This window comes from Streptomyces hyaluromycini, from assembly GCF_002217755.1.
GTDB lineage: Bacteria > Actinomycetota > Actinomycetes > Streptomycetales > Streptomycetaceae > Streptomyces > Streptomyces hyaluromycini.
Genome location: NZ_BCFL01000019.1, coordinates 1 through 109,934 on the forward strand (window position 1 = coordinate 1; position 109,934 = coordinate 109,934).

Annotated in this window: 124 protein-coding genes and 2 pseudogenes (1 of these 126 running past the window's edge); 65 read left to right on the forward strand and 61 right to left on the reverse strand. The window is 70.2% G+C overall.

Annotation, left to right across the window (positions count from 1 at the left end; all coding sequences use genetic code 11):
* Positions 1–50: 50 nt before the first annotated feature.
* Positions 51–599, reverse strand: coding sequence for an isochorismatase family protein (locus SSP29_RS17730; protein ID WP_089101676.1), 549 nt, complete (start codon positions 597–599; stop codon positions 51–53).
* A gap of 71 nt (positions 600–670) precedes the next feature.
* Between SSP29_RS17730 and SSP29_RS17735 the strand changes: the two genes are divergently transcribed.
* Positions 671–1,237, forward strand: a complete 567-nt coding sequence (locus SSP29_RS17735; protein WP_089101677.1) for a GNAT family N-acetyltransferase — start codon at positions 671–673, stop codon at positions 1,235–1,237.
* Here SSP29_RS17735 and SSP29_RS17740 read toward each other — a convergent pair.
* From SSP29_RS17740 to SSP29_RS17780, 9 genes are all read right to left on the reverse strand, one after another.
* Positions 1,234–2,796: a P-loop NTPase family protein gene (locus tag SSP29_RS17740; protein ID WP_089101678.1), complete on the reverse strand. Its 1,563-nt coding sequence runs from the start codon at positions 2,794–2,796 to the stop codon at positions 1,234–1,236. The two genes, SSP29_RS17735 and SSP29_RS17740, sit on opposite strands and share 4 nt — an antisense overlap.
* A gap of 12 nt (positions 2,797–2,808) precedes the next feature.
* Complete coding sequence (locus tag SSP29_RS17745; protein WP_089101679.1) at positions 2,809–4,227, reverse strand: ATP-binding protein; 1,419 nt, start codon at positions 4,225–4,227, stop codon at positions 2,809–2,811.
* Positions 4,228–4,241: 14 nt separating this feature from the next.
* Positions 4,242–5,801 (reverse strand): SCO6880 family protein, encoded by a 1,560-nt coding sequence (locus SSP29_RS17750; protein WP_089101680.1) that lies wholly within the window; start codon positions 5,799–5,801, stop codon positions 4,242–4,244.
* Positions 5,798–7,126, reverse strand: a complete 1,329-nt coding sequence (locus tag SSP29_RS17755; RefSeq protein ID WP_089101681.1) for a hypothetical protein — start codon at positions 7,124–7,126, stop codon at positions 5,798–5,800. Before SSP29_RS17755 ends, SSP29_RS17750 begins: the two co-directional genes overlap by 4 nt.
* Positions 7,116–7,946, reverse strand: coding sequence for a DUF8175 domain-containg protein (locus SSP29_RS17760; protein WP_089101682.1), 831 nt, complete (start codon positions 7,944–7,946; stop codon positions 7,116–7,118). The genes SSP29_RS17755 and SSP29_RS17760 overlap by 11 nt, the downstream gene beginning before the upstream one ends.
* A 141-nt stretch (positions 7,947–8,087) precedes the next feature.
* The gene (locus tag SSP29_RS17765; RefSeq protein ID WP_089101683.1) at positions 8,088–8,396 is read right to left on the reverse strand and encodes a DUF8827 family protein; all 309 of its coding nucleotides are present in this window, start codon (positions 8,394–8,396) and stop codon (positions 8,088–8,090) included.
* A gap of 335 nt (positions 8,397–8,731) precedes the next feature.
* Entirely contained in the window at positions 8,732–10,039 is a 1,308-nt protein-coding gene (locus SSP29_RS17770; protein ID WP_089101684.1) for a S53 family peptidase, read from the reverse strand.
* 423 nt (positions 10,040–10,462) lie between these two features.
* Positions 10,463–11,833 carry a S53 family peptidase gene (locus SSP29_RS17775; RefSeq protein WP_089101685.1) on the reverse strand — a complete coding sequence of 457 codons (1,371 nt, stop codon included), beginning with the start codon at positions 11,831–11,833 and terminating at the stop codon, positions 10,463–10,465.
* Positions 11,834–12,129: 296 nt separating this feature from the next.
* A complete protein-coding gene (locus SSP29_RS17780) occupies positions 12,130–12,732 on the reverse strand; it encodes a TetR/AcrR family transcriptional regulator (RefSeq protein ID WP_089101686.1) in 603 nt (200 codons plus the stop codon).
* A gap of 108 nt (positions 12,733–12,840) precedes the next feature.
* On the opposite strand from SSP29_RS17780, the gene SSP29_RS17785 reads away from it, so the two are divergent.
* Both SSP29_RS17785 and SSP29_RS17790 read left to right on the forward strand, forming a co-directional pair.
* Entirely contained in the window at positions 12,841–13,749 is a 909-nt protein-coding gene (locus SSP29_RS17785; protein ID WP_089101687.1) for an oxidoreductase, read from the forward strand.
* Positions 13,750–13,902: 153 nt separating this feature from the next.
* Positions 13,903–14,670 (forward strand): SDR family oxidoreductase, encoded by a 768-nt coding sequence (locus tag SSP29_RS17790; RefSeq protein WP_089101688.1) that lies wholly within the window; start codon positions 13,903–13,905, stop codon positions 14,668–14,670.
* A gap of 18 nt (positions 14,671–14,688) precedes the next feature.
* Here the strand turns inward: SSP29_RS17790 and SSP29_RS17795 are convergent, their stop codons facing one another.
* From SSP29_RS17795 to SSP29_RS17810, 4 genes are read right to left on the reverse strand one after another with little or no spacing between them, the layout of a single operon-like run.
* A complete protein-coding gene (locus SSP29_RS17795) occupies positions 14,689–15,093 on the reverse strand; it encodes an Imm50 family immunity protein (RefSeq protein WP_089101689.1) in 405 nt (134 codons plus the stop codon).
* A complete protein-coding gene (locus SSP29_RS17800; RefSeq protein WP_089101690.1) occupies positions 15,083–15,580 on the reverse strand; it encodes an Imm50 family immunity protein in 498 nt (165 codons plus the stop codon). The genes SSP29_RS17795 and SSP29_RS17800 overlap by 11 nt, the downstream gene beginning before the upstream one ends.
* On the reverse strand, positions 15,570–15,899 hold the full coding sequence (locus SSP29_RS17805) for a DUF397 domain-containing protein (RefSeq protein ID WP_089101691.1): 330 nt from the start codon (positions 15,897–15,899) through the stop codon (positions 15,570–15,572). Before SSP29_RS17805 ends, SSP29_RS17800 begins: the two co-directional genes overlap by 11 nt.
* 11 nt (positions 15,900–15,910) lie before the next feature.
* Positions 15,911–16,762 (reverse strand): helix-turn-helix domain-containing protein, encoded by an 852-nt coding sequence (locus SSP29_RS17810; RefSeq protein ID WP_089101692.1) that lies wholly within the window; start codon positions 16,760–16,762, stop codon positions 15,911–15,913.
* A 186-nt stretch (positions 16,763–16,948) separates the two neighbouring features.
* On the opposite strand from SSP29_RS17810, the gene SSP29_RS17815 reads away from it, so the two are divergent.
* The 5 genes from SSP29_RS17815 (at position 16,949) to SSP29_RS17835 (ending at position 20,992) form a co-directional block, all read left to right on the forward strand.
* Positions 16,949–17,383, forward strand: coding sequence for an ATP-binding protein (locus SSP29_RS17815; RefSeq protein WP_089101693.1), 435 nt, complete (start codon positions 16,949–16,951; stop codon positions 17,381–17,383).
* 172 nt (positions 17,384–17,555) lie between these two features.
* The gene (locus SSP29_RS17820; RefSeq protein WP_089101694.1) at positions 17,556–18,182 is read left to right on the forward strand and encodes a Uma2 family endonuclease; all 627 of its coding nucleotides are present in this window, start codon (positions 17,556–17,558) and stop codon (positions 18,180–18,182) included.
* A 44-nt stretch (positions 18,183–18,226) separates the two neighbouring features.
* Positions 18,227–19,000: a trypsin-like serine peptidase gene (locus tag SSP29_RS17825; RefSeq protein ID WP_089101695.1), complete on the forward strand. Its 774-nt coding sequence runs from the start codon at positions 18,227–18,229 to the stop codon at positions 18,998–19,000.
* 86 nt (positions 19,001–19,086) lie between these two features.
* Positions 19,087–20,106 carry a C40 family peptidase gene (locus SSP29_RS17830; protein ID WP_150134388.1) on the forward strand — a complete coding sequence of 340 codons (1,020 nt, stop codon included), beginning with the start codon at positions 19,087–19,089 and terminating at the stop codon, positions 20,104–20,106.
* A 193-nt stretch (positions 20,107–20,299) separates the two neighbouring features.
* Positions 20,300–20,992, forward strand: a complete 693-nt coding sequence (locus SSP29_RS17835) for a phosphatase PAP2 family protein (RefSeq protein WP_089101697.1) — start codon at positions 20,300–20,302, stop codon at positions 20,990–20,992.
* Positions 20,993–21,219: 227 nt separating this feature from the next.
* Here the strand turns inward: SSP29_RS17835 and SSP29_RS17840 are convergent, their stop codons facing one another.
* On the reverse strand, positions 21,220–22,782 hold the full coding sequence (locus SSP29_RS17840; protein ID WP_089101698.1) for an FAD-binding oxidoreductase: 1,563 nt from the start codon (positions 22,780–22,782) through the stop codon (positions 21,220–21,222).
* 364 nt (positions 22,783–23,146) lie between these two features.
* Here SSP29_RS17840 and pstS point away from each other — a divergent pair, with 364 nt between their 5' ends.
* From pstS to pstB, 4 genes are all read left to right on the forward strand, one after another.
* Complete coding sequence (pstS, locus tag SSP29_RS17845) at positions 23,147–24,277, forward strand: phosphate ABC transporter substrate-binding protein PstS (RefSeq protein WP_089101699.1); 1,131 nt, start codon at positions 23,147–23,149, stop codon at positions 24,275–24,277.
* 143 nt (positions 24,278–24,420) lie between these two features.
* A complete protein-coding gene (gene pstC, locus SSP29_RS17850) occupies positions 24,421–25,431 on the forward strand; it encodes a phosphate ABC transporter permease subunit PstC (protein WP_089101700.1) in 1,011 nt (336 codons plus the stop codon).
* On the forward strand, positions 25,428–26,474 hold the full coding sequence (pstA, locus tag SSP29_RS17855) for a phosphate ABC transporter permease PstA (RefSeq protein WP_089101701.1): 1,047 nt from the start codon (positions 25,428–25,430) through the stop codon (positions 26,472–26,474). Before pstC ends, pstA begins: the two co-directional genes overlap by 4 nt.
* A gap of 40 nt (positions 26,475–26,514) precedes the next feature.
* A complete protein-coding gene (pstB, locus tag SSP29_RS17860) occupies positions 26,515–27,291 on the forward strand; it encodes a phosphate ABC transporter ATP-binding protein PstB (protein ID WP_089101702.1) in 777 nt (258 codons plus the stop codon).
* A gap of 320 nt (positions 27,292–27,611) precedes the next feature.
* On the opposite strand, the gene SSP29_RS17865 is transcribed toward pstB, so the two are convergent.
* Together SSP29_RS17865 and SSP29_RS17870 are read right to left on the reverse strand one after the other, a co-directional pair.
* Positions 27,612–28,610, reverse strand: coding sequence for an inorganic phosphate transporter (locus SSP29_RS17865; RefSeq protein ID WP_089101703.1), 999 nt, complete (start codon positions 28,608–28,610; stop codon positions 27,612–27,614).
* Positions 28,611–28,617: 7 nt separating this feature from the next.
* Positions 28,618–29,238, reverse strand: coding sequence for a DUF47 domain-containing protein (locus SSP29_RS17870; RefSeq protein WP_089101704.1), 621 nt, complete (start codon positions 29,236–29,238; stop codon positions 28,618–28,620).
* A 197-nt stretch (positions 29,239–29,435) separates the two neighbouring features.
* On the opposite strand from SSP29_RS17870, the gene SSP29_RS17875 reads away from it, so the two are divergent.
* A complete protein-coding gene (locus SSP29_RS17875) occupies positions 29,436–29,774 on the forward strand; it encodes a metal-sensitive transcriptional regulator (RefSeq protein ID WP_089101705.1) in 339 nt (112 codons plus the stop codon).
* Positions 29,775–29,799: 25 nt separating this feature from the next.
* Here SSP29_RS17875 and SSP29_RS58485 read toward each other — a convergent pair whose 3' ends face one another.
* From SSP29_RS58485 to SSP29_RS55765, 9 genes are all read right to left on the reverse strand, one after another.
* Positions 29,800–29,967 carry a hypothetical protein gene (locus SSP29_RS58485; RefSeq protein ID WP_167449949.1) on the reverse strand — a complete coding sequence of 56 codons (168 nt, stop codon included), beginning with the start codon at positions 29,965–29,967 and terminating at the stop codon, positions 29,800–29,802.
* Between the two features lie 104 nt (positions 29,968–30,071).
* Positions 30,072–30,926 (reverse strand): SCO4651 family lipoprotein, encoded by an 855-nt coding sequence (locus SSP29_RS17880; protein ID WP_089101706.1) that lies wholly within the window; start codon positions 30,924–30,926, stop codon positions 30,072–30,074.
* A gap of 393 nt (positions 30,927–31,319) precedes the next feature.
* Positions 31,320–31,736 (reverse strand): NUDIX hydrolase, encoded by a 417-nt coding sequence (locus SSP29_RS55760; protein WP_089101707.1) that lies wholly within the window; start codon positions 31,734–31,736, stop codon positions 31,320–31,322.
* On the reverse strand, positions 31,733–32,755 hold the full coding sequence (locus SSP29_RS17890) for a CHAD domain-containing protein (RefSeq protein WP_089101708.1): 1,023 nt from the start codon (positions 32,753–32,755) through the stop codon (positions 31,733–31,735). The genes SSP29_RS55760 and SSP29_RS17890 overlap by 4 nt, the downstream gene beginning before the upstream one ends.
* Positions 32,736–35,024: an RNA degradosome polyphosphate kinase gene (locus SSP29_RS17895; RefSeq protein ID WP_438363799.1), complete on the reverse strand. Its 2,289-nt coding sequence runs from the start codon at positions 35,022–35,024 to the stop codon at positions 32,736–32,738. Before SSP29_RS17895 ends, SSP29_RS17890 begins: the two co-directional genes overlap by 20 nt.
* Before the next feature lie 319 nt (positions 35,025–35,343).
* Positions 35,344–35,619 (reverse strand): hypothetical protein, encoded by a 276-nt coding sequence (locus SSP29_RS17900; protein WP_089101710.1) that lies wholly within the window; start codon positions 35,617–35,619, stop codon positions 35,344–35,346.
* Entirely contained in the window at positions 35,616–36,521 is a 906-nt protein-coding gene (locus SSP29_RS17905) for an ABC-2 membrane transporter-related protein (RefSeq protein WP_089101711.1), read from the reverse strand. Before SSP29_RS17905 ends, SSP29_RS17900 begins: the two co-directional genes overlap by 4 nt.
* Positions 36,518–37,396 carry an ABC transporter ATP-binding protein gene (locus tag SSP29_RS17910; protein WP_089101712.1) on the reverse strand — a complete coding sequence of 293 codons (879 nt, stop codon included), beginning with the start codon at positions 37,394–37,396 and terminating at the stop codon, positions 36,518–36,520. The genes SSP29_RS17905 and SSP29_RS17910 overlap by 4 nt, the downstream gene beginning before the upstream one ends.
* Positions 37,393–37,803, reverse strand: a complete 411-nt coding sequence (locus tag SSP29_RS55765) for a GntR family transcriptional regulator (protein ID WP_089101713.1) — start codon at positions 37,801–37,803, stop codon at positions 37,393–37,395. Before SSP29_RS55765 ends, SSP29_RS17910 begins: the two co-directional genes overlap by 4 nt.
* A gap of 111 nt (positions 37,804–37,914) precedes the next feature.
* Between SSP29_RS55765 and SSP29_RS17920 the strand changes: the two genes are divergently transcribed.
* From SSP29_RS17920 to SSP29_RS17940, 5 genes are read left to right on the forward strand one after another with little or no spacing between them, the layout of a single operon-like run.
* Positions 37,915–38,475: an RNA polymerase sigma factor gene (locus tag SSP29_RS17920; protein WP_089101714.1), complete on the forward strand. Its 561-nt coding sequence runs from the start codon at positions 37,915–37,917 to the stop codon at positions 38,473–38,475.
* The gene (locus SSP29_RS17925) at positions 38,472–39,281 is read left to right on the forward strand and encodes a cupin domain-containing protein (RefSeq protein ID WP_089101715.1); all 810 of its coding nucleotides are present in this window, start codon (positions 38,472–38,474) and stop codon (positions 39,279–39,281) included. Before SSP29_RS17920 ends, SSP29_RS17925 begins: the two co-directional genes overlap by 4 nt.
* A 31-nt stretch (positions 39,282–39,312) precedes the next feature.
* The gene (locus SSP29_RS17930) at positions 39,313–40,203 is read left to right on the forward strand and encodes an ABC transporter ATP-binding protein (protein WP_089101716.1); all 891 of its coding nucleotides are present in this window, start codon (positions 39,313–39,315) and stop codon (positions 40,201–40,203) included.
* A complete protein-coding gene (locus tag SSP29_RS17935; protein ID WP_089101717.1) occupies positions 40,200–41,747 on the forward strand; it encodes an ABC transporter permease in 1,548 nt (515 codons plus the stop codon). The genes SSP29_RS17930 and SSP29_RS17935 overlap by 4 nt, the downstream gene beginning before the upstream one ends.
* Before the next feature lie 56 nt (positions 41,748–41,803).
* Positions 41,804–42,004, forward strand: coding sequence for a hypothetical protein (locus SSP29_RS17940; RefSeq protein ID WP_089101718.1), 201 nt, complete (start codon positions 41,804–41,806; stop codon positions 42,002–42,004).
* A 7-nt stretch (positions 42,005–42,011) separates the two neighbouring features.
* Here SSP29_RS17940 and mshD read toward each other — a convergent pair whose 3' ends face one another.
* Entirely contained in the window at positions 42,012–42,941 is a 930-nt protein-coding gene (gene mshD / locus SSP29_RS17945) for a mycothiol synthase (RefSeq protein WP_089101719.1), read from the reverse strand.
* Between the two features lie 168 nt (positions 42,942–43,109).
* Between mshD and SSP29_RS17950 the strand changes: the two genes are divergently transcribed.
* Both SSP29_RS17950 and SSP29_RS17955 read left to right on the forward strand, forming a co-directional pair.
* Positions 43,110–44,906 (forward strand): bifunctional metallophosphatase/5'-nucleotidase, encoded by a 1,797-nt coding sequence (locus SSP29_RS17950; RefSeq protein WP_089101720.1) that lies wholly within the window; start codon positions 43,110–43,112, stop codon positions 44,904–44,906.
* An 869-nt stretch (positions 44,907–45,775) separates the two neighbouring features.
* A complete protein-coding gene (locus tag SSP29_RS17955; protein WP_089101721.1) occupies positions 45,776–47,563 on the forward strand; it encodes an ABC transporter ATP-binding protein in 1,788 nt (595 codons plus the stop codon).
* A 15-nt stretch (positions 47,564–47,578) separates the two neighbouring features.
* Here the strand turns inward: SSP29_RS17955 and SSP29_RS17960 are convergent, their stop codons facing one another.
* From SSP29_RS17960 to SSP29_RS17970, 3 genes are all read right to left on the reverse strand, one after another.
* Positions 47,579–48,301, reverse strand: a complete 723-nt coding sequence (locus SSP29_RS17960) for a response regulator transcription factor (RefSeq protein WP_089101722.1) — start codon at positions 48,299–48,301, stop codon at positions 47,579–47,581.
* Between the two features lie 88 nt (positions 48,302–48,389).
* Positions 48,390–48,992 (reverse strand): PH domain-containing protein, encoded by a 603-nt coding sequence (locus SSP29_RS17965; protein ID WP_145968912.1) that lies wholly within the window; start codon positions 48,990–48,992, stop codon positions 48,390–48,392.
* Positions 48,993–49,067: 75 nt separating this feature from the next.
* Entirely contained in the window at positions 49,068–49,811 is a 744-nt protein-coding gene (locus SSP29_RS17970) for a PH domain-containing protein (RefSeq protein WP_089101724.1), read from the reverse strand.
* Positions 49,812–49,981: 170 nt separating this feature from the next.
* Here SSP29_RS17970 and SSP29_RS17975 point away from each other — a divergent pair, with 170 nt between their 5' ends.
* Entirely contained in the window at positions 49,982–50,899 is a 918-nt protein-coding gene (locus SSP29_RS17975) for a helix-turn-helix transcriptional regulator (RefSeq protein WP_089101725.1), read from the forward strand.
* A gap of 11 nt (positions 50,900–50,910) precedes the next feature.
* The gene (locus SSP29_RS55770) at positions 50,911–51,333 is read left to right on the forward strand and encodes an organic hydroperoxide resistance protein (protein ID WP_089101726.1); all 423 of its coding nucleotides are present in this window, start codon (positions 50,911–50,913) and stop codon (positions 51,331–51,333) included.
* Positions 51,334–51,375: 42 nt separating this feature from the next.
* Here the strand turns inward: SSP29_RS55770 and SSP29_RS17985 are convergent, their stop codons facing one another.
* Positions 51,376–51,828: a hypothetical protein gene (locus SSP29_RS17985; protein ID WP_145968913.1), complete on the reverse strand. Its 453-nt coding sequence runs from the start codon at positions 51,826–51,828 to the stop codon at positions 51,376–51,378.
* 136 nt (positions 51,829–51,964) lie between these two features.
* Here SSP29_RS17985 and SSP29_RS17990 point away from each other — a divergent pair, with 136 nt between their 5' ends.
* Entirely contained in the window at positions 51,965–52,255 is a 291-nt protein-coding gene (locus SSP29_RS17990; RefSeq protein WP_089101728.1) for a hypothetical protein, read from the forward strand.
* Positions 52,252–52,650, forward strand: coding sequence for a PIN domain-containing protein (locus SSP29_RS17995; protein WP_089101729.1), 399 nt, complete (start codon positions 52,252–52,254; stop codon positions 52,648–52,650). The genes SSP29_RS17990 and SSP29_RS17995 overlap by 4 nt, the downstream gene beginning before the upstream one ends.
* 15 nt (positions 52,651–52,665) lie before the next feature.
* On the opposite strand, the gene SSP29_RS18000 is transcribed toward SSP29_RS17995, so the two are convergent.
* Positions 52,666–52,941: a hypothetical protein gene (locus SSP29_RS18000; RefSeq protein WP_089101730.1), complete on the reverse strand. Its 276-nt coding sequence runs from the start codon at positions 52,939–52,941 to the stop codon at positions 52,666–52,668.
* A 117-nt stretch (positions 52,942–53,058) separates the two neighbouring features.
* Between SSP29_RS18000 and SSP29_RS18005 the strand changes: the two genes are divergently transcribed.
* From SSP29_RS18005 to SSP29_RS18020, 4 genes are all read left to right on the forward strand, one after another.
* Positions 53,059–53,883: a helix-turn-helix domain-containing protein gene (locus tag SSP29_RS18005; protein WP_089101731.1), complete on the forward strand. Its 825-nt coding sequence runs from the start codon at positions 53,059–53,061 to the stop codon at positions 53,881–53,883.
* Positions 53,880–54,101, forward strand: a complete 222-nt coding sequence (locus SSP29_RS18010) for a DUF397 domain-containing protein (protein WP_089101732.1) — start codon at positions 53,880–53,882, stop codon at positions 54,099–54,101. The genes SSP29_RS18005 and SSP29_RS18010 overlap by 4 nt, the downstream gene beginning before the upstream one ends.
* Before the next feature lie 136 nt (positions 54,102–54,237).
* Positions 54,238–54,588: a DUF6247 family protein gene (locus tag SSP29_RS18015; protein ID WP_089101733.1), complete on the forward strand. Its 351-nt coding sequence runs from the start codon at positions 54,238–54,240 to the stop codon at positions 54,586–54,588.
* Positions 54,585–54,947 carry a hypothetical protein gene (locus SSP29_RS18020; RefSeq protein WP_089101734.1) on the forward strand — a complete coding sequence of 121 codons (363 nt, stop codon included), beginning with the start codon at positions 54,585–54,587 and terminating at the stop codon, positions 54,945–54,947. The genes SSP29_RS18015 and SSP29_RS18020 overlap by 4 nt, the downstream gene beginning before the upstream one ends.
* Positions 54,948–56,021: 1,074 nt before the next feature.
* Here SSP29_RS18020 and SSP29_RS18025 read toward each other — a convergent pair.
* The 6 genes from SSP29_RS18025 to SSP29_RS18050 all read right to left on the reverse strand — a co-directional run bounded on the left by SSP29_RS18025 (position 56,022) and on the right by SSP29_RS18050 (position 61,895).
* A complete protein-coding gene (locus SSP29_RS18025; RefSeq protein ID WP_089101735.1) occupies positions 56,022–57,470 on the reverse strand; it encodes a HAMP domain-containing sensor histidine kinase in 1,449 nt (482 codons plus the stop codon).
* A complete protein-coding gene (locus SSP29_RS18030) occupies positions 57,467–58,201 on the reverse strand; it encodes a response regulator transcription factor (RefSeq protein WP_089101736.1) in 735 nt (244 codons plus the stop codon). Before SSP29_RS18030 ends, SSP29_RS18025 begins: the two co-directional genes overlap by 4 nt.
* A gap of 102 nt (positions 58,202–58,303) precedes the next feature.
* Complete coding sequence (locus SSP29_RS18035; RefSeq protein WP_089101737.1) at positions 58,304–58,537, reverse strand: hypothetical protein; 234 nt, start codon at positions 58,535–58,537, stop codon at positions 58,304–58,306.
* A 35-nt stretch (positions 58,538–58,572) separates the two neighbouring features.
* The gene (locus SSP29_RS18040; RefSeq protein WP_089101738.1) at positions 58,573–59,745 is read right to left on the reverse strand and encodes a S1C family serine protease; all 1,173 of its coding nucleotides are present in this window, start codon (positions 59,743–59,745) and stop codon (positions 58,573–58,575) included.
* 240 nt (positions 59,746–59,985) lie between these two features.
* Positions 59,986–61,008, reverse strand: a complete 1,023-nt coding sequence (locus SSP29_RS18045; RefSeq protein WP_089101739.1) for a LacI family DNA-binding transcriptional regulator — start codon at positions 61,006–61,008, stop codon at positions 59,986–59,988.
* 107 nt (positions 61,009–61,115) lie between these two features.
* Positions 61,116–61,895, reverse strand: coding sequence for a response regulator transcription factor (locus tag SSP29_RS18050; protein ID WP_089101740.1), 780 nt, complete (start codon positions 61,893–61,895; stop codon positions 61,116–61,118).
* Positions 61,896–62,074: 179 nt separating this feature from the next.
* Here SSP29_RS18050 and SSP29_RS18055 point away from each other — a divergent pair, with 179 nt between their 5' ends.
* The 8 genes from SSP29_RS18055 (at position 62,075) to SSP29_RS18085 (ending at position 67,569) form a co-directional block, all read left to right on the forward strand.
* Complete coding sequence (locus tag SSP29_RS18055) at positions 62,075–62,911, forward strand: alpha/beta hydrolase family protein (protein WP_089101741.1); 837 nt, start codon at positions 62,075–62,077, stop codon at positions 62,909–62,911.
* A gap of 83 nt (positions 62,912–62,994) precedes the next feature.
* Positions 62,995–63,249 (forward strand): MoaD/ThiS family protein, encoded by a 255-nt coding sequence (locus SSP29_RS18060; RefSeq protein WP_089101742.1) that lies wholly within the window; start codon positions 62,995–62,997, stop codon positions 63,247–63,249.
* 9 nt (positions 63,250–63,258) lie between these two features.
* Positions 63,259–64,374, forward strand: a complete 1,116-nt coding sequence (locus SSP29_RS18065; RefSeq protein WP_089101743.1) for a hypothetical protein — start codon at positions 63,259–63,261, stop codon at positions 64,372–64,374.
* A 331-nt stretch (positions 64,375–64,705) separates the two neighbouring features.
* A complete protein-coding gene (locus SSP29_RS18070) occupies positions 64,706–65,443 on the forward strand; it encodes an LmeA family phospholipid-binding protein (protein WP_089101744.1) in 738 nt (245 codons plus the stop codon).
* A gap of 201 nt (positions 65,444–65,644) precedes the next feature.
* The gene (locus SSP29_RS61215) at positions 65,645–65,725 is read left to right on the forward strand and encodes an Ms5788A family Cys-rich leader peptide (protein ID WP_350751515.1); all 81 of its coding nucleotides are present in this window, start codon (positions 65,645–65,647) and stop codon (positions 65,723–65,725) included.
* 120 nt (positions 65,726–65,845) lie between these two features.
* The gene (locus tag SSP29_RS18075; protein WP_089101745.1) at positions 65,846–66,685 is read left to right on the forward strand and encodes a sulfurtransferase; all 840 of its coding nucleotides are present in this window, start codon (positions 65,846–65,848) and stop codon (positions 66,683–66,685) included.
* 33 nt (positions 66,686–66,718) lie between these two features.
* The gene (locus SSP29_RS18080; protein WP_020122955.1) at positions 66,719–67,006 is read left to right on the forward strand and encodes a DUF1416 domain-containing protein; all 288 of its coding nucleotides are present in this window, start codon (positions 66,719–66,721) and stop codon (positions 67,004–67,006) included.
* A 302-nt stretch (positions 67,007–67,308) separates the two neighbouring features.
* Complete coding sequence (locus tag SSP29_RS18085) at positions 67,309–67,569, forward strand: DUF3099 domain-containing protein (RefSeq protein ID WP_089101746.1); 261 nt, start codon at positions 67,309–67,311, stop codon at positions 67,567–67,569.
* On the opposite strand, the gene SSP29_RS18090 is transcribed toward SSP29_RS18085, so the two are convergent.
* From SSP29_RS18090 to SSP29_RS18100, 3 genes are read right to left on the reverse strand one after another with little or no spacing between them, the layout of a single operon-like run.
* On the reverse strand, positions 67,563–67,925 hold the full coding sequence (locus SSP29_RS18090; RefSeq protein WP_089101747.1) for a DsrE family protein: 363 nt from the start codon (positions 67,923–67,925) through the stop codon (positions 67,563–67,565). The genes SSP29_RS18085 and SSP29_RS18090 overlap by 7 nt on opposite strands.
* On the reverse strand, positions 67,876–68,259 hold the full coding sequence (locus tag SSP29_RS18095; protein WP_150134396.1) for an LUD domain-containing protein: 384 nt from the start codon (positions 68,257–68,259) through the stop codon (positions 67,876–67,878). The genes SSP29_RS18090 and SSP29_RS18095 overlap by 50 nt, the downstream gene beginning before the upstream one ends.
* A gap of 52 nt (positions 68,260–68,311) precedes the next feature.
* Positions 68,312–69,094, reverse strand: coding sequence for a TIM barrel protein (locus SSP29_RS18100; protein WP_089101748.1), 783 nt, complete (start codon positions 69,092–69,094; stop codon positions 68,312–68,314).
* Between the two features lie 224 nt (positions 69,095–69,318).
* Here SSP29_RS18100 and SSP29_RS18105 point away from each other — a divergent pair, with 224 nt between their 5' ends.
* A complete protein-coding gene (locus tag SSP29_RS18105; protein ID WP_089101749.1) occupies positions 69,319–70,341 on the forward strand; it encodes a LacI family DNA-binding transcriptional regulator in 1,023 nt (340 codons plus the stop codon).
* Positions 70,342–70,444: 103 nt separating this feature from the next.
* Positions 70,445–71,041, forward strand: a complete 597-nt coding sequence (locus SSP29_RS18110; RefSeq protein WP_089101750.1) for a hypothetical protein — start codon at positions 70,445–70,447, stop codon at positions 71,039–71,041.
* A 44-nt stretch (positions 71,042–71,085) separates the two neighbouring features.
* Here SSP29_RS18110 and SSP29_RS58490 read toward each other — a convergent pair whose 3' ends face one another.
* Entirely contained in the window at positions 71,086–71,319 is a 234-nt protein-coding gene (locus SSP29_RS58490) for a DUF7848 domain-containing protein (protein WP_150134397.1), read from the reverse strand.
* A complete protein-coding gene (locus SSP29_RS58495; protein WP_150134398.1) occupies positions 71,316–71,690 on the reverse strand; it encodes a hypothetical protein in 375 nt (124 codons plus the stop codon). The genes SSP29_RS58490 and SSP29_RS58495 overlap by 4 nt, the downstream gene beginning before the upstream one ends.
* A gap of 176 nt (positions 71,691–71,866) precedes the next feature.
* Here SSP29_RS58495 and SSP29_RS18120 point away from each other — a divergent pair, with 176 nt between their 5' ends.
* Both SSP29_RS18120 and SSP29_RS18125 read left to right on the forward strand, forming a co-directional pair.
* The gene (locus SSP29_RS18120; protein ID WP_089101751.1) at positions 71,867–72,709 is read left to right on the forward strand and encodes a helix-turn-helix domain-containing protein; all 843 of its coding nucleotides are present in this window, start codon (positions 71,867–71,869) and stop codon (positions 72,707–72,709) included.
* Complete coding sequence (locus SSP29_RS18125; protein WP_150134399.1) at positions 72,691–72,978, forward strand: DUF397 domain-containing protein; 288 nt, start codon at positions 72,691–72,693, stop codon at positions 72,976–72,978. Before SSP29_RS18120 ends, SSP29_RS18125 begins: the two co-directional genes overlap by 19 nt.
* Here SSP29_RS18125 and SSP29_RS18130 read toward each other — a convergent pair.
* The 7 genes from SSP29_RS18130 to SSP29_RS55790 form a co-directional block, all read right to left on the reverse strand.
* Complete coding sequence (locus SSP29_RS18130; RefSeq protein ID WP_089101752.1) at positions 72,953–73,342, reverse strand: toxin Doc; 390 nt, start codon at positions 73,340–73,342, stop codon at positions 72,953–72,955. The two genes, SSP29_RS18125 and SSP29_RS18130, sit on opposite strands and share 26 nt — an antisense overlap.
* 2 nt (positions 73,343–73,344) lie before the next feature.
* Entirely contained in the window at positions 73,345–73,593 is a 249-nt protein-coding gene (locus tag SSP29_RS18135; RefSeq protein WP_089101753.1) for an antitoxin MazE7, read from the reverse strand.
* Between the two features lie 42 nt (positions 73,594–73,635).
* Positions 73,636–74,487 carry a LysR family transcriptional regulator gene (locus tag SSP29_RS18140; protein ID WP_089101754.1) on the reverse strand — a complete coding sequence of 284 codons (852 nt, stop codon included), beginning with the start codon at positions 74,485–74,487 and terminating at the stop codon, positions 73,636–73,638.
* Between the two features lie 74 nt (positions 74,488–74,561).
* A complete protein-coding gene (locus tag SSP29_RS55780; protein ID WP_089101755.1) occupies positions 74,562–75,215 on the reverse strand; it encodes a class I SAM-dependent methyltransferase in 654 nt (217 codons plus the stop codon).
* A 76-nt stretch (positions 75,216–75,291) separates the two neighbouring features.
* Positions 75,292–75,792, reverse strand: a complete 501-nt coding sequence (locus tag SSP29_RS55785; RefSeq protein WP_089102364.1) for a glycine-rich domain-containing protein — start codon at positions 75,790–75,792, stop codon at positions 75,292–75,294.
* 213 nt (positions 75,793–76,005) lie between these two features.
* Positions 76,006–76,854, reverse strand: a complete 849-nt coding sequence (locus SSP29_RS18155) for a helix-turn-helix domain-containing protein (protein WP_089101756.1) — start codon at positions 76,852–76,854, stop codon at positions 76,006–76,008.
* The gene (locus SSP29_RS55790) at positions 76,851–77,591 is read right to left on the reverse strand and encodes a DUF6879 family protein (RefSeq protein ID WP_089101757.1); all 741 of its coding nucleotides are present in this window, start codon (positions 77,589–77,591) and stop codon (positions 76,851–76,853) included. The genes SSP29_RS18155 and SSP29_RS55790 overlap by 4 nt, the downstream gene beginning before the upstream one ends.
* 258 nt (positions 77,592–77,849) lie before the next feature.
* Here SSP29_RS55790 and SSP29_RS18165 point away from each other — a divergent pair, with 258 nt between their 5' ends.
* The 9 genes from SSP29_RS18165 to SSP29_RS59770 all read left to right on the forward strand — a co-directional run bounded on the left by SSP29_RS18165 (position 77,850) and on the right by SSP29_RS59770 (position 85,744).
* Entirely contained in the window at positions 77,850–78,323 is a 474-nt protein-coding gene (locus SSP29_RS18165; RefSeq protein ID WP_089101758.1) for a cupin domain-containing protein, read from the forward strand.
* Positions 78,320–78,679 carry a DoxX family protein gene (locus tag SSP29_RS18170; RefSeq protein ID WP_089101759.1) on the forward strand — a complete coding sequence of 120 codons (360 nt, stop codon included), beginning with the start codon at positions 78,320–78,322 and terminating at the stop codon, positions 78,677–78,679. The genes SSP29_RS18165 and SSP29_RS18170 overlap by 4 nt, the downstream gene beginning before the upstream one ends.
* A gap of 230 nt (positions 78,680–78,909) precedes the next feature.
* Positions 78,910–79,560 (forward strand): hypothetical protein, encoded by a 651-nt coding sequence (locus tag SSP29_RS18175; protein ID WP_150134402.1) that lies wholly within the window; start codon positions 78,910–78,912, stop codon positions 79,558–79,560.
* Positions 79,557–80,435 carry a hypothetical protein gene (locus SSP29_RS18180; RefSeq protein ID WP_150134403.1) on the forward strand — a complete coding sequence of 293 codons (879 nt, stop codon included), beginning with the start codon at positions 79,557–79,559 and terminating at the stop codon, positions 80,433–80,435. The genes SSP29_RS18175 and SSP29_RS18180 overlap by 4 nt, the downstream gene beginning before the upstream one ends.
* Complete coding sequence (locus SSP29_RS18185) at positions 80,432–81,469, forward strand: hypothetical protein (RefSeq protein WP_150134404.1); 1,038 nt, start codon at positions 80,432–80,434, stop codon at positions 81,467–81,469. Before SSP29_RS18180 ends, SSP29_RS18185 begins: the two co-directional genes overlap by 4 nt.
* A 226-nt stretch (positions 81,470–81,695) precedes the next feature.
* Entirely contained in the window at positions 81,696–82,271 is a 576-nt protein-coding gene (locus SSP29_RS18195) for a heme-binding beta-barrel domain-containing protein (protein ID WP_089101762.1), read from the forward strand.
* Between the two features lie 34 nt (positions 82,272–82,305).
* Positions 82,306–82,782: a Fur family transcriptional regulator gene (locus tag SSP29_RS18200; protein WP_089101763.1), complete on the forward strand. Its 477-nt coding sequence runs from the start codon at positions 82,306–82,308 to the stop codon at positions 82,780–82,782.
* A gap of 10 nt (positions 82,783–82,792) precedes the next feature.
* Positions 82,793–83,758, forward strand: coding sequence for a CAF17-like 4Fe-4S cluster assembly/insertion protein YgfZ (gene ygfZ / locus SSP29_RS18205; protein ID WP_089101764.1), 966 nt, complete (start codon positions 82,793–82,795; stop codon positions 83,756–83,758).
* Between the two features lie 156 nt (positions 83,759–83,914).
* Positions 83,915–85,744, forward strand: coding sequence for a helix-turn-helix domain-containing protein (locus tag SSP29_RS59770; protein WP_089102367.1), 1,830 nt, complete (start codon positions 83,915–83,917; stop codon positions 85,742–85,744).
* Here SSP29_RS59770 and dtd read toward each other — a convergent pair.
* A complete protein-coding gene (gene dtd, locus SSP29_RS18215) occupies positions 85,722–86,147 on the reverse strand; it encodes a D-aminoacyl-tRNA deacylase (RefSeq protein WP_089102368.1) in 426 nt (141 codons plus the stop codon). The genes SSP29_RS59770 and dtd overlap by 23 nt on opposite strands.
* 158 nt (positions 86,148–86,305) lie before the next feature.
* Between dtd and SSP29_RS18220 the strand changes: the two genes are divergently transcribed.
* From SSP29_RS18220 to SSP29_RS18230, 3 genes are all read left to right on the forward strand, one after another.
* Positions 86,306–86,890: an RsiG family protein gene (locus SSP29_RS18220; protein ID WP_089101765.1), complete on the forward strand. Its 585-nt coding sequence runs from the start codon at positions 86,306–86,308 to the stop codon at positions 86,888–86,890.
* Positions 86,891–86,996: 106 nt separating this feature from the next.
* Positions 86,997–88,241 (forward strand): GNAT family N-acetyltransferase, encoded by a 1,245-nt coding sequence (locus tag SSP29_RS18225; protein WP_089101766.1) that lies wholly within the window; start codon positions 86,997–86,999, stop codon positions 88,239–88,241.
* A 371-nt stretch (positions 88,242–88,612) separates the two neighbouring features.
* Complete coding sequence (locus tag SSP29_RS18230; protein ID WP_089101767.1) at positions 88,613–89,533, forward strand: winged helix-turn-helix domain-containing protein; 921 nt, start codon at positions 88,613–88,615, stop codon at positions 89,531–89,533.
* Positions 89,534–89,579: 46 nt separating this feature from the next.
* On the opposite strand, the gene SSP29_RS18235 is transcribed toward SSP29_RS18230, so the two are convergent.
* Positions 89,580–89,771, reverse strand: coding sequence for a hypothetical protein (locus tag SSP29_RS18235; RefSeq protein ID WP_089101768.1), 192 nt, complete (start codon positions 89,769–89,771; stop codon positions 89,580–89,582).
* A 145-nt stretch (positions 89,772–89,916) separates the two neighbouring features.
* Here SSP29_RS18235 and SSP29_RS18240 point away from each other — a divergent pair, with 145 nt between their 5' ends.
* The 7 genes from SSP29_RS18240 (at position 89,917) to SSP29_RS18270 (ending at position 98,430) form a co-directional block, all read left to right on the forward strand.
* Complete coding sequence (locus SSP29_RS18240; protein ID WP_089101769.1) at positions 89,917–90,789, forward strand: FadR/GntR family transcriptional regulator; 873 nt, start codon at positions 89,917–89,919, stop codon at positions 90,787–90,789.
* A gap of 29 nt (positions 90,790–90,818) precedes the next feature.
* Entirely contained in the window at positions 90,819–91,532 is a 714-nt protein-coding gene (locus SSP29_RS55805; RefSeq protein ID WP_245883133.1) for an HAD family hydrolase, read from the forward strand.
* Positions 91,533–91,650: 118 nt separating this feature from the next.
* Positions 91,651–92,541, forward strand: coding sequence for a winged helix-turn-helix domain-containing protein (locus SSP29_RS18250; protein ID WP_245883134.1), 891 nt, complete (start codon positions 91,651–91,653; stop codon positions 92,539–92,541).
* A gap of 397 nt (positions 92,542–92,938) precedes the next feature.
* Positions 92,939–95,170, forward strand: coding sequence for an aminoglycoside phosphotransferase family protein (locus SSP29_RS18255; RefSeq protein WP_089101772.1), 2,232 nt, complete (start codon positions 92,939–92,941; stop codon positions 95,168–95,170).
* Positions 95,171–95,193: 23 nt separating this feature from the next.
* Positions 95,194–95,799: a TetR/AcrR family transcriptional regulator gene (locus SSP29_RS18260; protein ID WP_089101773.1), complete on the forward strand. Its 606-nt coding sequence runs from the start codon at positions 95,194–95,196 to the stop codon at positions 95,797–95,799.
* A gap of 52 nt (positions 95,800–95,851) precedes the next feature.
* Positions 95,852–97,855 carry a HelD family protein gene (locus tag SSP29_RS18265; RefSeq protein WP_089101774.1) on the forward strand — a complete coding sequence of 668 codons (2,004 nt, stop codon included), beginning with the start codon at positions 95,852–95,854 and terminating at the stop codon, positions 97,853–97,855.
* Positions 97,856–97,953: 98 nt separating this feature from the next.
* Positions 97,954–98,430, forward strand: a complete 477-nt coding sequence (locus tag SSP29_RS18270) for an HAD domain-containing protein (RefSeq protein ID WP_089101775.1) — start codon at positions 97,954–97,956, stop codon at positions 98,428–98,430.
* 117 nt (positions 98,431–98,547) lie between these two features.
* On the opposite strand, the pseudogene SSP29_RS18275 reads toward SSP29_RS18270, so the two are convergent.
* Positions 98,548–98,826, reverse strand: a pseudogene (locus tag SSP29_RS18275) (LysR family transcriptional regulator substrate-binding protein); the annotation flags it as partial.
* A gap of 89 nt (positions 98,827–98,915) precedes the next feature.
* On the opposite strand from SSP29_RS18275, the gene SSP29_RS18280 reads away from it, so the two are divergent.
* Positions 98,916–99,518 (forward strand): DUF6817 domain-containing protein, encoded by a 603-nt coding sequence (locus tag SSP29_RS18280; RefSeq protein ID WP_089101776.1) that lies wholly within the window; start codon positions 98,916–98,918, stop codon positions 99,516–99,518.
* 93 nt (positions 99,519–99,611) lie between these two features.
* Positions 99,612–99,983, forward strand: coding sequence for a VOC family protein (locus SSP29_RS18285; protein WP_089101777.1), 372 nt, complete (start codon positions 99,612–99,614; stop codon positions 99,981–99,983).
* Here SSP29_RS18285 and SSP29_RS55810 read toward each other — a convergent pair.
* On the reverse strand, positions 99,956–100,636 hold the full coding sequence (locus SSP29_RS55810; RefSeq protein WP_089101778.1) for a class I SAM-dependent methyltransferase: 681 nt from the start codon (positions 100,634–100,636) through the stop codon (positions 99,956–99,958). The two genes, SSP29_RS18285 and SSP29_RS55810, sit on opposite strands and share 28 nt — an antisense overlap.
* Positions 100,637–100,848: 212 nt before the next feature.
* Between SSP29_RS55810 and SSP29_RS55815 the strand changes: the two genes are divergently transcribed.
* A complete protein-coding gene (locus tag SSP29_RS55815) occupies positions 100,849–101,253 on the forward strand; it encodes a DUF1062 domain-containing protein (protein WP_107436219.1) in 405 nt (134 codons plus the stop codon).
* A 522-nt stretch (positions 101,254–101,775) separates the two neighbouring features.
* Here the strand turns inward: SSP29_RS55815 and SSP29_RS18300 are convergent.
* From SSP29_RS18300 to SSP29_RS18315, 4 genes and pseudogenes are all read right to left on the reverse strand, one after another.
* A complete protein-coding gene (locus SSP29_RS18300; protein ID WP_089102369.1) occupies positions 101,776–102,519 on the reverse strand; it encodes a DUF429 domain-containing protein in 744 nt (247 codons plus the stop codon).
* An 8-nt stretch (positions 102,520–102,527) separates the two neighbouring features.
* Positions 102,528–103,526 carry a hypothetical protein gene (locus SSP29_RS18305; protein ID WP_145968914.1) on the reverse strand — a complete coding sequence of 333 codons (999 nt, stop codon included), beginning with the start codon at positions 103,524–103,526 and terminating at the stop codon, positions 102,528–102,530.
* A 288-nt stretch (positions 103,527–103,814) separates the two neighbouring features.
* Positions 103,815–104,182 (reverse strand): annotated as a pseudogene (locus SSP29_RS59775) (nucleotidyltransferase family protein); the annotation flags it as partial.
* 81 nt (positions 104,183–104,263) lie between these two features.
* Positions 104,264–104,776 (reverse strand): NUDIX domain-containing protein, encoded by a 513-nt coding sequence (locus SSP29_RS18315; protein WP_245883135.1) that lies wholly within the window; start codon positions 104,774–104,776, stop codon positions 104,264–104,266.
* A 209-nt stretch (positions 104,777–104,985) separates the two neighbouring features.
* On the opposite strand from SSP29_RS18315, the gene SSP29_RS18320 reads away from it, so the two are divergent.
* The 3 genes from SSP29_RS18320 to SSP29_RS18330 all read left to right on the forward strand — a co-directional run bounded on the left by SSP29_RS18320 (position 104,986) and on the right by SSP29_RS18330 (position 106,647).
* Entirely contained in the window at positions 104,986–105,456 is a 471-nt protein-coding gene (locus tag SSP29_RS18320) for a helix-turn-helix domain-containing protein (protein ID WP_089101780.1), read from the forward strand.
* 77 nt (positions 105,457–105,533) lie between these two features.
* Entirely contained in the window at positions 105,534–106,187 is a 654-nt protein-coding gene (locus SSP29_RS18325) for a hypothetical protein (RefSeq protein ID WP_089101781.1), read from the forward strand.
* Between the two features lie 109 nt (positions 106,188–106,296).
* Entirely contained in the window at positions 106,297–106,647 is a 351-nt protein-coding gene (locus tag SSP29_RS18330; protein WP_089101782.1) for a DUF2516 family protein, read from the forward strand.
* Between the two features lie 108 nt (positions 106,648–106,755).
* Here the strand turns inward: SSP29_RS18330 and SSP29_RS18335 are convergent, their stop codons facing one another.
* From SSP29_RS18335 to SSP29_RS18345, 3 genes are all read right to left on the reverse strand, one after another.
* Positions 106,756–108,066 (reverse strand): PP2C family protein-serine/threonine phosphatase, encoded by a 1,311-nt coding sequence (locus SSP29_RS18335; RefSeq protein ID WP_089101783.1) that lies wholly within the window; start codon positions 108,064–108,066, stop codon positions 106,756–106,758.
* Positions 108,067–108,355: 289 nt separating this feature from the next.
* A complete protein-coding gene (locus tag SSP29_RS18340) occupies positions 108,356–109,474 on the reverse strand; it encodes a C40 family peptidase (RefSeq protein WP_089101784.1) in 1,119 nt (372 codons plus the stop codon).
* 200 nt (positions 109,475–109,674) lie between these two features.
* Positions 109,675–109,934, reverse strand: partial view of a class I SAM-dependent methyltransferase gene (locus SSP29_RS18345; RefSeq protein WP_089101785.1) — the end only. The gene runs 508 nt beyond the window's last position; only the last 260 of its 768 coding nucleotides appear in the window; the start codon falls outside the window, past its right edge; the stop codon is at positions 109,675–109,677.

Here is a 109,934-nt window from a genome sequence, read left to right on the forward strand (position 1 = left end):
AAATATTGAGAAAACCCCCGCATCATTGATGCGGGGGTTTTCTGCGTTATTCAGAAACTGACGTCCGCTGTCTCGACCGTGCCGCCCTTTCGGCCCGGGGCCTCCTGCCAGCTCCAGTAGAGGTTCGTGTGTGAGATGACCTGTTCGGGGGCCGGCGCGCCGTACGCGGTGAGGTCCTCCGTGGTGTGGGCGTCGCCGACCAGTGTCGCGTCGTAGCCGCGGACCATCGCGCCGTGCAGGGTGGAGCGGATGCAGGCGTCGGTCTGGGCGCCGGTCACGACCACGCGGCCCACGCCGCGTTCGGCGAGGACGGACTCCAGCTCGGTGTCCTCGAAGGAGTCTCCGTAGCGCTTGTGGATGAGGGGCTCGGTCGCTTCGCGGGTCAGCTCGGGGACGTACTGCCAGGGGGCGCTGTCCGGCTTCAGCTCGTCGCTGGAGTGCTGGATCCAGACCACGGGGACCGCCTCGGAACGGGCCTTGGCAATCAGGGTGTTGATGTTGACGATGACCTCGTCGCGGTTGTGGGAGCTGTCCACCACCCCGTTCTGCACGTCCACGATCAGCAGGGCGGTGTTGGGACGGTTCGGAAGAGTCGTCATGACGCCCACCGTAGACGGCGGCACTGACAAACCAGGTGAGTGCGGTGGCCGGTGGGGGTTAGCGTGACCGCATGAGTGCTATGACCAGCGGTGATTACGTGATTCGCGCGATACGGGCCGACGAGTGGGAGGCCGTCAAGCGGTTGCGGCTCGTCGCGTTGCGGGACCCGGTGGCGGACATCGCGTTTCTGGAGACCTATGACGAGGCCCTGGAGCGGCCGGACTCCTTCTATCGGGAGCGGGCCGCGCGTTCGGCCGCGGAGCCCAGCGATGCACGGCAGTTCGTCGCGGTGGCGGCGGACGGGGAGTGGGCCGGGACCGTGACCGTGCTGATCGAGGAGGCCGGGACCACGGACTGGGCCGGGTTTCCGGTCGAGCGGCGGCAGGGGCATGTCGTCGGGGTGTTCGTACGGCCCGAGCACCGGGGGAGCGGGCTGGTCAAGGCGTTGTTCGACGCCGGTGTGGAGTGGGTGCGGGAGCGGGGCGCCGAGCGGGTGAGGCTGCTGGTGCACGCGGAGAACCCGCGGGCCCAGGGGGCGTACCGCAAGGCGGGGTTCGTGCCGAGCGGGGTGCTCGTGCCGTTCTTCAAGGACGAGGCCGAGACCGAGGTCGAGTTCGTTCTGGAGTGGCCGGCCTAGACCGGCAGTTCCCGGTGCGGCCAGCGGGAGCGGGCCTGTTCGTGGGAGCGGAGCAGGGCGAGGGCGGGCAGGCCCTGGTCGGTGCCGCCGGCCAGGAGGTCGGGGAGCTGGGGGAGCGGGGCCACGGCCGCCACGTCGTCCAGGACCAGGGTCAGTGGTGGGTCGAGCCGACCGGAGGATGACCGTTCGGCCATGCGCCGGCCGCGCTCGACCACGCTGGAGGCGAGGGCCGTCAGGAGGGGCATGGCGCCGGGGTTGGTCCTGGGGTCCTCGATGGATTCACCGACCACATAAAGCGTGCCCCCTTCGGCGATGAAGGAATCCAGGGCGAGGGCATCGGATCGGTTGGGTGTGCAGGCCTCGCGGATGTTGACCGTGAAGAGGGCGGCGAGCGCGCGGGCCGTCAGCTCCTGTGCGATGTCCCGGCGTTCGGGGTGGGATGTGAGCGCGGCTTCCAGCTCGCCGGCGGAGCCGGGGGCGGCCTTCGGGTGGGTGCGCAGGGTGCGTACGGCGTCCTGGACGCCGGTGCCCTGTGCCCAGCGGTGGACGTGGCGGATCGTGCGGTTCTCCAGGGCGGCCGCGTGGAGGTAGCTGCGGAGGAGGGTCTCGGCGGTGTCCGTGACGGTCTGGTCGATTTTCGCCGTCGGTTTGACCGGGGTGAGGAGGGCCTGGGCGCGCTGGATCGCGGTGTGCTTGTCCTCGCAGTGGGCCGTGGGTGACCAGTGGAAGCGGGCGGGGGTGTCGCAGAGGTGGTTCGGGTCGTAGAGGAGGACGGGGCCGAGTTTGGCTCTGGCGTCCTTGGTCTCCGACCAGAGGGTGGCGTTCGAGGTGACGACGAGGGCGGGGCCGAGCGCGTCCTGGATGGCCTGGGTCGCGGTCGCCTGCCGGCTCTCCCGCGGTGCGATGTGGATTCTGGTCCATGCGCCCAGCCGGTCACCGTTGGTGGAGGGACGGATGTCCTCCAGGGGGTGGTCTGCGAAAGCCGTCGGAGTCGCCGGAGTCGCCGGGGTCGCCAGGGTCGTCGGAACCGTCGGAACCGCCGGGACCGTCGGAACCGCCGGGACCGTCGGAACCGCCGGGACCGTCGGAACCGTCGGCTCCATCGGGCGAGTGGTCTCCTGGACGGTTTCCGGGTCGGTGCGGGGCTCCGGTACCGCGGCGGCCGTGCTTCGGCCCTTCGCCGTAGCCGCCCGTCTTCTCCTCCCGGCCCGCCAGCGGGCCACCGTTCCCAGCACGAACACGGTGAGGACGACCAGGACCATCAGCTGGCCGATGAACAGGCCCCAGAACAGCCCCCAGCCCGACAGCTGGGCCGCCGGTGTGTCCGGCCAGGCGCCCGTGATGTCGTGCGGGGCGCCGATGAGGTGGCGCATCGCGAGCGGGGTGTGGGAGAGGTCGACCGTCGACGGCCAGCTGCCGTGGGCGAACCAGGCGGCCAGTCCGGTCGCCGTCCACACCAGGATCGTGATGCCGAGCAGGAACCCGAGTATGCCGACCAGCAGGCCGTCGGGAATCCCGCCGCCCTGCTGCTCGCGCTCCTGCCGAGGGTCCGGTCTCACGAGCGGTCCTCCCTACGCCACCGTCGATTCGGAGTCGCCGAGATGCTGCTCCACGAAGGCCGCCGCCCGCTGTTCCGCTTCCAGTTCGGCGGCGATCAGGGCGTCGTCCGCGGACAGCAGGGCGTCGCTGGAGGACTCGGTCATCGCGCGGTCCGTGAAGACGAGCGGCCGTTCCGTCTCGGTGACCAGGTGTTTGACCACCTGGACGTTGCCGTTGACGTCCCAGACGGCGATGCCGGGGGTGAGCGTCGGGATGATCTCGACCGCCCAGCGGGGGAGGCCCAGCACCCGGCCCGTCGCCCGCGCCTCGTCCGCCTTCTGGGCGTAGACCGTCCGCGTCGACGCCATCTTCAGGATCGCCGCCGCCTCCTTCGCCGCCGCGCCGTCCACGACGTCGGACAGGTGGTGCACCACCGCCACGAACGACAGGCCGAGCCGTCGGCCGAACTTCAGCAGCCGCTGGAACAGCTGGGCCACGAACGGGCTGGCGATGATGTGCCAGGCCTCTTCCACCAGGAAGATGCGCTTCTTGCGGTCCGGGCGGATCCAGGTGTGCTCCAGCCACACGCCGACGATCGCCATCAGGATCGGCATGGCGATGGAGTTGCGGTCGATGTGGGAGAGGTCGAAGACGATGAGCGGGGCGTCGAGGTCGATGCCGACCGTGGTCGGGCCGTCGAACATGCCCCGCAGGTCACCGTCGACCAGGCGGTCCAGGACCAGGGCGACGTCCAGGCCCCACGCCCGTACGTCGTCTATGGCGACGTTCATCGCCTCGGCCGACTCCGGCTCGGGGTGCCGTAGCTGCTCGACGATGTCGGTGAGGACCGGCTGGCGGTCGAGGATCGTCTCGTTGACGTAGGAGTGGGCGACCTTGAGGGCGAAGCCGGAGCGTTCGTCCAGGCCGTGGCCCATCGCGACCTCGATGATGGTGCGCAGGAGCGCCAGCTGGCCCGTCGTCGTGATCGACGGGTCCAGGGGGTTGAGGCGGATGCCGTGGTCCAGGGCCGCCATCGGGTCGAGGCGGATGGGGGTTATCCCCAGCTCTTCCGCGATGAGGTTCCACTCGCCGACGCCGTCCTCGCCCTGGGCGTCCAGGACGACGACCTGGCGGTCGCGGAAGCGCAGCTGCCGTAGGACGTAGGTCTTCTCCAGGGCCGACTTGCCGTTGCCGGACTCGCCGAGGACCAGCCAGTGCGGGGCGGGGAGTTGCTGGCCGTAGAGCTGGAAGGGGTCGTAGATGTAGCCCTTGCCGGAGTACACCTCGCGGCCGATGATGACGCCCGAGTCGCCGAGGCCGGGCGCGGCCGTGGGGAGGTAGACCGCCTGGGCCTGGCCGGTGGAGGTGCGGACCGGGGAGCGGGTCGTCTCGACCTTCCCGAAGAGGAAGGACGTGAAGGCTTCGGTGAGGACGGACAGCGGGTCCCTCATCAGCGCATCAGCCTCTACCTTCGGATTCCGGTGGCGAAGGGCAGTGTGTTCACGAAGGCGCGGTGGTGCTCGCGGTCGCACCACTCCAGCTTCAGGTACGACTTTCCGGCGGACGCCCTTATCGTGCGCTTGTCGCGGTTGAGGGCCTCCGGGGTACGGGAGGAGACCGTGATGTAGCCGACCAGGTTGACGCCGGCCGCGCCGCTGGCCAGGTCCTCGCCGCGCTGGTCGAGGCGGTTGTGGGCGGCGATGTCGCGGGGGTCGACGGTCCGGTTCATCTTGGCGGCGCGGCTCGCCTCCGCCTCGTCGTTGGTCTTCTCGGTCAGCATGCGTTCGATGGCGACCTCGGTGGGTTCGAGGTCCATCGTCACGGCGACCGTGCGGATGACGTCGGGGGTGTGGACGAGCAGGGGCGCCAGGAAGTTGACGCCGACCGGGGTCATCGGCCACTCCTTCACCCAGGCCGTGGCGTGGCACCAGGGCTCGCGGGTGCTGGACTCACGGGTCTTCGCCTGGAGGAACGTGGGCTCCATGGCGTCGAGTTCGGCCGGCCAGGCGTTGCGCTGGGTCATCGCCTGGATGTGGTCGATGGGGTGGTCGGGGTCGTACATGGAGTGGATGAGGGAGGAGAGCCGGCCCTGGCCGAGGGGCTGGCGGACGCGGATGTCCGCCTCCTGCAGGCGTGAGCAGATGTCGGTGAGCTCGCGGGCCATGACGACCGCGAGACCGGCGTCGCGGTCCAGTTTGCGGCCGGACTGGGGGCGGGCCGCGCGGGCCATCGCCTGGGCCTCGGCGGCCAGTTCGCGGGAGTAGTGCATGCAGGCGACGAGGTAGGCGCGGTGCTGCTCGCTGCTGGTGGAGACCATGGACTGGAGCTGGTCGTAGGACCGGGACAGCCAGCCCGGGGCCTTGTCGTCGCCGCGCTGGGCGACGTCCTTGGCGTGGGCGTCGGGGTCGGCGGGGAGGGTGCGGGCGAGCATCTGGAGGCGGGTGACGAAGCCGTCGCCGTTCGCCACGTGCTTGAGAAGGGTGCCGAAGCGGTCGACGAGGGCTTCCTGGTCCTCGGAGTCGCGCAGGCCGACGCCGGGGCCCTCGATCTCGATGGCGGCCGTGACCGTCTTGCGGTCCGCGTGCAGGAGTACGGCGATCTCGTCGGGGCCGAAGGGCGCGGCGAGCCAGCTGATGCGGCCGATGCCGGGCGGGGGGCCGATCTCGACCTCGCGGCCGTCGATGCGGGTGCCGGCCTCGGCGGCGGTGGACCGGTAGACCGTGCCCTGGCGCAGGCTCCGCTTGTAACTGCGGTTGATCTCGTACCACTTGTAGAACGTGCGGCGCTTGTACGGCACGTAGACCGCGGCCAGTGCGATCAGCGGGAAGCCCATCAGCAGGACGATCCGCAGGGAGAGGACCGGGACGAGGAGCCCGCACATCATGCCGAGGAACGCGCCCGCGATGATCAGCGCGATCTCGCCGGACTCACGGTTCCTGCCGATGATCGCGTTCGGCCGGGCGCGGCCGATGAGATACGTACGGCGGGGCGTGATCGGATGGGACAGGTGGGACTCTGTCGTCAACGCCCTTCACCTCCCGAGCTGTTGTTGCGGGTGTTGCCGGCGTGCGGGGTGTTCATCGGGCTGGCCGCGCGGGGTGCGGGTGCGGCGGAGGGGACAGTTCCGCCGCCACCACCGTTCGAGGTGCGCGTGCTGTGCGCGGCGACGCCGCCCGAGACGGGGTTGGACGGGCGGGCACCGGAGGAGCCGGAACCACCGCCCCCGCCCCCGTTGTTGTCGGCTCGGGCGCTGTGCGTCCTGATGCCCTGGGCGACGAGGTTGGCGGGGCTGCTGATGACGGCGGCGGCCTTGCCTTCGGCGCCCTGCATGATGCGGTTGTTGCGGCCGCCCGCGATCTCGTCGCCGAAGCCGGGGACGAAGCGGTAGATCATCGCGCTGGCGAAGATGGCGAGCAGGATGATGGCGAGGCCGGAGACGACGGCGGAGAAGGCGTCGGGGCCGCCGTCGGAGGACAGGGCGCCGGCGAGGCCGAGCACGATCACGATGACGGGTTTGACGAGGATGACGGCGATCATGATGCCGGCCCAGCGGCGGACGTGGCCCCAGAGGTTCTTGTCGACGAGGCCGGCGTAGACGACGGTGCCGAGGAGGGCGCCGACGTAGAGCAGGGCGGCCCTGATGACGAGCTCCAGCCAGAGGACGCCGGCGGCGAGGATGCTGACCAGGGAGGCGACGATCAGCATGATCGGGCCGCCGCCGATGTCGTCGCCCTTGCTGAGGGCGGCGGAGAAGGTGCCGAAGAACGTGTCGGTCTGGTCGCCGGTGGTCTTGGCGAGGACGTCGGTGACGCCGTCGGTCGCCGAGACCACCGTGTAGAGGATCAGGGGGGTGAAGGCGGAGGCCAGGACGGTGAGCCAGAGGAACCCGATGGCTTCGGAGATCGCGGTCGTGAGGGGGACGCCTCGTACCGCGCGCTTGGCCACGGCCAGCAGCCAGAGCAGGAGGGTCAGGATCGTCGACGCGGCGAAGACGACGGCGTACTGCTGGAGGAACTTCTCGTTGGTGAAGTCGACGTTGGCGGTCTCCTTGACGGCGTCACTGAGCTTGCCGACGGTCCAGGAGGCGGCCTTGGCACAGCCCTGGGCGAGGGAGGAGAGGGGGTCGAGGGTGGAGGTGAGGGGGTCGGTGGTGGTGCTGCCGCCGCCGCTCTTGCTGCCGTCGCACATTCCCCGGGACGGGGGAGCGATCAGCGAGCAGTCCACGCTGCTGGAGGGTGACGGCGAGGGCGAGGGCGCGGCGAAGGCGTTCGCGGCCAGCAGCACGGCGGCCGTCTGTACCGTGGCCACCAGGCCGGTGAGTTTGAGCACGCGGTGCTGACTAGCGAGCATAGGTGAACCCTCCGAACTCCTGGACCGCCTTGCTGATCTCGTCGGATCCGGACACGGTGTCGTCGCCGGTGACCGGGGTCGGGCCGGACTTCTGGCTGGATTCGAGGATCTTCCAGTCGCCACCGCTCCAGTTCAGCGTCATGGTGACGGTGAACCAGTTGCTGGTCACGGGGGTGGTGGAGCTGTTGCCCGCGATGCCGGACAGGCTGTTGCACCAGACGGCGACGACGGCCGCGCCGTCGCTGGACGAGGTGACTTCGGTGCCCACCGGGACCGTGCGGGACACGAAGGTGCTGCCCTTCGGCGGGTTGCCGTTGGCGTCGAGGCCCAGTTTGCCGAGGAAGCCCGTCGAGTAGGCCGCGTCCATGGGGCCCTGGAGTCTGGTCGCCGCGGCCGGCGTGTAGAGGTTGCTGACGATGCGGTGCCGGTCGTCCTTGTTGTACATGCCCGTCGAGCCCAGCGTCACCGCGTAGTTGGCCGCCGCGCTCTGCGCGCCCTGCGCGTTGTGTGCGAACCCGCTCGGGATGCCGCCGCTCTTCGCCTGCACGGGGTCCGTGCCGCTCGCCGCCGTCGACGAGGTCGTCGGCTGGTTTCCGCTGCCGCTTCCGCCGGTGTTGGCCGTCGTGGTCGACGAGCCGTTGCCGTCGCCTCTGTTCGCGAAGGCGATCGCTGCGATCAGGAGGACGACCACGCCGACGACCGTGACCAGGCTCCGGGAGGAGGAGCGTCCGCCGCGGCGGGCGCCGCCGTAGGGGTCGTCGGGGAGTCGGGTGCGGGTGTGGCCGGTTTCCGGGTAGCCGGGCTCGTCTCCGAGGCTCATGCCGGGTACTCCCCCTCCACGTCGTACCGGAACGCGTAGCAGTACGACGGTAGCCGTGCTGGTTCCCGCGCGGGCGCGGTGTGGTGACTCGACATCAGGGAAACGCAACCTCGGAGCGGGGGAAAGGGAGGTGCAGATTGGCTAGACGGCCATGCCGTACACGATGGTGAACAGGGTGCCGAGCGAGCCGATGATGAAGACTCCGGTGAGTCCGGCGATGATGAGGCCCTTGCCCTGTTCGGCACTGAAGGTGTCCCGGAGGGCCGTGGCGCCGATGCGCTGTTTGGCGGCGCCCCAGACGGCGATGCCGAGGCAGAGCAGGATGGCGACGGCCATGACCACCTGGATCATCGTCTTCGCTTCGTTGCCCAGGCTGCCGAAGGGGCCCCAGTCCGGAGCGATTCCGCCGATGATGGTGTTGATGTCACCCTTGTCGGCTGCAAGGAACATGTAAGTCACCGCCCCTGGTGGGTAGTTCTGTCCGCCCCTGCCGGGTGCAGAGGTCACACATCATTCTCGCCGACAACGTCGCCGGAGTATGTCGACTTGACGTCATTGATTGGCGGGTTTCGTACGAAGGGATCGTGCGGTCACTCTGTGTATCACGGCAGGTCACGCCGGGCAATGAGGCCTGGGCGGAACCTGTCGTGTGGTTCCGTCGTTGACCCCTTTTACGACCTGGCGGGGTTTTTGACGGCCAGTCGGGTGAATGCCACCGTCTTGATGTTCTCATGACGAACGGGCCGCGGCTGGTTGCCGCGACCCGTCGGGGAGAGGAGCCGGTACTAGTTGGCGAAGGCGCTGATGCCCTCGGGGGTGCCCCAGCCGGTCGGGCCGTCGTAGCCGGTCGTGGCGGTGCAGAAGTACGACGTGGAGCAGGTGCCGTTGTTGCCGCTCGTCACGTCGTTGAGGGACGAGGTGCCCGCGTAGTCGTACGGGTACTGGGCGGGGTAGGTGCCGCTGGCCGGGGTGCCGGCGAGGGCGTAGACGCCGGCGATGATCGGCGCGGAGACGCTGGTGCCGCCGAAGGTGTACCAGCCGGCGGTGACGCCGTAGGAGTCGTAGACGGAGACGCCGGTGGCCGGGTCGGCGACCGCGGAGACGTCGGACTCCATGCGCTTGGTGCAGCCGGTGTCGGTCTGCCAGGTGGGCTTGGCGTCGTAGGAGGAGCAGCCGGAGCCGGTGCCCTCGGTGCTGGACGTCTTCCAGACGGTCTCGGTCCAGCCGCGGGTGGTGGAGGAGGTGGACAGCTTGGTGCCGCCGACCGCGGTGACGTACCGGGAGGTCGCCGGGTACTCGGCGCCGTAGGCGCTGTCACCGGAGGAGACGGTGATGGCGACACCGGTGTGGTTGTAGTACGAGGTGTCGTACGTGGTCTGGGAGGAGGACTCGGAGCCGCCGTAGCTGTTGGAGACGAACTTGGCGCCGAGCGCGACGGCCTCGTTCTCCGCGGTGCCGAGGTTGGCGTAGCTGGCGCTGGTGGCCTCGACGAGCGTGATGTTGCACAGCGGGCAGATCGCGGAGGCCATGTCGAGGTCGAGGGAGATCTCCTCGGACCAGCCGGCGTCGGACGAGGGCAGCGAGGTGGTGGAGCCGGTCTGGCTGACCTTCTTGAAGCAGCCGTTGGCCGTCGTGCAGGCCGAGAGGCCGTAGTACGAGCGGTAGGTGGCGAGGTCCGCCTCGGCGTTCGGGTCGTTGTACGCGTCGACGATCGCGATGGTCTCGCCGGAGCCGTTGGAGGCGGCGGCGGAGGTCAGGCCGTAGGCCGACCGGAGGTTGGTCGGGCTGTAGCCGGAGGGGGTCGACGCGTCGGCCGCCTTCGGGGTGATGCCGGTCCTCGCGGCCTGCATCTTCTGGAAGGCGGTGAGACCGCCGGTGACGCGGTAGGACTTGCAGGTGAGGTCACCCGTGTGCTTGGGGGTGGCACAGGGGGTCGAGACGTAGGTCACCTTGCTGGACGCGGTGGTTGCCGCGTCGGCCTGGACGGCGGTGCCGAAGCCGGTGAAGACCAGCGCGGCCGTGGCCGCTGCGGCGGCGCCGATGCGGCGCCAACCACCGCGTGCGGACGGTCTGTTGGGGGGAGTGGAACGCATACGTGCAGCCTCCTGAGTTCCGGAACTGGGGTTGGAACAGGGGCGGTGCGGGTGCGATCTGGTGCTTTTGCCGTCGGTACGGGTTCCCCGGCGGCAGGGCGGCGGCCCGCGAAGAGAATCCTTTGTTGAGTACGCGACAACAAGAGGCTGCTGGAATCCTGACTTCCGCATTGCCGAACGGGGCCTTCGCGTGACCCTTCGATGGCCGTCCGTTGTCTTGCGGGTGGCGGGTGCTTGACTCAACTCACAGGCGATGCATGGGAGTTGCAAAGGACATGAAACCGGGGTCGTCGGGGACATGAAAAACGGGCCACGGCCGGATGCCGTGGCCCGTCTCTCTTTCCCTGCCGCCGAGGGGACCCCACGTCCCCCTCACGGTGGCGGCTCCCCGTGACCCGACGGGGAGGTCAATCGGTGAAGGGCTCAGCCGGTGAAGGCGTCGGTCCCCTCGGGGGTGCCCCAGCCGGTCGGGCCGTCGTAGCCCGACTTGGCGGTGCAGTAGTACGAGGTGGAGCAGGTGCCGTTGTTGCCGCTCGTCACGTCGTTGAGGGCGGAGGTGCCGGCCGCGGCGTACGGGTACTCGGCCGGGTAGTCGCTGCTGCCCGGGGTGCCGGCCAGGGCGTAGACCGAGGCGATGAGCGGCGAGGAGGCGCTGGTGCCGCCGTAGGTGTTCCAGCCGGTGCCGTCGGAGCCGTAGCTGTCGTAGACGGAGACGCCGGTGGCCGGGTCGGCGACCGCGGAGACGTCGGCGATCATGCGCTTCGAGCAGCTCGTGTCGGTCTGCCAGGTGGGCTTGGCGTCGTAGGCGGAGCAGCCGGAGCCGGTGCCCTCGGTCGAGCTGGTCTTCCACACCGACTCGGTCCAGCCGCGGCTGTTGGAGGCGGTCTTGAGGGCGGTGCCGCCGACGGCGGTCACGTACCGGGAGGCGGCCGGGTACTCGGCGCCGTAGCCCTCGTCACCGGCGCTCGCGGTGATGGCCACGCCCGCGTGCTTGTAGTACGAGGTGTCGTACGACGTGTCCGAGGACGACTCGGAGCCGCCGTAGCTGTTCGACACGAACTTGGCGCCCAGCTTCACGGCCTCGTTCACCGCGGTGCCCAGGTTGGCGTCGGAGGCCGACTTGGCCTCGACGAGCAGGATGTTGCAGTTCGGGCAGGTCGCGCTGACCATGTCGAGGTCGAGCGACTCCTCGCCGGCCCAGCCGCTGTCGGCGGAGGGGAGCGAGGTGGTGGAGCCGGTCTGGGAGACCTTCTTGAAGCAGCCGTTGTCGGTCGTGCAGTCCGACAGGCCGTAGTACGAGCGGTAGGTGGCCAGGTCCGCCTCGGCGTTCGGGTCGTCGTAGGCGTCGACGATGGCGACGGTCTCGCCGGAGCCGTTGGAGGCGGCCGCGTCCGTCAGGCCGTAGGCGGACTGGATGTCGCTCGGGCCGTATCCGGTGGGGGAGTCGGAGGCGGCGTTCGGCTTGACGGTCTTCGGCGCGATGCCCTTGAGGGCGGCCTGCTTCTCCATGAAGGCGGTGGTGCCGCCGGTGACCCGCAGGGCGTTGCAGGCGGCGTAGCCCTTCTTCGGGGTGGCGCCGCAGCCGGCCTTCTCGTACTGGACGTGGGCCTTGGCGACCTGGGCGGCGATGGCCTTGGCGCTGACCTTGTGGGTCGCGGTGGCGGTCGCGGTCGCCGCGCTGGCGTGGGCCGCGGTGCCGAAGCCGGCCACGAGGAGCGCGGCGGTGGCGGCGGCTGCCGAACCGAACTGGCGCCATCTACCGCGTATGTGGGGGGAGTTGGGGGTGGTACGCAACGTACAGCCTCCTGGGAGAGGTTGGGACAGAGGCCTGCGGGTGGGGGACCACCGGTGTGGTTGCCGGTGGGGGCGGCGGCCCGCGACGAACCATCCCCTTGTTGAGTACGCGACAACAAGGTGGATTTCGGAATCCTGACTTCCGCGTTACTGAAGGGCGGGAAGGGCTTACTGATCATTGGGGGCCGGATGGCCGGAAGTTGGGGTCCGGTTGACCTGAAGCCCGTTCGGGGCGGGGCTCAATGCGCGTTGATCGGGGCGTACCGAGCTTCCGGGAAGCCTCAACCGCGCCTGGGTCAGCGGGGCTTGAGGCCGTGCAGTATGAGGTGGATGTGCTGGTCCAGGCCGGCCAGGACCGCGTCCGGCCTCAGGGTGCCGTTGGTGGCCAGCGCGGCCAGGCCGTGGATGCCGGCCGCCGCCACGAGGGTGATGCCCTCCGGGTCGCCCTGGACGATCTCGCCGCGCTGCTGGGCGTCGGCCACCAGCCGGACGAAGGAGTCCAGGGAGAGCTCGGCGGAAGCGGCCAGTTCGGTGCCGATGTCCGGGTCGTGCTTGCGGGAGTACATCAGCTCCAGCAGCTCGGGGTTGTCGACGGAGAAGGTGACGTAGGCGCGGGCGAGTGCGGCCATGCGCGGTTCCAGGGCGGTGTCCGGGAGGTTCGCCGAGGCCAGGGCCTGGTTCAGGCGCTCGAACCCGCTGAGGGCGAGCGCGTCCAGCAGGGCCTGCTTGTCCTTGAAGTGCCGGCCGGGGGCGGCGTGGCTCACCCCGATGTCGCGGGCCAGTTCGCGCAGGGACAGGGCGGCGGTGCCCCTCTCGCGCAGGGTGCGCTCGGCGCTGGCGAGCAGGGCGGCGCGCAGGTCTCCGTGGTGGTAGGGGCGGCTTTGCGACATGGGGGCCATCGTATCCCGATGTAGTCGCTGTCAGCTTTGTGGTCGCCGTCAGCTTTGTTGCCGTTGCCATCTTTGTTGTCGTTGACATCATTGTTGTCGACGTCTACATTGGCGGGCATGGCTGAGAAGAATGGCAAATGGAACGCTTCCGACCTCCCCGGTCTCTCCGGCCGTACGGCCGTGGTCACCGGCGCCAACAGCGGCCTCGGCTTCACGGCCGCGGACGCGCTGGCCCGGGCGGGTGCGCATGTGGTGTTCGCGGTACGGGACCCGGAGCGCGGGCGGGCGGCCGCGGCCAGGGTGAACGGCAGCACCGAGGTCCGCCGTCTGGACCTGGCCGACCTGTCCTCGGTACGGGAGTTCGCCGCGGGCTGGGACCGGCCGCTGGACCTCCTGATCAACAACGCGGGCGTGATGATGCTCCCGGAGCTGCGCACCAAGGACGGCTTCGAGATGCAGTTCGGCACCAACCACCTGGGCCACTTCGCGCTGACGAACCTGCTGCTGCCGTATGTCACGGACCGCGTGGTGACGGTCTCCTCGGGTCTGCACCGGGGCGGCGACGGAGTGATCCACTTCGACGACGTGAACCTGAAGGGCACCTACAACCCGACCCGCGCCTACGCCCAGTCCAAGCTGGCGAACCTGCTCTTCGTGCTGGAACTCCAGCGCCGCCTGACGGAGGCCGGCTCCCGCGTCCGTGCCTTCGCCGCCCACCCCGGCTACGCGGCCACCAACCTGCAGAGCCACACCGCCAACCCGCTGGCCCGCCTCGGCATGCGGCTCGGCAACCGCCTGATCGCCCAGGACGACCGCGCGGGCACCCTGCCCACGCTGTACGCGGCGACCCAGGACCTGCCGGGCGCGAGCTACGTCGGCCCGGACGGCCTGGGCGAGATGCGCGGGGCGCCGGCCCTGGTCGGCCGCAGCGCGGCGGCGAGCGACCCGGCGGCGGCCCGCAGGCTGTGGACGCTGTCGGAGGAGATGACCGGGGTGGCGTGGGAGCTCGGGGTGGGGGCCGTGTGATCGTCGTGGTCACGTGATCGTCGTGGTCACGTGGTCACGTGGTCGTCGTGGCCTGGTGACCGCCCAGTTACTGGACGCCCGGCGGACCCGTCGCGGCCCCCGGATACGGTGAGCGGATACGACGGATACGACGGTTCTCCGGGAGGTGGCCGGATGAGCGGCGGCGCCGTGGACTTCACGCTCGACGGGCGTACGGCCCTGGTGACCGGCTCCGCACGGGGGCTGGGCCTGGAGATGGCGCGGGGCCTGGCGGGCGCCGGCGCGCGGGTGGTCCTCAACGGCCGGGACGCGGCGACGCTGGCGGAGGTGGCGGCGGGCCTGCGCGAGGACGACGGCCTGGACGTGACGGGCGCCGCCTTCGACGTCACCGACCGCGAGGCGGCCGAGGAGGCGGTGACCGCCCTCGGCGCGATCGACATCCTTGTCAACAACGTGGGCCACCGCGACCGCAGGGGCGTCGAGGAGATGCGCCCGGAGGAGCTGTCCGCGCTGCTCGACGTCCACCTGACGTCGGCGTACGCGCTGAGCCAGACGGTCGCGCGGGGGCTGGCCGCGCGGGGCACGCCGGGCCGCATCATCAACGTCTCGTCCGTCGTCGGCCAGCTCGGCCGCATCGGCGACGTCGCCTACGCCACGGCGAAGGCGGGCCTCGACGGCCTGACCCGGGCGCTGGCGGCCGACCTGGGCCCCAGCGGCACGACGGTCAACTCGGTGGCCCCGGGCACCTTCGCCACGGAGGTCAACGCGGAGCTGGCCGAGGACCCGGAGTGGGGCAGGTGGCTGCGGACCCGGACGGCACTGGGGCGGTGGGGGCGGCCGCCGGAGATCGCAGGCATCGTCGTCTTCCTGGCGAGCGACGCGGCGTCCTTCATCACGGGGCAGACGATCGCGGTGGACGGGGGGATGACCACGACGTTCTGAGCAGCAAGAAGGCGGGCCTCAGAGGCTGCCCGAGGCGAGATACGCGTGGGTCCTGGCCAACCGGGCCGCGGCCGCCCGGAACGTGATTCCCGAATCCCGGGATCCGAGGACCACGTCGAAGCAGTGCTCGTGCATGGTCAAGCCGACGTTCTTCGCTTCGGAAGCCCCCCAGCCCGTGACCCGGAGCTCCGTCACCCCTTCGAATGCGAGGTAGAAATCGAAGGCGTTGAACTCCTTCTCGCGCCATTCTGCTGGAGCATTCGCCGGGAGCGTCCGGGTATTGAAACCCAGTGTCACCGAGCCTTTCCGTTCGTCGATGTGAACGTAGAACGGGTCGCACGAGTCGGCTGTGGGCGTGGTGCCTTCGTAAAGCTCCCCCAAGTATTCCTGGGATGCGAGGAGGCGTGACCAGTCAGCGCTCATAAAACGTCTTCTCCGTGGTTTCGGGAAGAGCGGTGTGCCGCCGGGCATCCACTTTGCTGAGGAATAGATGCCGCCCGTTGTCGGACCCGTTCTCATGGATCTCGAAGGCGGTCACGTGGCCGACACGCACGGAGTCGCTGCAGTTGAACTCCAGTGACATTCCCATGCTTCTCACGGAGACCTTCATGCGGTGTTCCGTACCCCACGGAGTCGTCTTGACATCACCTATGACCGGCGGGGCCCAGTTGGTGAGCGAGATGCCGTCCACCGCCAGGAACTGAAACTGACACTGCACCGTGTCCATGCCCGCGTCGATCCACTCCTGAGGAGCCGAGCCGGGAAACGAGGGCATGTCGAGGCGGAGTGTCACCGTAGGACCACGCCAGTTCAGATTGATCGAACGAATCCGAACGCCCGTCAGGTCAGGAATGTGTCCATAGAGGGATCGGAGCGGCCCCGGATTAACCAGAATTCTCTCAACGGTCATACCGCGACACCGTGAAATGGTCGAACTCGCCTGCCTGTACGCCGAGTACGAAGGCGTTCCACTTGCGGCGGTCGGTGGTGACGACGGTGGTCTCGGAGCGGATGTAGACGGCGGTGGGCTCGTCGCGGCCGTCGGGGGCGGGTTGCCTCTTGAGGGTGGCGAGGAGGGTGGCGAAGGCGGCGCGGGTGGTGGTGAGTATCGCGCCGGTGGGGTCGGCGGATTCGGTGAGGTGGATTCTTCGGTCGAGGGTGGCGGCTATGTGGATACAGGAGTTGCCTTCGGGGCAATACGACGACTTCTGCCAGGTGAGCGCGCGCATCGGGGGCTCCTTCACAGATCCTTGAGGATGTCGTGGATGAAGTTCTGCGACTCCTCGGGGCTGAGCGCCACTGCTTCCAGGCGGTCCAGCGTGACGCGGTACTTGTCCAGTTGGGCTTCCGCATCGAGGAACACCGGGCCGTGTGACTGGTCGAGGTTCACGGTGTCCAGCTGCGGCACGGGCCCCTCGGCGTAGTAGATGGACTGGCCGGACCCGGCGAAGGTGCCTGCGGTAAAGGGGATGACCTGGATGGTGACGTCGGCCCGGTCGTTCATGTCCAGCAGGTGCTTGAGCTGGGCGCGAGTGACTGCGGGGCCTCCGAACCGCATGCGCAGAGCCGCCTCATGGAGGATCACCTGCTGGGGAGTCGGGGGATCCCGGAACAGGACGGCCTGCCGCTTCACCCGGAAGGACACCCGGTGCTCGACATCGGGCGGCGGCAGATCGGGGACGGCCTGGCGGAAGATCTCACGGGCGTACTCGGTGGTCTGGAACAACCCGGGGACGTGCACGGTCACGGCGGTGCGCAGTCGTACGGCGTGGTGCTCGAGTTCGGCCAGGTCGAGAAGCACGGCGGGCAGGATCTTGCGGTACTCCTCCCACCAGCCGCGACTGCGGTAGCCCGGCATGGCGGCGATGGCCTCCACCAGGGCCGTGTCCGAGCAGTCGTAATGACAGGCCAGTGTGCGTACGCGCTCGGCGCTCACGCCAAGCCGCCCGGTCTCCATGTTGCTGACCTGCGCCTGCCTCATGCCGAGCAGTTGCGCGGCCTGGGTCGATGTCAGGCCCGATCGCTCACGCAGCCTGCGCAGTTCTGCTCCGAAACGGAGTTGACGCCACGTCGGGTTGTTCCTCACGGGCATCTCGCCTTGCCTCCGCGCTGCCGTCACCCACACGGGTGGATGTCAATATTCTCCTCCCGATTTCGGTGAAGAATATATCCAAGCCCCGCTACCTTGATTGCGGGCCCCTTACCCAGAAGCGCACCGCCCGACGGGACGGCAGGCCACTGGGTCGCCAGTCAACTCCCCCAGTGATCGGAGACTTTCATGACCACCGTAGCCCCGCCCTGGTCCTACACCCTCCAACTCCCGCACGATCCACGCGCACCGGGGATCGCCCGTGCAACTCTCCGTACCGTCCTCGCCGCTCACGACCTCTCGGCTCTGACTCCCACCGCAGAACTGGTCGCCGCCGAGCTCCTCGCCAACGCCCATCTGCACACCGCCGGCCCCTACGCCCTCCGCCTCCTCCGGAGCGAGGAAGGGCGGCTGCGGATTGCTGTGTGGGACTCGGATCCGCGGGTGCCGCCGGGGTTCGCGGCCGGGGCCGGTTCCGTCGGCGGGGACGCCGAAAGCGGGCGCGGGCTGTATCTCGTGCAGGCGTGCGCCGAGTCGTGGGGCGTCTCTGCGCTGCGCGAGCCGGGAGCCGCGAGGGACGGGAAGCTGCTGTGGGCCGAGTGTCAGTCCGATGGCTTAGCGTAATCGTGTCGGATCGGAGCGTGAGGGAGTGATGGCTGTGGTCAAGGCGGATCCCAGGCGTGGGCAGGCTGCGTGCGCGGAAGTCGGCCAGTACGGTGGATTCGAAACCGAGCGGGGCGTCGGTCCTCCCCATGAGCCCGCTCGCACAGCCGAGGCGGAACGGAGGCGGCGAGCCATGTCCGTGTCATCGGGCGCTCAGAACGGTCTGCGTCCCCGGCCAGGGAATCTGCGCGAGGTCGCCGAGAAGATCGAGGAAGCGACGGGTCTGCGGGTGCAGATCGTGGGAGGAAAGCTCGTGATGTCCCCGACCCCGCGTGGGAAGCACGCGGGCGTGGTCTATCAGATCCGCCGCCGGATCGACGGAGTGCTGCCGGAAGGGCTGGGAGCCTTCGAGGTGTCCTCGATCGCCCTCCCCGACGACCCCGACGACTATGTGACCCCCGATCTGATCGTCCTGCCCGTGGAGTGGATGGAGGACGACGACTGGCTCGCCGCCCCCGAGGACACCGCGCTCGCCGTCGAGGTCATCTCCGCCTCCGAGAAGTCCAGGGAGATCCGTGACAAGGCCGACTGGTACGCCGTCGCCCGGGTGCCCGTGCTCCTCGTCGTCGACCCGCGAAAGGGAACCTGGGCGCTGCACACCCGCCCCGACAACGGCGCCTACCAGGACGTACTGCCCGGGAAGTACGGCGAGAGCGTGCCGTTGCCCGAGCCCTTGGGGATCGAAGTCGCCACCGACGGGTTTCCGGTGTACGGCGAGGCCGTGCGGCCGCAAGGGCGGTTCCCAGAAAAAAATCAGTGAAGTCGGGAACCGTTTCTCACCTTTGTGGGAGACAGTGGGCGCTGATGAAGCGCACCTCACGTATCTCTGCCACCTCGCGCCGCGTCGCGCTCTGCGCCGTCGTCGTGCTGGCCGCCACCTCGGCCTCCGTCGCGGCCGCCGACGAAGCGGCGGGGCCGTTCGGGGTGACCGCGGTGGTCGGGGCCACGGCGGAGAGTGCCAGAGTCGGGGCGCTGTTCGCCGCCGGCAAGGCCGGGAGCCTGTCCGGCAACCACTTCTGCACCGCCTCCGTCGTGCACAGCCCGCAGCGGGACCTCATCGTCAGCGCCGCGCACTGCATCGACGGGGAGGGAGACGCCACCGGGCTGGTGTTCGTGCCCGGGTACCGGGACGGGCAGGCGCCGTACGGGGTGTGGAAGGTCGGGAAGCGGTACCTGCCCGACGGGTGGGCCCACGGGCAGAGCGAGGACAGTGACGTCGCCTTCGCGGCTGTGGCCGAGGTGGGCGGGAAGCGGGTCGAGGACGTGACCGGGAGCAACCGGTTCGCCGCCGGGGTGGCCACCGGCGCCACCGCCGTCACCGTCACCGGGTACCCCGACTCCCGTGAGGTGCCCGTCAGCTGCACCAACAAGCCCGTCGCCCACAGCGCCACCCAACAGCGCATCGACTGCCCCGAGTTCACGGGGGGTACCAGCGGGAGTCCCTGGGTGAACGGCGACCACGAGGTGGTCGGGGTCCTGGGCGGGCACGAGCAGGGCGGGGCGACCCCCGACGTCTCCTACAGCGTGGTGCTCGGCCGGGAGGCCGCCGAACTGTACAAGGACGCCACGGGCGGCTGAGAGGGCCGGCTGAGGGGGCGTCATGTGCGCCGTCTTCCTGTGAAATAGCGCCACTCTCCGCCGAAATGGCGTAGCACAGCCCTGACATGGGGGAGGGTTGGGGCGTGCGGAAAGTATGGGTGATCGGTGGCGCGGCGACCGCGCTCGGCGTGAGCTTCGTCATGCTGCTCGTCATCGGTGTGTACGTCGTCGCCGGGAACCTTCTCAACGGGGTCGGCGGTGCCTCCAAGACCCTGGCCAAGGGTGCCGTGCCGGCCGCGTACCAGACGCTCGTGCAGAAGTGGGGCAACCTCTGCTCCGCCATCAACCCCGCCCTGCTCGCCGCACAGCTCTACCAGGAGAGCGGGTTCAACCCGAAGGCGCAGAGCGCGGCGGCCGCGCAGGGGATAGCTCAGTTCATCCCGGGCACCTGGGCCACGCACGGCATCGACGGGAACGGGGACGGGGTCCGCGACGTCTGGGACCCGAACGACGCGATCCCGTCGGCCGCCTCCTACGACTGCCAGCTCGCGTCCTATGTGAAGGACGTGCCCGGCAACGTCTCCGACAACATGCTCGCCGCCTACAACGCGGGGGCGTACGCGGTCATCAAGTACAAGGGTGTGCCGCCGTACAAGGAGACCCAGAACTACGTCAGGACGATCACGACCCTGGAGGAGAGCTTCGCCGCGCCCGTCAGCCGGCTCTCCCCGACCAAGCAGGCCGCCGGGGCCATCAACTACGCCCAGAAGAAGCTCGGCACCCCCTATCTCTGGGGCGGCAACGGCACCGCGGCGGACAACGGCCGCTTCGACTGCTCCGGGCTGACCAAGGCGTCGTACGCCAGCGTCGGGATCACGCTGCCCCGGGTCGCCAACGACCAGTACAACGCGGGGCCGCACCCCTCCCGCAACGAACTGCTTCCCGGGGATCTCGTCTTCTTCTCCACCGACCTCTCGAACTCCCGCGCCATCCACCACGTGGGGATCTATGTCGGTGGCGGCTACATGATCGACGCGCCCTACACCGGGGCCGTGATCCGTTTCGACCCCATCGACTCGGCCGACTACTTCGGGGCCACCCGCGTCACCGAGGATGGCGCGAAAGCGCTCCCCACGACGGTGTGAACGGAGCGTATAACCCACCCCCTGAGCTGGGGGTTTGTGTCTCTCTTCGATAACGTCTGCGTGATCATTCGGTGGAACCTGGAACGTAGTGGTGTGGGCCGTGCGTTCCTGTTGACGTAGCCGACCACGGGGGTGGCAGCGAGCGACGCACAGCAGGTGCGTCCCGGAAAGACGACGAAGGGGCCGCAGCGCGATGGCTGTAATCGCCGAATCCGGATCGAACCCCGACGTCGACCTGCTCTACGACATCAACGGCCTGGCCAAGGACGCGCCGCACTGGTTCGACCGGGCCATGGAGTTCGTCGGGGAGTACGGGCTGCTGGTCGCGATGGTGCTGCTGGTGGTGTGGTGCTGGTGGTCCGTGCGGCGCCGGGGGGCCGAGGACGCCGCGTCCACGATGGCCGCGCTGGTGTGGGCGCCGCTCGCCGCTGCCGTCGCCGTCCTCGTGAACGTTCCCATCCGCGGCTTCGTCGAGCGGCCCCGGCCGTTCCTCACCCACCAGGGGCTCGACGTCCTGGTCTCCGGCAAGACCGACTACTCCTTCGTGAGCGACCACGCGACGATCACGATGGCGCTGGGGGTCGGGCTGTTCATCGCCAACCGGAGGTTCGGCGTGGCGGGGATAGGGCTGGCGCTGGCGGAGGGGTTCTGCCGGGTGTACATGGGGGTGCACTATCCGACGGACGTCGTGGGCGGCTTCGCGCTGGGCACGGCGGTCGTCCTTCTTCTCTCCCCGCTGGCGGCCGCCTTGCTGACGCCGGTGATGAAGGCGGTGGAGGGCTCGCCGCGGGTGGGGTGGATCGTGCGGGGGCGGTCGGCGGGGGTGGGACTGGTGCCGGGGGGCCGGGCGTCGGTCGAAGCCGAGGAGCGTGACCTGGCGGCGTAGGCGGGGCTGGGGCGGGGGGTGTCGCCTACCGGCGCTTGCCGCTGCGCCCACCCGTGCCGCCTGGGGGCACCTCCCAGGCCCTTAAGGCACTGGGGGAGGCACGCCTGCCCGCAGCCGGGTAGCGCCCCGTAAGGGGCGCGGGGCTGTATCTGATGTGCGGCTCCGCCGCGTGGGCGCGAGCAACCCCCACCGGCCCGCGGATACGCACCCCGCCGAGCCACCCCTCCCTACAGCCCCTGCGCGTACGAGAAGAACCGATTCGGGTCGTACTGCTTCTTCACCGTGCCCAGCTTCGTCACGGCGTCGCCGTAGTACGCCTTCTTCCAGCCGGTCAGCGTCGGATCCGTGTAGTTCTGGTAGGCCGCGCCGGAGGCGTACGGCTTCATCGCGGCATGCGCCGCATTCAGCCAGGACTGGCCCGTGCTGCCGGAGGACCCGGCCCCCCACGACACGATGTACTGCGCCAGCATCCGCGACCGGCGGTGTACGAACGCCGTCGCCGTCGGGGAGACCCGGTTCACCGCTCCGCCCAGCGCCGTGAACGCGATACTGCCCGCACCGCCCCGGACGGAGGCGATCTGGTTCAGGGCCGTCTGGATACCGGCCGCGGACAGGGAGCGGTCGAAGAAGTCGGAGCGGGCCGTGTACGTCTCGCGGCCGAGCCTGCCCTGGGGGGAGCGGCCCGGGGTGGAACCGGGCAGATGGCACTGGGGCTCGGTGGAGAAGGAGGAGCAGCCGGCGTAGATCTCCATCGCCTCCTCGTAGCCGTGCCGGCGCAGGGAGACGGAGGAGGCGTTGGCGCCCGCCTTGTGGGCGAGGGCGTCCACGGCGTTCTGGAGTTCGCCGTACGTGCCCATGGAGAAGCAGGCGACCGAGACGCGCGGGCCGCTGCCAGAGTTCTCCAGGTGGAGGGACGACCAGATCTCGTCCGGCTGGGACGGGCCCCACTCCTGCCAGGCCTTCAGGACCTGCGCCGCCTTCGCCCACGGCCAGGTCAGGTACGCCGTCACGCCTTGCGGGGTCGGGTGGGTCCTGAACTGCAGCTCCGTGACGACGCCGAAGTTGCCGTTGCCCGCGCCGCGCAGCGCCCAGAAGAGGTCCTTGTTGGTGCTCGCGTTGGCGACCACCTGCGTGCCGTCCGCCGTGATCAGCGTCGCCTGCGTGAGGCTGTCGCAGGTCAGGCCGTATGCGCGGGACGCGACCCCATGACCGCCGCCGAGGACCAGGCCGGAGACGCCGACGGTGGGGCAGGAGCCCGCCGGTATGGTCACGCCCTTGGCCGCCAGGGCCCGGTAGACGTCGATCAGCTTGGAGCCGGCGCCGACGACCGCCGTGCCGCCGCTGACCCGGATGCGGTTCAGCTTGGAGACGTCGAGTATCAGGCGGCCGTCGCCGGAGGAGTAGCCCGCGTAGGAGTGGCCGCCGTTGCGGATCGAGACCTTCAGCGCGTGCGCCTGGGCGTACGACAGCGTCGTGCGGATGTCGTCGGCGTGGGCCACGTACGCGACCGCCGCCGGCTTCAGGCCGTCGAAGCGGGTGTTGTAGAGCTGGTGGGCCGTCGTCCAGGAGGCCTCGCCGGGGCGGACCAGGGTGCCGTCCAGGGCGTGGGCGAGGGCCGTCCAGTTGGCCGCGGCCGCTGCGCTGGTGGTCTTCAGCGCCGTACGAGAGGATGTGGTCGCGAGTGGCGTGCCGGTCGTGTGGGACGCGGTAGTGCCGCCGGAGCTGCACCCCGTCAGTGCGGTCGCCGCGAGGGCGGCCGCCCCGCCAGATATGAAGGTACGCCGTTCCATGCCCGTGCCTTTCGCGTCGGCTTTCGTGGGACGAGACGGCGTCTGTCGCACACGGGTTCCCGTGTGGTGTAACGAACGCTGTGACGTCGTAACGACTGCGATGGCGAACAGCGAAGAAATGTTCGGGTAACCCGTCCGTTGGAACCGGCATGTGCCCTCACCGTGAGCATTCCGTGACCTAACCGGGTCGACGGCAGGGGTTCACCCTGCGTTTACCTATGGCCATCGGCGGCTTCACCTGTTCTGCCTAATTTCGGCCGTACCGGGTGCGGTGAGCGGCCATGAATGCCCAGTCAGGAGGCCCTCACCCACCACTTACTTCGCACGCCGCCGAAGGTGGCGCCTCTGGAAGGAACTCCCGAAAGTGAAGCTTCAGCGCAAGAACCGGCTGCGCGCCCTGTCTCTCGGTGCTGTCGCCGTCTCCGGCGCCCTGGCCCTTACGGCGTGCGGCTCCGACGACAACGGTGGCAGCAGCGGTTCGAGCACGTCTTCGGCCTCCGCCAACGCCAGCTCCATCAAGTGCGACAACGCCAAGGGCCAGCTGCTCGCCGACGGCTCCTCCGCGCAGAAGAACGCGATCGACGCCTGGGTGAAGAGCTTCTCCCAGGCCTGTGGTGTGCAGATCAACTACAAGGGCTCCGGCTCCGGCGCCGGTGTGACCGCCTTCACGCAGGGCCAGGTCGCCTTCGCCGGTTCCGACTCCGCGCTCAAGCCGGAAGAGGTCACCGCCTCCAAGAAGGTCTGCTCCGGCGGCCAGGGCATCGACCTCCCGATGGTCGGCGGCGCGATCGCGATCGGTTACAACGTCCCGGGTGTCGACAACCTGGTTCTGGACGCGCCGACCCTCGCCAAGATCTTCGACAGCAAGATCACCAACTGGAACGACGCGGCGATCAAGAAGCTGAACCCGTCCGCCACGCTCCCGAACCTGAAGATCCAGGCGTTCCACCGCTCGGACGAGTCGGGTACGACGGACAACCTCACCAAGTACCTGATCGCCACCACCCCGGGCAACTGGAAGTACACCGGCGGCAAGGCCTGGCAGGCCAAGGGCGGCCAGTCCGCTCCGCAGTCCGCGGGTGTCGCCCAGCAGGTCAAGCAGACCTCCGGCGCCATCGGCTACTTCGAGCTCTCCTACGTCTCGGACGGCATCAAGGCCGCCTCCATCGACACGGGCGCCAGCGCGCCGGTGGCCCCGTCCACCGAGTCCGCCACCGCCGACATCGCGGCCGCCAAGGTCGTCGGCACCGGCAGCGACCTGTCGCTCCAGCTCGACTACAAGACCAAGGCCGAGGGCGCGTACCCGATCAGCCTGGTCACCTACGAGATCGTCTGCGACAAGGGCAACAAGGCCGACACCCTGCCCGCCACCAAGGCGTTCCTGCGCTACATCGCGAGCGAGGACGGCCAGAAGGTCCTCTCCACGATCGACTACGCCCCCGTTCCCGACGAGATCATCACCAAGGTCCGCACCACCGTCGAGGGCCTGAGCTAAAGATCCGCGTGTGCGGCCGAGCTCCGGAAGGAGCCCGGCCGCACCGTCCGGTGCACCGCCGCCCGGAGCCGTACGCCCCTACGCGCGGGACGTACGGCTTCTCAGAGCCGCCCCCCAGGCGACTCCGCAGACCGGAGAACCCGATGGACATATCGACGCAGACGACAGACGCATCTCCCCCTACCCCCCCACAGCCCTCCGCGGCCGAGCAGAAGCGCAACGCCCGCGGTGCCACCCGGGTCGGTGACCGAGTCTTCCTCGGGCTCTCCCGTGGTTCCGGCATCCTGCTCCTGGTGGTCATGGCCGCGATCGCGGTCTTCCTCACCTACCGGGCCGCCCTCGCGATCAACCGCGACCACGGCAACTTCCTCACCACCTTCGAGTGGAACACCAACCTCATCCCGCCGACCTTCGGCATCGCGGTCCTCGCCTTCGGCACGGTCGTCTCCTCGATCATCGCCATGGCCATCGCGGTCCCGATCGCGGTCGCGATCGCGCTGTTCATCACGCACTACGCGCCGCGCCGCATGGCCGGCCCCGTCGCGTTCGTGATCGACCTGCTCGCCGCCGTGCCGTCCATCGTGTACGGCCTGTGGGGCGCGCTGATCCTCGTCCCGCACATGACCGGCCTGTTCAGCTGGCTGAACGACTACTTCGGCTGGACCGGGATCTTCTCCTGGGACGGCGGCGCCCCGCGTACGATCCTGACCGTCTCGATCCTGCTCGCGATCATGATCCTGCCGATCATCACCAACGTGAGCCGCGAGGTCTTCCGTCAGGTCCCGCAGATGCACGAAGAGGCCGCCCTGGCCCTCGGCGCCACCCGCTGGGAGGTCGTCCGCATGTCGGTGCTGCCCTTCGGGCGTTCCGGCGTGATCTCCGCCTCGATGCTCGGCCTCGGGCGCGCGCTCGGCGAGACGATGGCCGTCGCCACCGTGCTCTCCCCGGACTTCGACATCCACGCCAGCCTGCTCAACCCGGGCGGCGGCACCTTTGCCCAGAACATCGCCAGCAAGTTCGGTGAGGCGACCGAGGACGGCCGTGACGCGCTCATCGCCTCCGGTCTGGTCCTCTTCGTCATCACCCTGCTGGTCAACGGCGCGGCCCGCATCATCATCCAGCGCCGCGCAGAGTACTCGGGGGCCAACGCATGAGCACCGCAGCAGCCAGCACCCTGCGCGGTGCCAGCCTCCCCAAGTGGTCCCCCTACGCCATCGTCGGCGGGTCCATCGTCCTCGGCGTGCTCATCGGCCTCGTCGGCGGCCTGGACAGCAAGGTCCAGTGGGGTCTGATCGCCGGCCTCCTCTACGTCCTCGGCACCTATGTCATCGCCGCCCGCGTCGAGGGCCGCCGGCAGGCCAAGGACCGCGTCGCCACCTCCCTGGTCTGGGTCGCGTTCGTCATCGCCGTGGTCCCGCTGGTCTCCCTGATCTGGGTGACCGTCTCGCGCGGTGTGAAGGTCCTGGACCCCTACTTCCTCAGCCACTCCATGGGCGTCGTCGCCAACGCCGACACCGGCGGTGGTGCCTACGCGGCCATCATCGGCTCCCTGGAGCAGGTCGGCCTCGCCACCCTGATCGGCGCCCCGATCGGCATCCTCACCGCGGTCTACCTCGTCGAGTACGGACGCGGCCGGCTCGCCAAGGCCGTCACCTTCTTCGTGGACGTGATGACCGGTATCCCGTCGATCGTCGCGGGTCTGTTCATCCTCAGCATCATGCTGATCTTCAAGATGCAGCCCTTCGGCTTCGCCGGATCGCTGGCCCTGGCCATCCTGATGATGCCGGTGGTCGTGCGCTCCACCGAGGAGATGCTCAAGCTCGTCCCGAACGAGCTGCGCGAGGCGTCCCTGGCGCTCGGCGTGCCCAAGTGGCGCACCATCCTTAAGGTGGTCCTGCCGACCTCCATCGGCGGCATCACGACGGGTGTCATGCTCGCCATCGCCCGTATCGCGGGCGAGACCGCGCCGGTGCTGCTGCTGGTGTTCGGCAACCCGTTCATCAACAACAACCCCTTCGAGGGTGCGCAGTCGTCGCTGCCGCTGTTCATCTACCAGCAGTACGCGGACAGCGCCGGGGCCAACGCGGCCTACGACCGTGCCTGGGCGGCCTCGCTCACGCTGATCGCCTTCGTGATGATCCTGAACCTGGTGGCCCGCGGCATCGCCCGCTGGAAGGCCCCCAAGACCGGTCGCTGACCGGCCGACAGCGACCGACACTTTGGAAGTGAAGAAGTAAATGTCCAAGCGAATCGACGTAAGCGGGCTCACCGCCTACTACGGCTCCCACAAGGCCATCGAAGACATCTCGATGAACATCGAGCCGCGCACCGTCACGGCGTTCATCGGCCCCTCCGGCTGCGGCAAGTCGACGTTCCTGCGCACGCTCAACCGCATGCACGAGGTCACCCCCGGCGGCCGCGTCGAGGGCAAGGTCCTCCTCGACGACGAGAACCTGTACGGCGCCAACATCGACCCGGTGGCGGTGCGCCGCGAGGTCGGCATGGTGTTCCAGCGTCCGAACCCGTTCCCGACCATGTCGATCTTCGACAACGTGGCCGCGGGTCTGCGGCTGAACGGCAACTTCAAGAAGAGCGAGCTCGGCGACATCGTCGAGAAGTCCCTCAAGGGCGCGAACCTCTGGAACGAGGTCAAGGACCGCCTGAACAAGCCGGGCTCCGGCCTCTCCGGTGGTCAGCAGCAGCGTCTGTGCATCGCCCGCGCGATCGCGGTCGAGCCGAACGTGCTGCTCATGGACGAGCCCTGCTCCGCCCTCGACCCGATCTCCACCCTCGCCATCGAGGACCTGATCGGTGAGCTGAAGGAGCGCTTCACGATCGTCATCGTGACGCACAACATGCAGCAGGCGGCGCGTGTCTCCGACCGCACGGCGTTCTTCAACCTGGCCGCCGTCGGCCAGCCCGGCAAGCTGATCGAGATCGACGACACGGAGCGCATCTTCTCCAACCCGTCGGTCCAGGCCACCGAGGACTACATCTCCGGCCGCTTCGGCTGAGCCGGACCTGACCCCTCGCGGTGCTGCATGGCGGTGCCACCGCGAGGACGCAAAAGGGCCCGCCCCTGGCTCCCGGGGGCGGGCCCGTCTGCGTGTGCGCCCGCTGAAGGGGCCGGTGCGTTGTGTGTCGGGTGCGGGTGGGTGGGGGCTTGTCGCGCAGTTCCCCGCGCCCCTTCAGGTTGGCAGTTCTCACGTCGGCCGCGATGTGCCGTTGGCCGCGCTCACGCGGCGGCAGCCGCATATCGATACAGCCCCGCGCCCCTTACGGGGTGTTCGACCTCGCCTCTCCACGAAGCGAGTCGGGTGGGCGGGCCAAGTGGTTAGAGGAACGCCAGGTCCACGATTCCGAATGCCGCCGCTGCCACCAGGGCCGCCGCCGGCATCGTGATGAACCAGCCCAGGACGATGTTCTTGGCCACGCCCCAGCGGACCGCGTTCACGCGCTTGGTCGCGCCGACGCCCATGATGGCCGAGGTGATGACGTGGGTGGTGGAGATCGGCGCCTTGAAGAGGTACGCGGTGGTGAACATGATCGACGCACCCGTCGCCTCGGCCGCGAAGCCCTGCGGGGGGTCCAGCTCGATGATCTTGCGGCCCAGGGTGCGCATGATGCGCCAGCCGCCGGCGTAGGTGCCGAGGGAGAGCATCACGGCACAGACGATCTTGACCCAGACCGGGAACCCGTCGCCGTACGTCTCATGGCCGGAAATCACCAGTGCCATGACGACGACGCCCATCGTCTTCTGGGCGTCCTGGAGACCGTGACCGAGGGCCATGCCGGCCGCGGAGACGGTCTGGGCGATACGGAAGCCGCGCTTCGTCTTGTGCGGGTTGGCGCGGCGGAAGATCCACATGATGGCCGTCATGACCAGGTAGCCGAGGATCAGGCCGACGATCGGCGACAGGAACATCGGGATGATGACCTTGCCGACGACGCCGTTCCAGAGGACCTCCGTGCCGCCGGCCAGGGCCGCTCCCACCAGGCCGCCGAACAGCGCGTGGGAGGAGGACGAGGGCAGGCCGTAGTACCAGGTGACGAGGTTCCAGACGATCGCGCCGACCAGCGCCGAGAAGAGGATGGCCATGCCCTTGGAGCCCTCGGGCGTCTCGATCAGGCCCTCGCTGACGGTCTTGGCGACCCCGGTGCCGAAGAACGCGCCGGCCAGGTTCATCACCGCGGCCATGGCGAGCGCCGCCCGCGGCGTCAGTGCCCGGGTCGAGACCGACGTGGCGATCGCGTTCGCCGAGTCGTGGAAACCGTTCGTGTACGTGAAGAAGAGCGCGACCAGGATGGTCACGACGAGCGCGAAGGTGTCCATCGACGGTTCAGGACTCCTTGACGGCGATGGTCTCCACCGTGTTCGCCACGTGCTCGAACGCGTCCGCCGCCTCTTCCAGGACGTCCACGATCTGCTTGAGCTTCAGCACCTCGATCGCGTCGTACTTGCCGTTGAAGAGGTGGGCGAGAAGCTTGCGGTGGATCTGGTCCGCCTGGTTCTCCAGGCGGTTCACCTCGATCCAGTACTCGGTGAGGTTGTCCAGCGTGCGCAGGTGGGGCATCGCCTCGGCCGTCAGGTCCGCGGCCCGCGCCAGCACCTCGATCTGCTGCTCGACGCCCTTCGGCAGTTCCTCGATGTTGTAGAGGACGACCAGGTCGACGGCCTCCTCCATGAAGTCCATGATGTCGTCGAGGGAGGACGCGAGGGTGTAGATGTCCTCGCGGTCGAAGGGCGTGATGAACGAGGAGTTCAGCTGGTGGAAGATCGCGTGCGTGGCGTCGTCACCTGCGTGTTCCGCTGCCCGCATACGCTCTGCGATCTCGGCCCGGGCAGACGCGTCCGCCCCGAGCAGTTCCATCAGGAGCTTCGAGCCCGTGACGATGTTGTCCGCGGAGGCGGCGAACATGTCGTAGAAGCTCGTCTCCCTGGGGGTCAGACGAAAGCGCACTTGGGGTCCTCGGTATGCATGGGTTTCGGTCAGGCTGATGCTAAGCGCATCATCCGGCCACGGCTAATGGGCCGCCCTCCAGTTTCGCCCATCGGGCAGAGAGATCGGCACGGGGGCGTCCCGAGGGCCCTATACCCAGCAAAGTTCGTTACCATATACCCACTAGGGGTATATGTCTCGACGATGCGGAGGACGCGATGACGACCACCGAGGCCGACGCCACGAAGCCCTCCGGAAGCGGAGCGCCGGCGACCACGCACGGTTACCACAAGCAGAAGGACGAGCACCTCAAACGGCTGCGCCGGATCGAGGGCCAGATCCGGGGTCTGCAGCGGATGGTCGACGAGGACACCTACTGCATCGACATACTCACCCAGGTCTCCGCCTCCACCAAGGCCCTGCAGTCCTTCGCCCTGCAGCTGCTGGAGGAGCACCTGCGGCACTGCGTCGCCGACGCGGCCGTCAAGGGCGGCTCCGAGATCGACGCGAAGGTCGAGGAGGCCACTCAGGCCATCGCCCGCCTGCTGCGGACCTGAGCGGAGCGGCCGGTACTGGCCGGAATCAGCGGACCTCGCGCTCCTCGGCCACGCGCAGCACCTCGTCGATACTCTCCAGGCTGAGCCGGTCCTCGGCGGCCGACGCCGCGATGATCAGCTCTCCGCACAGCTCGATCTCGGCGAGGGCCACGTGGTCCTGAACTGCCGTACCGCCGACCGGAGCCACGTGCATCACCTCTTCTCTGCCGTCACCGACTTCCTAGAGTAGGCAGCGGTCTACACAACGCGCATGGCACGGACGGGCTAGTTCACAGGTTGTACAGAGCCGTTCCCTGACTAGTGCGTCGGCTGGTTTTCGGCGATCCGGCCCGCGTAGATGTCCTCGGAACGTGGCAGCTTCACGTCGACCGGCGTGCCGAAACCGTACAGCAGGGTCGTCGAGGCGACCGCCACGGTGCCCTTGCCGCTGTCGTTGACGAAGCTGAACCGCTGCCGGAGTTTGCGGATCCGGCCCTGGTCGTCGAGGTACACGTCGAACGGGACCTCGGCGGTGGCGAACCCTTTCGCCGCGGCCGTCAGGGAGGCCCTGTTGCCGGCGGACGCCGAGCGGGCGGCGGCCGCGAGGTCGGCGGTACCCCGGTAGTGCCGGACCTCGGTCCCGGCGAGCTCGGTCCTTCCCAGGTACGTCGCCGTCCGCGTGCCGCGCAGCAGCTCGGCCGCCGCGAAGGGGTCGGTCGCGCCGCCGGTGACCAGGTTGCCGTCGGAGAGGGTCGCGGTGTCCACGCGGACCCACTTGTCGGCGGGCACCCCGGCGCCCCGGTTCTTCATGAACAGCGCGCCCGGGGCGAGGAGTTCGGTGATCGGGCGGTGCTCGGACGCCCCGGCGGGGTCCTGCGGGAGGACGACCGTGAGCCTGCCGAACTGCTTGTCGTAGTCGTAGACGCCCTTGCCGCGGATGGTCACCCGGGTGCCGCCGGTGGCCATCTCCAACGACGTCGTCGCCTCGGAGGTGCGGGTGGCGCGCAGGGTGTCCGCCGTGCGCTTGAGGAGGGTGACCGGGTTGTCGCCGGGGGTGCCGCCGGCCCCCTCGGCCGTGGCGCCGCCGCAGCCGGTGGCGCCGGCGCCGAGGCCGATCACGAGCCCTACGGTGACGGCCGTCTTTCCAGCGCGCCAGTGCTGCCGCCGATCCATCGCCTGCCTACCCCCAGCCGGTACGTCCGTCACGGGCCTCCCGTCGTTCCGCTTAACGAGGGGTGGGAGGGGCCGTCACGCATACCAGTGCTTTACCGAGCGTGGGTAACGTTGTCAGCGTGGCGCAGGAGGATGGTTCCGGGCGGGCCCTGCAGGGGGCGGAACACGACGCGGGCACGGTTGAACAGGGGCGGTTCTGTTTCGCCCGGTGCACGTGTGGGTGGCGGGGGCCGGCCAGGAGGGCGAGAAGCCTTGCGCGTACCGATGCGGAAGGGCACTTGGCCGGGGGGTGAGTTCGGTCGTTCGGTGGCTGCGGGCCGGTGGGGGCTTGTCGCGCAGTTCCCCGCGCCCCTAAAAGGGGCGCCTCAGTCGGCGCCCCTCAACACGGCACCCCTACTGCGTGTTGTGCAGCGAGGCCAGTAGTTCGTCCACCAGCTCGGCGTCTCTTGGCTGGGTCAGGCGTTGGCGGGCCTCCGGTGGGCGGAGCCACAGGATTCTGTCCACCTCGTGGTTCGGGGTGAAGTGGCCCTCTCCTGCTTCGCCGGACCAGTAACGGACGTCTTTGGGGCGGCCGTTGGCGTAGTAGTGGGCGGTGGAGAGCTCGCTGCCGAGGGTGGCGGTGTAGCCGGTTTCCTCGGCCACCTCGCGCAGTGCGGCCGTGCCCGCGTCCTCGCCGCGCTTGAGCTTGCCCTTCGGGTGGGACCAGTCGTCGTACTTGGGGCGGTGGACGAGACACACCTCCAGGTCGCCGCCGACCGGCGAGCGGCGCCACAGGACGCAGCCCGCCGCCAGCACCGGGGTGTCGTTCACACGGCCTCCACCCGCTGCTTCTGCCACGCCTGCTGGAACGCGAACCGGGCCGCCTCCACCTCGTGCCGCTGGTCGGCGTGGAGGACACCGAGGGCGTAGGCCGTCGCGGGGGCGATGCGCGGGGTGCGGGCCGCCGACGCGGCCGCGGCGGCCGCTTCCGAGGCGTCGCGGTGGCGGTTCAGGGCCTGGCCGGCCGCGAACAGCCGTACGTCCACGGGTGCGCCCTCGCCGCACAGCACCTCGCGGGCGTAGCGGTGCAGGCGCAGCAGGAGGCGGACCTGGTGCCAGGGGCCGTCCTGGGGGTGCGGGGCGGGGTCCGGGGACAGGCCGTGGACCAGGGCCTCCGCGTTGTAGGGGTGGCCCGCGGTGATCAGCGGGAGCGCGGCGATGGCGTCGGTGAGGCGCTCCTCGGCCGCCGATGCCGACGGGCGCAGGTCGGCGGTGGGCGCCGCGGCCGTCAGCGGGACCTCGCTGGCCAGTACCGCGACCTTGTCGGCGACCGCGTGGAAGCGGGAGGAGCCGAGCGCCTGGAGGGCCGTGGAGTGGGCCCGGGTGCGGGCGAGGGTGAGCTGGCGGTCCAGCAGGGCACCGGCCTTGGCCGCGCCCACCGTGAGGTTGCCGCGCTCGGCCGTGTTCTCCGAAGTGGCCTGGTTGGGAAGGGTCGTTGAGCCGGAGAGGCGGTGCAGCGCCAGCAACAGGCGCTCCAGCCGTGCCTCGTAGGCGTGCTCAAGGCCCAACGTGCCCGACAGCCAGGCCAGTTCGGGGCGGATCTCCTCGGACCAGTCGGAGTCGAGGAGCGGGCGGAAGGTGTGCAGGCTGCCGCTGATGCGCCGGGCCGAGCGGCGCAGGGCGCGGGCCGCGTCGACGGACTCCTCCGTCGCGCTCACCGTCCCGGTCTCCCGGTGCAGGCGCAGCGCGCGGAGGAACTCCGTGGCCTGGGTGCGCAGGTAGCCCGCGAGGGCCTCCCCGGTCACGACCCGGGCCGTCGGGTCCGTCGGTTCAAGGTGTTGCTGTGCCACGCCGGCGCCTCCGGGCGTCTATGAGCATCTCCTGGATGTTGCGCAGGGGCTGGCCGTCCGCGTCGGTCGCGTGCCGGGTCCATTCGCCGTCCGGGCCCAGGTGCCAGGAGGAGGTGGAGTCGGACATGCCGGTTTCGAGGAGCCGGTTGAGCGTGGCTCTGTGGGCCGGGTCGGTGACCCGGACCAGGGCTTCTATCCGGCGGTCGAGATTGCGGTGCATCATGTCGGCGCTGCCGATCCACACCTCGGGCTCGCCGCCGTTGCCGAAGGCGAAGACCCGGGAGTGTTCCAGGAAGCGGCCGAGGATCGAGCGGACCTTGACGTTCTCCGAGAGGCCCGTGACGCCGGGGCGGATCGCGCAGATGCCACGCACCCAGATGTCGACGGGTACGCCGGCCATGGACGCGCGGTAGAGGGCGTCGATGATCGCTTCGTCGACCATCGAGTTGGCCTTGATGCGGACGAACGCGGGCCGGCCGGCCCGGTGGTGCTGTATTTCCTTCTCGATGCGCGCGATCAGTCCGTCGCGCAGCGACTTGGGGGCCACCAGCAGGCGGCGGTAGGTCTCCCGGCGGGAGTAGCCGGAGAGCCGGTTGAACAGGTCGGAGAGGTCCGCGCCGACCTGCGGGTCGGCGGTGAGCAGGCCGAGGTCCTCGTACAGGCGCGCGGTCTTCGGGTGGTAGTTGCCGGTGCCGACGTGGCTGTAGCGGCGAAGCGTCTCGCCCTCCTGGCGGACCACCAGGGACAGCTTGCAGTGGGTCTTCAGGCCGACCAGGCCGTAGACGACGTGGCAGCCGGCCTCTTCCAGCTTGCGCGCCCACTTGATGTTGGCGTGCTCGTCGAAGCGGGCCTTGATCTCGACCAGGACGAGGACCTGCTTGCCGGCCTCGGCGGCGTCGATGAGCGCGTTGACGATCGGGGAGTCGCCGGAGGTCCGGTACAGGGTCTGCTTGATCGCGAGGACGTCCGGGTCCTCGGCGGCCTGCTCGACGAAGGCCTGCACGGAGGTGGAGAAGCTGTCGTACGGGTGGTGCAGCAGCACGTCCCGCTCGCGCAGGGCCGCGAAGATGTCGGGTGCGGACGCCGACTCGACCTCGGCGAGGTCGCGGTGGGTGCCCGCGATGAACTTGCGGTACTTCAGCTCCGGCCGGTCCAGGCTCGCGAAGCGGAACAGGCCGGTGAGGTCGAGCGGGCCGGGCAGCGGGTAGACCTCGGCCTCGGAGATCTTCAGCTCGCGCACCAGCAGGTCGAGGACCTCGCGGTCGATGGACTCCTCGACCTCCAGGCGCACCGGCGGCCCGAAGCGGCGCCGCATGAGCTCCTTCTCCAGGGCCTGGAGCAGGTTCTCGGCGTCGTCCTCCTCGACCTCCAGGTCCTCGTTCCGGGTGAGGCGGAAGGCGTGGTGCTCCACGACCTCCATGCCCGGGAACAGCTCCTCCAGGTGGGCGGCGATGACGTCCTCGATCGGGACGTACCGGCCGGCGGAGCTCTCCAGGAAGCGGGACAGCGACGGCGGCACCTTGACCCGGGCGAAGTGCTTGTGACCGCTGACCGGGTTGCGTACGACCACGGCCAGGTTCAGGGAGAGCCCGGAGATGTAGGGGAACGGGTGCGCCGGGTCGACCGCCAGCGGGGTCAGGACCGGGAAGATCTGGTGCCGGAAGAGCGTGAAGAGCCGCGCCTGCTCCTTCTCGGTCAGCTCGGCCCAGCGGACCAGGTGGATGCCCTCCTCCGCGAGCGCGGGGGCGACGTCCTCGTGGTAGCAGGCGGCGTGCCGGGCCATCAGCTCGCGGGAGCGGGCCCAGATCATCTCCAGCACCTCGCGCGGCTGCAGGCCGGAGGCGGAGCGGGTGGCCACACCGGTGGCGATACGGCGCTTCAGCCCTGCCACCCGGACCATGAAGAACTCGTCCAGGTTGCTCGCGAAGATCGCCAGGAAGTTCGCCCGCTCCAGCAGCGGCGTGTTCGGGTCCTCGGCGAGCTCCAGCACCCGCTCGTTGAACGCGAGCCAGCTGCGCTCCCGGTCCAGGAAGCGCCCCTGGGGCAGCTGCACCCCGTCGACCTGCGACTCCTCGTACGTGTCGAGGTCGGCGTCGATGTCGGGTTCCAGGTCGGAGACCACGGCGGCCACGGTGTGCGGGCGGTGCGCGGCTATGGAGCCCACGGAGGGCTGGGCGTTTGAATTGTTTCCGCGGCCCGCAGGGCCTCCGCCAAGGGTGGTGGTGGGAGACGGGTGGGCCTCGGCTGCCTGGGCGTTCTGCTGACTCATGACCCCATTGTTCCGCGCCCGGGCCGTGACAGGCGCGTCGGAACGCGCGGGTGGGAGCTGGACGACCCCGTTTCCCGCGAACCCCTCAAGGGGTGACGAAGGCTCTGGCACGGCGGGCTTCATTGGCTGAGCGTCGCAAGTCCGTCTGAACCAATGGTTACGAAGACATGGCGTATGGGATAGCGGAGGGAGGCTCGCGGACGTATGTGATCAGGTCCGGGAGGCCTTGGGGATCACGAAAGTGACGATCCCGTACGACCTTCCCACCCGCCCCGCGCGTCCTTCCGCCGACAGAGGGACGCGCGGGACCGACGGTCCCTCAGCGGGCCTGGCGGCGCAAGATGCAGAACGCGCCGGCGGTGGCCGCGACGGAGAGTGCGAGCACCATCGCGGTGGCGCTGAGATGCACGGCCCAGAAGCCGTGCAGCGGGCCGTGCAGCGGCTTCCACGCCTCGCGCAGGTACAGCCTGGTCAGGAGGGTCACGGCGGCGGCCGCGCCGAGCAGTGCCGGGCGGCGCAGCGGGCTCAGCGAGCGGTTGGCGGACGCGGGGGCGGGGGCGGGGGCGGGCCCGGGCGCGGCGGACAGGGCGGTCATCCGGCGGTCGTCTTTCCGGTCAGGCGGCGCAGCGCCAGGAAGCAGCCCAGGGTCAGCAGGGCCGTCACGGCGAGGAGCAGGGCCGTGGTGGTCAGCTGGAGCGGCCAGTAGTGCGAGGCGGGGTGGTAGTCGCCGTAGGGGACCTCGGCGTGCTTGCCCGTCCGTACCGTCCAGGAGCTGTTGGGGAGGGCGAAGAAGGCCTTTCCGGTGCTGGTCCGGGTCGGCCACAGGCGGGGCAGGAGCAGCTGGGTGGCGGTCCAGACCGCACCGGTCAGGAGCAGACCGAGGCCCAGGGCGGGGAGGGTACGGCGGGACAGCAGGCCCGTCAGCGCGCCGGCCGCCAGACCGCACAGGGCCAGGGCGGGGAGGGTGGGGCCGTTGGTGTGGAAGGTCCAGACGTCGTACCACTGCTTGGCGGTGTCGATGCGGTCGTTGGCCGTGGCCCAGGCCAGGTGGTGCAGCCAGACCAGCAGCGCGGTGCCGGCGGCGACGGCCGCGGCCGGTACCGCGAGCCGGACGGCCAGCCAGCGCACGGGGGTGCTGGACTGGGTCCAGGCGAGCTTGGCGGTGCCGGACTCCAGCTCCTTGCCGAACGCGCCACCGGCCCAGGCGGCCGTCAGGAAGGGCACCGCGGCCACGGCCAGGGTGGCGTAGCTGTACCAGTCCTTGTAGCGCAGGATCGCGTTCTGGTCGTACGTGCACCTCCGCCAGTCCGTGCAGCTGTCGTACTGGCGCCAGGCGTCGGCCGCCGCGTCGGCCAGCGGGCCGCGCAGGAGGAGGAGCAGGACGGCGGCGGCGAGCACCAGGCCCGCCCAGACGTACAGCGTGGGGCGGTGCAGGCGCAGCAGCCAGCGGGTGAGGTGGGCCCGGGGGGCCGGCGCGGGTGCGGTCAGGGTGGTCATACGGTGGCCTCCACCGCGGTCAGGGCCGGGGCCTCGGGGTTGCGCAGATGGGCGAGGACCAGCTCCTCCAGGGTGGGGGCGCCGGTGTGCCAGCCGGCGGGCAGCGGGCCCGCCGGGCGGACCAGGGCGCTGAGCTGCCGGCCGGTGGTCCGGGAGTCCACGACGGTGTGCGGCGCGAGGTCGGTGCCGGCTTCGGCGGCGACCCGGGTGTGGGCGGCCAGCAGGTCGTCGATCTCGCCGGCCAGCCGGACCCGGCCGCCGCCGATCAGCAGCAGGTGGTCGCAGGAGTCCTCCAGTTCGGCGACCACGTGCGAGGACATCGCGATGGTGGTGCCGTGCTGGGCGGCCTGCACCATCAGCACGCCCATCAGCTCGTGCCGGGCGAGCGGGTCGAGGTCGGCCATCGGCTCGTCGAGGAGCAGCAGTTCGGGCTGCTTGCCGAGGGCGAGGGCGAGTGCGACCCGGGTGCGCTGGCCGCCGGAGAGGGTGCGGATCCGGGACTTCGGGTCCAGGTCGCCGGCGGCCACGATGCGTTCGGCGGCGGCCGCGTCCCAGCGCCCGGGGTTGAGGTCGGCGCCCATCCGGAGCGTCTCGGCGACCGTGAGCTGCGGGTACAGCGGCTTGTCCTGGGCGACGTAGCCGACCCGGGGGCGGGCCTTTGCCGGGGTGGTGCCGAGGACGGTCAGCTCGCCCTCGGTGGCGCCCAGCAGACCGGCGGCGAGGGCGAGGAGCGTGGACTTGCCCGCCCCGTTGGGGCCGACGACGGCACAGACCCGCCCGGCGGGCAGCCGGAAGGCGCAGTCGCGCAGCGCCCAGCCCCCGCGCCGGCCGAACCGCTTGCCGAGCGCGGACGCCGCTATCGCGGTGTCGGTCATGAACTCTCTCCTTGCAGGTGCTTCTCGTGCACGGCGAAGTGCTTTTCGAGTACGGCGGTGAAGAGTGCGGCCACGTCGTCCCGGTCCAGGCCGGCCGCGCGGGCCCGGGCGGCCCAGTCGTCCAGCTCCCCGTGCAGGGGGGACTCGGCGGCCGGGGCGGTGCCCAGCGAGCGCTTCACGAAGGTGCCGAGGCCGCGCCGGGCCTCCACCAGGCCCTCGCGCTCCAGCTCCCGGTAGGCCTTCAGGACGGTGTTGGGGTTGATGGCGGTGGCCTCGACCACCTCGCGGGCGGTGGGCAGTCTGTCTCCCGGCCGGAGGTGCCCCAGGCGCAGGGCCTGTTTGGTCTGCTGGACGATCTGGACGTAGGTGGCGACGCCGGAGCGCCGGTCGATGCGGTACTCGACCACCCGTACAACCACCCTTTCACTAATTGAGTAGTGAAAGGGTGGTGCAAGATTGTTCGGAAAGTCAAGGCCGGTTCCGTGAACCGGTCGGCCGGGCTCGTGCGATGAGGAGACGTGAGCGGAACGAGAAGCGACGGGGAGCTGCTGCGGGCGATCGCGGCGGATGCGGACCGGCGCGCCTTCGAAGAGCTGTACCGGCGGTACGCGCCGTGGCTGACCGCGCGGCTGCGCGGCCGGTGCGCGGATCCGTCGGTCGTCGACGACGTCGTGCAGGAGACGTTCCTCGCGGTGTGGCGGGGGACCGCCCGATACCGCGAGACCACCGAGGACGGTGTGAACGCCGACGCCGCCGGGTGGCTGTGGCGGATCGGGTCGCGGCGGCTGGTCGACGCGCTGCGCGGCGACGGGGCCCGCGGCCGGCTGCGGCAGGCGCTGGCCCGGCTGCGGCACCGGGACGAGGCCTCGGCGGAGGAACGCGTGCTCGCGGGGGTGGAGCACGGGGACCTCGCCGGGGCCCTGGTCCGGCTCTCGCCCGAACTGCGGGCGGTGCTCCAGGCGACGGTGATCGACGGACTGACCACCCGCGAGGCGGCGGTCCTGCTCGGCATCCCGCCGGGGACGGTCAAGACCCGCGCGATGCGGGCGCGCAAGCAGCTGCGGGAGGAGTTGGCATGACCTGGCATGTGTCCGAAGAGGATCTGCGGGCGTACGCGCGCGGCGAGCTGGCGCCGCCGCTGCTGTGGTCGGCCGACACCCACGTCGGCTCCTGCGCCGACTGCCGTGCGGTGCTCGCGTCGGTGTCCGACCCGGTCGCGCTGGACGCGGGCTGGGAGCGGCTCGACGCCGAACTGGACGCGCCCCGGCCCGGGTTGGGTGAACGGCTCCTGGCCCGCGTCGGCGTCGCCGAGCCCACCGCACGGCTGCTCACCGCGACCCCGGTGCTGCGCCGCTCCTGGCTGGCCTCGGTGGCGTTCGTGCTGGCCGCGACGGTCCTGGTGGTCCACGCGGTGGACGCCCCGGCCCTGTTCCTGGCCCTCGCCCCGCTGCTCCCGCTCGCCGCGGTGGCCCTGTCGTACGGACCGGTCCTCGACCCGACGTACGAGATCGCCGCGGTCGCCCCGACGCACGGCTTCCGGCTGCTGATGATCCGCACGGTGGCCGCGCTGACCGCCTCCCTCGGCCTCAACTGCCTGGCCGCGCTGGCCCTGCCCGGGTACGGCCTGCTCGCCTTCGGCTGGCTGCTGCCCGCCCTCGCGCTCACCGCGGCGGGCCTCGCCCTCTCCGTCCGGCTGGGCCCGCTGCTCGGGCCCGGACTGGTCGGCGGGGCGTGGACGGCCCTGATGGCGGTGGCGGCGATGCACCCGGCGCACACGCCGGTCGCCTTCACCACGGCCGGGCAGTCGGTGGCCGCCGCTCTTGCCGCGCTGGCGACGGTCCTGCTGCACCAGGTGCGGGACCGCTTCGACGCCAAGCCCTACTGACCGACCGACCGACTGATCGCTGGAGTCCCACGTGAACACCACTGTCTCCGCCGCCGGCCTCACCGTGCGCTACGGCGGCACCCCGGCGCTCGACGGCGTCACCCTGTCGCTGACGGACGGCGTCACGGGCCTGCTCGGGCCCAACGGCGCCGGAAAGACGACCCTGTTGAAGGTCCTGGCCACCGCCGTACCGCCGGACGCCGGCGCCTTCACGGTGCACGGCGAGGACCCGGCCACGCCGGCCGGCCGGCTCGCGGTCCGCCGCACGCTCGGCTACCTCCCGCAGACCCCCGGCTTCCACCCGGACTTCACGGCCTTCGAGTTCGTCGACTACGTCGCCATCCTCAAGGAGCTCACCGACCGGGGCGGCCGCCATCGCGAGGTACGGCGCGTCCTTGACCAGGTCGGCCTGGCCGACGTGCGCGGCAGGCGGATCAAGCGGCTCTCCGGCGGAATGCGGCAGCGGGTCGCGCTGGCCGCCGCGCTCGTCGGCGGCCCCCGGTTCCTCGTCCTGGACGAGCCGACGGTCGGACTCGACCCCGAACAGCGCATGCGGTTCCGGGAGTTGATCGCGGAGGCGGGCGAGGACCGCACGGTACTGCTGTCCACCCACCAGACCGAGGACGTGGCGATGCTCTGCAACCGGGTGATCGTGCTCGCCGAGGGCCGGGTCCGGTACGACGGCACGCCGGCCGGGCTGACCGCCCGCGCGGCCGGACGCGTGTGGAGCAGCACCGAACGCGCCCCGGGCGCCCGGGCCGGCTGGCGCACCGGCACCGGCACCTTCCGCAACGTCGGCGACCCGCCCACCGGCGCCGACCTGCTCGAACCGACCCTGGAGGACGGCTATCTGCTGGTCCTCGACACGGAGGACGCGAAGCACGCGGACGGCACGGACGGCACCGAGGTGGCGGCGGCATGACGACGACACTCGTGACGAAGCCGGAGCCCACCGTGCCCGCGGACCACGACCAGGACCGCGACACCGCGTCCGCGTCCGTCGTCGCCCTGGCCGTCTTCGAGGCCCGCCAGCTGCTCCTCCAGATCCCGCTGCTGGTCTTCGGCCTGCTGTACCTCGCCTACGTCGGGTACGGCCTGTTCGGCCGGGGCGAGGGCATGGACGCGTATCCGGTCCTGCACGACGTGGACCGCACCACCCAGGGCGGCCCGGAACTGTTCGCCGTCGCCCTGCTGGTGTGCGTGCACCGGGCGGCGCTGCTCAACCGGCGGCGGGGCCTGGAGGAGCAGTTCGGGGTGCTGGCGATGACGCCCGCACGCCGTACGCTCGCCCACGCCCTGTCCGCCGTGCCCTTCGCCGTCGGCGTGGCCGTGCTGGTCGACCTCCAGTTCGCCTGGGCGGCGCTGCGGCCGGGTGCGGTCGGCCACGGTTCGCTCTTCGAACTGGCGGTGGCCCCGCTGACCGTCCTGCTCGCCGGCGCGCTCGGCGTGCTGCTGGCCCGGGTCCTGCCCCACCCGGCGGCCCCGCTGGTCTTCCTGCTCGCGATCGGGCTCGTCACCAGCATGCTGCCCGGCGGCTCGGGCCGGCACGCCGTGGACTGGCTGTGGCCGGTGGTGCTGGAGAACGGCGGCACCTCGGTCCCCGGCGAACTGCTGGGCCGCCCGGCGGCCTGGCACGCGCTGTACCTCACGGGGCTCACGGTGCTGCTGGTGTGCGTGGCGATGTGGGCGGCCGGCGGCCGGGCGCGGGTCCTGAAGGCGGCGGCCGCCGTGGCCCTGGTTGCCGCGGTGGCCGGCGTGGCCGGTCAGGCGCCGGGGGACTCCGCCGGTCTGCAGGCCGCGCGGAAGGCGGAGGCGGACCACCCGGCGAAGTTCCAGACCTGCGTCGAGCGGGCCGGCTCCCGGTACTGCGCGTACCCGGACTGGAAGGGCTGGACGGTCGACTGGGCCGGAGTGGTGCACCGGGTGCAGGCCGAGGCGGGCGGCGACGCGGCCACGACCCGGCTCACCGTCCGCCAGCGCATCCAGGAGATCACCGACCTGACGACGGACGCCACCCTCCCGACGAGTTCCACCCCCGGCACGGTCACCGTCGGCACCCAGTGGGGCGGCAACCGGGTCCCCGAGTTCGCGGTCGGGGTCGCCCGGGTCCTGGTCGCGGGCAGCGAACACGCCTCCCTGGACATGTGCGACGCCCGCGTGGTGACGACGATGTGGCTGGCCCTGGCCACCGACCCCACCCCCACGGACACCTTCCGCCACCTCCGTATCGACGACAGCCTCAGCGGCTCGGCCGCGGTCCTCACCTCGGACGGCGGCAGCATGTCCGTCTCGGCCCAGCAGACCGAGGTCGTACGGGAGCTGTTCCGGGAGCCGCACGACACGGTGGCGGCCCGGGTGAAGTCCCACTGGCAGGAGCTGGTCTCACCGCACACGACGACGGCCGAGGCGGCCCGCCTGCTCGGCGTGAAGACCCCGAAGGGCCCGGACGACTGCCCGGCGGGCTGACGCGGGCATGATGGAGGCGACAAGCGACAAGCGCCGGGGCGGACGAGGAGACGGGCGTGGACAATCCCTTCCGGGACGGAGGGCCGGCCGAAAGGGCGATGCCCTGGCTCTCGGCCGCCGTCGTCCTCGTCCTCGCCGCGGCCACCCTGGCGGGCGGCGCCGGACCCCTCGTCAAGGCACTCGCCGCGGCGGTCGCCGCCGCCGTCGTAGGCAGATCCGCCTATCTGATCAACCGCAGGCGCCCGCCGAACCAGTGAGGGTCCCTCAGGTCTCCGTCCGGTACATCAGGTCCGTCTCGTGGGTCGTGAAGCCCAGGCGTTCGTAGACCGCAACCGCCGCCGTGTTGTCGGCGTCGACGTACAGCATCGCCGTCGGCAGGCCGCGGTCGGCCAGGTGGCGCAGGCCGATGGTGGTGAGGGACTTGCCGAGGCCGCCGCCCTGGGCGGTGGGGGAGACGCCGAGGACGTAGACCTCGCCGAGGCGTTCCGCGTCGTGGACCTTCGTCCAGTGGAAGCCGAGGAGTTCGCCGCCGCGCTCGGCGAGGAAGAAGCCGGCCGGGTCGAACCAGGGCTGGGCCTTGCGGTCGTCCAGGTCGCGCTGGGTGAGCGAGCCCTGTTCCGGGTGGTGGGCGAAGGCCGCGGCGTTGACGGACAGCCAGGCCGCGTCGTCCCGGCCGGGCACGAAGGTGCGGACGGTGACGCCCTCGGGCAGCTTCGGGTCCGGCAGGTCCAGGTCGGTCAACGGGCGGCGCATCTGGCGCAGTTCGCGGAAGAGGGTGAGGCCGAGGACCTGGGCGAGGTGGCGGGCCGCGGAGTGGCCGCCGTGCGCCCACACCCGCAGCCGCTTGCCGGACGCGGCCAGCAGGGCGGCGCCCAGCGCGCGGCCGTGACCGTGGCCGCGGTGGTCGGGGTGCACGACCAGTTCCGCGGCCGGCGCCTCCACCGGGTCGGTGTCCTCCAGCTGGGCGTAACCCACGAGTTCGCCGCCGACGGAGAGGAGCAGATGCGAGACGCCCTCCCGGGCGCCGCCGGTCAGCTGGAGCCGGCCCTGCTCGGACACCGGCTGCTGGCCGTCGGCCCGCGCGGCCGCCGCCAGCAGTTCCCGTACGGCCTCGGCCTGATCCGGGGTGAGCGCGGAGAAGGTGTCGATGGAACGGGAGTACATGGGCGGCCGTGCGGTGTCGTCGCTGGTCATGCGTACGAGGGTACGGGGCCTGATCGGCAAAGTGGGGACACCGCGAAAAGGTAAAGGGCAGGGCAATCGGAAACCAAGATGTAACCATGAACACCCTGTTGTGCTACGCGCGTTGACCCTAGGCTGCGCCGGACCGGGCCACTTCTCAGCAGACCCACAGGGGGCTCCATGCAAGCGCAGTCCAGACCCTCCAGACGGCGCACCTACGCGCTGCTCGCGTCGGCCGCCGGGCTCGCCACCGCCGCGGCCCTGGCGAGCGCGCTGCCCGCCGACGCGCACTCCGGCAAGGGACACGGGCACCAGCACCCCGGCCGCTACCAGGACGTCCAGCTGCTCTCCTTCAACGACCTGCACGGCAACCTGGAGCCGCCGTCCGGCTCCTCGGGACGGGTCACCGAGACCCAGGCCGACGGGACGACGAAGACGATCGACGCCGGTGGCGTGGAGTACCTGGCCACCCACCTGCGCGAGGCCCGCAAGGGGCACCCCTACTCCGTCACCGCCGCCGGCGGCGACATGGTCGGCGCCTCCCCGCTCATCTCCGGCCTCTTCCACGACGAGCCGACCATCGAGGCGCTCAACAAGCTCGACCTGGACGTGACGACGGTCGGCAACCACGAGTTCGACGAGGGCGCGAAGGAACTGGCCCGCCTTCAGAACGGCGGCTGCCACCCCACCGGCGGCTGCTACACCGGCAAGAAGTTCAAGGGTGCCGACTTCCCCTACCTGGCGGCCAACGTCCTCGACGAGAAGACGGACAAGCCGATCCTCAAGCCCTACTGGGTCTGGCAGAAGAAGGACGTCAGGATCGGGTTCATCGGCGTCACCCTGGAGGGCACGCCCGGCATCGTCTCCGCCGACGGCGTCAAGGGCCTGGCCTTCAAGGACGAGGTCGAGACCATCAACAAGTACGCCAAGGTGCTCCAGCGCCAGGGCGTCCAGTCGATCGTGGCCCTGGTCCACGAGGGCGGCTTCCCCTCTTCGTCCAGCTACAACTACGACTGCGACTCGCCGGGCGCCGGCAGCGGCATCTCCGGTCCCCTCGTGGACATCGCGAAGAACGTGACCCCGGCCGTGGACGCGCTCGTCACCGGGCACACCCACACCGCGTACGTGTGCACGATCGACGACCCGGCCGGCAACCCCCGCATGGTCACGTCCGCCGCCTCCTTCGGCCGCCTGTACACCGACACCACGCTGACCTACGACCGCCGTACCGGCGACATCGCGCGTACGGCCGTACAGTCCGCGAACCACGTGGTCACCCGGGACGTCGCCAAGGCGCCCGACATGACCGAGCTGATCGGCAGGTGGAACACCCTCGCCGCCCCGATCGGCAACCGCGCCATCGGCTACATCTCGGCCGACGTGAACAACACCGGCACCGAGTCCCCGATGGGCGACCTGATCGCCGACGCCCAGTTCGCGTACGGCAGGGAGCTGGACCCGGGGACCGACCTCGCGCTGATGAACCCGGGCGGGGTGCGGGCCGGGCTGACGTACGCGGCCAAGGGGAGCGAGGGCGACGGCGTCGTGACGTACGCCGAGGGCTTCACCGTGCAGCCGTTCGCCAACACCGTGAACCTCCAGGACTTCACCGGCGCGCAGCTGATCCAGGTGCTCAAGGAGCAGGTGAGCGGTGTGAACGCGGCCGCCCCGAAGATCCTCCAGCCGTCCGCCAACCTCACCTACACCCTCGACCTGACGAAGACCGGCGCGGACCGGGTCGTCACCGATTCCGTGAAGCTGAACGGCACGGCCGTCGACCCGGCCGCCACCTACCGCGTCGCCACCAACTCCTTCCTCGCGGGCGGCGGCGACGGCTTCACCACCCTCGGCCAGGGCACCGGCGACCTCGTCGGCACCGACGACCTCGCCGCCCTCGCCCAGTACCTGACGGCCAACTCCTCGGCCGCGAGCCCGCTCGCGCCGCCGGCCGCCAACCGGATCACGATCGTGCAGTAGCAGCCGTCTCCGCGCGGCCCGAGGGCCTGGTACGCACACCCGTGCGTACCGGGCCCTTTCTGCTGCACCTGCTGGATCCGCTGGATAAAACCTATGTGAGGTGGTGTCCGGTTCCCGGTTGCTCCTGAAAATTCGTCTCAGCCGCAATTCATCGAGGTCTAAGTGAAAATGGCTTTCTTCGGGTCTCGGATCACGTAATGTTTTCCATGTCGAAAGCGAACGGCGCGGACGACAGAACGAAGGAGAAGATCATGAGCTTCCACAAGATCGTCCCGGTGAAGAAGGCCGAGAAGCCCGCTCCGAAGCCGGCTCCGAAGAAGAAGGACTGCAAGAAGTCCCAGCCCAAGCGCCCCGTCGGCAACCGCTAAGTCACCAGCCCTGAGGAGGGAATTTCCATGAGCTTCCACAAGATCGTCCCCGTTAAGAAGCACCACAAGCCCGCTCCGGCCCCGAAGAAGCCCGCGCCGAAGAAGCCGGCTCCGAAGCGCCGCCCGGTCGGCGACGAGCGCTGACAAAGAATTTACAGACGTAATTCAAATAAATTCACAGGTGGCTGCAGCAAGGCAGTAGAGAAACTGTTGCAGAACCAAGACAGAAGCCACGGCAGAAGCCGCGACCGAGAGGAACAGCATCATGAGCTTCCACAAGATCGTCCCCGTCAAGAAGCACCGCAAGCCGGCCCCGGCCCCGAAGAAGCCCGCGCCGAAGAAGCCGGAGCCGAAGCGCCCCGTCGGCGACCAGCACTGACGAACGCCGTGAGGCGGGGTCACCGGTTACGCGTGGTCGCACCGGTGGCCCCGCCTCGGCCATGTCCGCCCCCCCCGAGACCCCCCGAGCCCCCCCGACACCCCTGAAGGGAGTTGCCGACCATGAGAGAAGCCCGTACGGCCTTCCGTCGCTTCTGGCCGCTGACCCGCGGCGACCGCAAGTGGCTGTGGATGATCATCGCGTGTGTCGTGGTGTCCGCGCTCGCCGAGACCGCCGCGATCCTGCTCTTCGCCGACCTCACCGACAACGCCCTGCAGGCCGGTTCGCTCTCCGCCTTCTGGGGCCCGGCCGGCGCCTGGCTGCTGGTCGCCGCGGTGGGCGCGTTCGTCGGCTACCTCGGCAACTCGCTGGCCACCTGGACCGCCGAGAGATTCGTGCTGCGCTTGCGCGCCAAGGTCTTCCGGCACGTCCAGGACCTGCCCCCGCACTTCTTCCAGCAGCACCGCCAGGGCGACCTGGTGGAACGCCTCACCGGTGACGTCGAGGCCATCGAGCAGATGGTCGTCTCCGGGGTCGTCGGCACCGTCGCCGCCGCCTTCTCCGCCGTCTTCTACGCGGCGGCCGCCTTCTGGCTGCGCTGGGACCTGGCGCTGGCCACCTTCGTCCTCGCCCCCCTGTTCCTGTTCGCCGCCCGCCGCTTCTCCGGCCGGATCAGGACGGCCTCCCAGGACGAGCGGGTCGCCGACGGCGCGATCACCTCCGTGGTCGAGGAGTCCCTCGGCAACGTCGTCCTCACCCAGGCGTACAACCGCCGCCGGGACGAGGAGAAGCGCCTGGACGTCGAGGCCCGCGCCTGGATGCGGGCGAGCGTGCGCGGGGCCCGGCTCAGCGAGATGTACGCGCAGTTCGTCGAGGTTGTCGAGACCCTCTGCGTGCTCGCCGTGATCGGCCTGGGCGTCTGGGAGATCTCCGCCGACCGCATGACCCTCGGCCAGCTCCTCGCCTTCGCCGCCTTCCTCGGCTACCTCTACCCGCCGATCCGCAACCTCGGCCAGCTCGGCCTCACCCTCACCGCGGCCACCGCGGGCGCCGAGCGCATCGGCGAGATCCTGGACGCCGAACCCGCCGTCGCCGACCCCGCCGCACCGGTCGGCCCCTGGCCCGTCCGCGGCTGGGTCAGCTTCCACAACGTCTCCTTCCGCTACCCGGAGTCCCGCCGCGCCTCGCTCCGCGACGTCGACTTCGCGGCGGGCCCCGGCGAACTGGTCCTGGTCACGGGCAAGAGCGGCGCCGGCAAGTCCACCCTCTCCAAGCTCCTCACCCGCTTCTACGACCCCTCGGCCGGCGTGATCTGCCTGGACGGCGTCCCGCTCGCCGACGTACCCCTGGAGTTCCTCCGCGAGAACGTCGCCCTGCTCCCGCAGCAGACGCTGATCCTCAACGGCACGGTCCGCGAGAACATCGAGTGCGGCCGCCCCGGCGCGAGTGGCGAGGAGATCGAGCGGGCGGCCAGGGACGCCGCCGCCCACGACTTCATCGCCGCCCTCCCCGAGGGCTACGACACCCACATCGCCCCGGGCACGGCCGCCCTCTCCGGAGGCCAGCTCCAGCGGATCGCCATCGCCCGTGCGATGCTCCGCGCCGCCCCGGTCCTCGTCCTCGACGAGCCGACGGCGGGCCTGGACGCGATCGCCGCCCGGCAGGTGGTGGCCCCGCTGCGCAGGCTCATGGCCGGCCGCACGACCATCATGATCACGCACGACCTCACCCTGGCCCCCGACGCCGACCGCATCCTCGTCGTCGACCACGGCCGCCTGGTAGAGGCCGGCACCCACGCCGAACTGCTCGCCCGCGGCGGCGCCTACGCCGCCCTGGCCCACCCGCTCCCGGAGGCCATCGCGGCGGAACCGGCGCCGGTCCCGGACGAGACGATGATCCTCAGGTGGTAGGGCTACGTCGGTAGCTCAGGAGGCAGGAGCCGTCCGCAGGGTGTACCCCATCCCGCGCACGGTGTGGATGAGCCGCGGTTCGCCGCGGCTCTCCAGTTTCCGCCGCAGGTACATGATGTAGACGTCCAGCGTGTTGGAGGCGGGCGCGAACTCGAAGCCCCACACGTCCCGCAGGATCCGTTCCCGGCTGAGCACCCGCCCCGGATACCGCAGCAGGAACTCCAGCAGCGCGTACTCGGTCTTGGTCAGGTCGAGGGCCCGGTCCCCGCGGTGCACGGTCCGGGTCCGCAGGTCCATCGTGACGTCGTCGTACCCGAGGAACCGGTCCCCGCCCGCCTCCGCCCCCGCCGGCTGCGCCTCCCGCCGCGGACTGCGCCGCAGCAACGCCCGTACCCGGGCGAGGAGTTCCTCGGCGGCGAACGGCTTGGCCAGATACCCGTCCGCGCCGTTGTCGAGGGCGACGATGCGGTCGCCGACCGCGTTCCGCCCGGTGATCATGAGGATGGGCACGGTGGACCCGGAGGCCCGGATCCGCCGCGTGGCCGCCAGACCGTCGAGGCCCGGCATCTCCACGTCCATCAGCACCAGGTCGGGCTCGCTCTCCGGGGCCCCGAGGAGATCCAGGGCCACTCTGCCGTCGCCGGCGAGGAGCGTCTCGTACCCCTCGAACCTGAGCAGCCGGCTGATCCCGTCCCGCACGGCCGCGTCGTCGTCGGCCAGCAAAATCTTCCTCGCCATCTGACTCGCCATCTGACAAAAGTGTGACGAGGGGCTGTGACGGGCCTGGGTGCGGGATGTGGATGGGCTACGGCTGCCGGGCAGGCGGTCACACCGGGTTCACGGCCAACACGACCGCGATGATCAGTGCCGTCAGCGCCAAGGCCGCCACCACGGTCCACGTCTTGCCCCGCGCGATCCGCCGTACGATCCGCTCCTCGACGTCCGGACGGCGCTCCCAGGCGAGGCCGCGGTACGCGGCGGCGGCCGCACAGAGGCCGGCGACCTCGGCGTACGGGTCGTCCAGCTGCCAGTTGTTGAGCTGCGGGAGCGTGAACCGACGGCCCTCGAAGTCGTACAGGTAGGTGATCCACTCCGGATACGTCGTCCCGGCGTTCCTGCCCGGGGCGCGTTCGACCCGGATGTCGTACACCTCCTGCCAGGACCAGGTCCGTCCGCGCAGGGCCCACTGCGCGGTGATGCCGTGGGCCGTCACCCGGGTGTGTGCCCGGTGCAGGTTCAGGGGGACCATGACCAGGACCGCCACCAGCATCAGCCCGAACGCCAGTGAGCCCCATCTGCGCAGCCCGCTGTCGCCCGTGTACACCTGCAGGAGCGCCACCCCGACGGTCACGCCCGCCGCCACGAAGTACCGCCCCGGGAGCCTGCGCCGTCTCCGGTACACGCGCTCCACGCCTGCTGCCTCCCCCATCGAGGCCCCCCTCCTCGGACGTGCGCACCGATCAGGTGCACGACAGATGAGAGTCTAAGACCGCTCGCTGTGACGTCAGTTGGGCCCCTGCGCCACTCCGGAGCGGGGCGGCCGGGTGCTCCAGAACCACTGGAGGACGGCGCTCAGGACGACGCCCGAGGCCAGTGGCACGACCAGCATGAGAACGAACGGATGGTCCGGACGCCCCACGACGACCCGCCAGATGTCGACCATGAACGCGAGGAAGAACACGACGACCCCGCCGCACGCCCCCCACGTCCACGCCCTGCGCCGCACGGCCCCCTGCCGGATCCGTTCCTCGACGTCCGGGCGGCGCTCCCAGGTGAGGCTGCGGTGCGGGGCGGCGGCCAGGCACAGCTCGGCGACCTCGGCGTAGGGGTCGTCCAGCTGCCAGTCGTTGAGATGCCACAGCAGGAAGCGGCGGCCCTCGAAGTCGTACAGGTAGGTGAGCCACTGGGGAGTCGTCCGCCCGGAACCGCGCGGCGCCTGCTCGACCCGGATGTCGTACACCTCGGACCAGGCCCAGGTCCGCGAACGCAGCGGCCCCTGCGCGGTGATCCCGGCGGTCGTGACCCTGGTGTACGCCCGGAACTGCTCCAGCGCGATCCGTGCGACCGCCAGGACCAGCAGCCCCACGATGACCGGCGGCTCCCACCGGAACCTGCTCGCGTCGGGGCCGGTGGAGAGCCGGCCGGCCTGGATGAGCGCGTTCAGCAGTATCAGCCCCAGCAGGAGGAACTGCCCCAGGGGCGGGTTGCGCCGCCTCCGGTACTCCCGCTCGACTCCACCCTCGTCCACGTCTCGTGCCCCTCCCCAGGCGCACCGAACGAGTGCGCGACTGGGGAGAGGATAAGGCGGCCCTCTGTGGCGTCAGGACGTGAGGGCGGCCGGCCGCCGAGCCGGTTGCCGCATTGCCTGGCACTGGCAGGGGCAGGCGCGCGCCGCCGCCCGTATCCATACTCAGGTCCATGAAGAGCAAGTCGCAGTTGGGACGGTTCCTGCGGACGCGTCGGGCGCAACTGCAGCCGTCGGACGTCGGGTTGCCGGAGTTCGACGAGCGGCGGCGGGTGCCGGGCCTGCGCCGGGACGAGCTCGCCCGGCTGGCGGGGGTGAGCGAGTCGTATTACACGCGGCTGGAACAGGGGCTGTCACGGGGCGCGTCGGCGGAGGTACTGGATGCGCTCGCCAGGGCACTTCGCCTGGACGAGACCGAACACCGTCACCTGTACGACCTCACTGGTTCCGGGCGCGGAGGCGGCGGAGACCGAACCCGCAAGCCGCCGGCACCCGAGCGCATCACCGAGACGACCCGGCAGCTGATCGACGCCTTCGGGGACACTCCGGTCGTCGTGCTCGGCCGCCGCAGCGACGTACTGGCCTGGAACCGCACCGGGCATGCGCTCTTCGCCGGGCACCTCGATCCGGGAAGTCCGCAGGACCCGGCCCGGCGTCCGAACACCGCACGGCTGGTCTTCCGGGACGCCCATACCCGCGAGCTGTACGAGGACTGGCCGAAGAAGGCCCGAGACGCGGTGGGCAGACTGCGGCTGGCCGTCGGCCGGTACCCCGACGATCCGCTGCTGGCCGCGTTGATCGGTGAACTGGTGATGCACAGCGCGGAGTTCACCGACCTGTGGTCCGAACACCCGGTCCGCGCCTGGGACACCGCGGCCTACCGGATGCGGCATCCGCTCGTCGGGCCGATGGACGTCACCCAGCAGGCCGTACCGGTCCCGAACGGGCAGGGACAACGACTGGTCGCGGTCACCGCCGTGGCGGGTTCCGCCGCGCAGGCCGCGCTGACCCTGCTCGCCCAGGCCACTGCCCCGGGCGGGCGCACTCTTCCGGCGGCCGACAACCCGTCCGCCGTTTCCGAACACCTGTGAATGGAGACACCTTGTCCACGCTGTACACCACCGAAGCGCTCTCGACCGGCGACGGCCGCAACGGAGAGGTCCGCACCTCTGACGGGGTGCTCGACGAACTCCTCGCGGTCCCGAAGGAGATGGGCGGCCCCGGCGGCGACAGGACCAACCCCGAGCAGCTCTTCGCCGCCGGCTACGCCGCCTGCTTCCACAACGGGCTGCGCGTGACAGCAGGGCAGCAGAAGGTGAAGCTGAGCGAGTCGACCGTCAGGTCCACGGTGAGCCTGATCGCCCTGGACAACGGGGGCTTCTCGCTGGAGGTCGCACTGGCGGCGCACCTGCCCGGCCTGGAACAGGCCACCGCCGACCAGCTCGTGGAGACCACCCACCAGGTGTGCCCGTACTCCAACGCCACCCGAGGAAACATCTCGGTCACCCTCGAAGCGACGGTCTGAGCGCAGGTGGCCAGGCCGGGGAAAGGTTGCCAGGGGGACTGATCAGGAAGGGGGCGCCGGGGTCGGTTCGGACTCCGGGTCGGGCCTGCGGTTCTGGCGGCTGAGCTGAACGGCGTGCAGCAGGGTGCCGACGGCGGCGAGACCGCTGAGCAGGGTGCCGATGGAGGCGACCACGTCATTGCCGCCGCCTCCGTCCCCGCCGCCGGGACTCACGGAGATCACGGTCTGCGTGACGACGGGGAGGGGGCCGGCCGGAGCGGTCGGCTCGTCGGTCGGCTCCTCCGACGGTTCGCCCGGGGCCGAGGCCGTGACGCTCTGCTGCGGCTGGGTGGTGTACCAGCTGGTCGACGGCGCCGAGCCGCCCTGCTCCCCACCGGACCCGGAGTCCGACGCCGCCGCGACGAGAAGCACCACGGCGAGGACCAGAAACGCGAACCCGGCCCCGGCCCACAGCCCGATCTTCCGACGCGAGTTCTTCACCAGAATCTCCCCCATGCCCCAAGGGTGGGCGGCCGGGTGAGCACGGGCAAGGAGGGATCAAGGCGGATCGGGGGGAGGGGTGGCCGCCACGAACGGGTGAAGCGGGTGAAAGTTGACTCGGTCGGTTTTATGGGGTGGCTATGGTGGAGCCATGACTGACACGACCACGATCCAGGTCTCCCGGCAGGCCCGAGATCACCTCGCGCAGATCGCCAAGGAAAGGGGGCTGACTCTGGGACAGCTCGTAGACGAACTTGCAGCCCAGCAGCCCACGGCTGAGCAGATCGCCGAGCGACTCGCCGCCGACCGCCAGGTTGTGCGGGACGTGATCGGGCTCGATATCAGCGATGACGAGTTCGATCAGGCTCCTGATGTGCTGGGCAACATCCGTCGGATCGCCGCGGAAAAGGCGCGCGTGGCAAGGGGGGCCACAGCAGCGTGATCATCCTCGACACCAGCGCGACCCGCGCATTGGCGGCCGGCCACAAGACGCTGAACCTCCTGGCTGCGAACATGGCGCGCACCCCTGGCGATCTCCTGCGTATTCCTGCGGTCTGCCTTATGCAGGCTGAGTCGGAGGACGAGGGCGTCGCACGCCGCGTCCTCGCGTTCTCGTCCGTCGTGGTCGACGAGCTGAACACGGTCGCAGCAGTCACCGTCGGCACCCTGATCCGAGACGGATACGGCGGGGCTGACACCTGTCACGCGCTGTATGCGGCGCTGCCGCGTCCCGACTTCAACGGGATGTCGATCCTCCTGACGGACCGCGAAGATCGCTACCCGCCGGGAGTGGTGGCCGTCGATATCGACTCCCCGGGAATGCTCGGCTTCTACTGAGCCCCGGACGCGATCTCATCCGTCGCGCTCCATCAGGCGCCCGCCCCGGCTGACCGCGATGCGGATCACGTCCTCCAGGGACTCGGTCGCCCTGGTCAGCGCGGATCGTACGGCGTACTCGCCCGCCCTGTCGTCCGCCAGTACGGCCCTGGCCCCGCCGAGAACGTCCTTGCCCGAGGCGAGTTGAGCCACCTCGACGCTGTCCGCGAGGAGGGAGAGACTGCTCCGGTCGTCGTCGGTGCTGAGGTAGCAGGGGCGGCCGTCGAGGTTGGTCCAGGGGAGGAGGCGCATGCCGGGGTCCTTTGGAGTGGGGTGATCACTGTTCGTGTCCCGATCGTCACAGCTGGCCCATACGCTGCGGAAGGGGGTCGGCGTTGACGGCGGCTCCCGGCAACGGGGAGGGGTGACGTGGGCGAACAGGCAGACACGGTGCCGGTTTCCGGGCGGGCCGTGCTGGGACAGACCCTGAGGGTGCTGCGGGACAAGGCCGGGAAGTCGCTGGGGCAGCTGGCCGCCGAGACGGGGTACGACAAGAGCTACCTGAGTCGGCTGGAGTCCGGGGAACGGTTGTCCAAGGTGACCGTCATGGAGGACCTGGACGGGTACTACGGCACGGGCGACCTGCTGGTCAGCCACTGGAAGGTGGCGCGGCTGGACGCGTTCAAGGACCAGTACAAGGAGTTCATGGCGCTGGAGGCGACGGCGCGGGTCATGTGGAAGTTCTCGCCGGGCATTCCCGGACTTCTGCAGACCGAGGACTTCGCTCGTGACGTGTTGTCCGGGGCGCTGGCAACGGCAGCCGGAGACGAGTCGGTCGAGGAACAGGTGGCGGCCCGACTGGGCAGGCAGTACCTCCTGAGGCAGAAGCCGCAGCCCGAAGTCCGGGTCATCGTGGACGAGTTCGCGTTCCGGCGCCCCGCCGCCCAGGGCGAGACCTGGCAGGACCAACTGCGTCATCTTGAGGCCGCCGCGCTGTGGCCCAACGTGACGCTCCAGGTACTCCCCTTCTCTGCGGGGGCGCATCACCATATGAGCGGGTCGCTGACGCTGCTCTGGCAGCGGGACGGAAGCGCTGTCGCCTACACGGAAGGCAACAGCAAGGGTTGGTTGTTCGAAGATCCGGACGAGATCCTGCGGGAGCGACTGTCCTACGATCGGCTTCGCGACCTGGCACTGTCCCCGCGGGACTCACTCGCGTTCATGAGGGACCTACTGGAGGAGCACGGATCATGACCCGCACCCCCGACCTCGGTAACTCCGTGTGGCGCAAGTCGAGCTACAGCGACGGGGGAGACAACAACTGCGTCGAGGTCGCCGACGGCCACCCCGGCATAGTCCCGGTCCGGGACAGCAAGCTCCCGGCCGTCCGCCCTCTCGTCTTCTCGGCCGTGTCCTGGTCCGTGTTCGTGGACGGGGTCAAGGGGGAGGCGCATCGGCGCACATTCGGGTGACATATGTCCTGAGCCCTGATGTCCGAGGCGTTGCCGCCCACACGCTGGATCCCGTGACCACGACACGAACGACTGATCCACGGAGCGCGGGGCGGCTATGGTCGTAGACCTGAAGCGCCGAAGGAGGGCATCGGTCATGACCGCTTACGCCACGGAGAACGACCAGGTCATCCCGCCGATGCCGGAGCGGACGCCGGATGCTCTGCGGGCAGCCATCGCCAAGCACACTCCGGAGCTTCTCCTTGACTTCGAAGAGCATTGGAAGTGGGCGATCGGCGACGCCTACGACCTCGGCCCTGTGCCTGCGTTCATGGCCCGGTGGTGGGGCGCGTACGCCATCGCCCGTGACCCCAAGCTGGACGCGCACGTGCGCGATCTCGAACATCGAGCCGCGTACGAGTGCACCGACAGCGCCGAAGCCAAGGCACTCCTTGAAGAGGCAGCGAAGATTCATTACCGGGTCCGAGAACTGGGGCCCGGCGAGTGACTGATGGTTTCATGGGGCCGCCGTGGCAGATGGACTGGCGGAACGACGCCCTAGCCGGTTTCGAGGCACTGCCCGACGACGTTCGCGAGGTCGTCCTGGCTGTGCGCGGTGAACTGGTCACCGCGAAGGACCCGTATTTTCGAGGTATCGACGCCGATGCCGGGCTTCCCGACGGCATGAGGGTCAGACCGGACCGGTCCACTGATCCGAGGGGCCGCCATATGTGTTTCTTCGATGACGGGTACGGCTGGCTGAAGTACACCTTCGTCCGTCGGACCGAAGATCCACAGATCGTGGTGGAAGAGATCTTCTGGCAGGAAGGCGAACCACTTACGGGACTTCCGGCAGAGCCTGATTGAAGCAGCGCTTCCGTCAGAGAGAGTGGAGTTGGTTCAGGCCTCGCGTGTAGATTAGCCACGAGACGTGCTCCACCAGCTCGAACGGCATATCGAACTGGAATGGATACAGAACCAACAGAGCCCCTCAGCCGCGGTGGGGTGAGCGAGACCGCCACGCTAACGGCGAGGGGCTCTGATGTGTCTTCACGCCGCTCAACTTGCTATTTCACTCCTGGGGCACAGAGTGAAAGGGGCTTGCTGGGGGCGCCTTAGTGTCGGATTCTCTCTTCGTCGGCGTGCTGGCCGTCTGGGCATGTCAGGCGAGGGCTTACGGATGAATGCTTTCGCCTGTAGCACCAGCATGCTGATCAGTCGTGGGTTCCCGTCCACTTATCCACGATAATTGACCCCGATTGGAGCAGGCCGGCGTCTTCCGCCCATAGGAAGTTCGCATTCTGGTTCTGTATCCTGGAGTTATCTGCCGTCCAGAACTGTCCGGAACGGTCACCTCCACACGGGCTCAGCCAGACTGAGTTCCCGCCGGGGTTGTCTGCGGTTGTGAGGCAGTCGCCCGTGAAGTTGCTTACCAGCCGCCGCATCGTGTGACCTTGCCAGCTGTTTGACTCGGTACCCCAATGCCACAAAGTCGACGATCCACCGGAACATGAACCGTGAAAGGGTGTGGAACTGGTGACCTTCAGGCAGTCATTGTAGAAGTCTTCGACGTATGTCCAGTTAGTCGCTGCCGAGGCAGTGGACAGGGCTCCTGCGATGGTGAGCGCGAACGCGGCGAGCCCGGTGGGAACACCGACGCGCAAAGCGGATCTCCAGGATGTCATGAACGCGATGATTCCGTGTGGTACCTGTGTTGGTCAATGCTGTTCAACTTGTTCCGTGTTGAACATGTGGTGAATCTTGGTCTGCTCTGGAAGGCCTGATGTGTCGCGTTGGAAGGTCGGTTCTGGCACCAGCGTCTTTAGATCTCGGGCGAGGTCGCAGCAGTCGCATGAGATGGCACTGAACGCGACTGTTCTGCGGGGCTGATGCCCGCTACTGGTCGCCATCGTGCGAATAGCCTCGCCTTGAGGAAACGACTCACGCCGCCTCCGGCGGTGCCGTAGGTGCCCCCGGCAGTCGTACCGTCGCCATCGTTCCGCCGCCGTTCGCGCGGGCCAGGGTGACATCGCCGCCCGCCTGCTGGACCGTGCGGGCCACGATGGACAGGCCCAGGCCCGAGCCGGGGAGAGCCCTCGCGCTCGGGGAGCGCCAGAAGCGGTCGAAGACGTGGGGGAGTTCGTCCTCGGGGATGCCGGGGCCGTGGTCGCGGACGGTGAGGATGCCGCGTTCGAGGGTGACCTCGATCTTGCCGCCCTCCGGGCTGAACTTCACCGCGTTGTCGAGGATGTTGACTATCGCCCGCTCCAGGGCGGAGGGCTCCGCCCGGACGAACCACGGCTGGACGTCCGCCGTGATCGTCAGCTCCGGGCCGCGCAGGCGGGCGCGGCGCAGGGCCGCCTCGACCGTGTCCTGAAGGGCCACGATCTGCACGCGCTCACCGCGCTGCCCCTCCGAGCGGGACAGCTCCTGAAGATCGCCGATCAGCGACGCCAACTCCGTCATCTGCGCCTTCACCGAGGCGAGCAGCGCCTTGCGGTCCGCCGGGGGGATCGGGCGGCCCGTCTCCTCACTCCGGGTGAGGAGTTCGATGTTCGTGCGGAGCGAGGTGAGGGGGGTGCGGAGTTCGTGGCCGGCGTCCGCGATGAGCTGTTGTTGCAGTTCCCGGGAGTTCGCCAGCGAGCTGGTCATGCTGTTGAAGGAGCGGGACAGCCGGGCGATCTCGTCGTCCGACTCCTCCTCCACCGGGATGCGGACGCTCAGGTCCTCGGTACGGGCTACGTGCTCGACGGCCTCGGTGAGTTTGTCGACGGGGCGGAGACCGGCTCGGGCTACGGCGAGACCGGCGGCGCCGGCGCCGAGGACTCCTACGCCGGAGACGAGGAGAAGGAGCAGGGCGAGGTCGTTCAGCGTGTTCTGGGTGCCTTTGAGGGGCACGGCGACCATGAACCCGACACTGGGACCGAGCGCACCAGTGGTGTTGTTGCGGGTGGTGCCCAGCGGATGGATCATCACGCGAACGGCGTTGCCGTCACTGTCGGTACCGTCGCGGAAGAAGAGCTTCTCGGTGTTCCCGCTCTTGATCGTGTCCTTGTCGCCCTGGGTGACCTTGATGGAGCCGGAGGAGTCGTCCGAGACGCAGATCTTCCCGGTATCCGTGACGACCTGGGAGTAGTTGTTCCGGAAGGCGGAGTTGCCCTGCGGTGTCGTGGTGCAGTTGTTGAGGGCGATCTGGGCGAGACCGTACTGCTGGGGCCCCTTCAAGCCTCGCTGCAGGTCCTGTTCCAGCTGGTCGTACAACTTCCCCTGCACAATGAACCAGCAAGTCACCGAAACCGCCGCCACCGCGAACGCCACCGCCGCCGCGACCAGCATCGACAGGCGGGACCGGAGCGGGAGGTTGCGGAAGCGGCGGGCGAGCCTGTTCACTCGGCGCCGCCCTGGCGCAGGACGTACCCGACGCCGCGCACGGTGTGGACGAGGCGCGGCTCGCCGCCGGCCTCGGTCTTGCGGCGGAGGTACATGACGTAGACGTCCAACGAGTTCGACGACGGTTCGAAGTCGAAGCCCCAGACGGCCTTCAGGATCTGCTCGCGGGTGAGGACCTGGCGCGGGTGCGCCATGAACATCTCCAGGAGCGTGAACTCCGTGCGGGTCAGCTCGACCTGGCGGCCGGACCGGGTGACCTCACGGGTCGCCAGGTCCATGCGCAGGTCGCCGAAGGTGAGCGCCTCGTCCTCCTGGACGCCGTCGGCGAGCGTGGCCGCGTAGGAGCTGCGGCGGAGGAGGGCTCGGATGCGGGCGAAGAGTTCGTCGAGTTCGAACGGCTTGACCAGGTAGTCGTCGGCCCCGGCGTCGAGCCCGGTGACGCGGTCGCCGACCGTGTCGCGGGCCGTCAGCATCAGGATCGGGGTGGTGTCGCCGGCCCCGCGGATGCGACGGGCGGCCGTCATGCCGTCCATGCGGGGCATCTGGATGTCGAGGACGATCAGGTCCGGCTTGTAGGCGGTCGCCTTCTCCAGCGCGTCCGCGCCGTCGACCGCGACCTCGGTCTCGTACCCCTCGAAGGCCAGGCTGCGCTGGAGGGCTTCGCGTACGGCCGGCTCGTCGTCGACGATCAGGATGCGCTGGGGTTCACGGTCGCCATCGGCGGGGCTCATCGCTCGCGGTTCCTCAGGGTGCGGTGGTTCGTGGTCGGGACGCCTCTCAGCCTCGCATGTTTCCGGGCTGTCGGGTATGCACGCTGGTGGGGCGGAACGCCCCTAGCCGCGTACCAGGGTCATGCGGCTCAGCGGCACCTTGCGCTGGTGCGGCCGGGCCGCGGAGGTACGCAGGCCCATCAGCTGCGGAGCCGGCGCGACCTCCGGGGCGCGCGGGGCCGGGGTCGGGGCCACCGTCGCCTCCGTCGGGGCGTGGAGCTCGTACGCCACGGCAAGGGCCAGGCTGAAACCGGCCGGGCTGTCGGCGGCCATCGTGTGCGAAACCTGCTTGATCATGACGTACTCCCTTGCTCTTGGTGCAGTGCTGTTGCTCAGCTGGTGGAGCCCGCCCGCAGCTTGGCCAGGTCGGACTTGACGGTGTTGATCGGGATGGCGAAGCCGAGGCCGACGCTGCCGGCGTCCGAGGAGGACGACGAGGAGCCCGAACTGGCCGAGTACATCGCCGAGTTGATGCCGACGATGTCGCCGCTGGCGTCGATCAGGGCGCCGCCGGAGTTGCCGGGGTTGAGGGACGCGTCGGTCTGGATCGCCTTGTAGGTCGTGGTGGACGAACCGGTGTCACCGTTGAACTGCTGGCCGCCGAAGGAGAACGGCCACTGGCCGCTGCCGCCGCTGCCCTGCTGTTGCTGCTGCTGGCCCTCGTCGGTGGAGACGGTGACGTCCCGGTTGAGCGCGGAGACGATGCCGCTGGTGACGGTGCCGGTCAGGCCCTCGGGGGAGCCGATCGCCACGACCGAGTCGCCGACCTGGACCCCGTCGGAGTTGCCGAGGGTGGCGACCTGGAGGCCGGAGGCGCCCTCAAGCTTGAGGAGGGCGAGGTCCTTGGAGCTGTCGGTGCCGACGACCTTCGCGGTGTACGACTTGCCGTTGCTGGTGGAGACCTTGATCGACTGGGCGCCGGAGATGACGTGGTTGTTGGTGATGATCTCGCCGTCGCTGGTGATGATGATGCCGGAACCCGTGGAGGTGCCGTTGCTGAGGGTCGCGTTCACCTCGACGACGCTCGGGCTGACGGCGGCGGCGATCGCGGCGACGTCACCCTTCTTGCTGGAGGGCACCACGTTGGTGGTGGTGCTGCTGGAGACGACGTTGTTCTTGCCGGTCAGCTCCTGGAAGGCGTACGCGGTGCCGCCGCCGACGGCCGCCGCGACGATCGCGACCGCGGCGAGGAGGGCTATCGGGCCCCGGGTGCGCTTCTTCTTGGCGTGGGCCGAGTGCTCCGGGTGCTCCGCGGGGTGCTCCGCCTCGGGGCCGACGGTGGGGAGTACGGCCGTACCGCCGCCGTAGCCGCCCTGACCGCCGCCGTCCGCCGCCGGCTCCGCGGCCGCCGGCTGCTGCGCCGGCTGGTGGGTGGGCGGGGGCGGCCACTCCGGGTTCACGGGGGAGGAGGCGTGCTGCTGCTGGGGGTACGCGCCCTGGTAGGCGTCACCCTGGGGACCCTGCGGGTTCTCGTACTCGCCGCTGCGGCGGAAGCTCTCGGTCATGACAAATAGCTTGTCCCGCGACCATGAGAGCCTCCTGAGTGCCCGCTGAGAACGCCGCGAGAAGCGTGTTTGCCCGATATAAGGAAGCTTCTCGCAGGTCGGGGCGCGTTCTCAGAAAGGCTTCATGAAGGGTTTCCTGTGGGCGCGGGCGCCCCTGAAAGAAAGGGGCGCCACGGTGAGCGCCCCTTCAGGGGCGCGGGGAACTGCGCGAGCAACCACGACGCACAGTTCGCCGAAGTACTACTGGCACCCACAAGAAGCACGCACCACCAGCCGGGAAGGAAACGTCTTCAGGCGTTCCCTCCTCGACCCCGCCACCCGCAGCCCGTCGTCAAGGACCAGGTCCACCGCCGCCCGGGCCATCGCAGGCCGGTCCGAGGCGATCGTCGTCAGCGGCGGGTCCGCAAGACCCGCCTCCTTGATGTCGTCGAAGCCGGCCACCGCCAGCTCCCCGGGCACGTCGAGGCGCAGCTCGCGGGCGGCCCGCAGGACGCCGAGCGCCTGGTCGTCGGTGGAGCAGAAGATCGCGGGCGGGCGGTGCGGCCCGGCGAGGACGTCCAGGGCGACCTTGTACGCGTCGTACCGGTTGTACGGCGCCTCGAACAGCCGGCCCTCCGTCGGCAGGCCCGCCTCGGCCATGGCCCGGCGCCAGCCCTCGACGTGGTCGGAGACCGGGTCGCCGACGGCCGGGGTGTCCGCGGTGCCGCCCATACAGGCCACGTAGTCGTAGCCGTGCTCCAGCAGATGGCGGACGGCGAGCTGGGCGCCGCCGAGGTCGTCCGTCACCACCGCCACGTCGTCGATCGCCTCCGGCCGCTCGTGCAGCAGCACCACCCGGGCGTCCCAGGCCTCGATCTCGGCGGCGGCCAGGTCGTTCAGCGCGTGCGAGACGAGGATGAGGCCCGAGACCCGCATCCCGAGGAAGGCGCGCAGATAGTGGACCTCGCGCTCCCCGACGTAGTCGGTGTTGCCGACCAGCACCATCTTTCCGCGCTCGGACGCGGCCTGCTCGACCGCGTGCGCCATCTCGCCGAAGAACGGCTGGCGGGCGTCCGGGATGATGAGGCCTATGAGGTCGGTGCGCCGCGAGGCCATCGCCTGGGCGACCCGGTCGGGGCGATACCCCAGCTCCTTGATCGCCGCGAGGACACGCTCGCGCGTGGCCGGTGCGACCGGCCGGGGTCCGTTGTTGATGACATAGCTGACAACGGCGGTCGAAGTACCCGCCAGCCGCGCCACATCATCCCGAGTCACCTTGGCCACGCGCGGAGTCTACGCGGATGGACCCGCTCTGGGCAGGGCGTATCAAAGCTTCGCTTGCGGAAGCAATGCCCCGTCCGGGCGACGCTCATGCCTCGCCCGGACGTCGACTATGCCTCCGTGGGTACCTCGACCGCGTCCAGGGCCGCCGATGCGTCCGCATCCTCCGCCTTTGCGAGCTCCGCCTTCGCCCTGGCCTCGTCGCCGAGCCGGTCGCCCTTCTCCGGCGTAACGAATCGATAACCGACGTTCCGGACGGTTCCGATCAAGGACTCGTGCTCGACGCCGAGCTTGGCGCGCAGCCGTCGTACGTGTACGTCGACGGTCCGGGTGCCGCCGAAGTAGTCGTACCCCCAGACCTCCTGGAGCAGCTGTGCGCGAGTGAACACCCGGCCGGGGTGCTGGGCGAGGTATTTCAGCAGCTCGAACTCCTTGAAGGTGAGGTCGAGGACCCGTCCCTTCAGCTTCGCGCTGTACGTCGCCTCGTCGACCGAGAGGTCGCCGTTGCGGATCTCCATGGGGGAGTCGTCGTTGACGATCTGCTGCCGGCCCATGGCGAGCCGCAGCCGCGCCTCGACCTCGGCGGGACCGGCGGTGTCGAGGAGCACGTCGTCGATGCCCCAGTCGGCGGTGACGGCGGCGAGCCCGCCCTCGGTGACGACGAGGATGAGCGGACAGCCGGGGCCGGTCGAGCGGAGCAGCTGGCAGAGGCTGCGGACCTGCGGGAGGTCGCGGCGGCCGTCGATCAGGATGACGTCGGCACCGGGGGTGTCGACGAGTGCGGGCCCCTCGGCCGGTGCGACCCGCACGTTGTGCAGGAGCAGGCCGAGGGCCGGCAGTACCTCCGTCGACGGCTGGAGGGCGTTGGTCAGGAGCAGCAGAGAACTCATATGTCTGGTTCCTCCTCGGTCCCTGCGAGGACTGTGTGCAATGACACTGCGCTGCGCTCCCGAAGTTCCATACATCGGCGGTCACCTGGAGTTTCCCGCTTCGTATACAGCCCTTCCGAAAGCACAAAAGGACCCGGTGGCGGCGCTGCCCGAGTCCTCTGCCCAGCAGAATAGCCCACATGAGCATTGGTCCGGCAGGTCATGTGGCACGTTCCATCGTTCGTCCGACATATGAGACGAGCAGAAACGGCTCTATGCGGACGTTTCTGTGCACGGACGACGGGGTTTCCATCGATTCCGTATACGATCCCGCCGCGGTCGTATACGACGGCTCCCGGTCACTCTCCCGTGACCTGGTGTTCGTCATGGCCCACGGTTTCACCGGCGACGTGGACCGGCCACACGTACGACGGGTGGTGACGGCCCTGACCGGTTACGCGCCGGTGGTCAGCTTCTCCTTCCGCGGCCACGGCCGGTCCGCCGGCCGCACCACCGTCGGCGACCGCGAGGTCCTCGACCTGGCGGCGGCGGTGGCGTGGGCCCGGGACCTCGGCCACACCCGCGTCGTCACCGTCGGCTTCTCGATGGGCGGCTCGGTGGTCCTGCGGCACGCGGCGCTGCACGCCGGAGTGGACGCCGTGGTCTCCGTGTCGTCCCCCGCCCGCTGGTACTACCGCGGCACCGCCCCCATGCGCCGCGTCCACTGGCTGGTCACCAGGCCCGAGGGCCGGCTGGTCGGCCGCTACGGCTTCCACACCCGTATCCACCACCGTGACTGGGACCCGGTACCGCTGTCCCCGGTGGAAGCGGTGCCGAAGATCGCCCCGACCCCGCTGCTGATCGTGCACGGCGACAGCGACGGCTACTTCCCGGTCGACCACCCCCGGATGCTGGCCGACGCCGCGGGCGGCGCGGCCGAGCTCTGGCTGGAGCCGGATATGGGCCACGCCGAACACGCGGCGGACGACCGGCTGCTGGCCAGGATCGGCGACTGGGCGGCCTCCCGGGCGGGCTAGCCTGACCCTGTACAACAGGTACACAGGTACACAGCCGACCGATTGTTCCTGCCGAGTCTCCTGAGGAAGCTGATAGGAAGCCGATGCCCAAGGTCACGGTGCGCTACTGGGCCGCCGCGAAGGCCGCTGCCGGCATCGCCGAGGAGCCGTACGACGCGGACACCCTCGCCGAGGCGCTGGCGGAGGTACGCGTGCGACACCCCGGGGAACTGGCGCACGTCCTGCGGCGATGCTCCTTCCTCATCGACGGTGACCCCGTGGGCGCGCGCGAACATGAGACGGTACGGCTGGCCGAGGGCGGCACGGTCGAGGTGCTCCCGCCGTTCGCAGGAGGGTGAGCGAGAGCGATGACCAACCAGCCGTACGAGCCGTACGAGGGCTACGACCCGTACCAGCAGCAGCAGCCCCAGCCCCCCGCCCAGCCGCAGTGGGGGTACGAGGAGCAGCAGTACGCCACCCAGCAGTGGCAGGGGCAGACCTGGGAGACGCAGACGCACGCTCCGGTGCAGGCGGCGGCCGCTCCGCAGGGGGCGGCCCCTGAGACGGCGTACCCGGCGCCGCAGTCGTACGAGCGGCCGTACGTCGCCGAACAGCAGCAGGCGTACCCCGCGCCACCCCAACGGCCCCAGGCCCCCACGCCCACCCCTGCGCCTGCCTCTGCCTCTGCCGAGTCCGCCGGGCAGGGCTACGGTCCCGCGACCCTCGCCGGCAACGCGCGGATCACGGACGCCCAGCGGGCCCGCCTGGAGGGCCGCTCGCCGATCATCGAGCCGGGCATGCAGCCGGCGCTGCTCACGGCGCTGCTGGGCCTGCTGCTCGCGGTGGCCGCACCGATCTCCTCGTACGCCCTGGTCGTCCCCCTGGTGATCCTCCAGGCCGTGACGGCGGCGGGCTGGTTCCGCCTGAACGGCATGTGGCCGGCCCGGCAGGGCATCGCGCTCGCCTTCCTGGGCGGGGTCACGGCGGACGTGGCGGTACTGGTGGCGGGCCGCGACCAGGCACCGGCGGCGATCCTCGGCCCCCTGGGCATCTGGGTGCTCCTCACCCTCGTCCTCCAGCTCCGCTCGCACGCGGACCCCGACACCCGTATGTACGGTCTGATGGCCACGGTCGCCTCCTCCGCGCTGGCGATCATCGCGACCGGCTACCTGGGCGCGGACCCGGACGCGGTGTCGGTCGGCGCGGCCGCGGTCGCGGTGGCGGTCCTGGCACGGGCGCTGCCCCTGCCGACCCCGGCGTCGGTCGCCGTGTCCCTGCTGGCCGCGGCCGGGGCGGGCATCGCGGTGGGCGGCATGACGGGGCTGGGCACGAAGGGCGCGCTGATCGGAGCGTCGGCCGCGGTCTGCGCCCTGGTCGGCCACCGGGCGGCGAGCTACGACTACCCGTCGAGGTTCGTCCACTTCACAGCGGGCGTGGCCCTGCCGCTGACGGCGGCGGCACCGGTGGTGTGGATCCTGCACTGACCTTTTTGCCCACGGTAGAAGGGCGAGGCCGAACAGCTTTCCCACCCACCCGACTCGGTTGGCAGTGGGGCGCCGGCCGCGCAGCGCCCCCTAAGGGGCGCGGGGCTGTATTCGATTTGCGGCTGCCGCCGCGTGGGCGCGATCAGCCCCCACCGGCCCGCACCCGAAAACGGACCGGTTCACCCCTGATGCGGGGGTCTGGGGGCGCAGCCCCCAGCACCACCAGCGCCCTCACTGTCACAGGTGCTCGACAATCCCCCGTCGGCCCGCTCCCGCAGGGTTAGCGTGGCGGGACCGACGTGAGCAGCCGACCCCGGGGGAAACCGACCACATGCGTGCCCTGCGAATCTTTCTGATCGTTGTCGTCGTCCTCGGCGTCCTCTTCGTGGTCGTCGACCGGGTCGCCGTGCACTTCGCCCAGGGCGAGGCCGCCGACAAGCTGAGGACGACGGAGGGCCTCGCGACCACCCCCGACGTCTCCATCAAGGGTTTCCCGTTCCTCACCCAGGTCGCGAGCGGCACCCTCGACGACGTGCACGTCGGCATCAAGGAGTACGACGCCACCACCGGCACCACCGGCAAGACCATCCGGATCGAGGACCTGAACGCCGACATGAAGGACGTCACCTTCACCGGCGACTACAGTTCCGCCACCGCGCAGACCGCCACCGGCACCGCGCACATCTCCTACGCGGATCTGCTGAAGGACGCCCAGACGGAGCCCACCGACCTCGGCCTCGGCTTCACCGGCCAGGTCGTCGGCCTCGCCTACGGCGGCAACGGCAAGATCAAGGTCACCGTCGACGTCACCGTCCCCGGCGTCAGCGCCCACCAGAAGGCGACCGTCCTGAGCACGGTCACCGTCAAGGACAACACCGTCCAGGTGCACGCCGACAACCTCCCCAAGCTCGCCGGTGTCGGCCTCGCCGAGGACCGCTTCCGCCAGGCCTCCGACTTCCAGCAGGCGATCGACCAGCTCCCCGGCGGCATCAAGCTGGACAAGGTGGAGGCCGCGAAGGACGGTGTGGAGATCGCGGTGAAGGGTTCGAACGTCAGGCTCGCCGGGTAGGAAGCGGCACGTCGGGGACCGGCGCCGTTCCAGCACGCGAGACGGTCGCGTCCGTACAGTAGATGTGATGACCGGTACAGGCGCCCGGCCGCCCCGGAATCACGCCCCGGACCCCCACCTCGTCTCGCAATTCGGACGATCGCGTCTCACCATACGACATGCCGGTGACATGCCCGCTTATCCGTCCCTACGATCGAGCCCATGAAGCGTCAGGCGGATCTCACGAAGCGGCGGGCAGTCGACCTGTGCCGCGTCGCCGCCATGCTCTGTCGCCCCTTCTGACGGCGGAGGCCGCTGCCTCCGCATCCCCCCGCCCTCCCTGGCCGAGGGCACTCGTGCGCTCCGACGCGCACCCACCCGCACTCGCACGCCCCGCCGCAACTGCCCCGGAGGAGAAAGAGCATGAGCCGCAGCGACGTCCTCGTCGACGCCGACTGGGTCCAGGACAACCTGGACAACCCCGAGATCGCGATCGTGGAGGTGGACGAGGACACGTCCGCCTACGAGAAGAACCACATCCGCAACGCGATCCGTATCGACTGGACCAAGGACCTGCAGGACCCGGTCCGCCGTGACTTCATCGACCAGGAGGGCTTCGAGAAGCTCCTGTCGGCGAAGGGCATCGCCAACGACACGCTGGTGATCCTCTACGGCGGCAACAACAACTGGTTCGCGTCCTACGCCTACTGGTACTTCAAGCTCTACGGCCACGACAACGTCAAGCTCCTCGACGGCGGCCGCAAGAAGTGGGAGCTGGACGCCCGCGAGCTGGTCGAGGAGGTCCCGGAGCGCACCGAGACCACCTACACGGCCAAGCCGCAGAACACCGCGATCCGCGCCTTCCGCGACGACGTCGTGGCGGCCATCGGCTCGCAGAACCTCGTCGACGTGCGTTCCCCCGACGAGTTCTCCGGCAAGCTGCTCGCCCCGGCCCACCTGCCGCAGGAGCAGTCGCAGCGTCCGGGCCACGTCCCGTCCGCGCGCAACATCCCGTGGTCGAAGAACGCCAACGACGACGGCACCTTCAAGTCGGACGACGAGCTCAAGGAGCTCTACGCCGAGGAGCAGGTCGACCTCGCCAAGGACACCATCGCCTACTGCCGGATCGGCGAGCGCTCGGCCCTGACCTGGTTCGTCCTGCACGAGCTGCTCGGTGTCGAGAACGTCAAGAACTACGACGGCTCCTGGACCGAGTACGGCAGCCTCGTCGGCGTCCCGATCGAGCTCGGCGCCAACAAGTAAGCCCCGACCTTTCAAGACCTCTGGAGTATCAGCATGTGTGGAGCGAAGGCCGGCGGCCCGGACGCCTCGACGATCAAGCCCGGTGAGACCACGATCCAGGGTCAGGTGACCCGCGACGGCGAGCCGGTGGTGGGTTACGTCCGCCTCCTGGACTCGACGGGCGAGTTCACCGCGGAGGTCCCCACCTCCGCGACCGGACAGTTCCGCTTCTACGCGGCGGAGGGCACCTGGACCGTCCGCGCCCTCGTTCCCGGCGCCACCGCCGACCGCACGGTCGTCGCCCAGCAGGGCGGCCTGGCCGAGGTCGCGATCGCGGTCTGAGACCAGCGGCAGCAAAAGGGCCGCGCCACCGGTACGACACCGGAGGCGCGGCCCTTCGCCGTCCCCCCTTCCGGGCGGGCGCAGGCCGCCGGTTCCGCCGTGGCGCCGGACCGGCTGCGCCGACCTACCCTGGATGCATGCTGGCCCGTCGCCGTCGCGTCGCCCCTTCTTGATGCGTCCCTCGCACTGCTTCGCAGGCTTCGGGGCCGCTGCGCCGGACTCCGTCCGTCGGTCCTGGGGTGGGCGCAGGCCGCCGGTTCCGCCGTGGCGCCGGACCGGCTGCGCCGACCTACCCTGGATGCATGCTGGCCCGTCGCCGTCGCGTCTACCTCGTCATGATGGGGATCTGCATCGGTCTCTTCGTCCTGGCGTGGGGTGTCGTACGCATCTGGTCGGTCCCCGCCGCGGTGGGGATGTGTGTGGTGGCCATGGTCATCCCGCCGGTCGCCGCGATGGTCGCGAACCGGCGGGGCCCCGACGACCGCTGGTGGGACGATCCCTCCGGCGACCCGCAGTCCGACGAGTGGTGGGACGAGCTGGACGGCAAGAAGCGCCGTCAGTAGACCAGCGCCTGGGTCCCGTCCGCCATCGCCTCCTGGACGAAGACCTGGGCGCCCGCGATCCGTACGCCCTCGATGACGTCCTTCTCCGTGATGTCCCGGCGGGCCGCGCACTGCGTGCAGAGCGTGAGCGTGCCCCCGGCCAGGATCGACTCGATCAGGTCGGGGAGCGGGGCCGCGTGGGGGAGTTCGAACTCGGCGGCCCGGCCCGGCAGCGCGAACCACGCGGACTCGCCGGTCAGCCACATCGACACCTCGACGCCACTCGCCACGGCCACCGCCGCCACCGTGAACGCCTGCGAGCACCGCTCAGGGGCGTCCGCCCCCGCCGTCACCTTGATCACCAGCTTCTTCGCCATGCCGGAAGCGTAACCACCGCCCGGCGCGGCGATCAGTATCCGACGGCCTCGCGGAGCAACAGCACGGTGCCGCGCCCCGGGCGCGGACGTCCTCCAGCGGGAGGGCGTGCTCCTCGACGCGGCGCAGCGCCGTGCTCAGGTCGGGCACCACCTTCTGCGCGCCGACGACCCAGACCGCGTGGCCGGCCCCGCCCGCGTTGGCGGGGAGCTGGCTGCCGCTGCCCGAGGCGAGAACGAGCGAGCCGGTCTCGGTGACCGCGGCGACGCTGTTGACGACGAACTCGGGAACGGCGACCAGCCTGCGGATCTCGTCGGCGTCGGCGACCCGGCCCATGGCCAGGACGCGCGGCCTGACGGCGCCGTCCAGGATCTCGGCGCCGAACCCGTCAGAGGGTGAACGCGGTGCGGAAACGACGGAGCGCGCTGTCGCTGTCCTCGCTCGCCCAGGCCTCCATCGCCACCGTGCCGTCGTAGCCGAGGCCGGCCAGGGCGCGGGCGACCGCCGGGTAGTTGATCTCGCCGGTGCCGGGTTCGCAGCGGCCGGGCACGTCGGCCACCTGGATCTCGCCGATCAGACCCGCGCCGTGCGCCTTGCGGACCAGCTCGATCAGGTTCCCCTCGCCGATCTGGGCGTGGTAGAGGTCCAGGTTCATCCGCAGACCCGGCCGGTCCACGGCGGAGACCAGGGCCAGGGTGTCGGCGGCCTTCGCGAACGGCACTCCGGGGTGGTCGACGGCCGTGTTGAGGTTCTCCAGCGTGAAGACGACACCGGCCTGCTCGCCCAGCTCGGCGACGCGCGTGAGCGTGTCACGCGCGGCGGCCCACATCTCCTCCGTCGGCTCGCCCTTCACCGGGTCCACGGGCAGCCCGTCCCCGTCCAGGCCGGTGCCGTGCAGGTTGAGGCGCCGGCAGCCGAGCCGGTCGGCCGCGTCGATCGACTCCTGTGCGGTGCGCAGCAGTTCGGCCACGCCGTCCGGGTCCGTGAGGTTGCCCCGCACATACCCGGTCATCGAGCCGAACTCGGCCGGGGTGCGGGCCAGCGCGTCGAGATCGTGCCGGGTCCAGTCCCAGATCTCGACCTGGAACCCCTCGTCGTGCAGCCGCCGCGCCCGCTCGTCCACGGGCAGGTCCCGGAAGACCATCTCGGCACAGACCGCCAGTGTGAACATCGTCGTTCGCCCCTGTCATCCGAAAGCCGGCATCTAGAACGTTCTAGATGGCTGCCGCCAGTACGCCAGCGCACGGCGACTATGTCAAGACATGGATTCTAGAACGTTGCAGTAGAACGTTGCAGTAGACGATGCAGTAGAACGTTGCAGTAGCTCTGATCTGAGGGTTCGCCCTCGTCTACGATCGTTCGACACCACAACACGCCTGCCCAGGGAGGCCCGCCGTGTCACCGCCCCCCGCGGTTCCCGACGGCCGTCGGCCGACCCTCGCCGACGTCGCCGCCCGCGCCGGCGTCTCCACGGCGCTGGTCTCCATCGTGATGCGCGGCGTGACCGGCGCGAGCGCGGCCACCCGCGAACGCGTCCTGCAGGCCGCCAAGGAGATCGGCTACCGCCCCGACTCCCGGGCCCGGCTGCTGCGCAGCAACCGCACCTACCTGATCGGCGTGCAGTTCGAGATCCAGGAGCCGTTCCACACCGACCTGGTGGAGCGCCTGTACGCGGCCGCCGAGTCGGCGGGCTACCAGCTCGCGCTCAGCGCGGTCGCGGCCGGCCGCAGTGAGCGCCAGGCTGTCGAGTCACTGCTCGGCGACCGTTGCGAGGCGCTGGTTCTGCTGGGCCCCCGGGCTCCGGCCGGCCGCCTCGCCGAACTCGCCGCCCTCCTGCCCGTCGTCTCCGTGGCCCGGCGGCTGCGTCCTGCCGTCCCCGGCGTCCGGGTCGTCCGCACCGCAGACGACGAGGGCGCCCGCCAGGCCGTCGACCACCTGGTGTCCCTGGGCCACCGGGACATCCTCCACATCGACGGCGGCCGGGCACCGGGCGCGGCCGAACGCCGCCGCGGCTACCGCACCGCGATGAACGACCACGGTCTGGCCGACCGCGTCCGCGTCCTGCCCGGCGGCCTGACCGAGCAGGACGGCGCCACGGCCGCCCGCGCGATCCTCGACGCCGCCCCCTGGCCCTCCGCGGTCCTCGCCTTCAACGACGCCTGCGCGACCGGCCTGCTCGGCGCGTTCTTCCGTGCCGGGGTCTCGGTGCCCGGCGAGTTCTCCGTGGTCGGCTTCGACGACAGCCGCGTGGCCCGCCTGCCCCACGTCGACCTCACGACGGTGGCCCAGGACATTCCCCGGATCGCGGAACTGGCCGTAGCCGCCGTGACGGTCCGCCTGGAGGGCGGTGAGCCGCGGACCGGCGAGGACGTGGTCGCCCCGCGGCTGGTGGTCCGGGGCACCACAGCACCTCGCTAGCGGGGCGCGGATGTGTGCCCGAGGGGTGGGAGCCGGACGGGTTCTCGGTCACAGTGGGCGTACGCGGTCGAGGGGGAAACCGGGGCGGGGGGAGAGAAGGCCGATGACGGAACCCGATCTGTTCGCACTGGAAGCCGCCGTGGTGGGGCAGCCGAAGCGTTCGAGGTGGCGCAGATACCTGGGCCCCGTCCTGGCCGTGTCCACCGTGGAGGGGACCCCGCTCGCCGAGGTCACGGACACGGACACCGACCACAAGCACTTCGTCCTCACCAAAACGTCCGGCGAGTTCGTCGTGCGCATCGAGAAGCGTTCCTGGTCCGATCCGTTCGAGCAGTTCGGACCGGTGCGGTTCCGCTTCGTCGACGGAACGGACCGGGAGGTCGGCACCGCCCGTGCCCGTGGACCCATCAAGTCCCGGCAGCTGAGCTTACGGACGGAGCGGGGACGCCGGCTCTTTCTCACACGGCAGGGCCTGTCCGCCGAATGGCACCTCACCGAGGCCGACCCGGCAGAGAGCCCGGCGCCGGAGATCCTCGGCCGGGTCACCATGAGCACCATCGACGCGTGGATCGGGTTGCAGCAGTACGTCGTCGAAATGGCCCCCGGCCTGGACGCCTCCGAACGGCAGACCGTCGTCGCCTCGGTCGTCTGCCTGCACCTGATCCGCCGCCCTCCGGGCGAGGGCTCCGCTGTGGTGTGAGCGCGCCGCGGTCGACAGACAACCGTAGGCGCCCGTCGAGCGGCTCAAACCGGGGTCAGCACCGCGTAGTCCGCGAAGACCCGCCGGTACCGCAGGTGCCGGGTCTCCTGCGTGTGCCTGCGCTGCCACTCCTCGACCTCCGCCGGATGCCCGCACACCCCCGACTCGGCCCCGCAGTCCTTCTCGTCCCCCGACACGCACCGCGCCGCGTACTCCGGCGCCGCGCTCGCGTCCTGCGCGATCACGTACGGCACGTACCGGAAGACACGGCGGGTCACGGCTGGTGCTCCACGCGCTGGTGCTGGCGCAGCAGCACGTTCGCGTCGGTGGCCGCGCTGTGGTCGTGGGCGACCAGTGCGGTCTCCCGGCGGCCGCCCAGCTCCGTGCACTCGGCGCAGCCGGGGACCGGCCAGGGCGGGCGGCTCAGGTCGTCGGGGTTCGGCGGCACGGCCCACGAGCTGCGGTCGTTCGCCGCGCGTACGCCCGCACTCAGCCGCTCTCTGTCCGTAGCGGGCCGCAGCGTCGAGGGATGGGCCTGCCACTCTCTCCCTCCCCCCACCGGACGCAGCATCGCGTACGGCCCCGACTGGTCCCGGTATTCGCCGACCTGGTCGGTGGCGGTGTCGTAGAGCAGGGTTCCGGGCTCCATGGCATTCGCTCCTTTTGTCCAACATCTATACGAAATGCGAGAGTTGGACTACTCTGCGTGTCGAGGCTGCTACGAGGATGGCCGGGAGGTGGGGTCGGCGCGCCGAGGAGGAGCGGTTCTTCCCCGTCTGGCGGCGCTAATTCCACAAATTCCATGGGGATTCAGGGAGGGGTGCGGTGCCGCAGAGGCGGGTGGTGACGGGACGCAGTCAGGAGCCCCGGCAGCGGTTCGCGGAGGAGTTGCGGTTGCTGCGGGCGGAGAGGGGGGTGAGCTTAAAGGGACTGGCCGAGGAACTGGGCTGGGACGCGTCCAACTTCGGGAAGATGGAGAGCGGCCGGAGTCTGGGGAGCCCGGAGATCGTGGAGGCGCTGGATCAGTTCTATGGGACGCCTGGGCTGTTGCTCGCCTTGTGGGAGCTGGCGGTTGGGGATCCGTCGCAGTTCAAGGAGCAGTATCGGCGGTACATGGTGCTGGAGGCCGAGGCGACCAGCCTGTGGCACTACGCGGTGAGCCGTCCGCCGGGAATGCTTCAGACTCCGGCGTACGTGCGCGAGGCGCTCGCGGCAGGTGGCCTGAAGGACGAGGAATTGGAGCAACAAGTCGTCGCGCGGATTGGACGGCAGGCGGTCCTGGAAGGCGACGACGCCCCGCCGTTTCGCGTCATTCTCTCGGAGGCCGTGCTGCGCAACTCGCTACGCGACCGGGGGGAGTGGCGTGAGCAACTGGAGTACCTGGTGGCAGCGGGAAAGCGCCCGAACATCACGCTCCACGTGCTGCCGTTCGGTACTGGCCTACATGGTCTGGCGAGCACCGACGTGATGTTCCTGCGACTGCCGGACGGTCGCGCGGTGGCCTACGCAGAAAACGACGTACGGGGTGAACTGGTCGAAGAAACAGGCAGGGTTGAGCACCTGCACCGCACTTATGATGCCGTACGTGACCTGGCGCTGAGTCCCGCCGAGTCCCGGACATTCATCTTGCGGATGCTGGAGGAAGTGCCGTGCGAGCCATCGACTTGACCAACGTGACGTGGCGCAAGAGCAGCTACAGCAACTCCGACGGCGGCCAGTGCATCGAAGTCTCCGACGACCTCCTCCGCACCGCCTCCTGGCGCAAGAGCAGCTACAGCAACCAGGGCGGCGGCGACTGCCTCGAAGTAGCCCCCGGTCTCCCCTCCCTCGTCCCCGTCCGTGACAGCAAGGCCCCTTCCCGCGGAGCCCTCCTCTTCGAAGCCTCCGCCTGGGCGGCCTTCGTTGACGGAGTCAGGCGGAGTCTCCTGGTCGGCTGAACGACCGCAGTCGCGCCGCAATCTCGTACGAGTCGAGGCGCAGACCACGGATGTCGTGGATCAGGTCGCGCCACAGCTCGAACTTCGTCTCAACGCGTTCCCCGGAGGCTTCCAGGTAGGCGATGGCCACCCCGTACCCGTAGAACTCGTTGCGGGCGGGGAGCGGGCGCAGCAGGACGATCTCTTCCAGAAACGTGGCTGCCCGCCAGTACGCGTCGGGGTCCGCGTGGTCCAGGTGCGGGGTGTTGACCCGGTGGCGGGCTGTCATGCCGACCAGGACCGACAGGTCGTTGACGGTCAGGTCGTCCCGGAGGATCTCTTCCTGGCGGTCCAGGAACCACCGGTGGTCGACGTGCAGTTCCACGGTCAGGCCACCTGCCGGGTGCTGTGCGCGACGGGCGGAAGACCACCGAACTCGGCGTCGAAGGCTTCCATGATCCCGGGTTCGTTGATCACGCGCCGGAAGACCGCAGTGGCCGTCGCGAGGGCTCGTTCTTGCTGCTTCTCGTCGGCCAGTCGGGCCAGGTAGTCCTTGATGGTCAGCCCCTGGGCATCGGCGAGCTCCCGCAGTATGTCCCTGGTGGTGTCGTCGATCTTGACTGTGGTGTCGGCCATATGGTGAGTATACCGTGAAGAATACTTGTTCGACTACCGTTTTCAGGTGCGGTAGGCCCCCATCGCCACCTGCACGAACGACCGCAGCAACGGATTCCCGTCCCCCTCCGCCCACGCCACCACCACCCGGCTCGGCGGCATGTCGGCGACCGGGACCACCGTGAGCCCGGCTCCCGGGTCGTGGCCGGCCAGTGTCATGCCCACCGTGCCGTTCCAGAGCACCGCCTGTCGGCACTCCTGAACGGCTCGCACTACTGGCCCCTCCCGCGACTCCCCGCCGTTCCAGTACGACTGCCAGAGCCGGTCCGTGTCCTCCGGGAACCGGAACCAGCGCCGGTCGGCGAGGTCGGCCAGCTCCAGGCTCTCCCGGCCGGCCAGCGGATCGTCGGCACGGAGCAGCGCCCCCACCGGATCGGCGTGCAACTCCCGTACGACCAAGCCCGTTTCGTCGAACGGCGCGCGGGTCAGGGCGATGTCGACGGCACCGGCGTGCAACCCGCAGGTAGGGTCCGTCAGGTCGGTCTCGCGGATACGGATCTCGACGCCCGGGTGCCGTTCGCGATACGCGCGAGCCAGGCGCCGTACGCCCGGATCCGTGCTGTCGCCCAGGAGGCCGACGGTCAGCACCCCGGCCCCCGCCGCCGTCGCGACCCGCACGCGCAGCCTGTCGGCCTGGTCGAGGAGCGCGCGGGCCTCGTCCAGCAGGACCGCTCCCACCGGGGTCAGGGCGACCCCGGCCGGCGACCGCTCGAAGAGCCGCGCGCCCATCTCGGCCTCCAGCGCCTTGACCGCACGGCTCAGCGGGGGCTGGCTCATATGGAGCCGTGCGGCGGCCCGGCCGAAGTGGAGTTCCTCGGCGACCGCCACGAAATAGCGCAGCGTCCGTAGCTCCATACAGCAACGATACCGATCGGGTATGGAGGCGGCGGATCACGGTGTCGCCTCTGGCCGAGGCCGCAGCGGTGCGATCAGACCGTGGCGCGGATGATCAGCGTGCCGATGTGTCCCGGCGTCGGGGCGTCCAGCACCGTCGCCTCCGCTGAGGTGAACCCTGACCGGAGCAGGTGCCGCTCCCATACCGCGGGCTTGTAGCTGTACCGGTAGGTGAACATCGCCTTCCCTGCGAACCCGCCCTTGTACATGCCCTGCGGGCCGTAGGCGCCGGGGATGGCCGGTGGCTGGGATAACACGAAGACACCGCCCGGGACAAGGCGCTCCCGGACAAGCGGGAACAGACGGGTCGGGTCGGTGAACCAGGCCGCGCCGAAGACGGAGTACACGGCGTCGTACCGGCCCTCGTCGGCGGCGAGCCACTCCAGGATCTCTCCCTGCTCGATACGGACGCCCAGCGGAGCCCACTTCTCGCCCGCGAGACGCACCATCCGCGGCGACAGGTCCACGCCGGTCGCCTTGACACCCTGCTGCGCGAGGTGGGCCAGCGCTCGGCCGGTGCCGCAGCCGACCTCCAGGACGGACTCCGGGCCGCCCAGCAGTTCGGGCCCGGGGCCGTGGCCGGCGTACTGGGTCCAGCAGAACGACGGCACGGCATCGTCCTTGAACGCCGACTCGGCGTAGGCGTCCCACAGTTCGGTCTCGGCGGCGATGTCGTGGGGAACGGGCACGGCGGTTCCTTCGGGTCGTCGGGATGCGGGAGGCCCCGCCCTCGGGAGCCGTGAGGACGGGGCGAGTGTAGCCGGGTCAGTGGCTGTCGGGGACCTTGTCGTCGCACGGAGAACAGTCCGCGCCGTCGATGGCCCACAACTCCTCGTCGACCGCCCAGCCCTGCGAGCGGAGGAACTCGCCGGTCCGCAGGCACAGGCCGTCGCGGCGGCGCTCGACGAACGGGGCGTGGTGCTTGAATCGGCCGCCGTTGTAGAGACGGCAGATTCCCCACCAGACGGGTGTGTCGAGGATGAGCTGGTGGACGCCGATGTCGACGAGCTTGCCGACCCCGAGGTGCTGGTCGGGGTTCTCGATGGATCCCATGACGTACATGACGGCGTTGCCGAGGATGCGTTCGGCCATGTCGCGGACCATGGTGTGATCGCGCAGGAGCAGGGCGACCTCGCGGTCCCACAGGCTCATGCCGGAGTCGAAGATGTTGACGGTCAGTTCGGTGATCTGCGGGGCGACGGCGTTGAGGAGTTCGCGCGGGTCCCGGGTACGGGTTACGGCAGGTCGTTCCAAGGCGACGGTCACGTGTTCCTCCTGGTGTGGATGCCCGGCGCCCCATGCGAGGCGAACGAGGTTCGGGTCCGCGGAGCAGTCGCCGAGCCACACGTCCCCGGCTTCGTACCCCATGACAGAGCTGGTCGATTGGGCCATGACCAGGACCGTAGGGACTCTGATTGCTCGCCTGCGGGCCGATTGCGCGTGATTGCGTCCGCAGGTGGACAGCTTGCCTCTGATTGCCTACGCGAGGTCCAGAGAGGCCCGAGCGCGGCCGATCAGACGGCGTGCCTTCGGCCCGTACTCGGCCGACTCGGCGAGCCATTCCCATGCACGTTCGTACAGCTCAATGTCCTCGGCGCCGTTGAGCCACAGTTCTTCGCTGATGGTCTCGACGATGACCAGTCGCCGGTCATAGATCCAGAACGCGTGCGGGGCCGTACGGCGTAGCTGCGCTCCGAACGGCAGGATGCCGATCTCGATGCGCCGTTGCCCGACGAGGTTGTACAGACGGTCGAGTTGTTCGGCCATCACGTCCGCAGGGCACGACCGGTGGTAGAGGGCGGCCTCGCACACCAGGAACCGGAACGTCTTCTCCGGGTCGTACAGCGCGTTCTGGCGGCGCATTCGAGCCTCGACGGCGGCGTCGCTCGTCGAGGGGATCCCGCGGAATGCGGCGTTGGTCTCGAAGAGGACGCGGGCGTACTCCGGAGTCTGGAACAGGCCGGGGATGCGGATGACTTCCAGCCCGCGGATCACCGTCGTGGACTCGGTCTGCCGTACCGCGATCTCCTGCCGCGCGCGATGCCCGCCGGCCAGCTGCCGCCGCCACGAACGATGCTGCTGCTTCATGTCCAGGGAGGCCAGCAGCCCATGTAGTTCTGCCTCGGCATCTGCGCAGCCGACCGCCCGGGCCCACGCGGTGAGGTCTTCGCGAGTGGGGGTCTGCTTGCCGTTCTGCAAGCGGCTGACCTTCGAAGTCGGCCAGCCCAGTTCGGCTGCCACGTCTTTGCCTTCGAGACCTGCCTCGACGCGCAACTCGCGCAGGCGCGCGCCGAGGGCTTCACGGGCGGTCTGGAAGTCGGTACTCACACAGTGGAACGTACTCGTTCGGTGAACTCCCGCGTTGGCGTTGCGTAGTGCCATGCAGCGTCGCGGACCTGGCAGGCGGCGAGGACTTCGGCGGGGTCCTCGGTGACGTACACGCCGAGGGTGGTGTTGTTCTCGTCGAACGCGAACCGGACCACGGTCTTGGAGTCGAAGATCCAGAAGTCGAGGTCGGGCAGCCGCAGTTGTTCGGCGTGGCTGCGGGTGAGGTTGCGGATGTCCTCGCCGGCGTCGACGGCCCCGAGGCCTGTCGCGAGCAGGAACCGCTGCCCCTCGGTCATCGGCTCGTCGATCAGCCGGACCCGCTCGAACCGCTTGCCCGCCTCCGTCTGGGCGCGGACGTTGGCATGCCATGCACTGTCCGGGTTGTAGCCGAACGACTCACCTGCCTGGAACTTCGGCCAGTTGGGACTCTTGAGGTCGGAGGCGTATCCGCGACGGGTTTCCAGTCGCCAGGCGGTGTGCCGGAAGTCGCGAAACAGGTGCGAAACGGACGCGAACGGCTGGAGGTCGGGCGCCGGGGTCTTCGGCGCATAGCGCGTGAGCAGGCTGCGCGGTACGCGTACGAAGGTCTCCTCGGGCTTTACGTCCCGCAGCTGCGCAAGGTGCTCGGGGTCGGTCTCGCGGTCGCCCTGGACGAGGATCTCGTCGGTGCCCTCGATCTCGTACAGAGTGGGGCAGTCGCCTTCCTCGCTGGTCGTGCCAAGGAACCTGAGCGTCATCACGCCTCCGTCGCCTGGTGGTCGGACGTCCAGGATGCGAGGAATGGTGCCCGGGCGCCGGAGAATTGCAGCAGATTGCGCACCGGGGCCGGCAGCCGATGGTTGCGCGCAACCGATGCGTCAGGCGGGTACGCCGTTCACTCGTCTCCGAGGAGGAGCGCAGCGTCCGTAGCTCCATGCAGCAACGATACCGATCGGGTATCGAGGTGACGGAACGGGTCTTGGACAGCCGTACCACCCCGGCCGTCGAATCGGGACATGACCACTCACGAGAACACCCCCGCTGTATCCGTCGTCGGCCCCGGCGACGGCGAGGTGCTGATGCTCGGTACCACCCGGATGCGCGTCCTGGAGGACGGGCGTACCACCGGTCACCGCCTCGGCCTCGCCGAGTCCGTCCTCGCGCCGCACACCCCCGGTCCGCCGCAGCACCGGCACGCCCGGCACGACGAGGGCTTCTACGTCGTCTCCGGCTCGGTGCGCTTCACGGTCGGGGACGAGGAGTACGACGCCGGCGCCGGGACGCTCGTCATGGTGCCGCCCGGCGCCCCGCACACCTTCGCCAACGTCACCGGCGAACCGGCCGTCATGCTCAGCACGTTCACGCCCGATCTGTACGTGCAGTACTTCCGGGACCTGCGGGACCTGTTCGCGGCCGACGGGCCGCCGAGCCGGCAGGCGAACATCGACGTGATGAGCCGTTACGCCACCGAGCCCGCCGACGTCTCATGAGCGTCGCGTACTGGATCACGGCCGGTCTGCTCGCCCTCTTCTACCTCTACGGGGGCGGGCTGAAGGTCGTACGGAGCCGGGAGCGGCTGTTGCCGATGATGGCGTGGGTGGACAGCATGCCGATGCCTGCCGTCAGGGCCATCGGGGTGGTGGAGGTGCTCGGCGCGACCGGCCTGGTCCTCCCGCGCCTGACCGGCGTCGCGCCCTGGACGGCCCTGGCCGCCGCGACCGGGTTCGTCGTCCTCCAGATCGGCGCGATCAGGGTCCATCTGAGGATGGGGGACCGTCAGATTGCCCTCAATCTCGCGCTTTTCCTCGCGGCGGTGGTGACCGTGTGGCTGGCGGCGGTTTCCTGATCGTAATTAATTCTTGGACAACTCGCTGTGCCGACCATGAGTCTCCTGTGGAGCGCGGATCAAGGAGACCGCGCTCCCGTTGTGCACAGGGGGACGAAATGGACGCACCAGAGACACCATCCGAAGCGCCGCCGGAAGAGCCCGGGGAAACAACGCCGGAAACTCCGCCCGATATACCGAAAAGACGCCGTACCGGCACACTGATCGCCACCGCCGCCGTACTCGGCATCGTGGCCGGTACCTGCGTCGGCTACCTCGTCCAGGCCGACCGCGAGCCCACCGCCCTGCCGCCCCTCTCCCAGCCGTCCGTCGCGCAGGCGAAGGGTGCCGGTCCCGAGCCGCTGTCGGCCGCCCAGGACCGGGAGGTCAAGGCCGACGGCGATCTGCGCAGGCTGCTGCTGAAGAAGCCGAGGGGCGCGCGTGCGGCCCTGTACACGGCGGGCAGCGGCGGCTGGATGAGCCTCGCCGACTACGCGGAGACGTACGACAGGCCCGCGAGTGGCTTCGCGGACCTCGTCGCCAATGAGTTCCGGCGGGCGGCCGTCACGGACTGGCGGGAGAGCGGTACGTACAGCGTGGAGATCCGCCTGGTCCAGTACCGCCAGGAGGAGACGCTCGGGGCGGCCGACGCGGCCGACGGCGGTTACTACTGGGCCGACAAGGACGCCGGCACGGACGGCCGGCCGATACCCGGCACCGGCGACGGCATGGCGTACGTCCACAACAAGCCCCACAGCGAGCAGGGTTACGTGGACGTGTACTCGGCCGAGGCGCACGCCTGGCGCGGTGACATCGCCATGGAGATCTGGGTCTTCGACACGAAGCCGGTCCCGAAGGCGAAGATCATGGATCTGGCGAAGCGGCAGATGGAGCGGCTGTGAGCGAGGAACTGTCCGGCGTGGCCGGTGAGGCTGACGGGGTGGGCGAGGCCGGTGGGATCGAGGAGATCGGTGAGGTCAGTAGGGCCAGTGAGACCGATGAGGCCAGTGAGACCGGCGGTCGTCAGCGGCGGCGTATAGCCCGGATCGCCGGGATCGGCGTGCTGCTCGTCGCCGTCGTCGCGGGGGTCGCCGGCACCGCCGTGAGCGTGACCGGCGCCGACCGGGATCCGGGAGTCCCCGGCTGGGACCTGCCGAAGACGGCCAAGGGCAAGGCGGAGGAGGCGGCGGCCGGGGGAACCGGTCTGCAGGCCCTGCTGCTGCCCTACGGCACCGAGGGGTTCGGGCGGGGCCCGGACATCGGGGAGTTCGGCTCCGACGCCCGGCTGTCCGGCCGCCAGGCCACCGACCTGCGCAAGGAGTCGCTCAAGGACCTGCCCCGCTCCCAGCGCAAGGAACTGGAGCGGCTGATCGACAAGCAGCAGACCAAGGGCATGGCGATGCGCAGCTACCTGAGCACCGAGACGCCGACGGAGGGCACGTCGTACTCGGACCACGCCTACACCGTCGACATCGTGCTGTCGCAGCTGGGCGACCAGCGGACCGTGCGGACCGTCGCCACGGCCCAGCAGGAGTTCTTCGACGCGCTGAAGGTCTTCCGGACGGGCCCGGAGGTGAAGGGCCACAAGGACGCCGCCTGCTTCCTGCCGCCCGCCGACTCGGCCGAGAAGCTGGACATGATGGTGTGCTCCGCGTACGTGGGTGACGTGCTGGTCAGCGCCACGGCCACCGGTGCCAAGCCGCTGGACGAGAAGGGTGTGGCGCTGTTGCTCGGCGAGCAGCTCGACCGGATCAAGAACCCGGGAGTGGCGGTATGACCATGAACCAGCCCGAGCAGACCGTGGAGCCGGTGGAGCGCGCGCAGGCCGTGGAGCCGGTGGAGCGCGCGCAGGCCGTGGAGCCGGTGGAGCGCGCGCAGGCCGTGGAGCCGGTGGAGCGCGCGCAGCCGGTGGAGCGGATAGAGCCCCTGCAGGCCCAGCCGGTGGAGCCGGTGGAGCCCCTGCAGGCCGTGCAGCCGGAGTCGGCCGGCGACCTCCTGCCGTCCGAGCCGCCGTCCGAGCCGCAGCCCGAGCCGCAGCCCGCGGCGAAGGACCGCCGTCGGCTCCGGGCCGCCCTCCGCTGGGCGTCGGCCGTGGCCGTCTTCGCGGTCGTCGGCACCGGAACGGCGTACGGCATCACGCGCGCGGACCGGACGGACGTACCCGGCCTGGCCACGCACTCCGACGGCCGCTGGGAGTACCCCACCCTGGTGAAGCCGCCGCTGCCGTCCGGCAGCCCGGCGCCGTTCGCCGAGGCCAACAAGGTGAACGCGCACTACGCCGACCTGCGCCGACTGGTGCTGTCCGCACCCCGGGGCGCCACCGCCGACGGCGCCCTGCGCGGCACGGACGGCTGGCTGGCGACCAAGGACTTCCTGGCGCTCTACGCCGACAAGGCGGACCGCGAGGAGCTCGCCGGGAAGCTGGCCGACTACGGGCTCCGGCACATCGCGGCCCGTGGCTGGACCACCCCGGACGGTACGCACACCGGGATCTACCTGCTCCAGTTCGGCAGCGCCACGATCACCGAGAAGCTGCTGAACAACGAGATGACCGTCGATGACGCGCCCGCCTACCCGGTGCGCGGCGCCGACACGTACCTACGGGACGAGGAGTTCCCGGACGCCGCCCGGATCACTGACGTCCTCCTGGCGCCGTACGTGGAGGACAAGCCGTACGGCGCCGAGCAGGTGCGGCTGGCCTGTCTCGCGGCCGGCGACACCTTCGGCGTGATCGTCCAGTCCCGGAAGGGGGAGGCGCTCGCCGTCCCCTTCCAGCAGACGGTGACGCTGCAGAGCGAGCTGCTGAGCTGACCCCGCGAGGGCGTACCTCGCCAAGAGCACCGGGCCCCGGCCGCGTAAGCTGGGGCCCGGCTCTTGTACGTACGCCCACCCTCGCTCAAGGAGCACCCGTGGAAGCCTTCTTCGAAACCCTGCTGGTCCTGGTCTGCGTCGGCGTCATCGCGTTCGCCGGGCTCACCGTGAAGAAGCTGTACCAGGGCCAGCGCTGAACCGAGTCCGAGTCTAGGAACCACCACTCATGATCGAGATTCCGTCCGACCTGCACAAGGACCTGGTCCCGCTCGCCTTCCTGCTGGGCAGCTGGGCAGGCGCGGGTGTCCATGACTTCCCGGGCTCGGAGAAGTGCAACTTCGGCCAGGAGGTCACCTTCAGTCACGACGGACGGGACTTCCTGGAGTACCACTCCCAGACCTGGGTGCTGGACAACGACGGGAACAAGGTCCGCCCGCTGGAGACCGAGCACGGCTTCTGGCGCATCGACGCGAACCGCAAGGTCGAGGTCACGATGGTCCGCGACGACGGCGTGATCGAGATCTGGTACGGCGAGATGGCCGTCAAGAAGCCCCAGATCGACCTGGTCACCGACGCCGTGGCCCGGACCGCCGCCTCCGCCCCGTACAGCGGCGGCAAGCGCCTCTACGGCTACGTCAAGAGCGACCTGATGTGGGTCGGCGAGAAGCAGACCCCCGAGGTCGAGCTGCGCCCCTACATGTCGGCCCACCTGAAGAAGGTCGTCACCCCGGAGGACGTCGAGCGCTGGGCCAAGGCCCTTCCCGACGACATGCCGGACGACGGCATCGCGTTCTTCAAGTAGTTCCGAACATTAGAAGTAGTTCTAGACTTTCGGTGTGGTGAGCACCGACTGGAAGAGCGACCTCAGGCAGCGCGGCTACCGGCTGACGCCGCAGCGGCAACTCGTGCTCGAAGCCGTGGACACCCTTGAGCACGCGACCCCCGACGACATCCTCGGTGAAGTGAGGAAGACCGCGTCGGGGGTCAACATCTCGACGGTCTACCGGACCCTGGAGCTCCTGGAGGAGCTGGGGCTGGTCAGCCATGCCCATCTCGGGCACGGGGCGCCGACGTACCACCTCGCCGACCGGCACCACCACATCCACCTGGTCTGCCGCGACTGCGAGAACGTGATCGAGGCGGACGTGGCGGTGGCCGCGGAGTTCACCGCCAAGCTGCGGCGGGACTTCGGCTTCGAGACGGACATGAAACACTTCGCGATCTTCGGGCGCTGCAAGGACTGCACGCTGAAGAGAGCCAAGGCGGCATCCCCCGCATCCGCGTCCGTCCAGACTTCAATTACCGAGTCGTAGGCTTACTCATATGAAGAGCCCTCTGCTGTCCCTGCCCGGCGCGGTGCCCGCCGAGGGCGTGGACGAAGGCGTCGCTGCACACTACGGCGACCTGTTCCGCGAGCAGCGCGCCCTCGCCGACGGCGCCGGTTTCGTCGACCTCTCCCATCGGGGGGTCGTGGCCGTCACCGGCGAGGACCGGCTGAGCTGGCTGCACCTCCTCCTCACCCAGCACGTCAGCGAGCTGCCGGCCGGCGAGGCCACCGAGGCGCTGATCCTCTCCGCGCACGGCCACATCGAGCACGCGCTGTACCTGGTCGACGACGGTACGACCGTCTGGGCCCACGTCGAGCCCGGCACCCAGGAGGCGCTGATCGCCTACCTGGAGTCGATGAAGTTCTTCTACCGGGTGGAGGTCGCCGACCGGACGGACGACTTCGCCGTCGTCCACCTGCCCGCCGGCTCGATCGCCGAGGTCCCGGACGGCGCCGTCGTACGCGAGACGGCGTACGGCCGTGATCTCTTCCTGCCCCGCGCCGACCTGGAGTCGTTCGCGCGGAAGGCGGGTCCGGCCGCCGGGCTGCTCGCCTACGAGGCGCTGCGCGTCGAGCACCACCGGCCCCGGCTCGGTTTCGAGACCGACCACCGGACCATCCCGCACGAGCTGGGCTGGATCGGCACCGCGGTGCACCTCCAGAAGGGCTGCTACCGGGGCCAGGAGACCGTGGCCCGGGTGCAGAACCTCGGCAAGCCGCCGCGCCGCCTGGTCTTCCTCCACCTGGACGGCAGCGACGTCCACCTGCCGCCGCACGGGACCGAGATCCGCGTGGCCGACGAGGGCGAGGACGGCCGGAAGGTCGGCTTCGTGACGACGTCGGTGCGCCACTTCGAACTGGGGCCGGTGGCCCTGGCGTTGGTCAAGCGCAACATCCCGGCGGACGCCCGGCTGATCGCGGGGGAGACGGCCGCGGCACAGGAAGTGATCGTCGAGCCGTAGCCCTGCCGCGGGGATCGGTCCACAAGCTGAGGATCTCCGTAAGCACGCTGCGAGATATGCCGTTGACACTCCATAATTGGCAACGGGCGGCGACCACTTGGACACGGTGTGCACGTGTTCGACCCGGCGAGCGGCGTGCCCTCGGGGGGAGGCGCCGTGACACCGCAGGAGGAGTTCGCCGAGGCGCTGCGCGTCCGCCGGGAGGCCGCGGACCTCTCCCTCGCCGAGCTGGCCCGCCGGGTCCACTACAGCAAGAGCTACCTCAGCCGGGTGGAGAACGGCCTGCGGCCCCCGGGCCGGCTGCTGGCCGAGCGCTGTGACGCCGCCCTGCGGGCCGACGGCGCCCTGCTCGCCCTGCTGCCGCCCGGACCCGAGCAGCACGAGCGACGGGACGAGGCCGACCAGCCCGTCCGCGGCACCCGGCGCCGCCCGCCCCCCGATCCGGCCCCGGCCCCGGCCCCGCCCGCCCGGCCGAGCGGCTACGGCGCCGGGTTCGACCAGCACATCCGGCGCGGCGACACCCGCCACCTGCTCGGCGAGATGTACGAGGCGGGCCGGCACTACCAGGCCGCCTACGAGGCCGCCGGCGGCGACGAACTGGCCCGCGCGCACGCCGTCGTCCGCAGCGCCCGGCGCTGGTCGGACCCCGGACAGGTCGACCGCGACCTGCTGTTCCGCATCGACGCCTGCCTGGCCGCGCTGGCCGGCCGCGAGGACACCCGGGCGGTGGAGCTGCGGCTGCAGCTCACCGCCCACCGGGCCAAGAAGCTCGCCATGGCCATCGGCGCCGACACCGCGGTCACCGGCGCCGAACCCCGCACCGGCGCCCGGCTGGCCCGCCAGGCGCTGGCGGAGCTGCGCGAGCGCGGCCGCCGGCCGGCCGGAGCACCCGGCGGCGTGGGCGACGAGGCCCGCTGCGAGGTCCTGACCGAGACCCGCTGGGCGCTGTACGACTTCGAGCCCGCCCGCGCCCTGCTCGCCCTCTCCACCGAACTCCGCGACCTCGCCGTCCGCTCCCACTCCGCCTACTTCCAGGGGGAGGCGCTGGTCGCCCTCGCCATCGACCAGCTGCGCACCGGCCGGGTGCCCGCCGCCGAGGCGACCCTCAGCCGGCACCGGGAGTACGCGGCCCGGCACCGCAGCCGGCTCGCGTACTGGCACCAGGGCACCCTGGACGCCCTGATGAGCCTGTGGCGCGGGGAGTTCGCCGCCGCCGAGGGCTGGATCCTCGGGGAGGCCGGGCAGGTGGCGGCGGCGATGGAGGCCGGCCTTTCGATGCCCGCGGACGCCCTCAGCCAGACCGTGCTCGGCCAGGAGTACTGGCTGCGCTACGAACAGGGCCGCCTGGCCGAGCTGTTCGCCTCCCCGCGCATGGCCGGCGTCCAGCGCCGCGGCTACTTCCCGGTGTGGCGGGCGGGCCTCGCCCTGGCGCTGTGCGCGACCGGACGGTACGAACAGGCCGCGGACCAGCTCCGGGCGTTCGCCGCCGACGCCGGTGACTTCACCCGGTTCCCGCCGAGCGGCTGGGCCCTGCCCACCGCGGCGACCCTCGCCCTGGTCTGTGCCGACCTGGCGGAGCGCGCGGACCGCCGTACCGAGGTGTCGGCGTACGTCCCGGCGCTGCGCGCCCTCCTCGACGCGCACGGCGACGAACTGGTGCTGGCCGGCTGGCCCACCGTGCTGCTGGGCCCCGCCGCCCGCTTCAGCGCCCTGCTCGCGCTCGTCGCAGGCGAACCGGAGACCGCGCTCGGGCACCTCGCCCGCGCCGTACGCCTGGCGCAGCGCTACCCGGCGCAGATGGCCCGGCTCCGCCTCGACGAGGCCCGCGCCCGGCTCCGTACCGGCTCGCCCGCCGCCCTGTCGCCCGCCGCCCTGGCCACCGCCCACGGCCTGGCCCGGACCGCGCTCGGCACGGCGGAGGAACTCGGCATGGTGACGCTGGCCCGGGACTGCCGGGAGCTGCTCACATCTCCAGCAGGACGGTGAACGGGCCGTCGTTCGTCAGCGACACCCGCATCTGCGCCCCGAACCGCCCGGTCGCCACCGTCGCCCCCAGCGACCGCAGCTGCGCCACCACCTCGTCCACCAGCGGCTCCGCCACCTCCCCGGGCGCCGCCGCGTTCCAGGTCGGCCGCCGCCCCTTGCGGGCATCGCCGTAGAGCGTGAACTGGCTGATGACGAGCAGCGGCGCGTCGATGTCACTGCACGACTTCTCGTCCGCCAGCATGCGGACCGACCAGAGTTTCCGGGCGAGTTGGGCCGCCTTCTCCTTCGTGTCGTCGTGGGTCACGCCGACGAGCACGCACAGGCCCTCGCCCTCGATCGCGCCCACCGTCTCGCCGTCCACGACGACACTCGCACCGTCCACCCGCTGTACCACCGCTCGCATGCGGACCATCATGCCCGGTGGTCCCGTGGCCCCCACAGGGGCCCCATTATTGATCCTTAACGTCCCAACTAGGGCCGTTCGGGGGCACTCGGTCACATTGCGGCCACTTGGGGTGACACCATGCTTCCACACGCCGGTCGAGGGGACGGTAGAGACGCATGAGCACACCGAGTACGGGGCGACTGAAGACGCAGGGCACACCGAGCCTGCACCGGCCGCCCGCACAGCGCGGCGAGGACATCCCGCTGCCCGTGGAACCACCCGAGCACGACCTGGCCCGCCTGAGCCTGCCCGAGCTGCGCGTCCTGCGCCGGGACGCCCAGCGCGACGAGGCGGACCTGAGCTATGTACGACGGCTGCTCCAGGGCCGTATCGACATCCTGCGCGCGGAACTGGCCCGCCGCTCCCCGGCGGGCGCGGCCTCCGTCGTGGACCGCCTCCCGGAGATCCTCACGGACGCCCCGGCCCGCCACCGGTCCTCCGCCCGCCACGTCACCCTGGGCACCCCGCACAACGAGGAGTACGGCAGGCTGGCGGCCGACATGCTGGCCGAGGTCGAACTCTCCGACCTGGAGGCCCGCACGGACACCGAGCTGACGACGGCGATGGGCCGCCTGGTCCGCTACGAACAGGAGGTGTCGCGGCGCAGGCAGCACCTGCAACGAACGGCCGACGATTCGAGCGGAGAGATCACCCGCAGGTACCGGGAGGGCGAGGCACAGGTCGACGATCTACTGACCTGAGGCGAAGCGCCCCGAAAGGGGCGCGGGGAACTGCGCGACCAGCCCCCACGCTCCCGCAGCCAAAATTGAATCGGCACCACCCCTACCCAACACCTACCGTGCTGTCATGACTGACGCCGTCGAAGTCCGCCCCATAACCGAACCCGAGCTAGCCGACTGGCACCGTGCCCTGGCCACCGGCTTCCTCCAGACCCCCACCCTCTCGGCCGACCAACTCGACGCCCGCCGAAGGCAGTTCGTACCGGGCAGACTTCTCGGCGCCTTCGACGGCCCCCGCTGTGTCGCGACGTTCCGCTCCTTCGACCAGGAGCTGACCGCCGTCGGCGGCGCGACCGTCCCCGCCGACGCCATCTCGAACGTCACCGTGACCCCCACCCACCGCCGCCGCGGCCTGCTCACCCGCATGATGAGCCAGGACCTGGCCGCGGCGAAGGAGCGCGGAGACGTGGTCGCGACCCTGATCGCCGCCGAGTACCCGATCTACGGCCGCTACGGCTTCGGCCCGGCGACCACGCTCACGGAGTGGACGATCGAGGTCGCCCGGTCCGGCCTGGACCCGCGCTGGTCGCGCCCCGAGGACGGCGGCCGGATCGACCTCGTCGACGGCGAGGACGTCCGCAAGCTCGGCCCCGACCTGCACGAACGCATCCGCCGCAGCACCCCCGGCGCGGTCAGCCGCACCGATCTGTGGTGGCAGGGGCGTACCGGCGTGATCCGCTGGGAGGCCGACTGGAAGGAGCCCTACTTCGCGGTGTACCGCTCGGCGGCCGGCGAGGTGGAGGGCATGGTGTCCTACGAGTCGGACGACAACTGGCAGGGCAAGCAGCCGTACAACACGGCCGACGTGCACTGGCTGCTCGGCACGACCCCGGCGGCGGAGCGCGCCCTGTGGCACTACCTGTGCTCGATCGACTGGATCACCCGGGTGAAGACCGGCTGGCGGTCGCCGGACGACCTGCTGCCGCACTACCTGCCCGACCCGCGCGCCGCACGCGTCACCAACCAGGCGGACTGGCTGTGGGTGCGGATCCTGGACGTCGTACGGGCTCTGGAGGCGCGGACGTACGACAGGGCGGGGTCGCTGGTCCTTGAGGTGGCGGACCGGCAGGGGCTGGCCGGCGGCCGGTTCCGGCTGGACGCCTCCCCCGATGGGGCGTCCTGCACCCCGACCACCGACACCCCCGACCTCGCCCTCGGCGTCGCCGAACTGGCGAGTGTCTGGCTCGGCGACCAGTCCGTGGCGCGGTTGCACGCGCTCGGACGGGTCCAGGAAGAGCGAGTGGGCGCCGCCCGGGAGGCCGACGCCCTGCTGCGCGCGCCCGGGCGTCCTTGGTGCCCGGACATCTTCTGAGACGGGTCTCCTTCCTCGCGGGGACGGGTGCCTGAATCACCTTGTTCAGTTGTGTCTGTGCTGTTGTGTCTGTGCTGTGCTGCTCATCCGTAGCGAGCTGTGAAGTTGTGGCTGTGCGGGTCTGCCTGTGTTCGGTTGTCGGTGTTCAGTTGTGACTGTGCTGGTCGTGCTGGTCGTGCGCCCCGACGGCCGGGCCTGGTGGACCGGGCTCCCGGCTCCCCTCCGGAAGGGAACCCGGATGGCCAACCGCCGAGGAAGTATGACCATGTTGCATGAGTTGGTGACCAACTCCACAGTACTTATCTCCACTTGGATGCGACTCATAACCACCTTCCCGTGAACTGCCGAAAGATGGCGGGAAGTTGTACTGTTTGTCCGTGGACCCGGAACTCGCCTCCGTCAATGGGCGGAAGAGGTCACAGCGGCCTCAGGCGTCACACCGCGAGGTGGCGGACGAGCTGCGCACCCGGATCAGGTCCGGGGTGCTGCGGCCGGGCCAGCGCATGCCCACGCAGGCCAAACTGGCCGACGAGTTCGGCGTCGAGCGCGGGGCCGTACGGCAGGCACTGCGCATCCTGCAGTCGGAGCACCTGCTCACCAACGTCTCGAAGGGCGCTCCGGCGACGGTGGCCCAGGATCCGGGCCCGGCATGGCCGGCGATGGGCTCGGAGGCGCCGCCGCAACCGACCATGGTGGCCCTCACTCCCCGCATAGAGGCGGCCTTCGCGGCCTCGCACGTGAGGATCGACGCGCTCTGCCTGACCTCGGTCTCGCTCAACCTCGCGCTCGGCGGGCCGCTGCGGCTCATCCACGCGGGGCGGCTGGAACCGGCCAAGATCGACGTCCGGGTGCTGCTGCCGAGCCGGAACATCGACCTCGCGTTCCCGACGGCGGTGGCGGCCGACGCCTCGGCCGAGGACGCGGTGCACGACCGCTGGCTGGCCCAGCGCAACGCACAGGGCCAGGTGCTGCGGCACAACCTGCTGGCGCTGCGCGCCACGCACGGCATCGACGTGCACGTCACCTTCCGGGCCCTGCCGTTCACCCCGCCGGTCAAGCTGTACCTGCTCAACGGGGCGGAGGCGCTCTTCGCGTACTACACGCTGGGGCGCCACGAGCGGGAGATCGACCACGAGCACCTGCAGACGTACGACGCCGAGGGCACGCAGTCGATGCTCTTCGCCTTCGAACAGGGCGCGGGGCTGCGGGACACCACGTTCGTGGACCAGTCCACGAGGTGGTTCGACGCCCTGTGGGAGACGATCAGTTCTGAGCTGCACCTGACGTCCTAGGGCCCCGGGACCGGACGGGTCCGGGACCGGACACGGGCCCAGGTGCCTACAGGGCCGGCCCGGTGAGCATCAGGGCGAGCAGGACGGCGCCGGCGGAGCTGAACGCCGGGCTCTTGGCCTTGATCCCCACGGTGAGCAACAGCAGACCGATAATGCCAGTGGCACCGTACTTCGACTGGACCATCTGCTCGAAGCCGATGACGAAGACGGCGGAGACGAGAGCGAGGGCGGCAGGCATGGTGGTTCCCCCCATCAGTCGGGAAGCGAGGCTTCCGCCAACTCAATCAAGTTGGTGACCAACTCTGATTAAGTTGTCCCCAGTTGGCTACTACTTATAAACAACCTTCAAACAACTCCCGCTAGATGGATCAAAGTTGTAGCGTTTGGTCGTGACTCAGGAGAACGTGGCAGTGAACGCCGGCAGCACACCCAAGGAGATCGCCGACATCCTGCGGGAGCGCATCCGCTCGGGCGACCTCAGGGTGGGCGACCGCCTGCCCACCCAGGCCGAACTGGCCGAGGAGTTCGGGGTGGAGCGGGGGACCGTGCGCCAGGTCGTGCGGGCACTGCAGGACGACGGTTTCCTCGTCGACGTCGGCAAGGGCAGCCCGCCGCGCATCGCCGAGCCCCGGCCCCCGGCGCTGGACGAACCCCAGCCGACGATGGTCGGCCTCGGCCCCCGCATGACGGAGGCGTTCGCCGCCGCGCACGTTCGCATCGACGCCGCCTGCCTCACCGCCCAGAGCCTGCTGCCGGCGCTCGCCGAACCCCTGCGCATGATCCACGAGGGCCGGTTCCGCCCCGAACGCATCGACGTCCGCGTCCTGCTGCCCAGCCGCGACATCCCGCTCGCCTTCCCGACGGCCGTCGTCGACGGCGACGACGACACGGTCCACAACCGCTGGCTCGGCATGCGCAACGCCCAGGGCCAGGTCCTCCAGTACAACCTCCAGGGCCTGCGCTCCACCCACAAGATCGACGTGAACGTCACCTTCCGGGCCCTGCCGTTCACCCCGCCGATCAAGCTGTACCTGCTCAACGGCGCGGAGGCGCTCTTCGCGTACTACACGGTCACCCGCCGCGAGGAGCAGACGGAGGACGGCCCGCTCGACATGTACGACGCCGTCGGCTCGGAATCCCTCCTCTTCTCCTTCGAGAAGCGGACCGGTCAGCGGGACGCCGCGTTCGTGGACCAATCCCAGAAGTGGTTCGACGCCCTCTGGGAAACCATCACGACGGACCTGACACTCTCTTAGTGACTTCTGATACGACGCAGACTGAACTGGTGGCAGCCAAGCGCAAGAACGCGACCAAAGAGCTAACGGAACTGGTCAGAAGCGCCCGTGTCGTCCTCTGGGACTTCGACGGGCCGATCTGTGGTCTGTTTGCGGTCCACTCGGCGGAAGGGGTCGCCGACGACCTGGTGGAGTGGCTTGCGAGCCGGGGTCTGAGCGGCCTGGTCACGGACACCGAGCGCGACTCCCTGGACCCGCAGGTGCTGCTGCGCGCCGTGGACGACCGGCACTCCGGCAGTGACCTGGTCGTGGAGTTGGAGGAACGTCTCACCAAGGAGGAGTTGCGGGCTACGTCGACGGCGAGGCCGACGGCGTTCGCGGACGTCCTCATACAGACCTGGCGGGCGCTCGGCGCCCGTATGGCGGTCACCACCAACAACTCCCCCCGGGCGGTCCGTGCCTATCTGGAGGACCGCGGTCTCACCCCGTGCTTCGCGCCGCACATCTACGGCCGCACCCAGGACCTGCACCGCCTCAAGCCCGACCCGCACTGCCTCAACCGCGCCCTCAGCGCGATGGGCGCCGCCCCCGCCGCGGCCCTGATGATCGGCGACTCCCTCTCGGATCTGGAGGCGGCCGCGAGGGCCGGCGTCCCCTTCCTCGGCTACGCGCGTAACGAGCCGAAGGCCAAGCTCCTGACCGAGGCCGGGGCCGGACATGTCGTCGGCTCGCTGGAGCCTCTGCTGGCGATTCTGCGGGGCTGACGCCGACCCGCCGCACCGGATCCGTGCCCACCGCAGTCCGAGTCGACTGGTTGACTGGTTGACCGCCAAGTGGACTGGTTGGAGTGTGCGGCCAGGCGTCCCGGAGTACTTTCGGCGTGTGGTCGACCCCAGCGACGAAGCCGGCGGTGGCAGGGCGTTCCGACCGGTCCTCGTGGAGTTGCGGCGCAGACTCTCCGGGGGCCGCTATCCGGTGGGCACCCTTCTGCCCCCGCAGCGAGCCCTGGCGCAGGAGTTCGGCGTGTCCCGTGACACCGTGCAGCGCGTGCTGAGCGACCTGCGCGCCGAGGGCTGGATCGAGTCCAGGCAGGGGCAGGGATCCCGGGTCCTCGTGAGGCAGCCCGTCCCTTCCACCACGCCCCGGCCGACCGGGTTCCGTCCCCCGACGACCCTGGGTCCGGTCATCGGCGAGGCCTTCGAGCGGGACGAAGTCACCCTGGACGTCTGCGCGTTGACCTCGGAGAGCCTGGACGCACACGTCCGGGTGCAGTCCGAGCGCATCCACGCCGGCGTCATCACGCCGCAGCGGATCGCCGTGCGCCTGATCCTGCCGGCGGAGACGCTGTCCATGCCCTACCCGAGAGCCGTGGGCGACCCGGGCGACCCGCGCCTGCCGACGCGCCTGCGAGCCGTCACGCGGGCCCACACCGCCTCTCTGCGCACGGTCCTTGAACAACTGCGCAGCGAGCGTCTGGTGCCGTGCGTCGAGTTCGAGGTCCGCCGCGCCGAACTGACCCCGGCCTTCCAGCTGTATGTCGTCAACGGCGACGAGGTACTGCACGGCCTGTACCTGCCTGTCGTCCGCACGGTCTTCCTCGCCGACGGCGACGGCGACGGCGACGGCGAGGAGGTGGAAGCGGTGGACGTCCTGGGGCTCGGGGCGACCCTGACCCGCCACGTCGGCGACGCCGACCAGGACTCACCCGGATCGGTGTTCGTGACGAGCATGACGGCCTGGTTCGACGCGGTCTGGGAGCTCCTGGCCGAGTGAGTCCGGGAGCGATCCTTGTGCGCCAACATGCGCGCCCCGACTGGGCGATCGCTCGGATTCGCGTGTATGGGACGGGTGGGAGGGCGGACGCACCCGATCCGGCGGACCACCCGTGGCGGCGGCCGGGCACAGGGCCCCTGTTGGCGCGCTGGCAACTTCCGTAACTGGATATCGCGGCGGCCGCAGTGCGTTAGCATGCCGGAACCGGCTGAGCAACCGCTCGGGTTCGGGGCAGGAGGTGGCGTAAACGCGGCCTCGGCCGACAGGGCACGGATGATGAGCGGACCACCGTTGGGCTACTCCTCCGGGCCTGTGGTCGTGCCGTTTTCAGCACCCGGGAATAGCGTTCTTCCCGACCTCCCCCTTCAGCGCGTGTTCGAACCCTCCGGAGCGGCAAGTGGGCGCACCGTTTCTCCCTCTCGAAAGCGGAGGACGCTCCGGCAGACCCGGGCCCGCTGCCGTACTCAGGGCCTTCGCCCGTCATGCGGCAGGCCAGGGGCATGCGAGTGTCGGTTTCCACAACCAGAACTACGTCCTGCCCGTCACCGACGAAGCGGCCGGCGCGCTCCATGTCGAACCGGGCACCCTCGTCACCGTGCGCGTGCGCAAGCCCGACGCCCTGTCCGTGGTGATCAGAACCTGGCCTAACGAGGCACAGATCCTCCGGACGGTCCGTCGGGTGCTGCCCGATGTTCCGGACTGCCTCTTCGAGGGCAAAGGATTCGCCATCCACAGCCATGTGGAAGGCGTCCCCCTCTCCAGCGTCTGCGGCAACGGCAAGCCCGTCGACAGCCTCCTCCTGAAGGCCCTGGCGGCCCAGCTCGCCGGCCTGGCGCAGCTGCGCGGCGGCGCCGACCTGCCGCCCCTGCCCGCGCTGTGGCCCCGGAACTACACCGACAGCCAGGCCTTCCTGCGGATCCTGGCCCGGATGGCCGACCTCCAGATCCGCCAGCCCAACTGGCACCGCTTCGGCGGCCTGTTCACGGCACTGGGCGTCCCCGAGGACGCGCTGCTCCGGTACGCCGACCGCGTGCCCGCGATGTCCCGCCGGCCGTACAGCCTGCTCCACGCGGACCTGCACCGCGACAACGTGATCATGTCGTACGACGGTGCTCCGCCCCTCATCTGTGTCGACTGGGAACTGGCCACCTTCGGCGACCCCCTGCACGACCTCGCCACCCATCTCGTCCGGATGCGGTACCCGGCCCACCAGTGGGACGAGGCCGTGGCGGCCTGGGCGGACGCCATGCGGCTGGTACGGCCCACCGCGGTGCACGGGGCGGCGAAGGACCTGCGGCACTACGTGGACTTCGAACGGGCGCAGTCCGTCTACCCGGACGTGATGCGGGCCGCGAAGTCCCTGGAGGAGTCCTTCGACCAGAAGAGCCTGGACGAGGCGACCGCGGCCGTCCGCCGCGCGCTGGAGGCCGGTGCCGAACCGCTGCGGCTGCGCACGATCCCGCAGGACCGGGAGATCGAGCGGATCCTGTTCCGCTGGCGGGCGTCCTCACGGTCGGGCGGCGGCCGGCCCGGACCGGTCACCGAGGTCATCGACTGGAAGCCCGACCCGCGCGTCCCCGAGCAGCCGGACTTTCCCCGCGCCGCGGTCACCGACGCGCTGTTCCTGGAGGGCGCGGCCCCGGCCCGCCGGGTGTTCAAGGGCACCGCGCACCTCAACTCCGTGGTCTGGGTGCCCGGCACCGACTTTCCCGTGGTGGTCCGCCGCAGGGTGCCCCACCTCCTTCGCCGCGAGCCCAGCTTCCTCAGCGAGCACGCGGTGCTGCGGGCGATCGCGAAGTCCGGGGCCGCGGTGGCCGCGCCCCGGATCCTGGCGCTGGGGGAGAGCCACTCGCACCTGCTCTTCGACATCCGCACCTACTCCCGGGACCGCTTCGCCATCCACACCTACGAGGGCCCGAGCGACATCGACCGCACCCCCGACCACCCCGTCAACGGCCTTCGCCCGCACGAGGCCGACGCCCTCGTCGACCAGCTGGCCGAACTGACCCGGGTCGCCTACCGTCAGCTCGACCCGGCCGCCGACACCCCCGGGTTCTCCTTCTACGGCTGGCTGAGCGACCAGCTGGTCGCCCTGGTCGGCGCGCTCCCCGAGGAGTCCCGGCAGCTCGCCAGGGTCCTCGGTCTGCCCGAGGCCTCCCGGCTGCGCGAGATCCTCGCCCGGCACCAGGTCGGCCACCGCGACCCCGTCCTGCTGCACGGCGACCTCAACCCCTGGAACCTGGTGCGCCGCGACGACCGGCTCGCCCTCACCATCATCGACTGGGAGATGGCCCTGGTCGGCGACCCGCTCTACGACCTGGTGCGGCACATGCACCTGACCCCGACCCGGCCGGAGATCCGCGACCGGATGTTCCGCCGCTGGGAGCGCACGCTGGCCCCCGGGTTCACCAAGGACTGGCAGCGGGACTGGCGGGTGTACCGCTGGATCGAGATCGTCCGCTCCGCCTACGTCGACCTGGACCGCCTGGTCACCGGCGCGGGCCTGGACGCGCCGAACGTACGCCGCGCGGTCGACTCGTACGCCATGACCCTGGCCGCCGCCACCGCCTCCCTCGGTCTCACCGCCCGGCACCGGGCCAACCCCTACCTCACCCGCGCCCTCGGCTGACCGCCGCTGCGTAGGCTCGTCCCATGGGTGAGACGGGCCTGCGTGAGCGCAAGAAGCGGCGGATGTACGAGGACGTGTCGGACATCGCCGTGCGGCTGTTCCTGGCGAAGGGGTTCGACGCGGTGTCGGTCGCCGAGGTGGCCGCCGCGGCCGGGATCTCCAAGCCGACGCTGTTCCGGTACTTCCCGGCCAAGGAGGACCTGGTCCTGCACCGGATCGCCGACCACGAGACGGAGGCCGCGCGGCTGGTCGCCGGGGCCGGGTCGCCGGTCGGCGTGCTGCGGGCCCACTTCCTCGACGGCCTGGGGCGCAACGACCCGATCACCGGGCTCAACGACCACCCGCAGGTCCTCGCCTTCCACACCCTGCTCAACAGCACCCCCACCCTGGTCGCCCGGCAGTACGCCTACCTGGAGCGGTCGGAGGCCGCGCTCGCCGAGGCCCTCGGCGGCACCCTGGAGGCCAGGCTGGCGGCCGGCCAGATCATCGCCGTACAGCGGATCCTCGCGCAGGACAACTGGCGGCGGATCGCGGCGGGGGAGCGGGTCGAGGACGTGCGGGAGGACGCGGTGCGGACGGCGGAGCAGGCGTTCGGACGGCTGGAGCGGTCGCTGGCGGCCTCCGGCTGAGTGTCGGTAAAAAATTTAACCCGGTCACGATTTCTCGTTTACGCTGTTCCCCATGGAGCAGGAACTCGACCGCGAACGCGCCTACCACGACAGCTGCCGAACCGCCCTCGCCCGCATGGTCGAGGGCGCCGTCGAGCACGTCGTCACCGGTGAGGACGTCTCCGCGTCCGGTGCCGACGCCGAAGTGCTCGGGTACCGGCTGCGCAGCCGGGCCAAGGAGATGCGCGAGCTCCCGGAAGGACCGCTGTTCTTCGGCAAGCTGGACTTCGAGGCCGGAGAGCACGCGGGGCAGAGCTACCGCATCGGCCGGCTGCGGATCAGCGAGGAGCCGACCGCCCCGCCCCTCGTCGTCGACTGGCGTGCCCCCGTCTCCCGCGCCTTCTACCAGGCCGGCCCCGACGACCCGCAGGGCGTGGCGGTACGGCGCCGGTTCGGCTGGGCGCCCGGCAGCCGCGGCGACTCCGCCGACCTCACGGGGATGGAGGACGAGCGGCTCGGCAAGGGCGAGTCCGGGACCGGCACACTGCTCACCCGGGAGATCGAACGGCCCCGCGTCGGCCCCATGCGCGACATCGCCGCCACCATCCAGCCCGACCAGGACGACCTGGTCCGCGCCGGCCTCGCCGACTCCGTCTGCGTCCAGGGCGCCCCGGGCACCGGCAAGACCGCCGTCGGCCTGCACCGCGCCGCCTACCTCCTCTACACCCACCCGCAGCGCATCCGCCGCTCCGGCCTCCTGATCCTCGGCCCCAACCGCACCTTCCTCTCCTACATCTCCGAGGTCCTCCCCGCCCTGGGCGAGACCGGCGTACGGCAGACGACCCTGCGCGAGGAGATCGGCCGCCACCCGGTCACCGGCACCGACCCCGACCGCACCGCCGCGCTCAAGCACGACCCGCGGATGGCCGAGGTCCTGCGCCGCGCCCTGTACGCCCGGGTCCGCACGGACGCCGTCACCCCCCTCTCGCTCTCCGACGGCACGTACACCTGGCGGGTGCCGGCCGGCACTCTGACGGCGATCGTCGAGGGGGTACGGGACGAGGAACCGCCGTACGCCGTCGGACGGGAGCGGGTGCGGGGGCGGGCGATGCGGGCCGTGCAGCTCCAGGCCGAACGGCGGGCGGGCCCGCAGCCCGGCGCCTGGACCCGGCGCCTGGAACGCTCCCGTGCGATGGGCGCCTGCCTCGACACCGTCTGGCCGAAGGTGCGCCCGGAGGAGGTGGTGGCCGAACTCCTCACGGACGGCGGGGTGCTGGCGGCGGCCGCCGAAGGGCTCCTGACCCCCGGCGAACAGCGGGACCTGCGCTGGGCCCGCCCGCCGCGCTCGTACAAGTCCGCCCGCTGGTCGGCCGCCGACCTGGTCCTCCTCGACGAGGTCGCGGGGCTCGTAGAACACCCCGAGGGGTACGGCCACATCGTCGTCGACGAGGCCCAGGACCTGTCTCCCATGGAGTGCAGGGCGATCGCCCGGCGGGCCGTGTTCGGCTCCCTCACCGTCCTCGGCGACCTCGCGCAGGCCACCACGCCCTGGTCGGCGCGGAGCTGGGACGCCGTACTGGGCCACCTGGGCAAGCCGGACGCGGCCGTCGTCCCGCTCACCACCGGCTTCCGCGTCCCGGCGGCGGTCGTGGACCTGACCAACCGGCTGCTGGGGCGCCTGGGTACGGACGTACCCCCGGCCGAGTCGTACCGCGCCGACGGCGAGGTGCGGATCCGCCCGGCCGACGACGTGCACGCGGCGACGGTCACCGCTGTCCGGGAGGCCCTGGCCCACGAGGGTTCGGTGGGGGTCGTGGCGGCGGACGCCCAGGTGAGCGCCGTACGCGAGGCGCTGACGGCCGCCGGCGTCGAACCGGCGGGACCGGACGAGCTGGGCGCGCGGGTGGCCGTGGTCCCGGCGAGCATGGTCAAGGGCCTGGAGTACGACCACGTGGTGGCCGTGGAACCGGCGGCGGTGGCGGAGGGCGAGGAACGGGGGCTGCACCGCCTGTACGTGGTCCTGACGAGAGCGGTGTCCCGGCTGGACGTGGTGCATGCGAGGCCGCTGCCGTTCTAGCTTTCAAGGGGCGCGGGGAACTGCGCGAGCAACCCCCACGCACCCGCAGCCGCCCTGCAACCTTTCCCGGCACTCTCTGCGATGCGATCCTGTCCCCGATGCTTCTCTTCCTGGACATCGACGGAACCCTCATCCCCTTCGGCGCCCCCGCCGACCACCCCTACCGGGTCTACGAGACCGACCACACTCCACCGAACCCCCTGGTCACGCGCATCGACCCCGCCCTCGGCCCCCGCCTGGGAGCCCTCCGCTGCGACCTCGTCTGGGCCACCACCTGGATGGACGACGCCAACGACTGCGTCGCCCCCTGGCTGGGCCTGCCCCCGCTGCCGGTCGTGGAGTGGCCGGACGAGGCCGCGCCGCCGGCCCTGCTGCACTGGAAGACCCGGCCGCTGGTGGCGTGGGCGGGGCCGCGGCCGTTCGTCTGGATCGACGACGAGCTCACCGAGGCCGACCGCGCCTGGGTCGCCGCCCACCACCACGCGCCCGCCCTGCTGCACCGCGTCGACCACGAGTTCGGCCTGACGGAGGCGGACTTCGCGGTGCTGGAGGACTGGCTGGCGGCCCAGCGCTGACGCCTCACACCCGGCGCGGCGCGCTCGCGGTGACGCAGCCCGCGACGGTGTCGGCGAAGACCCGGGCGAGCGGGGAGAGCGCGTCCCACCGGCGCACCGCCCAGCCGACGGTCAGCCCTCGATACGGGCCCGGTGCGCGAGCGGGTCGGCGGTGCGGACGGCCAGTACCCAGGGCAGGTCCACGACAGGGCGCTGCTCGATGCCGCGGACCGGGCTGCCGAGGGTGACCCAGGCGAGGTCGAGGTTGCCCGCGGCGAGGGCGTCGAAGCAGCGGCGGCCGGAGGTCTCCGTCTGGAACTCCAGGCTCACCTTCGGGTAGCGCTGCCGGAAGGCGACGACGGCCTCGGACATGAAGTGCCGTACGGTCGTTCCGCCCGTGGTGACGCGTACCGAGCCGATTGACTGGGGTTGGCGGTACTCGCGATGATCGGCGCAGGGCTTTGGGCGGCCGGGTGCCGACCCGAGCGACGGAAGGAACCCGCCTCGTGTCCGCTTCCCCCGCATCTCCCTTACCTCCCTTACCTCCTGCTGCCTCCGCTCGCGCCGTCGCGCTCCTGCGCGCACTCGGTGCCGCCGAGATCGACCACCCCGGCGGCACACTTCTCGTGCACCTCCAGCGCGTCCAGGAACAACTCGCCGCCTGGGGCGCCCGCCCCGCCCTCCAACTCGCGGGCCTGTGCCACGCGTTCTACGGCACCGACGGCTTCCCCACGGCCCTGCTCCCGCTCGACCGCCGTACCGAACTCGTGGCGGTGATCGGCGCGGAGGCCGAGGCGATCGTGTACCTCTACGCCTCGTGCGACCGGAAGGCCACCTACCCGGCGCTCGCGAACCCCGACGCGGCCTTCCGCGACCGCTTCACCGGACAGGCCCGCGTTCCCGAACCCCGGCTGCGCCGGGACTTCGCCGAGCTGTCCGCCGCCAACGAACTCGATCTGGCCCGCGTCGACCCGTCCTTCCGCGAGAAGTGGGGAGCCCAGCTCCTGGCCCTGTTCACCCGCTTCCGCCCCCTGCTGAGCCGGCCGGCCTGGTCCGCGTGCCGCGCCGTTCTCGCTCCCGAACCCGACGAGCCGGCACGGCGTGCCTGAGCCCGCAAGGCGTGTCTGAGGGCGTCACCTCTAGGGTGTTCATCGTGTTCATCGTGTTCATCGCGGAAGCCCACTGGTCGGCCCGGAGGCGCCATGTCCCTGCAGATGAAACTGGTCGCCATAACGCTCGACTGCCCTGATCCGCCGGCTCTGGCGGCTTTCTATCAGCAGGCCACCGGTCTTGAGCCGCACCCGAAGTCGGACGCCGACTTCGCGGGTCTCAACGGTGAGCACGGACTGTTCATCGGTTTTCAGCGGGTCGACGACTACCGGGCGCCGAAGTGGCCCGGTCAGACCGTTCCCCAGCAACTCCACATCTGCTTCGAGGTCGACGGGGACCTGGCCGAGGCCGAAGCCCGGCTGCTGGAGCTGGGCGCGGGCAGGCCGGATCACCAGCCGCACGGGGACAGGGCACGGGTCCTCACCGATCCGGTCGGTCATCCGTTCTGCATCGTCGCGCGTTGATCGGGGCGGGTCGGCTTGCGAGCCAGGATCTGGATTCCCTGGGACTCGTGCCCGTTCATGGTGGCGACGGTGATGCGGCGGGTGCCGGCGATCTCGAAGTCTGCGAGCAGGGAGGTGAACCAGTCGCTCGGGTGGTGGCGGCAGACCGCGCCGTCGCCGGTCTCGAACACCCCGTAGGTGCCGTGGCGTTCCGCGAACCTGGCATAGCGGTCACGATTGCGTGCGTCGTCCTGGAGCAGCAGGTCGCTGAGGTAGAGCATTCCGCCCGGTCTGAGCACGCGGCTCAGTTCGCCGACCAGCCGTCGCTGTGCGTCGTCGCCGGGTACGCAGGTCAGCACCGCGAAGAGGAGGACCACGTCGACGCTCGCGTCCGGGAGTGCCGGCACCGGCCGCGCGTCCAGTACGGCGAAGCGCATCGTGGGATGCAGGGTGCGTGCCCGGGAGATCATCCCCGCTGAGGTGTCGACGCCGGAGAGGTCGGTGAAGCCCTGCTGTTCGAGGGCGTGCATGGTCCTGCCGTAGCCGCACCCGTAGTCCAGGAGCGCGGCATGCCGGTCGACGCCGTCCAGCCACGGCATGTGCAGTGGGTGCGTGAACGTCTTGGTCGTCGCGGCGGCGTCCCAGTAGGCGGTCCGGCTGTCGGGGTCGGACATGGCGGATACCTCCGTCGCACTCTGGAACAGCCCGGAAACCCGTGGAACCGTACCCTCGTGGGCTGTTACCGTCCCTCTGCCCGCAGTCACCCTGTCAAGGACGTGCCGTTGTACACCAAGTGAGATCCCCCGAGCGCTGATCCGTCGCGCGTCGCACATGTGCCACGCGCTCCTTTTCGCTGCGGTCTTCTCACTGGAACCGGTGTATTTCTGTGTCCAAGAACTGGGTGGTCGTGCCCACTTGCCTGTCGCTGGTCCTCCGCCGTTGCCACAGGTGCGCCTCCGGGTGCTTCCGGGCGAACGGCGAGTTCCGAGCCAACCCGGACCACAAGCCCCTCGACGCCTGCCGGGAGCGGATGACCGTGCGCTCCGTACGGCCCGAGGTCCTGAACCTGCTGTACGGCAACGCCCCCGGCCTGGCAGCCGGGCTGCTTCAGTGCCCGGTCGTACGGCGCCGCGCCGTGGGCGGCTCGGAGCGGACCGGGCGGCCGGCCTGGCAGTCGCCGTACGGCCCGCCGCCGCGCCGGGCGCACCGCGGCCGGTGGGCGCCTGTGCCGGGGGTGGCCTGGTCCCCGTCCGATCTGCGGCGGGGCCACCTGTGCGACCGGTGCGTCTGAGCGGCAAGCTCTCGGGCGACTCCGCTTTCATGCTCAAGCGTTTCATGCTCAAGCGCTGAGCCCTTCCGGCCCGCGGTCTGTCCGGCGGTATCCGATCCGCCGGACAGGCCCGAGCGGCATGCCGGAGCCGGGGCGATGCCGGTCGGCCTGCAAACACGACGGCTACGTGCTCGGCCGCACGGCCGTCTGGGTATGTGTGACTGAGCACGGCGGATAGCCAGATTTTTCACGGTAGTTGGCCTGCCTGTCTGGGGTGCGCCCTTCTTCGGCGTCGTGCTGTGGGCCAAGTTCTGCATGTCCAGTCGGCGATCGCCTGTGTCCTCAGATTGAACTCGTGGAGTCCGCAAGCCAGTGACGGTTCTTGATCGTTGCGGTACGACGTTGTCATGCGGTACGCGCATGGGGGCGGACTGACGACCAACGAACAGTAGAAGCCGTCGCGAGGGATCTGCGGGTGACGACGCAGTCGGTGCGGCGTTGGTGGAGCGGTTGAGCCCGGCGCAGTGGGAGCAGCGGGCGCCGTCAGATGAGCTTGGGCAAGCTGCCCTCCACGGGCAGGTGAATCCAGCCTTCCACTTGAGCCGCGTGTCGCTCATCCTCGCCTGCGGGCAGCACCGTCAGCCCGAGCACCGCGGCCCGAGCCACCAGCGCAGCGACCAAGGCATCGAAGGCGTGCTCATTCTGATCAAAGACGGCCCGCGCTCCCGGGGCGAATCGCAACCACGGGGCGACTGCGAGTAGGCGCTCGATCGACCGGTCGCCCTGCAGCCCCCATACAGCACGTGCACCCGCGGGATAGACCTCTGCGATCCGGCCGGCTCCGCTTCGGTCAACGGGGTGACCGTCAGTTGCGAGTTGGTCGGCAAGGCAAGCCCACCGCCAGGCAGCTGCGCCGAGCTTGTCCATGGAGACCGAGAGCGGCCCGCGCTTCAAGATCCGTCTCACGACCCCGTCCACGAGCCGATCTGTGACCCGCATCCTCGACAACTCGTAATGCGCTACGGGATCACGGTGCCCCGGCCAGCGCTGCTGAGCGGCATGAGCTGCGACGGCCTCGACAAAGGCTTGGGGCCAGCCGAATGGGCAGTCGATCCCCGCGCTGTCCTCCGGCCCGAGTCCGGTAAGCGCCGAAACGATGTCCCCGTCCACGCATCGGGTCCGAGGAGCTTGCACATGTGCCACTCCGTCGGCCCATTCGATCTCCGCCAATGCCGTCTTCGACGGGTTGACGGCGAGATCGATGCCGAGACTACGTCTCTTTCTCATGAGCAGAGTCACAGGTCACTCGTCCGCGTCGCAGCCTTGAGTCGCTTGAGGCTCGTATAGCGCTGGCTTAGGGTCCAGGCCCACGAGCGCCCCGACGCGGCGAGGGTGTCGTTCAGGATCGGACCATCCAACGTGACGGTATCCGGGTCCTCCGGGCCGGACAGCAAAATAACCCCGTTCGAGTCGCCCTCCGACCGGTACTCCTGCTCGATCAGCACACGGATGAGATCCGCGAGAGCGGTGTCCCCCTCCGCGCGGCATCGCTCAGCCTCCTCGGTTGTGAGGAGCACACTGTCGTACCGCTCACGGATCCGCGCAACGACGGGCTGAACGACCCCATCTGCGTAGAACCCGAAGTGCGTCAGGCCGTCCCTGAAGGATCGCCCCGGCTGGCAGACATAGGCTGCGAGGCTCTGGTACTCGGGCCAGGCCGCACGCGCTGCGACAATCACGGTGTCATCGTTGGTGAGCAGACCCTCGGCCTCGTACAGCGCCGCAAGCTCGGACAGCAAGTAGCGCGCCTGCTCGCCCAGAAGCCGACGCGTGTCGCCGACCGCGGCCTCGATGGCCGTTGCAAGATCCCGGAAGGAGAGCCACAGGACCCGGTCTTGCACGTGTGCGTCAACACCATCGAGCTCACCGAACCACACCGGCCGAATAGGGTCCGGGGTCAGCACGAACAACCTGGCGGTGGGGTCGCCCTCCAACTGCTTTGCATGAGACCGCACCTGGCTCCGGCCGTGGCCTTCGCTCTGGTACGCGCCGCGGACTGTCTTGGTCTCGAACCACCATGTGAAGCGCGCCGATATGCGCGCGTCGGGCACCGTCTCACTCACGGTGACCTGGTTCTGGAACGTGACCGTCGGCAGCTCGCCGGCGCCGGCAGTGGCTGTTTCAAGGAGCTCCTGCACGAGAGTCAGGTCGATGCGCTCAAAGACGGCCATCGTGGACGAGGTGACGCGGTTTTCACCCGTCCGGTATGTGGAGAACAAGGGGTTGCGTGACATGGCCGGGAGCGTACAACCCGCCAGTGACATGCGCCTTGGGCAGCTGGTGGTGCAGGTCGAGTTGGGCATCACCTAAGGCCAGTACCCGCAGCGCGTTACAGACGCCAGTAGCGGAAGCGGGGTGAAAACAGCGTGCGCCCCCTGCCTCGCAGCCTCGACCCGCTGCCCGACGAGCCCCTCACCGGGTTCGTCCTTCGGCTCGCCCACAGAACGGGCACCACACCCGGCGAGACAACCGTCCGCAGCGGCTTGGCCCCTCACGACCGCCCTGGCCTGCCCACCTGCCTGCCGCACCCCCAGACAGCACGTCGTCGCGGCGAACGAGTCGATCGCCGCCTCGGTGGCCTCGTTGCGGATCTCCACCTCAGCCGACAGCCCGGCGAACACCTCCTGCCCTGCCTTGATCACGGCATCCTCCGCCTCCCAGGACAGGCCGGTGCAGTCGAAGTAGAAGATGTCGTAGTCCTTGATGCCGCTGGTCGGAGGCCTGCCGGTGACCACGTTCCACACCGTCTGGAACAGGCAGCCCGCGGTCACATACCAGCCGGGCAGCTCCACGTCGCCGCCCTGGTCAGCACGTCGGTCAGGACCTCGTTCTGGGAGAGAACGGACCGCAAGCCATCGAGTTGCTCAACGAGCGGAAGTCGACCAAGCATCCGTACTCCGTATCACGATCAGCCGCTCTCACAAGGCGCGTTGGCCGCAAGCAGGCGTCCCAGCCCGCGAGGCGGGCAAGGTCAGGACTGCGGGGTCCGGAACGCGAGATACCGGCCGAAGGCTTCGTGGCTGTCGGCGGTGAAGCGCCACTCCAGCAGGGCCGACCGCAGTTCCGGCTCGGTCAGCCGGCCATGCCAGGCGACCTCATCGGGATCGGCGGCCACGGTGTCCGGCATCACGGCTTCGTGCCCGCCGAGCCAGTGAGGGCTCAAACCGCTGCGGTTGAGGAACGTGAACAGCAAGCGCGGCAGTACACGAATGCCCAGCTCTTCGGCCAGCTCCTGCGCGGCGGCCTGTTCGCAGGACTCGCCGACATCCACGGCGCCACCGGCCACGACCTCATAGAGCCCGGGGAAGCGCGACAGCTGCTCCGACCGCCGATGGACGAGGATCCGCCCACGCGCATCACGACACACCGTCACGGCGACCCGGGGCAGCCAACCCTCCCGGATGGCCTGCCGGCGGCTGACCATCACCCCCAGCACACGATCTTGATCGTCGACACGCTCCACCAGTTCCTCCACGACGGACACCCTGGCAGAGCCCACCGACAGCGCCGCTTCCCGGCGCCTCACGGAACCGGACCAAGAGCACCTGCGCAAGGAGGCGGGACCCGGATGACGTCAGGTGTCGTGCAGATACGACACCTGTCGTGCTCAGGCTCGGCTGTCCGGGTATGGTGCGGCACACTTTTGCAAGCGGGTGCTTGCAATTGTTAGCGGGGTTGGGGCACTGTGGAGGCATGGCATCGCTGAACGTCGGCAATCTCGGTGAGTATCTGCGTGAACAGCGGCGCAACGCGCAGCTGTCGCTCAGGCAGCTCGCCGATGCCGCCGGGGTGTCCAATCCGTACCTGAGCCAGATCGAGCGCGGGCTGCGCAAGCCGAGCGCGGAGGTGCTGCAGCAGGTCGCCAAGGCCCTGCGGATCTCCGCCGAGACGCTGTACGTCCGCGCCGGAATCCTCGACGCCGAGCGGGATCTGAACGAGGTGGAGACCCGTGCGGTCATCCTCGCCGACCCCACCCTCGACGAGCGGCAGAAGCAGGTGCTGCTGCAGATCTACGAGTCGTTCAGGAAAGAGAACGGCTTCGGGTCGGGCGAGGAGCGCGCGAGCGACACGGACACCCCCGGCGCCAAGGGCGACGCCGGCGGCGACACCGGCGACAGTGACGCCGACGACAGCGAGACCGATCCGCGGCGGACGGCCGGATGAGCCGGCCAAGCGCGCCGGCCGCCGCGCCGCGGACCACAAAACCCTCAACCGAACTTTAATACGGGAGGACCATCACCATGGCCATCACCGACGACCTGCGCAAGACCCTCAGCGACCCGACTCCGCTCTACTTCGCCGCCGGCACCGCCGACCTGGCCCTCCAGCAGGCCAAGAAGGTCCCCGGCCTGGTCGAGCAGCTGCGCGCCGAGGCCCCGGCCCGCATCGAGGCGGTCCGCCACACCGACCCGAAGGCCGTGCAGGAGAAGGCCGCCGCCCGCGCCAAGGAAGCCGGTGCCAAGGCCAAGGAGGCCGGTGCCAAGGCCAAGGAGGCGCAGGTCAACCTCCAGTCCAAGGTCAACGACTTCATCGTCTCCCTCGACGGCGACCTCAAGAAGCTCGGCGAGTCCGCCCAGGACTTCGCCCTGCGCGGGGTCGGCGTGGCCGCCGAGTACGCGGTCAAGGCCCGTGAGACCTACGAGAAGGTCGCCGAGCACGGCGAGCAGGCCGTGAAGACCTGGCGCGGCGAGGCCGCCGACGAGATCGAGGACCTGGCCATCGCCGTCGAGGGCAAGCCCGAGCCGGTCGTGGTCAAGGAAGAGGAGAAGAAGGCGGAGGAGCCGAAGGCCGCCGAGGCCAAGCCGGCCGCGGTGAAGAAGGCCCCGGCCGCCAAGAAGACCCCGGCCCCCCGCAAGGCCACCCCGGTCAGGAAGACCACCCCGCCGGCCAAGTGACCGGCGTGCGCGTCAGGAGAACGTACGGACCGGGCACCTTGAGGGTGCCCGGTCCGTTCTACGGGTACGGTGGCCGCGTAGGGATCGGGAGAGAGCGGGCGGTGGCAGCATGCTGATGTTGGGGTTCGCAGGGTTCCTGGGACTGTTGAAGATCGTCCTGATGGCCCTGGCCGCGTTCGGGCTGGTCGACGCCGTGTTCCGGCGTGAGGACGCCTTCCGCGCGGCCGACAAGCAGAACAAGATGTTCTGGCTGATCATCCTGGCCATCGCCCTGGTCGTCAGCTACCTCTTCTCGATCCTCTCCATCCTCCCGATCGCGGGCCTGGTGGCGAGCATCGTCTACCTCGTCGACGTCCGGCCCGCGGTCAAACAGGCGTCGGGCGGTGGCGGCGGCTGGCGAGGCCGCCGCGGCGGAAGCAGCAGCGACGGCCCGTACGGCCCGTACAACGGCGGCCGCTGAGAAACGTCCTGGCGGCAGCGCCCCGTAAGGGGCGCGGGGAACTGCGCGACAAGCCACGAAGCACCCGCAGACGGCTGACGACCGGGACCGCCTACGGCGAGGAGCCGATCAGACCCCCCGGTCCAGCAGCACCACGGCCACGTCATCCGTCAGCTCGCCCCCATTGAGCTGCCGCACCTCATTCACCGCCGCCCGCAACAACGCCTCCCCGGTCAGGCCGGAGGCCAGCTGCCGACGGACCATCTCGACCATCCCCTCCTGCCCCAGCCGCTCCCCGCCCAAGCCCACCCGGCCCTCGATCAGGCCGTCGGTGTAGAGCATCAGGCTCCACTCGGCGCCCAGCTCCACCTGCATCCGCGGCCAGCGGGCACCCTTCAGCAGCCCCAGCGCCGGGCCGTTGTTCTCGTACGGCAGCAGTTCGGCGGGCCGCCCGGGCCGGGCCACCAGCGGCGCCGGATGACCGGCCAGGCACAGCCCGGCCCGGCGCCCGTCCGGCGCTATGTCGACGGTGCAGAGCGTCGCGAAGATCTCCTCGTCGGAGCGCTCGTGCTCCAGTACCTCCTGCAGCGTGCCCAGCAGCTCGTCGCCGCTCAGCCCCGCCAGGGTCAGCGCCCGCCAGGCGATCCGCAGCTCCACGCCGAGCGCGGCCTCGTCCGGGCCGTGCCCGCAGACGTCACCGATCATCGCGTGCACGGTCCCGTCGGGCGTGCGCACGGTGTCGTAGAAGTCACCGCCGAGCAGCGCACGGGAGCGGCCGGGGCGGTAGCGGGCGGCGAAGCGCAGCGCGGAACCCTCCAGCAGAGGTGTGGGCAGCAGGCCCCGCTCAAGACGGCGGTTCTCCTGCGCCCGCAGCCGCCCCTCCGCGAGCTTCCGCTCGGTCGTGAGGGAACGTTTGCGCTCGACGGCGTACCGGATGGCACGGCTCAGCAGCCGTCCGTCCAGTTCGTCCCGGAAGAGGTAGTCCTGCGCGCCGACGCGCACGGCCTCGGTGCCGCGCTCGGTGTCACCGGAGGCGGTGAGCGCGAGCACGGCGTGCCGGGGCGCGAGCTCCAGGACGTGCTTGAGCACGGCGAGCTCGCCCTCCGCGTCCTTGCCGCCCGGCGCCGGCAGCGCCAGGTCCAGCAGGATGCAGTGGACGTCGTCGGTCAGCAGCCGCTCGGCCTCGGTGAGGTTGCGCGCGGTGCGGACGCGGATCGAGGTGCCGGACGCGTCCCGCAATTCGGGCAGCACCGGCGAACCGGCCGGATCGTCCTCGATCAGCAGCAGGGTGAGAGTGGTGCCGCCGGCGTTCTGGGCGACGGCTTCCGTGCGGTTGGCCTCTTCCTTGAGGGGGCCGCCGTCCTGTGCGGGCGCGGCGGCCGGCGCCTGACCACTCTCCACGGCCGGGATCGCTCTCTGCCGCGGTACGGGTACGGGCATCGTGTTGGGTTCCTTCCCTCCCCCCGAGGGCATGGCGGGGCGAGGGACCTCGACCCACCCGACGGGGACCATAGCGGTACTGGCCGCCACAACGGAATGGTGTGAGCCGCGTCGCTCTGTCTCAGGCCTCTGTCATATGCCGCGTGCCATACCGCAGTTGGGTAAGAGGGGCGCCAGGAGGGGATGACGAAGGTCACGTGCCGCCTGAGTTTGAGCGGGCGTTGGCGTGCACTGGGTCACATGGCGCAACTCACGAAAGGGACATCACACTCAAACTCGACTGTGATGCTCAGGCGTCCGGCCGTACCACCCCGAGGATCGGCATCGAACCCGCGCCGCCGATCGACACCGTCCGCCCCGGGCGCGGGGCCTGGATGATCGCGCCGTCCCCGATGTACATCGCGACATGGCTGGCGTCGTCGTAGTAGATGATCAGGTCGCCGGGGCGCATGTCCTTGACGTCGATGTGCCTGAGCTGCTTCCACTGCTCCTCGGAGGTGCGCGGGATCGGCTGCCCGGCGCTCGCCCAGGCCTGCGAGGTCAGCCCGGAGCAGTCGTAGGAGTCCGGGCCCTCCGCGCCCCATACGTACGGCTTGCCGAGCTGGGCGGTGGCGAACGCGACCGCCTTCTTGCCCGCGGCCGACGCCTTCGTGTGGATCTCGTCGAGTATCCCGGTGTCCAGCCAGGCGGTCTGCGCCTTGTAGGCGGCCTCCCGCTCCAGCTCGGCGAGACGCTCCTTCTGCTTCTTCTCCAGCGTCGACTGGAGCTTCTCCGCGGCGGCGATCCGCTGCTTGATCTTCTTCTTCGCGGCGGCCTTCGCCTTGCGGCCGGCCTCCAGCCTGTTCCACTGGTCGGCCGCGTCCGCCGCGTACTGCTTCAAGTCCTGCTGGGTCTGGGTCAGTTCCCTGATCAGGCCCTTGGTGGCCCGCTCGCCCTGGAGCACCCGCCCGGCCCCGTCCAGGAACTCGGAGGGGCTGTCGCTCAGTATCAGCTGGGCGGTGTCCGGCAGCCCGCCGGTGCGGTACTGGGCGGCGGCCGCCCGGCCCGCCCGCTCCTTCAACTCGTCGAGCTTCTGCTGCCCCTCGACGATCTTCTTGGCCAGGCCGACGATCTCGGCGGACTGCTTCTGGGCCGCCTCCTCGGCGGCGTTGTACGCGTCGGTGGCGACGGCCGCGTCGTGGTAGAGGCCGTCCAGCTTCTCGCGTACGGCCTCAAGGTCCTTGTCCGGCGGAAGGGTCACGGAGGCGCCGGCCGAGGCCGAGGCGCTGGGGGAGGGGGAGGTGGTCGGGCTGGGTGCTGCGAACGCCGTGCCGGGTGCCGCCAGCACCGTCACCGCGCAGACCACGGTCACCGCCGTCGCCAGGATCCCGCGCCCACTCGGCCGGACGGTGTGCTTGTCCGGTCCCATGACCCGACCCCCCAAAAAAACTGATTAACCGTCAGTAACTTACGGTACGTGGAGGATCGTGCCACGTAGTGCCGCAAAGTGACAGAGGTGCGACAGAGGTAACGGCAGGCGGGTTCCTCCCCGGTTTCCCCCCGAGCATGACGATCTTCCCGTCTTTGTGACGAACGACTCATCGAGATCGTTCCCGGCCCGCCGCCCCGTCAGTCCGAGGGCGCCAACGCCTCCCATGCCACCGTCACTTCGCCCTGCCGCCAGCGCGCCGCCGGGTCCGTCACCGGCCAGTCGGCCGTCAGATCACGGATCGCCCGGATCCACCGCTGCCGGGCGCCGTACGACGCGTAGGGCGCGGCCGCCGCCCACGCGCGGTCGAAGTCCCGCAGGAACGCGTGCACCGGTTCGCCCGGCACATTGCGGTGGATCAGCGCCTTCGGCAGCCGTTCGGCGAGGTCCGAGGGCCGCT

Coding starts and splice junctions, on each gene's coding strand:
- SSP29_RS17770 (WP_089101684.1), bottom strand. CDS start 10,039: ATGCGTTCCACTCCCCCCAACAGACCGTCCGCACGCGGTGGTTGGCGC.
- SSP29_RS18085 (WP_089101746.1), top strand. CDS start 67,309: ATGCTGGCCCGTCGCCGTCGCGTCTACCTCGTCATGATGGGGATCTGC.
- SSP29_RS18330 (WP_089101782.1), top strand. CDS start 106,297: ATGCTGATGTTGGGGTTCGCAGGGTTCCTGGGACTGTTGAAGATCGTC.
- SSP29_RS18340 (WP_089101784.1), bottom strand. CDS start 109,474: ATGGGACCGGACAAGCACACCGTCCGGCCGAGTGGGCGCGGGATCCTG.
- SSP29_RS18170 (WP_089101759.1), top strand. CDS start 78,320: ATGAGCGTCGCGTACTGGATCACGGCCGGTCTGCTCGCCCTCTTCTAC.
- SSP29_RS55790 (WP_089101757.1), bottom strand. CDS start 77,591: ATGACGCTCAGGTTCCTTGGCACGACCAGCGAGGAAGGCGACTGCCCC.
- SSP29_RS18035 (WP_089101737.1), bottom strand. CDS start 58,537: ATGATCAAGCAGGTTTCGCACACGATGGCCGCCGACAGCCCGGCCGGT.
- mshD (WP_089101719.1), bottom strand. CDS start 42,941: ATGACCAGCGACGACACCGCACGGCCGCCCATGTACTCCCGTTCCATC.
- SSP29_RS18080 (WP_020122955.1), top strand. CDS start 66,719: ATGTGTGGAGCGAAGGCCGGCGGCCCGGACGCCTCGACGATCAAGCCC.
- SSP29_RS18060 (WP_089101742.1), top strand. CDS start 62,995: ATGCCCAAGGTCACGGTGCGCTACTGGGCCGCCGCGAAGGCCGCTGCC.
- SSP29_RS17835 (WP_089101697.1), top strand. CDS start 20,300: ATGGCTGTAATCGCCGAATCCGGATCGAACCCCGACGTCGACCTGCTC.
- SSP29_RS18195 (WP_089101762.1), top strand. CDS start 81,696: ATGATCGAGATTCCGTCCGACCTGCACAAGGACCTGGTCCCGCTCGCC.
- SSP29_RS17830 (WP_150134388.1), top strand. CDS start 19,087: ATGGGGGAGGGTTGGGGCGTGCGGAAAGTATGGGTGATCGGTGGCGCG.
- SSP29_RS17800 (WP_089101690.1), bottom strand. CDS start 15,580: ATGACCGTTGAGAGAATTCTGGTTAATCCGGGGCCGCTCCGATCCCTC.
- SSP29_RS17900 (WP_089101710.1), bottom strand. CDS start 35,619: ATGACCGCCCTGTCCGCCGCGCCCGGGCCCGCCCCCGCCCCCGCCCCC.
- SSP29_RS58485 (WP_167449949.1), bottom strand. CDS start 29,967: ATGCACGTGGCTCCGGTCGGCGGTACGGCAGTTCAGGACCACGTGGCC.
- SSP29_RS18305 (WP_145968914.1), bottom strand. CDS start 103,526: ATGTCACGCAACCCCTTGTTCTCCACATACCGGACGGGTGAAAACCGC.
- SSP29_RS17955 (WP_089101721.1), top strand. CDS start 45,776: ATGAGAGAAGCCCGTACGGCCTTCCGTCGCTTCTGGCCGCTGACCCGC.
- SSP29_RS18110 (WP_089101750.1), top strand. CDS start 70,445: ATGACGGAACCCGATCTGTTCGCACTGGAAGCCGCCGTGGTGGGGCAG.
- SSP29_RS17925 (WP_089101715.1), top strand. CDS start 38,472: ATGACCTGGCATGTGTCCGAAGAGGATCTGCGGGCGTACGCGCGCGGC.
- SSP29_RS17820 (WP_089101694.1), top strand. CDS start 17,556: ATGTCCGTGTCATCGGGCGCTCAGAACGGTCTGCGTCCCCGGCCAGGG.
- SSP29_RS18285 (WP_089101777.1), top strand. CDS start 99,612: ATGTCCCTGCAGATGAAACTGGTCGCCATAACGCTCGACTGCCCTGAT.
- SSP29_RS17790 (WP_089101688.1), top strand. CDS start 13,903: ATGAGCGGCGGCGCCGTGGACTTCACGCTCGACGGGCGTACGGCCCTG.
- SSP29_RS17985 (WP_145968913.1), bottom strand. CDS start 51,828: ATGGGGGAGATTCTGGTGAAGAACTCGCGTCGGAAGATCGGGCTGTGG.
- SSP29_RS17745 (WP_089101679.1), bottom strand. CDS start 4,227: ATGAGGGACCCGCTGTCCGTCCTCACCGAAGCCTTCACGTCCTTCCTC.
- SSP29_RS18270 (WP_089101775.1), top strand. CDS start 97,954: ATGCTTCTCTTCCTGGACATCGACGGAACCCTCATCCCCTTCGGCGCC.
- SSP29_RS17865 (WP_089101703.1), bottom strand. CDS start 28,610: ATGGACACCTTCGCGCTCGTCGTGACCATCCTGGTCGCGCTCTTCTTC.
- SSP29_RS18135 (WP_089101753.1), bottom strand. CDS start 73,593: ATGGCCGACACCACAGTCAAGATCGACGACACCACCAGGGACATACTG.
- SSP29_RS18055 (WP_089101741.1), top strand. CDS start 62,075: ATGAGCATTGGTCCGGCAGGTCATGTGGCACGTTCCATCGTTCGTCCG.
- ygfZ (WP_089101764.1), top strand. CDS start 82,793: ATGAAGAGCCCTCTGCTGTCCCTGCCCGGCGCGGTGCCCGCCGAGGGC.
- SSP29_RS18070 (WP_089101744.1), top strand. CDS start 64,706: ATGCGTGCCCTGCGAATCTTTCTGATCGTTGTCGTCGTCCTCGGCGTC.
- SSP29_RS18325 (WP_089101781.1), top strand. CDS start 105,534: ATGGCCATCACCGACGACCTGCGCAAGACCCTCAGCGACCCGACTCCG.
- SSP29_RS17780 (WP_089101686.1), bottom strand. CDS start 12,732: ATGGCCCCCATGTCGCAAAGCCGCCCCTACCACCACGGAGACCTGCGC.
- SSP29_RS17950 (WP_089101720.1), top strand. CDS start 43,110: ATGCAAGCGCAGTCCAGACCCTCCAGACGGCGCACCTACGCGCTGCTC.
- SSP29_RS18335 (WP_089101783.1), bottom strand. CDS start 108,066: ATGCCCGTACCCGTACCGCGGCAGAGAGCGATCCCGGCCGTGGAGAGT.
- SSP29_RS17735 (WP_089101677.1), top strand. CDS start 671: ATGAGTGCTATGACCAGCGGTGATTACGTGATTCGCGCGATACGGGCC.
- SSP29_RS17785 (WP_089101687.1), top strand. CDS start 12,841: ATGGCTGAGAAGAATGGCAAATGGAACGCTTCCGACCTCCCCGGTCTC.
- SSP29_RS18140 (WP_089101754.1), bottom strand. CDS start 74,487: ATGGAGCTACGGACGCTGCGCTATTTCGTGGCGGTCGCCGAGGAACTC.
- SSP29_RS18165 (WP_089101758.1), top strand. CDS start 77,850: ATGACCACTCACGAGAACACCCCCGCTGTATCCGTCGTCGGCCCCGGC.
- SSP29_RS18065 (WP_089101743.1), top strand. CDS start 63,259: ATGACCAACCAGCCGTACGAGCCGTACGAGGGCTACGACCCGTACCAG.
- SSP29_RS17765 (WP_089101683.1), bottom strand. CDS start 8,396: ATGTTCCTTGCAGCCGACAAGGGTGACATCAACACCATCATCGGCGGA.
- SSP29_RS17895 (WP_438363799.1), bottom strand. CDS start 35,024: ATGAGTCAGCAGAACGCCCAGGCAGCCGAGGCCCACCCGTCTCCCACC.
- SSP29_RS17965 (WP_145968912.1), bottom strand. CDS start 48,992: ATGGGGGAGGCAGCAGGCGTGGAGCGCGTGTACCGGAGACGGCGCAGG.
- pstA (WP_089101701.1), top strand. CDS start 25,428: ATGAGCACCGCAGCAGCCAGCACCCTGCGCGGTGCCAGCCTCCCCAAG.
- SSP29_RS61215 (WP_350751515.1), top strand. CDS start 65,645: ATGAAGCGTCAGGCGGATCTCACGAAGCGGCGGGCAGTCGACCTGTGC.
- pstC (WP_089101700.1), top strand. CDS start 24,421: ATGGACATATCGACGCAGACGACAGACGCATCTCCCCCTACCCCCCCA.
- SSP29_RS18000 (WP_089101730.1), bottom strand. CDS start 52,941: ATGCGCCTCCTCCCCTGGACCAACCTCGACGGCCGCCCCTGCTACCTC.
- SSP29_RS18030 (WP_089101736.1), bottom strand. CDS start 58,201: ATGAGCCCCGCCGATGGCGACCGTGAACCCCAGCGCATCCTGATCGTC.
- SSP29_RS17875 (WP_089101705.1), top strand. CDS start 29,436: ATGACGACCACCGAGGCCGACGCCACGAAGCCCTCCGGAAGCGGAGCG.
- SSP29_RS17810 (WP_089101692.1), bottom strand. CDS start 16,762: ATGCCCGTGAGGAACAACCCGACGTGGCGTCAACTCCGTTTCGGAGCA.
- SSP29_RS18040 (WP_089101738.1), bottom strand. CDS start 59,745: ATGACCGAGAGCTTCCGCCGCAGCGGCGAGTACGAGAACCCGCAGGGT.
- SSP29_RS18090 (WP_089101747.1), bottom strand. CDS start 67,925: ATGGCGAAGAAGCTGGTGATCAAGGTGACGGCGGGGGCGGACGCCCCT.
- SSP29_RS18225 (WP_089101766.1), top strand. CDS start 86,997: ATGACTGACGCCGTCGAAGTCCGCCCCATAACCGAACCCGAGCTAGCC.
- SSP29_RS17960 (WP_089101722.1), bottom strand. CDS start 48,301: ATGGCGAGGAAGATTTTGCTGGCCGACGACGACGCGGCCGTGCGGGAC.
- SSP29_RS18015 (WP_089101733.1), top strand. CDS start 54,238: ATGACCGCTTACGCCACGGAGAACGACCAGGTCATCCCGCCGATGCCG.
- SSP29_RS17880 (WP_089101706.1), bottom strand. CDS start 30,926: ATGGATCGGCGGCAGCACTGGCGCGCTGGAAAGACGGCCGTCACCGTA.
- SSP29_RS18100 (WP_089101748.1), bottom strand. CDS start 69,094: ATGTTCACACTGGCGGTCTGTGCCGAGATGGTCTTCCGGGACCTGCCC.
- SSP29_RS18260 (WP_089101773.1), top strand. CDS start 95,194: ATGGGTGAGACGGGCCTGCGTGAGCGCAAGAAGCGGCGGATGTACGAG.
- SSP29_RS17755 (WP_089101681.1), bottom strand. CDS start 7,126: ATGCTCGCTAGTCAGCACCGCGTGCTCAAACTCACCGGCCTGGTGGCC.
- SSP29_RS18235 (WP_089101768.1), bottom strand. CDS start 89,771: ATGCCTGCCGCCCTCGCTCTCGTCTCCGCCGTCTTCGTCATCGGCTTC.
- SSP29_RS17805 (WP_089101691.1), bottom strand. CDS start 15,899: ATGCGCGCGCTCACCTGGCAGAAGTCGTCGTATTGCCCCGAAGGCAAC.
- SSP29_RS17825 (WP_089101695.1), top strand. CDS start 18,227: ATGAAGCGCACCTCACGTATCTCTGCCACCTCGCGCCGCGTCGCGCTC.
- SSP29_RS18300 (WP_089102369.1), bottom strand. CDS start 102,519: ATGAGAAAGAGACGTAGTCTCGGCATCGATCTCGCCGTCAACCCGTCG.
- SSP29_RS58495 (WP_150134398.1), bottom strand. CDS start 71,690: ATGGAGCCCGGAACCCTGCTCTACGACACCGCCACCGACCAGGTCGGC.
- SSP29_RS18095 (WP_150134396.1), bottom strand. CDS start 68,259: ATGGGCCGGGTCGCCGACGCCGACGAGATCCGCAGGCTGGTCGCCGTT.
- SSP29_RS17730 (WP_089101676.1), bottom strand. CDS start 599: ATGACGACTCTTCCGAACCGTCCCAACACCGCCCTGCTGATCGTGGAC.
- SSP29_RS17935 (WP_089101717.1), top strand. CDS start 40,200: ATGACGACGACACTCGTGACGAAGCCGGAGCCCACCGTGCCCGCGGAC.
- SSP29_RS17815 (WP_089101693.1), top strand. CDS start 16,949: ATGACCACCGTAGCCCCGCCCTGGTCCTACACCCTCCAACTCCCGCAC.
- SSP29_RS18220 (WP_089101765.1), top strand. CDS start 86,306: ATGAGCACACCGAGTACGGGGCGACTGAAGACGCAGGGCACACCGAGC.
- SSP29_RS17990 (WP_089101728.1), top strand. CDS start 51,965: ATGACTGACACGACCACGATCCAGGTCTCCCGGCAGGCCCGAGATCAC.
- SSP29_RS18185 (WP_150134404.1), top strand. CDS start 80,432: ATGACCATGAACCAGCCCGAGCAGACCGTGGAGCCGGTGGAGCGCGCG.
- SSP29_RS17975 (WP_089101725.1), top strand. CDS start 49,982: ATGAAGAGCAAGTCGCAGTTGGGACGGTTCCTGCGGACGCGTCGGGCG.
- SSP29_RS18075 (WP_089101745.1), top strand. CDS start 65,846: ATGAGCCGCAGCGACGTCCTCGTCGACGCCGACTGGGTCCAGGACAAC.
- pstB (WP_089101702.1), top strand. CDS start 26,515: ATGTCCAAGCGAATCGACGTAAGCGGGCTCACCGCCTACTACGGCTCC.
- SSP29_RS17905 (WP_089101711.1), bottom strand. CDS start 36,521: ATGACCACCCTGACCGCACCCGCGCCGGCCCCCCGGGCCCACCTCACC.
- SSP29_RS18050 (WP_089101740.1), bottom strand. CDS start 61,895: ATGAGTTCTCTGCTGCTCCTGACCAACGCCCTCCAGCCGTCGACGGAG.
- SSP29_RS18320 (WP_089101780.1), top strand. CDS start 104,986: ATGGCATCGCTGAACGTCGGCAATCTCGGTGAGTATCTGCGTGAACAG.
- SSP29_RS17910 (WP_089101712.1), bottom strand. CDS start 37,396: ATGACCGACACCGCGATAGCGGCGTCCGCGCTCGGCAAGCGGTTCGGC.
- SSP29_RS18010 (WP_089101732.1), top strand. CDS start 53,880: ATGACCCGCACCCCCGACCTCGGTAACTCCGTGTGGCGCAAGTCGAGC.
- SSP29_RS17760 (WP_089101682.1), bottom strand. CDS start 7,946: ATGAGCCTCGGAGACGAGCCCGGCTACCCGGAAACCGGCCACACCCGC.
- SSP29_RS18265 (WP_089101774.1), top strand. CDS start 95,852: ATGGAGCAGGAACTCGACCGCGAACGCGCCTACCACGACAGCTGCCGA.
- SSP29_RS17795 (WP_089101689.1), bottom strand. CDS start 15,093: ATGAGCGCTGACTGGTCACGCCTCCTCGCATCCCAGGAATACTTGGGG.
- SSP29_RS55810 (WP_089101778.1), bottom strand. CDS start 100,636: ATGTCCGACCCCGACAGCCGGACCGCCTACTGGGACGCCGCCGCGACG.
- SSP29_RS17840 (WP_089101698.1), bottom strand. CDS start 22,782: ATGGAACGGCGTACCTTCATATCTGGCGGGGCGGCCGCCCTCGCGGCG.
- dtd (WP_089102368.1), bottom strand. CDS start 86,147: ATGCGAGCGGTGGTACAGCGGGTGGACGGTGCGAGTGTCGTCGTGGAC.